Source organism: Solibacillus cecembensis (genome assembly GCF_050272495.1).
GTDB classification, from domain to species: Bacteria; Bacillota; Bacilli; order Bacillales_A; family Planococcaceae; genus Solibacillus; species Solibacillus cecembensis.
This window is the reverse complement of record NZ_JBNNMF010000013.1, coordinates 1-115,343: the sequence shown is the minus strand read 5'-3', so window position 1 is coordinate 115,343 and position 115,343 is coordinate 1. Positions and strand designations below refer to the sequence as shown.

Sequence of the window (115,343 nt, the reverse complement as noted above, 5' to 3'; positions counted from 1 at the left end):
CATTTTATGAAAAACTAAACTATACCGTGACATCCCCTGAATTTATGGATGCTGGTATTCCACATCGTGCTATGGAAAAGGTTCTTTAAAGAATATTTTAAGAAAGAGGATGTTTAATGTGCATTTGCAGCATTAAACATCCTCCTTTTTATTCCGCATTACCGCGGATTTTGGTGAAATCGAGCAATCAATGAGGATAATTCCCCACTGATTGAAAGTTCACATTAGCGCATTAATTTTTCAATTTTACTAAAATCTAAAGAGTGCCCATCTTTTACAATGGATTGCACAATTTTTTCTTCCATATCACTTGAAATTGGTTTATTAGCGATTTTACTAACCTTTTTTACAATTTTCCGCACTTGCTTCTCATCAGTAAAATCTGCGTGTGTAAGGGCATTTGCTAAATTCATAATTTCATCAATACCCAAGCCAGTTTTACTTTCTACCTTTTTAAAAAAAGAATTATCCATTCAAATCTTCCTCCTATCAATTCCGCCTCGACATAATTGCGTACAGATTTTTCTTCTGGTGAACTCGTTAAAAAGTCTAGCCTAAGTTCGTCATACCCATGCGATAATAGCTAAACATCCTCCATCACGACAGTCCCCTTAAAAATCTGTGAATATCCGCTGGGGCATTGTGTCAACACGCCATTGATCACAAAGGTATTATCACAAGATGTGACAGATTTAGCCTTTGTTCCTCCAGCTTAATGTGATTCCTTCTATTCAGCCGGTGTTTGAATCCCACTTTGTAAAATTACATATTTAGCATTTATCCCCTACCTAAACAAGTAGGGGGTAAATGCCGGATCAAAATCAATTACGCCTTGGCGTAATTGCGTCCAGATTTTTTTCGAGCTCGCTCGAAAACTTCCCTTAAAAAAATCTGTGACATCCGCCGGGGCTTAATTTGGTTCAGTGGGGTTTGAAACCCCACTGAATCAATTTAGATAAATACGCTACCAACAATAATAAGTAAGATAAATAATACAACGATTAAAACGAAAGTGCCGCTATTATTACAGTTATTATATGCCGGTGTCTCATAGTTACAACATTGTTGTTGTTGCCAACCTCCATATCCAGACACAAAAATCCCCCCTTCCTATTTTGTAGTGTATGCACACCAAAATAATAAAAAGAGGGTTATCGTCTAGTCTACTTTTCCTTTTGACTTAAAAATTATTGCCGCGATAAAACCAAAAATAATGGCTGCACTAATTCCTGAGCTTGTCACCTCGAACATGCCGGTTAATACGCCAATCCATCCATGCTTTTCCGCTTCAGCCATTGCTCCATGTGTCAGCGAATTTCCGAAAGATGTAATTGGTATTGTAGCGCCTGCCCCAGCAAAGTCAATAAGCGGTTCGTATAATCCCAAGCCATCTAATATTGCGCCACATACGACCAAAATCGATAATGTATGTCCAGGTGTTAATTTGGCTACATCCATCAACAATTGACCAATCATACAAATTACTCCACCTACTATAAAAGCAAATAAAAATGTAAACTCCATGAACTGATCACCCCATCCCAATTTCTATCGCATGTGCTGTACAAGGTATTGTTTCGCCTTGCTGGTATGATAAAGGGGATAGCAATGCACCTGTTGCGACAAGTAGCGCTTTTTTATAGCGTCCACTTTTAAATTGTTCAAGTAAATAGCTAAAGTATACCGATGCCGAACAACCTGGTCCACTAGCACCCGCTTGGAATGCCGAGTCTTCGCCATAATATTCCGCACCAGCATCGCGAAATCTCGCCAAATCCTCTTTCGCTACCCCACTTTGAGCGAACATTGCCTTCAATATTTTCAATCCAATTTTTCCTAAATCACCCGTCATAATGACATCATAATCTTGAATTTTTTGGCCGCGCTTTTTTAAATGCGCTTGGATTGTTTCAAATGCAGCCGGTGCCATTGCGCCCCCCATATGAAATGGATCTGTTGCGCCAAAGTCCACTACCTTTCCAATCGTCGCAGCTTCAATAGAAGGAAATTCATCATGATGCTTTCCTACGAGTGCAAATCCAGCCCCCGTTACTGTCCATTGAGCAGTTGCTGGCTTTTGAGATCCATAAGCGACAGGATAACGAAATTGCCGTTCTACCGCATTGTGCTGACTGGACGCACCAGCAATCGCAAATTCACTAGCACCAAGCTCCGTCAGTAAAGCCGCGATAATGACTGACGAAACCGATGTCGCACATGCCGAAAATAAACCAATAAATGAAACTGCTAATTCCCTTGCAGCAAAATTTGTCGGGGTCATCTGATTAATCAAATCACCACCTAAAAAATAATCGATATCCAAATTATTTAAATTCGATTTCTTTAAAATAACTTGACATGCTTCTGAAATCAGTTGGACATGTCCTTGTTCATTTGTATTTTTATGTGATCTTTCATCCGTAAGCACTTTATCAAAATAAGAATGAAATACGCTACGTTTCTCCAGAGGCCCTACAATTGCAGCCGCTGCTAATATCGACGGTTTTGAATGGAAAACAATTACCACGAGGCTACACCTACCGATACTAAAATCAATTTAATGAGCGCAACGAAAAATGCAGATACTGTTCCAAATAAAATGACCGAACCCGCGAGTTTAAACATATTTCCGCCCACGCCGAGTACAAACCCTTCTGATTTATGTTCAATAGCCGCCGAAATTACAGCATTTCCAAATCCCGTAACCGGCACCGCACTTCCTGCACCTGCAAACTGACCGAGCTTGCGATATAATCCCAAACCCGTTAGAATCATTGCGATAAATACCATTGTTGCAACGGTTGGATTGCCCACTGTGCGTTCTGTAAAATCGAAGAAAATCATGTAAAAGAAAGATATCCCTTGTCCAATTGCACAAATGATTCCACCTACACCAAACGCTTTTAATAAATTAAGCCCATAAGGAGTAGGTGGAGATATTTGATCCTTTAATGTGTTATATTGTTGCTCTTTCAATTTACGTTTCCTCCTTAGCTAACTTTTTTAAATCATGAATTTTCTCCTGAACGTCTTGTTGACCCTGTTCGTCTATAATCTTCGTGGTTTCCCAAAACATCTTAAAATCAGTTGAAACTGTCACGTTCAAATTCGTAAATTTTTGCTCTAGTTTTTTCTGCCAGCTTTCTTCTACCTTCATACGATTCCATTTTTTCCACGGCTTTACTTGAATCGCCACAAATAATTCATCATTTAAGAAAATAACATTCGCCTCGTCAACGACATCCGCTTCCTTCAATAAATGCTGGATTTCCTGCTTATTTTGTTCCTCGTTGCCAGATTGATATACGAAAACCTTTTCACGCTCACCACAGCCAACTAATAATAAAGCAAAACATGCGACGACAAACCATTTCCGCAATTAAATCCCCCGTTTCTTAATCTTTTATCAAAGTATTGCCTTTCCATTTTTTATTTATTCATTATTTACAGAACAATACAATCGCCCGATTCATTTTTCACATCGGTCATAATGTATAGAGAATTTAAGATTAAGGAGGTGAAATATATGGGATGTGGAAGAGGTAATGAATCAAGTAACCATTCATCAAAACGTGGATGTGTATGTGAAGTTGTGCGCTCTATTTTAGAAATTCAAAATGCAGCAACTCAAAATGAATGTTCAGGTTGTACAACGAACTGTTTCTTAGAACCACTAGGAGGCATCGTTAGTCCAGCACGTCATTCTGCTGATACACGCGTATTCACATTATTAACGAAATCAGGTTGTCCGTTCTTCTCAACATTTAGCTCAACTGATATGCCTTGTGATGCTTGTGTATCAATTTATTTCCGTGTAGAGGATGTATTCGATAGTTGCTGTGCGACATTACGTGTACTTATTCCTTTAGACGAATGTAGAGACCCTGTACAATTATTAAATGACTACGGTTGTGAAATTAACATGCGTAAAGTATGTGATGTAGTTCATTTTGCTCCATCAGATAGCTGTATTACAGTTGATCTTGATTGTTTCTGCGCAGTACAATGTATCGCTGACGTAAATCTTGGAGTTTGTAACTAATCGCTAACCAATGTCATTAGCTTATGATTATATATTTCACTTAAACGTGCAAAAATGGGAAGCCCGACCAAAGGCTTCCCATTTCTTTATGAAGAACTATAAATTGCTACGATTTCATTGCCATCAATAATTCGCACACTATCAAAACATTGCAATTTCACATCACATTCATTCAACTTTTCAATCGATGCGACAACTTTCTCTCCGGACTTTAACACAAGCAATAATGGTCTTGGGTCTTTCGAAGGTCTTGAGAAGTAATGAAGTTGCCTTGCAATTAATGCGTTTTGAATCTTTTCAGGTGGGGTAGAAAGTGGTTCATAAACCGACGTACTTTCCTCAATATCAATAATTTCAACTATTTCACGGTAAAAACTTGGTGTATTAATAAAGAGTAACGGATGAATTTCCATATTACACATCCTTTTTTCTTACAATATGCAATAGACGTTCATCCTGTTCGTCACATAATTTGATTAATAAACGCGGAAGCTAGACCTAAGTAGATAACAATACTTGTTACATCATTTAATGTCGTAATAAATGGACCTGATGCAACAGCCGGGTCAACCCCCATTTTATGCATTAATAATGGAATGAATGATCCTGCTAATGTGGCTACAATAATGGAACAACAAATAGCTGCCCCTACTAATAAGCCAATGATTAATGATTGTTTCCAAATAAAAATAACACCGACAACAAGTGCACCACTTACAAGTCCCATAATGACACCTGTACCAAGCTCTCGTAGGACAAGCTTAAACTTACTTTTCCCACCTATATCCCCTGTTGCAATACCACGAACCGCAACAGCAAGTGCTTGTGTACCACTATTTCCAGATGTTCCTGAAATGAGTGGAATAAATGTTGCAAGCAATGCCACTTTATCTAATGTCGCTTCAAAAATCCCCATTAAACTGGACGTAAACATTCCTAAAAATAATAAAATAATAAGCCAAGGAAGGCGTTTTCCTGCTGCTTTAATTGGACCTGCATCGATATCATCCATATCCGAAATACCAGCTAATTTGGAGTAATCATCCTCAGCTTCTTCATCGATAACGTCAATAATATCATCGACGGTAATAATCCCTTGCAGTTCAAAATTATCATTAATAACGGGAATCGCTAAAAAGTTATAATCTTTCATAATATGCGCAATGCCTTCTTGGTCATCTGTTACTTTTACAGATACGACACGATCGCTCATAATGTCGCGTATCAGTGTATCTTCATTGGCAATAATTAAATCACGTAATGACATAACGCCTGTTAATTGATGGGCATCATTGACAACAAATATATAATAAATCGTTTCCGCTGTTGGTGCCTCTTTACGGAGAACGGTCATTGCCGAGCGCACAGTGGATGTTTCTAAAATCGAAACATACTCAGTTGTCATAATCGCACCGGCTGTATATTCTTCATAGCCTAATAATTCATTAATCTCTTCAACGGTTTCACTATCCATCATTTCTAAATAGCTTTCACGTTGCTCACTATCTAATTCATTTAAAACGTCAACTGCATCATCAGCATACATGAAACCTAGCATTGCTGCGCCGTATGCGGTATCCATCTCTTTTAAAAAGTCTTCATATTCATCATCATCTAGCTCAATTGCCTCAAAAATCGTTGCCATTTCTTGAGGGGATAAAAAGCGATAGATGGTCTGTCGTATATCTGGTCCTACCTCTTCATAAAACTGGGCTTGATCATACGGGTGAAGCACTAAAAAATGTTCACGAAATACTTCAATATTTTCTTCTAACAAAAGTAATCGTAACAATTCTCCGTCATATTGAGTTTCTTTATTCGTGGATTTTTCTTCTATCATGCTTGTTCCCCTCCTCTCGATTTTTTGATAACGCATTATTTTAGTACGTAATATAGACTCTCGTCAAGTGACTTTTTGTCATTAATACAGTATTAACATGTTGGGCTAGCTTAAGTACATATGACCAAGACAATTTCTATTTGCTCATATGGTTTCTATTTATATTGTAGGTTATTTAGGCTAGCTAAGCACATGAAACGTATATCAAGCTTTATTTTTCCCCACTAGAAAACCACCATTCAACAAAATCAAAATGGTGGTTTATGCATACTCAGTTATTTAGAAGTGGAATGAAATCGGTTGGTAATGGACTTTCAATTGTCATTTCTTCCCGAGTAAGTGGGTGTGGAAATTGAACGAATACACAATGGAGCGCTTGACGGTCTAACGATTGCAGACTGCCCCCATAAAGGTCATCACCTACTAATGGATGACCGACATGCGCCATATGAACACGGATTTGATGTGTTCTTCCTGTGTATAGCTTTAATCGCACATGTGAATTTTTATTCCCATGCTTTAAAACCGTTACATCGGTATGTGCAGCTTGTCCATCTGCGCTTATTTGCCGTTCAATGATGCTCGTATCTTTTCGACCAATCGGTGCTTTGATTGATTGTTTTTCTAACTTTACATGCCCTTCCACAACCGCTTCATATTCACGCTGAAGTTGCCCACTTTTTTGCTGTTCACTCATTAAATGATGAATATGACGATGTTTGGCAATCACCATTAAACCAGAAGTATCGCGGTCCAACCGTGTCACAATATGAACCGTTGAAGCAATCCCTTGCTGCTCGAAATAACCGCGCACATAGTTTGCAACACTTCCACTTGGATGCTCCCTTGAAGGAATGGTACTCATATAGGCAGGTTTATTAATGATAAGCAATGTCTCATCCTCATAAACAATAGCAAGTTCGCTGTATTCTGCTACGAGCCCTTCACTTACTTCCTCTGGCGGAAAAATGACTGTAACGACATCCCCACTAAACAATGGATGACGAACATTGCGTTCCTCCCCATTCACGTAGAGTGCCCCACCATCAAATTTAACAGCTGTTAATGTGCGCTTTGAAATGCCAAAACCTGCTAATGCCTCACGGAGTAATTGCCCGTCTAATTTTACTGTAAATTGTAATTGATATCTGTTATCCATATAGCTCCGTTCTATTCATTTGCAACAAATGAATCATGCACGCGCTCCCAGAACGGGAATGGACGGAATCGCGCAAAACGAACACGCTCATTCGCCACATTAAACATAATCGACTTTACATCGGTTTCAGTCATACTAATATGGTCCACTGTCATATTAAATTGCTGGTCATTCACTGGCTTTAATGCACAGTTATGATGCGCTGGTAATACAAGTGAAGCCCCTACCGTACGGAACACGCGGTTGTTAATCGACGCCATTTCTGTAATTTGGAATGCTTGCAATGTTGGATGGATAATTGCCCCGCCCAAAGCTTTATTATATGCCGTACTGCCGGATGGTGTTGAAATACATAATCCATCACCTCGGAAACGTTCAAAATGTTCCCCGTTCAGTTCAACATCCATCACAAGCGTTACATCTGGTGATTTTATCGTCACTTCATTTAACGCTAAAAATGTACTTGATTCTGAATGTTTGCGGTGCACTTGCACTTCTAAAAGAGGATATTCTACAACATTAAATTCTTTTTTCGCAATCGAAAGGACCAGCTTCTCAAGTTCTGAAGGCTTCCAATCGGCGTAAAATCCTAAATGCCCTGTATGAATCCCGACAAAAGCAGTTTTATCTAATCGATTCGAATAGCGATGAAATGCGTGCAATAACGTTCCATCTCCACCGATTGACAGGACAATATCCGGAGCTTCTTCATCTAAAACTAAACCAAATTCTGTTAAATACGATTTTGCGAGCTCCATCAATTCATTTGATTGGTCGTCTCGGCGTGATTGAACTGCAAATTTCACTCTTTGTCACGCTCCTTTTTATCAGTTGATGTATGGATAGCTAGATTTGGTGCTTCTTTAAATTCATTGAAATATGCTTGTGCATCTTGAATTTCACTGCGTATAGATGACATTTCCTCGTCTAAACGGAAAGCCGCCTCAGCAGCACTTTGTAGACGATTTTTAATTTCTTCAGGAAAAACGCCTTTATATTTATAGTTTAATGAGTGCTCAATAGATGCCCAAAAATTCATCGCTAGTGTACGAATTTGAATTTCCGCCACGACGACAATGCGACCTTGTATCGTTTCTACTGGATACTCGATAATCATATGATGTGAACGGTAGCCACTCGGTTTGCTATTTGAAATATAATCTTTTTCCTCAATTACTTTCAAATCATCCCGCTGGCGAATCAACTCAGTTACCGTAGCAATATCATCGACAAATTGGCACATAATACGGATTCCTGCAATATCTTGTAGTTCATTTCCTAAATGTGCAGATGGTTCGAATGGTAGCTCTTTATCACGTGATTTATCATAAATGCTCGCTAAAGGTTTAACCCTACCTGTGACAAATTCAATCGGCGAATTCGCATTCGTAATACCAAATTGCGAACGCATCCCTTTAAATTTCACCTTCAGTTCGTCCACTGCTTGTTTATATGGACTTAAAAAAATATCCCATTGTCCCACCTATAAAACCTCCTAACATGAAATAGTAGAGAATTCCCTATTATTTCAAGAACACGTTCGATTATATACGTTTATTATACTTCATTAAGGGCAAAAAATCGGGAAAATTGTTGCTCAACTGCCGCAACAAATAATTCTCCGTAATTCCCATTTCCTTCAATATTAAATAATAACATGTTTAATTCTACAACGAAATTTGTTAATTCGATTTGACCAGTATTCCAACGTAAATATGGTGTCTGTTCCGTTAAAATCATTTGCAGTAATTGCGGCCAAACCTCCTTTGAAAAGCTTATGTAACTATACGCATTGTTGTCTTCGACTATGTAAAGAAAAGTCGCATTATCAGAATCCACAATTACTTGACCCGTTGCTTCTAATTGTATCTGTTGTTCCTTTTCATTTAAAATAAAGTGTAGTTCGTGATTGATCATCTCAAACCGTTCAATTGTATATAATTTACGCAATGAATACTACTCCCTTTTCAAAATATTCTCTTCTTATTTTACCATATAGAATAGTATGATGCGAAAAACGAACAAGCCAGATAAAAAATCTAAATTAAAAAGGATGATTATAAATGAGCCAGCAAATCGAAATTGAATTTAAAAATTTACTAACAAAAGAACAATATGACCGACTGTTCCTTGCCTTTTCTGTAGAAGCTACCCAAATTGAACGACAAATTAATCATTATTTCGACACGCCAGCGCAACACTTAAAAAATGTACTAAGTGGCTTACGCATTCGAATGGTTGGTCCACATATCGAATGTACATTAAAAGAAAAAACAGCTGAACACCAACATTTAGAAACGACAGAACAATTAAATACGCAACAAGCGGAACAAATGTTAGCTGGGCAATCGCTTCCGCCCCTTACTATTCGTGAACGTTTGCAAGATTTACAAGTGCCACTCGATGATTTACAACGATTTGGAACACTGACAACTGATCGTGTCGAATTACCTTATGAAGGGGGCCTCCTAGTCTTTGATCATTCTTTTTATTTGCACTGTGAAGATTATGAGGTAGAATATGAAACAAATGATGAAACGTTTGGAAAAAATATTTTCTCGCAATTTCTGCTAAAATATGACATTACGCCGAAGCCCACGCCGAAGAAAATCGCGCGTTTTATGACGGCTTTACAACAACAGAAAGGTTAGGTGTTTTATGAATCTTACATCAATGAAAACGTTATTAGAGCTACAATCGATGCAAAGTTTAACGACTCAAAATGATACGAGTTCAAACCCTCTATCTTCAAGCTCTTCTCTATTTTCCGAATTAATCGAGAATTTATTAAATGAGCAAACAACGAATACAGCCAATCCTTTTAATGAATTAGGTGCGGCCAATTCTCCACAAAATGTATTATCGATGCTTCAATCAAATGGAACTTCGACTGGGGGAGCTTCGACAAATCCCTATTTAGCTACATTTTTATTGAACGGCTCTGTGGCTCCATTCAATAATCCGAACGTAGGTAACAGTGATGTATCACCACTCGCACCGTACATTACAGACTACACAGGGCAACAAGCCTATACAGATGTGCTTGTGAATGCTGAAAAATATCGTGATGTCATTACCCAAGCTGCTCAAACGTATAATTTGCCAGAAAAATTAATTGCGGCGGTCATTAAGCAAGAATCTAATTTCAATCCAAATGTCGTTAGTTCTGCTGGCGCGTCTGGTTTAATGCAGCTCATGCCTACTACTGCAAAATATTTAGGTGTGACCGATCGCGAAGATCCTGAACAAAATATTATGGGCGGTGCAAAATATTTACGTCAAATGCTCGATCAATTTGACAATGACATTTCTACAGCACTTGCCGCCTATAATGCCGGACCTGGAAACGTTAAAAAATACGGTGGAATCCCGCCATTTAAAGAAACACAAAATTATGTAACAAAGGTATTAAACTATTTCAAAGCTTAAAAATACAAAATATAAATTTTTGCTAGGGCACTTTATTTGAGAAAATGGAAATACGTTGCTAGAATAATTGTATAACCTTATTTAACTTGATTCAGTGGGGGTTCCCCCACTGAATCAAGTTAAGCCCCGGCGGATGTCACAGATTTTTTTAGGGAAGTTTTTCGAGCTAGCTCGAAAAAAATCTGGACGCAATTACGCCAAGGCGTAATTGATTTACATAAGGATTGTCTGTTCGTTAAATGGTCGAAGTACGACATAAAGGAGTAATACTAATGAATCGAAACTATACGATTCCTTACGAGGAACTCGGTGCTGAAAAGCTATCTGAACTATTAAACGCGTTCTACTCTCGAGTGGCGAAGCATCCTTTACTTATTCCGATTTTTCCGGAAGATCTAACTGAAACGATTCGTAAACAAATTCAATTTCAAACGCAGTATCTTGGTGGTCCTAATCTATTTACAGAAGAACATGGCCATCCTATGATGCGCGCTAGACATATGCATTTTAAAATAACACCTGATCGTGCACAAGCATGGCTTGAATGTATGGCTGAGGCAATGGATGAAATTGGCTTAGATGGTAAATTCCGTGAAGTCTATTTCAAACGCCTTGCATTAACTGCTCACCATATGGTCAACGCTCCGAATGACGAGGAGGGATTTGAGTGAATAATGTCCAACTGTTACAACAATCAATCGCACCTTCTACATGTAATAAGCCCATAGAGTTATATATTTTCATTGACCCGCTTTGCCCAGAAGCCTTTGCAATGCAGGGCACTCTACGCAAATTACAGGTCGAATATGAACATTACTTTACATGTCGCTATGTGCTCAGTACGGAACTGGCATCATTAAACAGTATTAGTAACCGTATTAAAGGGTGTGTTTCAGGAGCAGAATTGGATATTACGCATCCAGCATTACCGTCCATCGCAATTAAAGCAGCCGAATTACAGGGCAAACGTGCAGGCTTTCGCTATTTAAACAAAGTGCAAGAAATTGCTGCATTAAATACGCGCAATATTCATTCCCATGCAACATTACTTGAAGTTGCTCATGAAGTGAATCTAGACATGAATGAATTCACAGCTGATTTTGGCTCAAAGGAAGCAGCTCGTTCTTTCCAATGTGATCTTCACTTAACAAATGAAATGGAAATTGATGAAGTTCCAAGTATCGTATTTTTCAATGAATGTATTGAGGATGAAGGTTTAAAAGTGAGTGGGTCTTATACGTATGAAGTTTATGTGCATATTTTGCAGGAGTTGCTCGGAGAAGAATTAATTCGTCAACCAATCCCGTCACTTGAAAAATTATTCGACCGGTTTAACACGTTATCTACAGCTGAAGTTGCTGAGATTTATACAATCAGTGAAGCATCTGCAGAACGCGAACTAAAAAAACGCATGCTCCAACAAAAAGTAGAGCGTCTCATGACGGACGATATTACAATGTGGCGTGCAAGATAAGTCAATACTTCAACTAAGCTTTTACGATGGATTGTGGCTGTCTTAGCTATGCTTCTAGGTTCCTTTAAGCGTTAAGATGGAGGTTTTACTTCCCTTTAATACGTTATATATGTATTCCGCTCTTATATGATTATTTATACAAACAGCTAACTCCTTTTAAGAGGAGGGAGCTGTTTTTTTTACATTTTTCATTTTTTTAAAACAAAAGAGGCACCTCTATCCTCGACGATAGGGTGCCTCTTTTTCACAAAGGGGATGGGAGAAATGTTCACGTTCAAACAAAGGGGTGTATGTTTGTTATGTGATTTATTTCACGTATATTACTTTATCATAGAATAACAACTGTTTCAACGCCTCTTGCATTGTTTCACAAATTCGTCATATAGTAAGCGTTTTCAACATTTTGTATGACATATATTCTTTTTCTGACAAAGTTCCCCCTTCAAAATATCTTCAATAACCCTTGCTATAGCTACTTTCCTATACAAATATAATGTGTTTTACTATTTCATATCCATTACCAATTTTCAGATTAGCATTTATGCATTTATAAGTAGCAAATCTTCACACAAAGAAGAAAAACACACTTTACTTTAAGTGTGTTTTTCTCGTAATTAATTATTTAACAATAGTTTTTCAAGTTCTTCTAATTTCTCTTCAAACACTTTACATGCAAGTGCAATCGGTTCAGGTGATTCCATATCAACACCTGCTGCTTTTAACACTTCAATTGGGAAATCTGAGCAACCTGCTTTTAGGAAATTGTTAATATAACGATCTACAGCTGGCTGACCTTCTTCTAAAATTTGCTTACTTAATGCTGTCGCTGCTGATTGACCTGTCGCATATTGGTAAACATAATGATTGTAATAGAAATGTGGAATTCTCGCCCATTCTAAACCAATTTCTTCATCCACTGTTATATCATCACCAAAGTACTGTTTGTTTAAGTTGTAATATATATCCGTTAACTTTTCTGCTGTTAACGCCTCACCCTTTCGGTCCATTTCGTGAATCATATGCTCGAATTCAGCAAACATTGTTTGACGGAAAACAGTACCGCGGAAACCATCTAACCATTGATTTAATAAGTAAATTTTTTGCTTATCATCATCTAACGTTTTCATTAAGTAGTCAAATAATAATTCTTCATTACATGTTGAAGCTACTTCTGCAACAAAAATTGAATAGTCAGCGTACGGATAAGGTTGGTTTGCACGTGAATAGAAACTGTGCATACTGTGACCGAATTCATGCGCTAATGTGTACAGGTTGTTGACATTGTTTTGCCAGTTCATTAACACATATGGATTCGTTCCAAATGTACCTGATGAATAAGCACCACTTCGTTTCCCTTTGTTTTCTAAAACATCTACCCAACGAGAATCTAAGCCCTTTTGAACGCTGTCTTGATATTCTTTACCCAGCGGCGCAAAGCTATCTACCATCATTTTCTTGGCTTCATCATACGTGACTTCCATCTTTACTTCTTTAACAAGTGGTGTAAATAAATCATACATATGCAACTCATCCACACCTAATACTTTTTTACGCAATGCAATGTAACGATGCACTACTGGCAAGAAGTCATGAATCGTCGAAATTAATTGATCATATACTTTTTCCGGAATAAAGTTATTACTTAATGCAGCTTGACGGGCTGATTCGTAATTGCGAATTTTTGCATCGGCATTATGCGCTTTTACATTTCCAGATAACGTCGTGGCAAATGTGTTTTTAAATTGACCATATACTTGATACATTGCCTTAAATGCCGCTTCACGCACATCACGATTATCACTTTCTAACATTGTGATATAGTTCCCATGCGTTAATTGAACCTCTTCCCCATCCTCATTTTTAATGATTGGGAATTCTAAATCAGCATTGTTTAACGCGCTGAATGTCGTACCTGATGCAGAAGACACTTCAGATAGCTGTGCAAGTAATTCTTCCTTTTCTGCCGATAGTACATGCGGGCGTCCTAAATTTAGTTCTTTTAAGCTTTGTTTATACAGTTCTAGTGGCTCATAGCTCGCTACATAGCTGTCCAATGTCGCCTCATCTAACGCTAAAATTTCTGGCGTAATAAATGACCATGTGGCACCCATTTTTGCTGCTACCGAACGAATACGACCGTCTAAATCTTGATATTGACTGTTTGTTGTATCTTGATCGTGCTTCAAATGAGAGTAAACATATAATTTATGAAGACGCTCCATTAATTGATTGCTAAATTGCAACGTATTATATAAACTTTCAGCGCTGTCAGCTACTTTTCCTTTAAAATTGGCCGCTTGCTCTGATAATTTTTCTACTTCTTTTAATTCTACTTCCCAAGCATCATCTGTTGCAAAAATCGTTGATAAATCCCACGTTAAATGCTCAGGTACCTCGTTACGTGTTAATACTTTTTTAGACATTCGGTATTTCCCCCATCCTTATTGTTACGATATTCGAAATTATAAATCTATTTTAATCAATTTTAAACAGGAATTGCAAATAATTCCTCGTACAAAATTGTAAATAGTTGTTCGGGTGTTACTTTACTCTGAACCGTTTCAATTGCTAACTTTCTTAACACCATTAAATATCGCGTTACCCCCTTTGGCAAATTGACATGTGCTTGCATTTTTGCCCATTCTAAAAAATATGGAATCGCCTTCAAATGAAAGGTTTGCGGTGTTAATTGGTGACGTTCCATAAAGTAAAAAAGTTGGAGTTGCCATTCTACACAAAAAATATCGGATTGTTCATTATTTGATAATGGAATCCCAATAAAATTCGGCAAATTAGATACAGTTAACTTCAGTTCATAAATCGCACGCAATAAGCGATCATTCACCCCTTTCTTACTGAGGTGAAGCCTTGTATGCAAAAAATGGAGTCGATACGCAGCAAACTTGGTAAGCATTATTTTAAATTGATTTTCGGATATCTTTTTAGGAACAAAAAACGGGAAAATTTGCTTCATTAGAGAAATGGATTGAACATAACCAAAATATTGCTGACCATGAATAGGAAATAAATTGCTTATATAAAAAAATGTACGACTATGTACATCATAGCTTAGTAAATATTTCTGATTTTTATACATTTGAATATATTGCGCATTCGTATGATTAATCGAAAGTTTCGTTAAACCCTGGGATTTAAATTTATCATTAGGTGTTTGAATAATCCAAACGGGCATAATTTGAACGTCTTTATAACCTTCTGTACGCTTTTGGAAATGTTGTGGGGAAAGGCGGCTACATTGAAATTCAATCGCATATTTTTGTATGCCTTTTGTTATCAGTAAATCGGGTCGTTGTTGAATTAAGGGTAAATATGGTTCTAGTACAGGCTGCAATTGCAGTTGTTGAAAAAGCTCTTGTAAATGTTGCTTTCCTAACAAGTGGGCATAGGACTCCCCTTCTGAAAATAACGCATCACAATCACTTTTCTTAACATGAGCAAAATGAGGGATTTTAATTTGACCCACTTTTAAGATGAGCAAAGCTTTACATTGCGGGCAATAAAATTGAGCCGTTTTCTTCAATTCTTGTAATTGTTCTTGAGGTGTCGATCCATTTAGTTGATAAAGTTGTTGTTGTACAGTTAATGCGACGAGCATAATACACCTCCCTATGTATCATCGTAGCGACTTTACCAATGTATTTCAACTTACGAAATGTTACTGTTGGCAAACTTTCATTTTGAATCCTTATTTTTATAGAAAAATCAATTTTGCGCAGTCCATATGTAGCTACTCCCGGCATAAAAACACGCAAAAATACCGCTTTGAAATGAATCAAAACGGCACTTGCTTGCTTATTGACAACGGAAGCTTGATTTTAGAAAAAACTCATAATCGTTTCGAAACAATCTTCCGAAATAATCACTTCTCCATACTCTTCCAATCTATGAATTGTCATTTTAGATGATGATAAATATTCACTGCATAATGCAATAATATTTTTTGCTTCCTGCTGATCTAAATCGAGTAAATCCACAAATAAATAATAGTATCCTTCACATTGATACAGCGCGGATTTAACACCCAATAAGGATGCACGTCTTGCAAGCGGTACTAACTCATCAATATCCTTAAAACGGAATCGTGCATTTTCAATTGGTTCCTCTTCTTTATTTGATTTGCCAAGAGAATTAAAAAGCGCTTCTTCCATATCTGTTAATTGGTCTGCTATATCATGACTTTCTTCAAAAGGGCCTACCATTGATGAAGCATCGGAATCATTATTGACAGATGCACGTGTCACTACAACTTCCAACCCGACTTCAGATGCATTTATGTGAATCCAAATAGGACCATCTAAATCAAAGTAATCTTCCGTATTAACCTCGCCAATAACGTCCCAGAAAAGTTCTTCCCCTTTTGCACGATTATACCAAATCTCCTCACGACTATAGCCGCGATCCTCGATATCACTATACGTAATAAAAAGTTTTAACGTATTTTCATTAATGCGTTCGATGTCCATTAGACTTCAACTCCTTTCACAGTCAATCATAAAACTATACAATATATTCTCAATTTCACGTCCGTAAAATTGCGTTCAGTGAGTGGTTTCTACTGAACAGAATTAACCAAATTTATTTCACTTAAAGTGCAATGTAAATCCATGTTGCTTTACAAATTTTAAGCTAAATACCCTATTTTACAGTAGTAGGATATCTATAACTCTATTGTATGATGGATTGCCTTAAAATGAAAAGGAAAAACATTGTTGAACCAAAATTATTTGAATACTTGAAATTGTATTGTACCTTTACGCTGAAATCAAGGCACAAACCTCCCACTTCCATCATTTGGGGAATTAGACTGTTTACGCAGATAAAAAAAGATGTTACAGCAGCAAATTTGCATGAGTAACATCTATCATAAAATGTATTTAGTTAACCATTCGTTGCGCTTCTTGTAGTTGGTAAGCACGTACTTTACGAGGTAGGAATCGACGAATTTCGTCTTCGTTATAGCCTACTTGTAAACGTTTTTTATCTAAAATAATCGGACGACGTAATAATCCTGGATATTCTTGAATAAGCTCATATAATCGTTGCAGAGGTAAATTTTCTACATCTACATTTAGTTTTTGGAAGATTTTTGATCTCGTCGAAATAATTTCATCTGTACCATCTTCTGTCATACTTAAAATTTCTTTGATTTCACTAATTGTAAGTGGTTCAGAAAAAATGTTACGTTCTGTATACGAGATATCATGCTCTTCTAACCATGCTTTCGCTTTTCGACATGAAGTACAACTTGGTGAAGTAAATAATGTTACTAACATTGTCTCACTCCCTCTCCTCATTAAATCAATTACACCGAGGCATAATTGCGTCCAGATTTTTTCGAGTATACCCGAAAAAATCCCCATAAAAATCTGTGACATCCGCCTGAGGCTATAATTTACTTCGTTAAGCGGGTAAAAACGCTTGAATGATGCAAATTAGAATGTGGACGATTTAATCGTTAATTTAGAATTAATTTAATTTAATACTATGCTTTTATTATACAGGAAAAGGCATCGTTTGAATATACATTGTCAACAAATAATCGCTGCTTTCCGCAAAAAAAATATGCACATTTTTTCTCTAAAAAGACCATTTCCTATAATAATTATGTGTTCCCTTTAAAAACTACCCAAAAGATGGTTTACTTAAACGTACATTGCCCCTATTTTTTTCTCAATTATGAAAAATAATTGAGAAAAAACACATTACAAACTAATCACCATAAAAAAGGTTTTTAATAATATTACTATGACCATATCTCACGTTTTTTATTCAAATTTTTTTAACACCCTAATAATATTTGCAATTTTTCTATTAAGTACGATATAATCATTTCCAATATTATAAAAAACGAAGACGAAGAGTAGTACATTTAATTCAGAATGCTTAGAGAATCTGTGGACGGTGCAAACAGATCATTCATTAAATGGAATGGACTTCCGAGTTAGCTTTATGAACCTTTTACTCAGTAGTAAAGCTCGAGCCTTCACGTTACGAAGAAGAGTGGCCAATTTTTTTGGCAAGCTGGGTGGTACCGCGGATTTTACATCATTCGTCCCTTCTATTTTATATAGAGGACGCATGATGTTTTTATTTTGTCCAAATTCGAGGAGGTATTTTTTATGAAAACCATTTTTTCAGGCGTACAGCCAACAGGAACGATTACATTAGGGAACTACATCGGTGCAATTAAGCAATTCCCTGCATTACAAGACGAGGGCAATGCAATTTATTGCATCGTTGACCAACATGCGATTACCGTTCCACAAGATCGTTTAGAGTTGCGTAAAAACATTCGTTCATTAGCTGCGATGTATATTGCTGTAGGGATTGATCCAGCTAAATCAACATTATTCATACAATCCGAAGTACCTGCACATGCTCAAGCAGGTTGGATTTTACAATGTGTCGCATCAATCGGTGAATTGGAGCGCATGACACAATTTAAAGATAAATCACACGGAAAAGAATCCGTATCCGCAGCACTTCTAACTTACCCACCGTTAATGGCTGCTGATATTCTTTTATACAATACCGATATCGTGCCCGTTGGAGATGATCAAAAACAACATATCGAATTAACGCGTGACTTAGCTGAACGCTTTAACAAACGTTACAATGATGTGTTAACGATTCCAGATATTCAATTACCAAAAGAAGGCGCTCGCATTAAATCATTGCAAGAGCCTACGAAAAAAATGTCAAAATCAGATCCAAATACAAAGGCAACTATCCGCCTACTTGATACACCGAAAGAAATTGAGAAGAAAATTAAATCAGCAGTGACGGATTCAGAAGGTATTGTCAAATTCGACGTTGAAAATAAACCAGGTGTTGCCAATTTATTAACAATCGAATCTGCCTTATCAGGTATTTCCATCGCGCAATTAGAAAAGAAATACGAAGGTAAAGGCTATGGTGATTTTAAAGCAGGTGTTGCCGAAGCGGTTATCACTCATTTAACACCTATTCAAGATTGTTATAACGAATTAATCGACTCACCAGAACTTGACGCAATTTTAGATGAAGGTGCTGTAAAAGCAAATGCAATTGCTTCAAAAACGCTTAAGAAAATGGAGAACGCGATGGGGTTAGGGCGAAAACGACGATAAACATAATCCCTAAAGTACCAATTGCTAAATAAATTTCCGCACTATTTAGTATGTACAACATGACAGCACGCCATGAATAACCAAGCGTACGGTAATTTAAATACAAAATGATATTACTAATAGATATAACACAAATTCCATAACAAAATAAAAATAAGACAAAGCGTGCGATTGACACCATCCTTTGTACAACTATACGAAAAAACAACGTGCGTCATGACTGCGCACGTTGTTTTTCGTTTTAAGAACTTTTTTCTTAGAAATTAAGCCTCAGTATATTTTTTGAATAATAGACAAGCGTTATGACCACCAAAGCCTAAAGAATTGCTTAATGCGAAGTCAATCGATGCTTTTCGTGCTTCATTTGGAACATAATCTAAATCACAATCTGGATCTGGATCATGTAAGTTCATTGTCGGTGGTAATATACCTTCTTTTAACGCCATTAACGTAAAGATTGCCTCAATACCGCCAGCTGCACCTAATAAATGGCCTGTTACACTTTTAGTTGAGCTCATCGCCAATTGGTAAGCATGCTCACCAAATACAGTCTTCACCGCTTGTGTTTCAAATAAATCATTATACGGTGTACTTGTACCGTGAGCATTAATATAGCCAACTTGTTCTGGAGCAACGTTGGCATCATTTAACGCCATCGCCATTGCACGTGCAGCACCTTCACCGTTTGGAGCTGGCGCCGTAATATGGTGGGCATCGCCTGTTGAACCATAGCCTACTACTTCACCATAAATCTTTGCCCCGCGCGCTTTTGCATGCTCTAGCTCTTCTAAAATTAAAATCCCTGCACCTTCACCAATAACGAAGCCATCACGATTTTTATCAAATGGACGAGAAGCGGTGTTCGCATCTGGATTTAATGATAATGCTGTGTTTGAACAAAAACCAGCAATCGCCATCGTTACAATCGGCGCTTCTGCCCCACCCGTAATCATGACATCCGCATCGCCGCGTTCAATAACTTTAAACGCATCACCGATTGAATTCGTACCAGATGCACAAGCTGTTACAGAGCAAGAGTTCACACCTTTTGCGCCAAGATAAATCGATACTTGACCAGATGCCATATCCGGTATCATCATTGGTACAAAGAACGGACTAACACGACGTACACCGCGCTCTTGGAATGTTAGGAATTGCTGTTCATGTGTCTCCATTCCACCAATTCCTGAACCAATCCAAACGCCAACTCGTGGAGCCATTTCGTCAGTAATCGTTAAATCTGCATCTTTTGCTGCCATCATGGACGCTGCAAGTGCGTAATGCGTGAAGCGATCCATTTTACGCGCTTCTTTTTTCTCAATATAATCTTCTATATTAAAGTCTGTTACTTCTGCTGCAACTGAAACAGGAAATTTACTCGTATCAACACGTGTTAATGGACCTACACCTGACTTACCTGCTATTACATTTTCCCATGCTTGTTCGGCACTATTCCCAACTGGTGTTACAGCGCCAATTCCCGTCACAACTACTCGTCTTTTTTCCATCATTCAATTCTCCCTTTTACTTGATGATTTATTCAAGTTTGATTTATTCTACGTTTACTACTTATTTACCCCACTTCATTGCTAAGGCACCCCATGTGAGGCCTCCGCCAAAACCGACTAGGACAATGATATCATCATCTTTTATTTTCCCTGCTTCAAGATCATCTACAATCGAAATCCCGATTGATGCAGCAGAAGTATTGCCGTACTTTTGAATGGTTTTAGACATTTTTTCTTCTGGTAAACCTAGACGTTCACGTGCGGCTTCCATAATACGAATATTCGCTTGATGCGGCACTAAATAATCAACATCTTCTTTTGTCAGCCCAGCTTTTTCAATAACACTTAAAGCCGATTCCCCCATTTGACGAACGGCAAACTTAAATACTTCGCGTCCATTCATATACACATGTTGTTTTTCATCCAATTTTAAATGTTTTCCGCCCGTGCCATCTGCGCCAAGCTCAAAAGATAAAATCCCTCTACCTTCTGATACTTTCCCAATTACCGCTGCACTAGCCCCATCACCAAATAAGATAGCTGTATTACGGTCAGTCCAATCGATATTCTTCGTTAACTTCTCAACACCTACTACTAATATATAGTCATAGCTATTACTGTTAATGAACTGTTGAGCAATGGTCGTTGCATAAATAAATCCAGAGCAAGCTGCTGAAATATCCATCGCACCCCCATTAGATGCGCCTAAACGTTCTTGAATTTGGCATGCAACACTTGGAAAGTTTTGATCTTGCGTAACAGTCGCCACGATAATTAATCCAACTTGCTCAGCAGTAATCCCTGCATTTTCTAACGCATTTACCGCTGCTTTATATGCTAAATCAGATGTTTCTTCATTTTCTGCAATATGACGCTGTTCAATTCCAGTTCGAGAACGAATCCACTCATCTGATGTATCTAATATTTTTTCAAAATCAGCATTTGTCATTATTTTCTCTGGTACGTATTTCCCAATTCCAATAATCCCTGCATTCATTTTGTATCCCCCTTGGTTTTCAATCCCATTTCACCTTTATTTATACCACTAACGTTTAGTATCTGGTACTAATTATAGACCATAACTTTTCTGAAAACAAGAACAAATACGCTAACGCATCTTTGACACACTATCCGAGTAGAATAATTCGGTCGGGTCCTTTTTTCGCCTCATGCTCATCACCGTTCTATTTGGCTTATTCCTCATAACTACAGAGACCCAAAAGTTTTATACTTTCTTATCTTTTAAAGATTTTTTTGATTATATAAGATCAACAAAAGAATCTATCCTTGTGATGTAAGTTTTCTAATAAAACTTCTAATAAAGTATGCGCTAGTTTAGGCTGGCTAAGCACATGAGGCGCACAGCTTTGTTGCACAAATCTATACGACTCATCTTTGTGCTTTGTGCAAGGCCAGCCTTTATAACGTTTTTCCTACTGAAGCTTCCTAGTTTTATTGCGCCGCTTCCGTGGGAGGCGGCGTCAACCTCAATAGATTTTTATCCCATTAGGAAAAGTATATCCCACTTTTTTTGGCTATTGAGGAGCAAAAATCATACAAACTTTGTGCAAAGTTGAACCTTTGAAGTGGCAAAAAGATTCTATAAAGGTGGGGGCAGACGGCATGTTTTGCAGTCTCAACGGTATTATAGGAATAAATTTTATTATCGAGCGCATATTTCAATAAAGAGATTGAATAGCTGAAACTAACTTCATATTCAAAAAAATGATTAGGAATTGTATTGGGACAAACTTGAATAGAAGGAGTTGATTGGAATGGAGGGGAGGCGACTCCTACGGGAACAGCACGTGCGGAAAATCCACTTATTTCGAGACACCTCTCGAAATAAGTTAGTTGGAGCCGTGCCCGTGGAAAGCGTCCGGACTGGAATGGAAATCAACTCCCCATTTTTCAGAGGGAATTTTAAATGATAGATTCTTTAATTAATTATATATAGATCAAGGGGAAGTTTGCGCATTATGAATTAGATTCCCTATAGAAGTTTAATTTCTCGAAAAAATACTTCCCACGTATCAAAAATATTTGACAACTTACCGAATTGTTCGATTCTCTATTTTATTTTTGAGCGAGCTTATGGTATGATATTGAGGATGTAATTCTATAATAAATATTTAAATAAGTTCAATGAGGTGAATTTGATGCAATATATCGTTACTTTCTTTTGGTCATTTTTATTAGTGTCTATGCTAAACTATGTAGTAAGCTCTGTATTAAATGTTGAGTTTAACTTCCTAAACGGTGCTATTATTTCATTAGCATTCAGTGTTTTAGTATTTGTTATCGCAGCAGTTATTCCAAACGAATCAACTCCAGAGTTCGAAGCAGAACAACACTAATTAGAAAAGACATCCACTCGTGCACAACTGTGCCGAGTGGATGTCTTTTTTTTACATGTATTTTTCGATTCGGATTTTTCCATCTTTCATGCGAATACGCAGCGTTTCTCCAGCTGTTACGTCCCCTTTTAATAACTCTCTTGCAACAATCGTTTCTAAATGACGCTGCACAAATCGTTTTAACGGACGCGCACCAAATTGTGGATCGATGCCATTTTCGACAACCCAGTCCACAACCGCCTCATCTACTTGCAATGTAATTTCTTGCTCTGCAACACGCGCTTGTAGCTGATGAACATATTTCCAAGCAATCGCATGGAAATGCTCATTCGACAATGCATGGAACATAATAATATCATCCATACGATTTAATAGCTCCGGTTTAAAATGCTGACGCAATGCCGCATTCACTAACTCCTCCGATTGTTGGCTATTTTCTAATAAATAATGTGAGCCAATATTCGATGTTAAAATCACGACCGTATTCGTAAAGTTCACCATACGACCTTGGCTATCAGTAATACGCCCATCATCTAGCACTTGTAATAAAATATTTGCCACGTCTGGATGCGCTTTTTCAATTTCATCAAGTAGCACGACCGAATATGGATTACGGCGAACAGCCTCTGTTAATTGACCGCCTTCCTCATAACCGACATACCCTGGAGGCGCTCCGACTAATCGAGATACGGAATGTTTTTCCATATATTCACTCATATCAATCCGAATGAAATGATCTTCCGAATCAAATAACTGTGCAGCCAATGCTTTTGCTAATTCTGTTTTTCCGACACCTGTTGGTCCTAAAAATAAGAAGCTACCAATTGGCTTATTTGGGTCTTTAATTCCTGCACGCGCACGCCATACTGCTTCTGTCACCAATGTAACCGCATCTTCCTGACCTACAACACGTTCATGCAATGTATCTTTTAAACGCAGTAATTTTTCGCGTTCCCTTTCTACAAGCTTCGTTACGGGGATACCTGTCCAACGGGAAATAATTTTTGCAATTTCCTCTTCGGTTACTTCCTCACGTAACATCCGATTACCTTCTGTCTCTTTTAACTGCTGCTCTAACACCGCAACTTCTTTTTTTAGCTCTGGAATTTTACTGTATTGCAATTCACCTGCACGCGCTAAATTACTATTCGTTTGAACTAACTCTTCTGCTTCCGCAATATAATTTTTTAATCGATCTTTTTTATCGCGAACAATTTGTAAGCCATTTTTTTCGATATCCCATTGCTCTTGCATACTTTTATTTAATTTTTCTAATTGATCTATTTCTTCATTTAACGTTTCCAGACGCTTTTTACTTGCTGCATCTTTTTCCTTTTTCAATGCTTGCTGTTCAATTTTCAAATGAGTTAAACGACGTGTTGCTTGATCCAATTCCTGTGGCATCGAATCCATCTCAATACGAATCATTGCACATGCTTCATCTACTAAATCAATTGCTTTATCAGGTAAGAAACGCTCGGTAATATAACGATTCGCTAATTGTGCTGCGGCAATAATGGCACGGTCATGAATACGAACACCACGATGATGCTCCTCAAAACGATCTTTAATCCCACGCAAAATGGATACAGTATCTTCAATAGAAGGTTCTCTTACCATCACTTGCTGGAAACGTCGCTCAAGTGCCGGGTCCTTTTCAATATACATGCGGTATTCATCTAATGTCGTCGCACCAATACAGTGAAGTTCCCCTCGCGCAAGCATCGGCTTCAGCATATTACCTGCATCCATGGCACCGTCTGATTTTCCAGCGCCTACAATCGTATGAATTTCGTCGATGAATAAAATAATACTTCCCTCAGCATCTTTCACCTGTTTTAACACCGCTTTTAAACGCTCTTCAAACTGACCACGGTAGCTTGCCCCTGCAATTAATGCACTCATATCCAACTCATATAGCTGAACATCTTTTAACCCTTCTGGCACATCTTTACGAACAATTCGTTGTGCTAACCCTTCAACAATTGCGGTTTTACCGACACCTGGTTCCCCGATTAACACTGGATTATTTTTCGTTTTTCTTGATAAAATGCGAATGACATTTCTTATTTCTTCATCGCGTCCAATTACCGGGTCCATTTTCCCACTTTTTACTTGTTCAATTAAGTTCCTTCCAAATTGTTCAAGTGGTGGACGATTATCTTGTGTTTGATTAAATTGCATATTCGCTACTCCCCTTTAGGTTTGACCTTATTTGACTAATTTAATTGTAGGTCAAAATTAATCAAACTTCAAATTAATTGCACTCCATATTTTTATCCCTTCATGCAATAAAATGTGTTATGATATTTCCATAGTTAATTAGTAATATTTTTACATATAAGCTAAAAGGATGTGATTTTTGTAGATACTTTACAATTGATTCCACATACAATTGCAGAAATATTTCACTCAAAGGGAACATTAATTAAAGCAGACAAAGGGATGCATATTTTCCAAGAAGGTGAATTGGCAGACCATATTTTTTTAGTTCAAAGTGGTTCTATTCAAATTAGTAAGGAAACAGAAAGTGGCAAGGAATTAACGATTCGTATTTGTAGTTCGAACAGCCTTATTGGAGAAAGTTTACTATTTTGCGGCGACCAATATCATTCAACGACTGCAAAGACTCTTGAATATTCCACACTATTTTCTATTCACAACAATCAATTTGAAACGATTTTAAATGAACAACCGACACTGCTCATAGACTTTTTAAAATGGATTCAAACAGAAAATGTAAAAAACCAAAGTCGTTTACGTGACTTAGTGCTCCATGGTAAAAAGGGTGCTCTTTATTCAACTTTAATTCGCTTAGCTAATACGTACGGTGAATATCGAAATGACAATGAAGTGTATATTAACCTTGCATTGACAAATACAGAGATTGCAAATTTGTGCGCAACGAGTCGGGAAATGGTCAACCGAATGCTTACGGATTTACGAAAGACAAACAAGATTAAGATGGATAAAAGCTATATTACTATTCTTGATTTAAATTATTTAAAACGAGAAATTGATTGTGAAAATTGTCCGCTTACCATATGTCGAATTGATTAATTACGGCAGTGTAAAAATATTTACAAGAAATAAAAAAAGGCAGAAACGTTGAATACACAACATTTTTGCCTATCTTTCTCACTATTTAACGGATACCTAAAGCCATTTTCGCATAGCGTGACATATTGTCCTTTGACCATGCCGGCTGCCATACGATATTTACCTCAGTTTCTTTCACTTCAGGTAATTCGCTTAATGCCGTTTGCACTTGGTCTACAATAACTGGAGCCATTGGACATCCCATTGAAGTAAGTGTCATCGTCACTGTTGCTGCACCTTCATCTGTTAAATCTACGTCATATACTAAACCTAAGTTGACAATATCAACGCCAAGCTCTGGGTCAATTACGTTTTCTAATGCGCCGTACATGCTATCTTTCATATCTTGATCAATCGCCATTTTTTGTTTCCCCTTTCACCATGATGTTAACTTAATCATATCAGAACTTGTAGGTTATGCCAAATGTTGTACCAGCCAATTCGTAACTGTGAGAATGCCATTGCGTGACACAGCATGTCCAGCATTTGGTTCAGCAACATAGTGAATCGGGTACTGCTCTTGTCTGTCCCCCAGCTGATCATAAAATTCTCGACTCATACGATATGGTACAACCGAATCCTTTTGACCATGCCAGAAAATAATCGGACTTTTTTTAACATGCTCCATACGCTGCTCTAAATTATAGTGCGAAAGCATTTTAAAGGTTGCCTCTTGCTGCGCAGGTGTCATCTGAAATTCAATACCTTTTGCCTTAAACTCTTCCACTTGATGTTGCGCAAGCTTTGTAAAACTTGTCGTGCCCATGCAAATGCCCGCCGTTTTGATCCACGGATAAACCGCCAAACATCCTGAAGTGACAATACCACCCATTGAAGTACCCGCAATGCCAATATTATTGTTACCGAGTAAGTTCTTCAATTTCAATTCTTGATAGATGGTATTGACTTCTTCAACGGATTTCAAAACAATTTTCCAAAAGCTTAAATTCATTTCACTTTCTGATAAATGGTTCGTACGTTCGCCGTGCATGAGCGCATCCGGTAAAATGACCCGTACCCCTTTTTCTACAAGTTGATACGCGTAATGGAGATTATGCTCTTTTGCACTTAAAAAACCGTGCAAAAAAATGACAACTGGCGTCTCATTATCCATCGATTCATCATAAACATGTAATAGTGGGATTGCCTTCCACTTTTCATTTTTTACAATCACTGTATTCACCTCTATACGATATACTTTACTCTATTACTTTAGCAGAATATTGAAAACGTTACAAAACTTTGACTGATGCTATTTTTTGAAGGTAAAATGAAAAGTATATCCATTACGCCTCGGCGTAATTGCGTCCAGATTTTTTTCGAGCTCGCTCGGAAAACTCCCCTAAAAAATCTGTGACATCCGCCGGGGCATTAACTTGATTCAGCTGGGGTTTGCCCCCCCACTGAATAGCATTGCATATTTAGGCATTCATCCCCCACCTATAGAAGTAGGGGAAATGCTGAAGCAAGGTAAAAGGAGGTTTTTCCAAATGAACAAACATTTAATCGTATTAGATTTGGATGGTACATTATTAACCGATGAGCAAAAAATTTCTCCCCTAACAAAAGAAACTTTGATGAAAGCGCAAGCAGCTGGTCACCATGTTATGATTGCGACCGGCCGTCCTTATCGAGCAAGTCACATTTACTATGAAGAATTAAAACTCGTTACACCAATCGTCAATTTTAACGGTGCTTTTGTTCATCATCCGCGCAATCCTATGTGGAAATCTATCCATTCCCCCGTCGATATTCGCGTCGTGCATGATGTAGTCGAATCGATTCATAAATATGAATATAATAATTTGATTGCAGAAGTCATTGATGATGTGTATATCCATCGTGAAGATGAAGCAATGTTAAATATTTTTAATATGGGCAGCCCTCGTGTACAAATGGGCGACTTAAAAACAACGTTATTAGAAGATCCGACTAGCTTATTAATTCAGGCAAATGATGCCAATGTACCGATTATTCGACAGCATTTACATGATGTGCATGCTGAGTTAATTGAACATCGCCGTTGGGGTGCACCTTACCCAATTATTGAAATCGTGCGCAAAGGATTAAGTAAAGCTGTTGGAATTGACCAAATTGCAAAAGAAATGGGCATTCCCCGCGAACGCATTATTGCTTTTGGTGATGAGGACAACGATTTAGAAATGATTGAATACGCAGGGGTTGGTGTCGCGATGAGTAACGGTATTGACCAACTCAAAAATATCGCCAATGAAATTACACTATCCAATAATGAAGATGGCGTTGCGAAGATATTACAGGAACGTTTAAAATTATAATTACTTGCAACTCACGCAAAAAATCATCATTTCAGTTTAATCCGAAATGATGATTTTGATTTTACTTCGCCTGAGCTTGTTCAGCACGACGTTTGCGACCACGTTTTATAATGACAATCATGAATATTGTGTAAATAACCACAACTAAGCTTAACGCCACGATATAAGATGTGTTAATCCCGCGTGCTTCGATCACTTGATAAACTTCTACCATTTCGCGGTCTAAAATGACAGTATAATTCTCATCCTTATTTGTGCGGATAATTTCACTATCAAACATTCCACGAAGCTCTTTTCCTTCACCAAGCTCTGAGACTGGGATATTAATACGTTTCGTTTTACTTGAGTTATTAATGACAACAATCCAAGTTTCTGTATCTGATTTACGTTCAAATACCATATAGCCATCTTCATTCTTTAACCATTTGAATTCACCGTTACGCAGTGTTTCTGAACTGTTGCGTAATGTTTGCAGTTTTCCAATATAGTCAACAAGCTCCGAATCTGTTTTGAAATTGTAATATTGGTGCGCCTCTTCCCCAGCAGTACCATTCATCGCAATTTCAGTACCATATTGTACAACGGGAACGCCAGGTAATAATAATGCAGTTGACACCGCAATTTTATTACGTGTTGGCGGGTACATCTTTTCTTTCTCCGCATCTAACGTAAAACGATCTGTCCACACATTGTCGATCATTACTTGAGTCGGTACATCTTTTCCCGTAATAAACTCCTCAATATGCGTATCTAAAACCGTTGTATTTAAATCAACATTTTTTAACGCGCCACGATAAAGTTGCTCGGTATCTGCATAAAACTTCGCATCAAAATGAGCATCACTTTCTGTATTTGAGATCACATATAGTTCTGGTTTTACTTCTTTTAATTCATCAATCAATGTATTCACAAAAGATACATCTGCATTTTCAATATTCGTTAAGCGCATACCATTGATATCATATGTATTCACAAATTGTACAGCTGCATCAATCAACGCTTTTTGCACTTCTGCATTCGCTAAATCCCACTGAATTTGTCCATCTTTCGAGCTCGCCACAAAATTTGGTTTGCTTGCCCATTCATGATTCGGGCTTACATTTGAAATCGGGAAGTCTACCATAACTTTCATATCTAAATCATTATACTTTTTGACAACTTCCTTTAACTCATCTTCCGTACCAAAATGCTTTTCAAGAGTAGAATAACTTGTCACCATGGAGCCATCATATTTTTCAGTTGCGAAAACGGAACCAATCGAAACCGTTGTAAAGCCCATGCCAGAAATATACTCAAGTTTTTTTATAAGTCCATTAAAATCGCCACCGGCAAACATCGCTGGGTCTTTTGCATTTACTAATTCGTCATCATTCGCACCAATTCCATTAAAGAAACGGTCTACTAATAAATCGTATATACTTTCATCAGCAATCGTATGATTCTTTTCTGCCTGTACAGCTGGTGTCAACATTAATGTAGTAGAAAGTAGAACACCCGCAGTAACTGCGCCGATCCATTTTTTAAATCCCACTGTCTTTCCCTCACTTTCACAAATCCAACATAATTTTACCAAAAAATTGTGGGCAGGTCGCTATGTTTCCAAAGTTATTTCAAGTAATTGCGACGAATCCGTGACAATTTAGTCCTCTTCATACAAAAACCACTTCAAACAAATTTCGCTCGAAGTGGTTGTTTTACTTAAGATTAGAAATTCATACCGATTCCTGTGCTTAAGCCTAAATATAATGTAACAGCTAAAACAATTGCGAATAATACCCAGAATACGTTAACCGATTTCCCTTTATTTTTACGCACTAAAATCATTTCCATGAAGCCGATTACTAAAATAGCGAAAAGAACTTTCATATCATAGTTCATACCATATGCATCACGGTATTCTAAGAATAATGCGCCCCCAGAAACGATCATTAAAATGTACATTAAACGTAAGCCCATATGTACACCTGTTAATTTTTTGCTTGCAAATGCTGCAATAAAGAAGAGTACTAAAGCAATTACCCATGTTGTAATATGCAAATGTGTCGCACTAGTTAAGAAACTCATGTATATTTCCACCTTTTCTATTTTTTCTCTACATGCAATATCCTACCATGTGAGCGCGTGTAAATTCAATGAATCCGCTTAACTTAGTTCCATCCTCACACATTCAAAAGGACATCACCTGCACAATAATTGGGCAGGTGATGTCCTTGCTAATTGCTAGTTTATGAAACTATTGCATTCGCATTTCATTAATAATAATCATTGAAAACGATTTGCTAATGTGCCGATTCCTTCAATTGAAATCTTCACTTCGTCGCCCGCTTTTAAAAACGTTGGTGGATTCATCCCTTTGCCAACCCCTGCAGGCGTGCCTGTTAAAATAACATCTCCTGGCTCTAATGTTACATATTTAGATAAAATCGCAATAATATCTGCCACTGTAAACATCATATCTTTTGTCGAACCATTTTGACGTACTTCTCCATTCACTTTCGTCACAATGGACAAGGCATGTGGATCCGGAATTTCATCCTTTGTCACTAAATACGGCCCCATTGGACAGCTACCATCTAAGCTTTTCCCTAAGAAAAATTGCTTATGTTTTTGTTGAAGGTCACGAGCAGTAAGGTCATTGGCAATTGTATAACCGAAGATATAATCAAAGGCCATCCCTTTTGGAATATCTTTTCCGCGTTTTCCGATGACAATTGCTAGTTCCCCTTCATAATCAAGAGAATCCGTTTTATCTGCATGCACCGGTAATGTTGACTCATCCGCTGCAATTGCAGTAGGTGATTTCGTGAAAATCATAATATCTTCCGGTGCTTTCTCTGCACCCATTTCTTTTGCATGATCATTGTAGTTTTTTCCAACACATAAAATATTTTTAGGTGTGCGCGGAATTGGAGAAAGCCACTCGATTTCTGAAAAAGCATATTTAAATTGAGCACCATTTTCAGCTTTTTGTGCAGCGTCCACTAACTTGCGCGCTTGCTCTACAAAGTCAAAACCTAATGCTATACCATCAATAATAGTTTCGGGAAACGAAGGCAGTATTTTTAACTGTTTTTGAATTTCAATAACATCCCATACCGCTTCTTCTTTTTTTACTTTTGGGCCGAACTTTACTTGTCCATTTAATTTAAAAGATAACAATTTCATAATGTGAGGAGCTCCTTCTTTTTTCTACATGATACAACAAAACTAGATGAATTACCTTACTTTTCTGATAATATTTTCCCGTACGTTAATCTTTTGATCAGTGCCTCAAGCGGACCTTGCTTAAATTTCGCAAACCATAGCTCTGCAAACAAGATTTGAACGATAAATAGAGCGATGGCAATGTAAATCCCCATTTGGACATCCACTTGCCCGAATAATCCGAAGCCCCAATGATAAAATAGCGTTGTACAAACAATCGATTGCATAATATAAAGTGTCATGGACATTCTCCCTGCTTTCGCAATTGGCGCTAAAACTTTCACCGCAATAGGAAGTAAACAAATTAATACGATGACCGCGATGTAACCTACCGCCAAAATCGGTCCCCCTACGAATACTTGTAAATATTCATAGCCGTACGTACGAGCTGACGCAATCGGAAGACTCTTTAAATAAATGCCGACGCCTAAACCAACAACTGCTAATACAACCCAAGTGATAAGCTTTTCTCTCGCACGTTCAATCAACTTCCACTTCGCAAGCGCTGCGCCAATAAGCATATAAGGTAATATCGTGAACAAGGAAGATATCAACATAAATGGACTCATTTGAATAGCTAAATCATCTAAACGTTGCACAAAAGCATCCATCCATGTGCCGACACCATATGCCGTAATTGCATTTTGAACCGCGGTAATATCTACCGATAGCACTTCCATTGGTTGATTGAAAATACCACCAAGCGCATATAAGCCTAATAATGCACTATGGTATAACCCATTCACAATAATCGCAGTAAATAATAGCCATTTAGCAGGTAAACGGATTAATGCTAATAAAAAGACACCACAAAATGCATACGTCGCTAAAATATCCCCCCACCAAATAAGGAAGGCGTGGATCATGCCAATACTAAATAAAATGACTAATCTTTTCGGTGCAAATTTATAAAAGTTTGTGCCAGATGCTTTTGCTTTTAAAAACTGCATTGCTAAACCATACCCGAATAACATAGAAAATAACGGGTAAAAACTACTTTGCACATAAATATCTAAAAGTTGTTGTAAAATGATGTCTTGTGCAGCTGTAAACCAATCTTCTATCCCTGTAATATGGGGCATTGGTAAATAAAAACCGAACATATTTACTAATAAAATGCCGAGCAAGCTAAATCCTCTTAAAATATCGAGTGTCGCTACCCGATCCTGCGTACCTACTGGCCGAAAGTTCACAAAAAAGCCCCCTAATCAATTTTCACTTCTTTCCCAATACTATATAAATACAAGAAACGTTCACTTACTTTGACTTGTTTAATGGATTCAATAGCTTGTTGATAATAGTTTAATTGAATGTGATACGTTTTTGTCATTTTTCGTTTAACTTTCTCCAAATCGTCTAAAATGCTACTTTCAATTCGATCTGTTTTATAGTCAAGCAGCACCCATTGACCCAGTTCATCTTCAAAAAGACAATCAATGACCCCTTGAATAATTTGCGCATCTCCATCAGCATCTTTCAAACTCCATGTAAACGGTACTTCACGTAATATTTGTTTAGCATGCTTAAAGCGTTGGCCCACATCTGTATTGAAGAAATCAAACACCCTTTCCGCCTCGATTGCATCCGCTTCAAGTTGTTGTAATAACTCGCGCATAACGAGTGATTGAATGAAATCTTCCGTTTCTGCCAGTGTTTGAAAGCCTTCCTGTGGCATATGCTGCATTACCGCATGAACCGCCGTACCGACTTCTGTTGCTGATAGCTTACGTTCCTTTTTCTTTAACATAAAGCTCGGAACAGCCGCTTTCACATAGTTTACTGCACTCGAATTATAAACTTGCTCTTCTTCCATTCGTTGCAGACTTTCTAATCGCTTCAATTCACTTACGGAAGTTTTGGATTTTTTCAACGTCGCATGTTCGTACGGATACGTCTTTAAAAAACGTTGTGTTAATAATTCCACGAGCGATTCATCCACTTGCGCTACTTGCTCTGCCGCAATCATTTCTTCCTCTGTTCCAGCCGCAGCTAGAAATGCTTCATTTGAAATGATATTCACAAACCATTTCGCTGTCTGCACTGCATCATTGCGCTTGCCATATTGTGCAAATAAAAAGTCCTGATGCCTTGCAACAGCTGGTCCAACCCAACTTAAATAATGATTCGCTTTCGAACGCGTATAGCTCGGCAACACCATTTCCTCTAACTCCTGATAAAATGACCACTCTTCTTTTTGCTTTTCCCAATCTTTAATCGAACCAACTAAAATTAACTGCTCTTTCGCTCGGGTCATCGCCACATAAAGAATGCGCATTTCTTCAGCCTTCATTTTGGCAAGCTTTTTTTCTTTTACATATAAATGCGGCAGTGACGTTGACATGATGTTTAAATCTGGATTGACAGACTTAATAGCGAGTCCAAAGTCTTGGTCAAAAATGTAGCGGTTGCCTAAATCTTTCGTGTTAAACCCGCGACTCATCCCCGCCACAAAAACGACAGGATATTCCAAGCCCTTTGATTTATGAATCGTCAATAGCGTGACCACATCATCGGCTTCTCCAATTGATTTGGCAATGCCTAAATCGTCCCCGCGCGAATGCATCCGGTCGATAAATCGTAAAAAACGGAATAAACCACGGAAAGATGTTTTTTCATAGCTCAGTGCGCGGTCATGAAGCGCGCGTAAGTTTGCCTGGCGCTGTTTCCCATTCACCATTGCCCCGATCATTTCAAAGTAACTCGTATCTAAATATACTTGCCAAATTAAGTCTGCAAGCGAGCCGTGACGAGAAAAGTTACGCCATTTTTCATGGAGCGTCAAAAACTTTTGTAGCTTTTGCTCGGTTGCAATCGTCATTTCACCAGATGCTTTGACCATATATTGCTTCAACGCTTCATAAAACGGTACTTTCCCATTAATTAAACGAATGGCCGCTAGCTCATTTTCAGTTAAACCGATGAAAGGAGAACGTAAAACAGATGCGAGCGGGATATCTTGATACGGATTATCAATTACCTTTAACGTATTCAGCATAATCATCACTTCTAATGATTCAAAATAACCACCATCTGTTTCGGCATAAAGCGGTAGCCCCGCCATCTTAAACTCCTCAGCAAACGTCGCATACCACGTACGTGAGCGCATGAGCACAACGATATCTCGGTAACTGATTGGACGCGTTAATTTTGTTTTTGGGTTGTAAACTTGCGCGCCACCTCTGACCATTTCTTGAATCCGATTAATAATATAGCGTGACTCTTGTTGCGCCGCGCTAATACTTTCCTCTTCTTCCCCATCACCATCTGAATTTGCAATCGTTTGCAGCTTGGCATCACCCTCTAATAAAACAAGCTCAACTGGCATTTGCTGCTCATCATAACTAGCACCAAACTTTAATTTTGCTTGTTCATCATATTGAATATCACCAACTTCTTCGTCCATAATTTGCTCAAATACATAGTTCGTGCCGTCTAATACTTCAGAACGACTTCGGAAATTCGCATTTAAATCGATTTTCATGCCATTATTGACTGGATTTTCATCAAATCGTTTATATTTTTCAAGGAATAAACGTGGCTCAGCTAATCGAAACGCGTAGATCGACTGTTTTACATCGCCGACCATAAACATATTCCCGTCCGCCTCACCTCCGCTTTTCACAAGTTGGAGAATTGTTTCCTGCAAAAAATTGACATCTTGATATTCGTCCACAAGCACTTCATTAAAGCGTTCCTTGAAATTTATCGCTACTTCAGATGGCGTTGGTGGTATCGTTTTGATTTCAGCATGCGATAAAATTTCTAACGCATAATGCTCCAAATCTGAAAAATCGAGTAACCCACGCTCTTGCTTTGCTTGTTTGAATGCTTCACTAAATTCAATCGTTAATTTAACGAGTGTTTCAATAATGGGCTTTGTTTCTGCCATTTCCTTCACATATAGTTTCGGATGACGCGCAAAAAATGTTTCCGATAAAGTGGCGAGCATGTCCTTCGCCTGATCACGATAACCTTTTGCAACTTGATAAAAACGCTGATCCTCTTCCGTATCTTTTTTAGTAACAGCCTTAATTCGCTCAAATTTAATAAGTGGCATTAATGCATACGCTTCTTCCCACGTACCACTTTCCATCGCTTCAAGTACTTGCTTTGCTGCCCCGTATTCATTTGCAAAAAGGGCTTCATTTTTTTGTAGTGCCGGCTGTACAGAAACAATTTTGTACCCTTTTTCAAGACGCGCGACTATTTCTTTTAAGTTCGCCACAATCATCGGGCGAATTTCCTGAGCAATTACTAAATCATCAATCGGCATTTGTTCGTCAATGTCATATTTATCAGGTAATGCGCGTAACCATTCATACGGATCAGGCTGTACACGCGACACTTTATACATTTCCTGCAAGAGCTTTTCAATCGCTTGGTCACTGCGATCCGTAGCAAAACTATCGACAAGTGTATACAGCTCTTCTTTCGTAAATAAATGGTCCATATCCCCGCGATACGCTTTTTCAAGTACGTCCATTAACACATCATCTTGCATTAATGCCGCTTCTTCTGTACTCGCTAAACGAAAACCTGGATCTAAGTCAATCGTATACGCAAATTCACGGCAAATCGTTAGGCAAAAAGAGTGCAGCGTCGAAATTTGTGCTTTATTTAATAAGCTAAGCTGTCGTCGTAAAAATGCATTATGCGGATCTTGTTCGATCGATTTTTCCAGCGCCTCTGCCATTCGATTACGCATTTCAGCTGCCGAAGCGTTTGTAAATGTCACGACTAATAATTCATCCACATCAATACGACGACCTTCTGGCGCTAAAATCTTTTGAATAAGACGTTCAATTAAGACAGCCGTTTTCCCAGAGCCTGCCGCTGCCGATACTAAAATATCATGACCTGATGCATAGATGGCTTTCCACTGTACATCTGTCCATTGAACATTTTCCGGTTTAGTTGGAATCATCATGCATGCATACCACCTTATCAATATTTTCAAATACTTCTTGCTCCGATTGTTTTTTCAACTCATTGAAACGATTGCCCGCTTCAGCTTGGTCAAATTGACAGACGGACTTATAGTTACAAAACGTACATGCAGTATGATTGCTCAAACTATAAGGCTTTATTTCTGTGTTTCCACGGTAAATTTCATTGCCTGCATCACGTAATTTATGGTGGACAAATTGCTGAAGGTTTTCCATATTTTTTGGCTCAATTACTTTTGACGAGCGCCCATTAAATTCAAGATTTTCATCTTTTTTAAATGCTGCTGGTACGATGATCGACGTTTTACTTGGCTCTAATGACGTATCCATTAATTGCGCAACTTCCACGTCTTTTAACATATAGCCACTTAATTTAAACTTTTCTTGACGCAACCCTTCAATTTTTTCAAGCTCTGTGTAATCTTCCGTTTGAATAAGTGGATTATGCACATGTAAATAGAACATACCAGCTGCTTGTACAATAATATTTTCGAGCTCTGATAAATCACTGACAAACTTACTTTCCTTCGCTAAAATCGGTACATTTTGTAATGCAACATCTAAATACGTTAATAATTGCATCGAAATGCCGTTATACACTTCTGTAAAATCTAATTTTCGCCCACTCGATTTATAATCAATGACACGTAAATATAGGTTTTCCGCATCTTTATACGCATCAATTCGGTCAATTTGTCCACGCACATACATTTTACGATTATTTTCAAGTTCAATTTCTAACGGCTTTAATGGATTTTGGTCATCCTTTTCTGCGTTTTTATCATCGCGTTTTCCAAAAGGTTTTTCGTGGGCAATCGCTTTAAATTTGGAAAGCTCACTTTGATTAATAAGTGCAAATAATGTGCGCGCGACAATTTTCACGAGCTTCGTTTTAATGTATTCAAACCGATGACTACTTTTTAAAATACTGTAAGAGAAATAATTAACCAAAGCAGTGACCGTTTGATCAGCCTGCTCATAACATGCGCGGTAATTATTCAGTGGAATCGGCTGCTCATTATCAGATAAAATTTTGCGAATCGCTTCATGGAATAAATCACCCATTGCGAACGTTTCCAATTTAAATTCCGCACGTTCCTGCAACTTTAGGCCGTATGAAGCAAAATGTGAATACGGACAGCTATAAAATTTTTCAATGCGGGATACACTTGCTAAAAAATCTTCTCCGTATAATTTTGTTGCCATTTCCTCGGTCAAAGGCTCCGCTTCATTTACCTGGGTAAGTGGCTTCGTGACAAATGCTAACACCTCTTGCCATTTTGGCTGGCGCTCATAAAATGCTTGTAATGCGCTCCACTCCACCTTTAATGGCTTTTGCTCGAGTTGCGCTTTTTTCAATTGCGTCATTAAAAAGCCGACTGCTGGTGATGGATGACGTAAATAATTTAATATTTGTTTCGAATCGATTTCCTCGAGCGGATCAATGTCTACACGCTTATGTGGTAATGTTTTTTGCTTTTCCCCATCCGCTGTCTCCACCTCGAATAATTTATGCAAACGGTTAATATACAACGAAGGGAGCTTGCCCTTACTTTCTTCGTCAGCACTTGAAAAGGTAATAAACAGGTTATCCGTTGGTGATGAAATCGCTCGGTAAAATAAAAAGCTCTCCTGAAGTAATCGACTTTTTATTCCTGGTGCTAGCTCAAAATCCGACTTTTCAAACGTTGCGCGTTCATCATCGGATAAAAGTCCCCCAGCATCCATACGCATCGGATACACCCCATCATTCACGCCAATAATGAAAATCGCCTGCATATTATCAAAACGAGCAAATTCAAGTGTCGAAACGGTTACTTCATCTAAAGTCGGCGGGACACTAGAAAATTGCAGCGTCTCAAAGCCTTCATCTAAAATTTGCGCAGCATCCTCGACAGTTATTTCTTTATTACCAAACATTAAGTCAAACTGCTCTAAAATATGCACCCAGCCATTCCATGCTTGTTCATGCTCAAAAGATTGATGAAGTGCATTTGCTTGCTCTTCCTTTTCTTGCATTTTGACAAGCTTTTTATACACGTCAAGTTGATCCATAAATTCATAGAGCGCAATGACAATTTCACGACCTGTTTTCGCTTGCTTCAATTTTTGCTGTAAAGCAGACACAGGTTTGCGGATAATATCTCGCGCTTCTTTTAAACGCTTCTCTTGTTTCAGTTCATCTTCTGTTTGGATTGCATTAATTTTTTCGAGTGATTTAAAGCGGCGATAATGCCAAACTTCTTCATTAAACCAGCGATCATGAACAATTCCTTTGGCAATGACAAAGTTCTCCAAAACATCTACTTGATCACGCATTTCGGCAATTTTCGCATTTTGAGCAAAATACAAATCAGTTTTGACACTGCGGAAAATCGGTTCATACTTCCAATTAGTTGTAATAATTTCTAATACTGAACGACTAAATTCGATTAATGGATGATATAACATCGACCGCTTTTCATTAGAAAACAATGGAATTTCGTATTGTTTAAACGTCGTCGCAAGTATCGCATCATACACATCCGCTTGACGATACATAATCCCGATATCCTTATACCGCTTGCCTTCTTCGACAACTAAACGTTTTATTTCCTGGGCAATTGCCTGCACTTCTGCACGAGGATTCGCAGCTTCAATGACTTGTATATGATGCTGGGCATAGATGGGTGCGAAATATGGTGCATGGAAATTTTGCTCAATATGATAGAGTTCTGCATGTTTCGAACGATAATTCATGTCGAGATGAATTCGTTGCTCTTCTTCAATTGTGATGTTGTTTTCAACTTGTATTTTTTTCAGTTCATGTTGTAATTTTTCATAGGACATCGCAGCACGATAAAATACAGCACCTTCCAATTTATCACGCTGTGCATCTTCAAATGGTAAAACAACCGTCACACGCTTCGTATACAGTAAAAGTTGCTTTAAAATCGCAAATTCTTGCCCCGTAAATGATACAAACCCGTCTAAATAGACATGTGTTTCACGCAAACTTTCCATCTTTGGCATCCGCTCGATTAACAGTGGGAAATAACCATCACCATCTACATAATCCAGCCCAATGCGTTCATTTAATTGCTTTAAAATAATTTGTAAATCATGCATTTTATGAAGAAGGATTTTACTTGCACCAGTTTCCTTTAACGTATCTATTAGGGGCTCAATTGTTTCAACATTAATATTATATTGGCTAAACTCTTTTAAAATTTGTTCGACTTCTTTTGTAAATCCTCGTTTGCCTGCTGCCTGGCGGAATAATAAAAACTCTTCCTTATGTTCTTCTAAAATACGACGAATTAACATGCGATAACCTGTCCCATCAATTCGCTCTTTCGTAATGCCCCCTTCACTTTGCAAAACAAACCATGCTAATCGTTTGAATGTCATGACTTGGGCACGCATAATTCCATCAAGACCATAATGATTTGTTAATTCATATTCCGTTGAGAAGGTCATTTGGTCAGGGACGATAATAAAAATGGGTGACCCGAGTGGATTCTCTTTCAGATCTTCTACGATTTCTTTATGAACAAATGCCGTTTTCCCTGTTCCTGCTCTTCCTGATATGACGCGTAATGACACATTTCCCACCTCTTTTTTCAATTGTTTATCCCATTATACAACAAGAATGTATGTTCTCATATCATTTAGAACATAACACGCGAAAAAAGAAATATGAGCACTTTTTAGTACTCACATTCCTTGTAGTTTATCTTTTTTATTTTGATCGATTGCTCGTAAATCCCGTTCTACTCGCTTATTTAAACTTCTTTCCACAAATTTACCGATGCCCCAAATTGCCAAAATAATAAGACCAGAAACGATGATTTTTACTGGTGCACTTAATATCGCCCGTAAATCACTCCCTAAATAGCTCATCAAAAAAATCATGACTGGCTTAGAAGCGAACAATGTAAACAGATAATATTTCCTTTTTATATTTGAAAGACCCGCAACGCTATTGACAACAACAACTGGTGTGAATGGTAAACAAAGTAAAATAAATAGTGGCGTAAACCCTCGGATATCTACCCAATGAATGAGCTTTTTTATTTGCTGCTGTCCTTTTATTGGTTTAAAAATACGATGATTCCCGAATTTGCGAATGAGCAGGAAAAAGGCATAGGATCCTGCCACCGTGCCTATCCAAGATAACAGGAATCCCCAAAATAATCCGTACGCACTGGCATTTGCTACTACAATAACGAACAGTGGCAAAATTGGTATAAAAGATTCGATAAATGTTAAAATAATTCCTGCAAATGGACCTAATAATTTATATTGTTCAATTACCGCCTCAAGATTATCAATACTAAGCCAATCAAACATAGAATTCACCCCTACTACCAACAAGCATTTCCTTTTTTACTGAATATTATTTCTTTTATATTTCTTTTCTTACATAATACCATAATTCGACATTTGTAGGGGTTAGGTTCTGTGAAAGTTCTATTTGTTATGGATGCTTTTAAAATGTGAGGAGGTTTGGTTGGAAAAATACATAAGTGAGTCTTTCAATCACAAAAAGTGGTTTGAAAGTCTATGAATTAGACGACCAAACCTCTTTTTTAGCATATTAAGGTCTTTAACTTTTCACGATGTAGCGTTTTTTTAATCTCGTTGACATAAATTCTAACATAACAGCAATGAGAAGAATCGCATACGTAATAAACCCTACTTCTTTCATATCAAAATAGAAACCTGATGCCATGAACAGTTCAAAGCCGATACCACCAGCACCAGCAACTGCCCCCATTGCTACAGCAACAGTAAAATTCGTTTCAAATCGAAGGAAGGTCCATGATAATAGTGACGTCATAGTAGATGGGATGACGGCATTTGTTACGACATGCCACCAGTTCGCACCACTCGCACGTAACGCTTCTATTACGCCAGCATCCAGCTCTTCAATTGACTCCGCAAAAGCTTTTACTAAAAAGGCAACTGTATGAAGAAGCATCCCTAGTATAGCTGCCTCACTTCCAAGACCTGCTGCAATGGCAAATATGAACACCCATAAAACGGTCGGGACAGCACGAATGAACGCGATAAAAATGATGATCGTATTAGCTAACGGTTTTGGAGATAAATTTTTTGCCGCAAATAAGGCAATGAATAATGAAATGACCGCACCAATGATCGTCGCTAAAAACGCTAACCCTACTGTCAAACCAATTTGATAAATGGCTTCTGCTAAAGTAAAGTTGTTTAAGTTTGCCTGTAAAAACATAAGTTTCAAATTAGCCAGTGTATCCAAAGTGGCTTGGATCAAGTTAATTTCTTTATAGTCAAACGTTAGAAATCCGTAAATCGTTAATAAGGTTAAGACAAGTAACGTCCCTGTCATAACAACCTTCGACTTATTCCAATTTGTTATTTTAATCTTTCCTGATGGCTTCGTTCTTATATCAAAGGTTACACTACTTTTTACGGTATCCATTACAAAATAACCCTCCTAATATAGTTGGAGATCAACTCGATTGCAATGACAACTACTACAATACTTAACGTAATGAGGCTCACAACATTATAGTTCATGCTTTTGTAATACAAATCAAAGGCAAAACCGATACCTGTTCCTGTTAAAATTCCGACTAGTGTAGAACTTCTAATATTCGTTTCGATCATGAATAAAATCCAGCTAATCATTTGCGGGGAACATTCTGGTAGCACCGCTTTTGACACTACTTGATAATAGTTCGCTCCTGTTGCTTGAAGTGCTTCAACCGAGCTGTTACTTGTTTCATCAATTGTCTCTGTAAAGACTCGTGTTAAAAATCCTAATGTTGCCAAAAATAAAGCAAAATAACCTGTGAGCGCATTTTGGCCAAATGATAATAATAAAATTAAAGCCCACGCTACAATCGGGATATTCCGAAATACTGATGCAATAAAGCGGCTCAATGTACTAAAAAAACCATTAACTTTCGTCGTTTGTGAGCCTAATAGCGCCAGCAGCAATGCGATGATACTAGCTGTCGTTGTAGCCGTAATCGATAAAAATATTGTTTCTATCAATTTATCTAGTATAGAAGGCATCTTCTCAAATGATTCACGCGTAATGAGAAGGTTAGAGCCCATCCACCTAAAGGCTTCCGGGACTGAAGAAATCCCTTGTACGAAACTAAAATTGGTCAGCTTAGCCGTTATGAATGTCATGCAAAGGACAATGAGAGAAAAAATTGTAAATTGACGCTTCTTTTTTCTATATACATCGATTTTCATTCATTTTCACTCCTATGCCAAGATGAGATTTTCAGCTTCTGATCCATATATTTGATGGATATTAGTTGTTGTTAGTTCTTGAGGAGCCCCATCATAAACAATCTGACCGCCATTTAGCCCAATAATTCGCTCAGAATAATGTTTCGCCACATCGACTTGATGCAAATTTACAATACATGTAATACGTAGTTCTTGTGATATATTTTTCAAATGATCCATAATTACTTTAGAGGAATTTGGATCGAGGGAAGCGATCGGTTCGTCACAAAGCAATATTTTTGGTTGCTGAATTAGCGCACGTGCAATACCTACCCGCTGCTTTTGACCTCCACTCAACTGGTCGCATCTTTTGTATGCATGTTCCCTCATTCCCAACTTCTCTAACAGATGAAATGCCTCTTTTTTCTCTTCTTCTGTAAAACGAGTCATGATACCTTGTAAAGTCGTTTTATAGCCCAATCTACCATGTAATACATTTTCAATGACCGTTAAACGTGACACCAAATTATAGTGTTGGAAAATCATCCCGATTTGCGTACGATATTTGCGTAAATCTTTTTTAGACAAGGACATAATATCAGTATTATGAAAAAGGATTTCACCGCTTGAAAAATCAACCATACGATTAATACAACGAAGCAATGTCGACTTTCCAGCACCAGATGGACCAATGATGGAAATAAATTCTCCTCCATTTACATCAAAGCTAATCCCCGACAAAACTTTTTTATCTTTTTCATACTGTTTCGTAATATTTTTCACTTCTAATAAAGGCATGCTAAAAACTCCTCAAATCAGATTTTCATTTCAAGCAAAGGAGCGCTCTACATCGTTAAGCTACTTGATGAATACGCCCCTTTGAAAAAGTTCTTCTATTGATTATTTTGAAAGTTCGCGAACTGGATTAAACCAAGCATCTTCTGCAACGATAAAACGTTCTTCCGCTGTCTTTTTAAAGAGACCCGAAACATCAGATCCTTCAGGCACGAAAATCTTTTCATTGTTTCCAACTACATCAGATGTTAAAGCATCTTGGATTTTCTTTAAATCTTCCTCACCTAGTGTTTCTGTATTTGCTACAAATGGAGAATTTAATACAGGTGTTACGCTAATTAATGTAAATTCTTCTCCTGGTAATTTATTAAATGGCTCTGCAGCATCTTGTCTCACTTTATAAGTTGCACCGACACTATTTGCATCTCCATCAGCTAACTCAATGTAGTTCCCTACACATGTATCACAAAATGCTGCAACATCGGCGCGCTCACTTAATAAGTTAATAGCAGATCCTTGATGTGAGTCCCCATATAAAACCTCTTTAAAGAATTTGTCGCCTTCCATTAAATCTTCCGCAGTTAAGTCTTTCCACTGTTCTTCTTTTGAAAAGTGAGAGACAATACTACTTGATGGCACTTTAAATCCTGAAGTTGAACTACTTGATACGAATGAGAATTTAGAATTTTCAATATTATCAATCGAAAATTCACCATTTGTCTTATATTTCTCAGTATCTGCTTGTCGAGCTGCTAACCAACTATAATAAACAGCATCCTCTAATGTACCCGATACTCCACTTGGCACAACAACTGGTTCAACTGTTTCACTTTTATTTTTTGCTTCAATATAACCTTGAGCACCCATGAAAGCGAGTTGTGCTTTACCACCAGCAATTGATTCAATGGCTACTGCATAATCCGTCGTTAATTTATGCTCGACTTTCTTTCCTGTAGCTTCTTCTATCACTTTGCCAATCTCATCACGTGCAGCTTTTAAGTCATTTCCAGATTCGTTCGGGTACCATACCATTGTAATATCCTTAGAGCTAGCTGATTTTTCATTCGAACAAGCACCTAAAATAGTAGCTAAAAGAAGTAACATCGCAATTGATAAAAGTGATTTTTTCATTAGACTCTCCCTCAATAGTGTAGTTTGTTTTTTAGACAATCGACATAAACTTTTGCACCGCATCTGCTGGGCAAGTGACTTCTCCAATTTGAATAGCCGTTCCAAAATTTCCGTGAAAATCGCTGCCACCTGTTAAAAATAGGCTAAATTCCTTTGCATATGCCTCTACTTTTTTCATATCTTCCTTTGAATGATCAAAATGATTCCGTTCAATTCCATCCAGACCATTTTGTACAAGCTCTGGAATGAGATCAAATGAATTGAGCTGACCAGGATGAGCTAAAACTGCCAATCCTCCATCTTTCTTAATGGCCTGTACCGCTTCAATCGCATCGACGTATTCAATATCTCGTGCACAAATGCCATCGCCTTTAAATAGCGCTTTATATAATCGTTTATACGCTGGCGTCGTGAAATGCGCAGTCGTTAAGCATGCCATCATATGCTGTTTATATATAATGCCTCCTGGAGATGCATTCTTTACTACTTCTTCACAAGTAATCTCATAACCGTTCGCCTGCAGCTGTTCAATTTGCCAAAGAGAGTTTGCATGTCTTCGCTGTAAGAGCGGCTCACAAAGCTGTTGAATATGCTTTGCATCTTTTTGAAATCCATAGCCTAAAATATGCACTTTGCGATTTCTTTTGAAGTCATAAGCGGATATTTCTATTGCTGGAATAACTGTAATTCCTCTTTGATTTCCAGCTTGCCTGGCATGTTCAATTCCCCGAATTGTGTCATGATCCACAAGCCCAATAAGCGAAACACCCTTTTTACTAGCCATTTCCATAATTTCTTCCACTGTATTTGAACCATCGGAATAATTGGAATGAATATGTAAATCGGCTATCATACGATTTCTCCTTCCAAACACTTTCCTTGTTGAAAATCAAATACTTTATCACAAAGCCCGTCCATAAATTGCAAATCATGAAAAATACCGATGAGCGTTGTTCCTTCTTGCTTCAGCTTTTCAATCGCCTCACGAACCTTCACTTTTGAGGCATCATCTAAGCTAGCAGTCGGCTCATCTAGTAATAATAGACGAGGTTTTTTGACAATTGCGCTCGCTATATTAAGCCTTAACTTTTCACCGCCTGAAAACGTAACAGGATAGTTATCCCAAAGCTCTGGGTCTAAATCAAAATGACGAAGTGCTTCTTCCGCAACTTGCTTTGCTTCCTGACGTGATTTTCCCATTTCAATAACTGAGTTTTCGACAATTGCACGTGCTGTTGTTCTTGGCATCACACTTAAAAACTGTGAAACATAGCCAATTTCATATTTACGTAAATAGATCATTTCCCTTTCCGCAGCACACATTAAATCCATTTTTCCAAACTGCTTTGAGTGGTAGATGATTTCGCCTTCTTCTGGCAAATATGTTCGGTAAATCATTTTCAAAATGGTCGATTTCCCACTACCACTTTTTCCGACAATCCCAATAAATTGTCCTTCATCTAACGAAAAATTAATATCCTTCACTGCATGTATCGTCTTATCCAAATGATGAATGGTGAACGATTTATTTAATGCTTTTACTTCTAGTAATTGAGCCATTAAATCCTACCTCCCATCTTAATTTTTTAATCAATTACGTCTCGGCGTAATTGCGTCCAGATTTTTTCGAGCTCGCTCGAAAAGCTCCCCTTAAAAATCTGTGACATCCGCCGGGGCTTAACTTGATTCAGCCGGGGTTTGAACCTCCACTGAATAGAATTGCATTTTTGGCATTCATCGCCCACTTATAGAAGTAGGAGATGAATGCTGAATCAAGTTAACTGCATATGACTTTTTGTTGACCGATAGTTCGTCCTTGTTATGAGCTTTCCATCCACAAAGGTAGCCGTAACTATAGGGAAGCCATCATCCATTTTTTCAATAACGATGATATCTGCCTTTTTCCCTTCCTTGATCGAGCCAATTTGATTGTCAATTTGCACTGCTTTTGCAGGATTTAATGTGACAAGCTGAAACATTTCATGTAAATCTTGTCCACCCTCTTCACTTAATTTAAAAAGGGAATGTAGCAAGGCTGGTGGATAATAGTCACTGCATAAAATAGTAATGGCGTTTTCTCGAATCGCTTCTGTGGCACATAAATTTCCTGAGTGTGACCCACCTAACATAACATTAGGCGCTCCGGCAATTGTCCATAATCCCAGTTTTCTTGCTTTTTTGGCTACTTCAAGCGTCGTTGGAAACTCGCTAATCGTCGTGCCGAAACTTTTCACTAACGATAGTTTTTCAATTTCATCATCGTCATGGGATGCAACCGCGATATTTTTTTCAATCGCGATTTGGCTAATTTCTTTTATTTGGTCCAACGTAATTTTGTCTTTTTTCGTGCTATTTGAGATGATTTCTTCAACCGCAACATCAGAAATATTGTTGTAACCTTTTATTGTATTACGATACACTTCTAAATTTCGATACTGCCCTTGCCCTGGTGTATGATCCATGAATGAAATCAAATGAACTTTTTCATCTTTAATATTTTGAATGAATTTATCAACTTCTTCTATATTGTCTATTTCAAATCTTGCATGCATCCGATTGCGAATCAAATGCTGACTTGTATGTGTTTCATTAATGACATCAATTAGACGATTTACATTTTGCGGATTGCGAATGGGTTTATGGCTAAAACCATCATCTTTATAAATGGAAAGTGAATGATAAATTGTTGTAATGCCGTGACTAATTAAAATTCGCTCTGCTTCACGAATGCCCATATTAAAATCCATTAAACTCGTAGGTCGTGGCGAAACAATACTTTCTATATAATCCGAATGAATATCTACAAAACCTGGTGAAATATATCCGCCATTTGCATCGATTCGTTCATATCCAATATATTGTGAAAGTTCCGTTTCTGGAATGATAGCTGAAATGCAATCATTTTCAATCACAACTGCATGATGATACACTATTTTATCTTCCAAAATAATTTGCCCGTTCGTTAATAAGTACACAAAACCCCTCCGTTAAATGAGCGAATACACAAGCTGCTGCGTGTAGGCATGCTGTGGATTTTCTAGTATTTGATCAGTCAATCCTTGTTCAATAATCCTTCCATCGAGCATGACCATCGTACGATCCGCTAACATGCGAATGACTGCTAAATCATGTGAAACAACAATCATACTAATGCCCAGTTCTTGTTGAATCGTCTTAATTAAATCTAAAACACTTGCCTGAACGGATAAGTCTAAACCTGTCGTCACTTCATCCAACAATAAAATAGGCGGATGATTCGATAAGGCTTTGGCAATTTGGACGCGCTGTTGCATACCACCAGAAAACTTTTTTGGTTCATCTTTCATTCGTGCAATCGGAATATGGACATGTTCTAAAAGCACTTTAGAACGGTTTTCCATTCGATTTACGTTACGATCACCTGCTGCGATCATTTTTTCAGCAATATTTCCTACTGATGAAAAGTCCATTTTTAAACCTAATACTGGATTTTGATAAACCATCCCTAATATCGTATTGCGAATATGACGCAACTTTTGTGAAGACTCTTGAAAAACATTCGTTTCCCCTTCTTCGTAACAGCTAATATACGCCTCACCGGAACTTACTTCTTCGTCGAAATAGAGACATTTCATCATTGTCGACTTGCCACTTCCACTTTCACCAACTACGCCTAAAATTTCACCAGGGTAAACGTCAAACGATAAATCATTACATGCAAACACTGTCCCGCACTCCGGACAACGGTTTTTCTCTAAAGCAACTTCATGATTATGACTACAAACAGCACAGCCCGGACCATATTGCTTTTTCAAATTCACCACATGCAAAATAGGTTTATCATGCATTTCCAATTCCCACCTCTACTACTTTCTCTTTCTCGTTCAATGTTGCAAGACAGTTACTCGTATCATTACATTGGTAATAAGTAACATTCGTTTCTTCATTCACCAATTCATCTAAAAATACATCCCTAGAGTGGCATAAGCTACAATGCTTCCCTGCAAAAGATTCCACCTCCATCGCATAATCCTCAAATGCTAATGAAGTGACCTTCGTATAAGGCGGAACAGCGTAAATTTTCTTTTCGCGACCTGCTCCTAGTAATATGAGTGCTTTTGAAACATTCATTTTGATATTATCAAACCTCGGAATCGGGCTAGGTGCCATCACATAACGATCATGAACAAACACTGGATGGTCTGCATATGTTGCTGTTTTTCCGTACTTCATAATTTGTTCAAATAGCATAAGCCATGCACCGCTATATTCTTTTTCGCCATGTAATTGCTTCGTTTTCATTTCACTCGGCTCTACTAAACGAAGCGGTTCAGGAATCGGAACTTGCAAAACAATAATCTGCTTTTCAGTAACAGGTACTTCAGGAATTCGATGCCTTGATTGAATAATTGTGGCGTCCTCTGTTTCCGTTGTTGTTTCTACCCCCGTTGTGTGATGCACAAGCTTTTTTATATTGACCGCATTAACTGATTCATCTGCCCCTTGATCAATGACTTTTAATACATCTTCCTTTCCAATAATTGAAAGGGTAAGTTGTAGACCTCCCGTTCCCCAGCCGCGTGCAATCGGCATTTCCCGCGATGCAAACGGCACTTGATAGCCAGGGATGGCAACTGCTTTTAAAGTAGCCCGTCTGATTTCTTTTTTTGAACCTTCATCCATTAGTGCAAAATGAGTTTTATTTTTCATGCTGATCAGTCCCCTTTTTTATTTTCCTCACACTATCCAATTTTGACTGGAACGTTACGTAATGAGGTAATTTCAAATGGGATATGAACCCAGTAGACTCCACAGAATCAATGTGCATAAGAATGAATTCTTCATCATGTGTTGGATAATCTTGATTACCATTTTCCAATGCTTGATCTAAAATACTCATTGCAATTGCCTTTGTTTCATTTTGTCCATAGCAAATGCCGTAGCCAATTTCGAATTCAATTTCTTCTTCATTCTTTTCATTTTTAGTTGTTATCGGAATGAATGATTCTACTTCAGTCACCTTAATTTGACCGATGTAAAAGTCATTTTCTTCATCATTTGTTTGGTCCATTGGATAAGCAACCGTAAGCGGTAACTTCCCAACTCGCAATTCCCCAACTGTCGGATGAACTGAACCGTACCCACGAATAGCAGCGTATCCAAGTGATGTCACTGCACCTGTTTGACCCCTTGTTAATATTTGCAATCGTTCACTGCGGGTCGTTGGAAATTGAACACTGCGTTTCGTCACGTCAAGCGGCTCTGTTTGGTCCTCTTCATACGTAGGAAATAACCCTTCTTTTTGCAAAAATGCTACCACTTTAGGTAGAGATTGAAGTGTAATTGCACCTGAACTACGTTGGCTTTCCTGTTCGTACTCGAGAAGCCACTTTTGCATAGCTTCCTTTGATTCCGATAGTAAATTAAAGTCCATTAAACGATGCGTATAATCATAGGAAGCCCCTAAAATTTGCCCACCAGGAATATCTTTGAAACTAGCGGAAATTCTTCTTTCTACAAACATATTGTCTGTCTCAATGACACGCGTGTAGTAATTTCTCGGCAATGTTGAGCGATGTGCACGCAATAGGAAAACAGCTTCTTCCATATTGCCTTGAGCTTGCTTAATCGCAAGTGCTGCTAGCAACTCCGAGTACAGGCTGCTTTCTGACATCACCTGATCAATCATTCCCTGCATCCCTGCCATAATCGCGTCTATTTCTAACACTTGTTGCGTATGAATTCGTTCAAACGTTAACCTTTTTATGGATTCCTCAATTGCCTCAGACCCACCTTTTACAGCTACATAAGCCATTTCTCACACCTCACGAATTTTTGTCACTGTTGTTCTTGGTAAACACATAACATGAGCAAATTCATCTAGTAAAATCATATCTACCCCTAAAGGATATTCACTATTTACGTTATTGCGTGCTTCTAGCCAATACTCATCATTAGCAATCGAAACTTCCTCTGTATCCTCAATTCCTGGTCCTGTCAACAATAAATTACCAGAGTTACTTAAGTATTCTGTTTCTAAAATAATTGTGGCCGACTGTTGTGGATTGATTAGCGTTCCTGTTTTCACATTTTGAAAAACAGAGATGATTTGCTCTTTACTCGCCTGCTTCGTAATAAACACATAATCTGCCGTTTTTAAACTTGCTGATGTCGCCATTGTATAGGCTACAAATAGCTCTTCCATTTTTTTTGTGTCTCCTCCAACAACCGAAAAACTAACTTCTCTGTCTAGTAACGTTAATGAGGTAACAAAAGTAGCTGAAAGACATTCGATTGACACAGTTACCTTATCCGCTATTTCTCTTACATTTTCAATTGTTCCTGGTCGAGACATACAGTGAAGAATTGTTCGATATCCCTTTTGCGTATCATGCACTACATCCATTGCCATACTTCTTTCCACCTCCCAGCTAGGTTCTATACATCCATCGTTTCAAACTGTACTTTTGTCTTATAAATATTGTCCTCTTCTGCTTTCAATCGCGTTTTTAAATTCAACTCTTCTGCCTCTAATAACGGCAGCCAACTTTGTATTTCTATTAAATTTGCTTCAAACGCTGCATCAATGATTGCAAGCTGGTAAGCAAGTTCCTCATCTAACCCTACGACAATGCCAATTCCACCTTGATTGTTCACTTGCACTTTACATTCTGTCACGAGTACCTCTCCAAGATAGAACTGTGTTTTTTTAGCCGATTCTCTCATTTTGATCATCGTTAAAGCTTCTTGTGGTTGCATAATTATTTCCACATCGTAGCTCTCTTCTATTTGAGATGCTAACTTCTTTGCTACTTCTCGAGAACCGTCTATTAAAATACGCATTCTTTTTTTTCTTTTCATTGTCTTCACCTCTCCACAACTTCATCATAACTTGTTGCCAAGCTAGTGAATGTAAAGGGTTTCTAAAGAAAAAGTAAATTCCTCCAAGAGAGCGCGTAATCTAAAAAAAGTCACAATGTCATATAAAATGACGTTGTGACTTTTCTTTAATTTATTCTGAAGGGATCTTATATGTAAAAGAGTCGCTACGATAAATAATTTTGGTATACTCTAATACTTTGTGTTGTGAGGCTGCGATACAATCACTTTCTACAATTAAAAGAGGGATTAATGAGGGACATTGAAGTATCGAACGCTCTTCACTTGTCGGAAAAGAAATGCTCAAATGGCTATCGCTACTAGTAAACTCTGTCCAGCCATTTTCCCGATAATAAGCAAACATGGAGCTTAATCGACTACCATCCTGTTCAATATTCGGGAAGATAGATTTTGCCACGAAAGAACTATGTAATGCGATTGGCTTACCATCAATCATACGTAAACGGGAAATTTTAAATACTTCATCCTCTGGGGAAACTTGCAGAATTGAGTAGATGCGCGGATGGTAGGTAATTTTTTCACACCCTATATTTTTCGATTCAAATGCATAGCCTGCCTCAGTCATCTTCTCCGTAAAACTTTGTGCCCCTGTTAAATGCAACTTGATTTTTAGCTGCTTGTCCTTTAAATAGCGTCCTTTTCCTTGCTGCGAGTATATATAGCCCATTTCCTCCAACTTTAAAAACGCATTTCGAACCTTAATTCGTGGCACATTATACTTTTGAGATAATTCGTTTTCTGAAGGAAATTGCTCGTTCACTTGATACTTACCCTGTACAATCTCCTGAATTAATTCATCTAAAATCATCAACTCAACATCAAGCTTCATCTGCTCCACTCCCTTGATTTATTACCTATACACGATATTAATCAAAAATATGGAAAATAACAACCGTGCCTTACAATAAAAAACACAACTCAAGGTCAAGCCTGAGTTGTGCCTCCATTTATACTTTTATTTCACTAACAATAGCCCAATTTTATGATGGTCTTCGTTATGCACGACGTGTTGAGTTAATCGTAGTTCTTGGTTATGATCGATTACCTCTAAACGACAATGAGCTGCATTCACTTGTAGAGCTTTATACAATTCATCTTCTGAAAAGACTTCTTGACCATTTACACGTTGGATAATTTCGCCCGCAACTAAGCCCATTTTTTCAGCAGGAGAATCCGGTAGTACTGCCGCAATCATCGCACCTTTTTCACTTCGCATCACTGCATAGGAATCACGATCTTCTTTGCGTTTATAATAAATACCGATAATGGTACGCGAGATTACCCCAATCGCTAATGCAATCGCACCTAAAATAGGGAAAAAATACGCAGTAAAGCCAACTAATAATAATAATTCACCGATAAAAATAATACTTCGTCCAAGTTCAGGATAGACATACTTTGGCATTACTTTCCGTACAAGCTGTTGGAAGCCGATAACAAACGGAAACAGTACGAGTGAAAATTGTTCCTGTCCCAATGAAAAATGCGGCCAATACGGTAAAAACCCTTGAAATACATCTCCGGGAATAATAATAAACACCGGTAAAACCCAAATTTTCTTACTAAAATAAGCAATTCCGTTAAACCCTCGTTTAGTCGTTTCTACTATAGGTGAAGCAAATTTTGCCCCATACCGACGGATTAATAACCCTTCTGCCATTAACAATACACCTGCTAAAATAGGCGCCGTAACCGCAAGCCCATCCGCAACATTATGTCCAACAAATTCAAAGCCCAGGATTTCAAAGGACCAATCTTGCCAATACATCGCGGCGACTACAACAAATGCTACCGCGATCACGATAATTGGAGATAATAAATGATAATTAAATAACAGTAAACCAATCATACTGATGAGCGTAATTATAATTAAAAACTCCAATGGTACAGTTAAGCCGATTGCAATACTAGATAATGAAACAATTAACGATAATACAAAACCAGCGAAGAACATGGTCTTTAACTCAGACCATCCTCCTAAAATACGCGTTTTAAAGTATTTGCGTTCTCTTTTTACACGTTGATATCCTAAAAATATAGCTGAAATTACAGCAATATATAGTAATGGATTGATGAAAAACCTTCCAATACTTTTCAAAACTTCTATTAAAATAGTTGAATCCATTTTTCCACCTACCATCCAATCATTACTTCATTTATTGTACCAAATCCTTCTGTTTATGCGTAGTGCTAATTGTAACTACATATACGATGTGAAATCTGAAACTATTTCTCTACATTTGAAGCTGGTGCATGACAAAACTAAGCGCCATCTGAAGTTGCGTATCATTAATTTGTGAGTCTTTATAAGTTTGTAGTTGCTCTGTCAACTTCGCGAAAAACTGCTCATCCATATGGCGTCCATCCTGTAAATCATAGCGTTTTCTAAAATTTGAAACAGCCTGTGCAGTTTCCATATCAAAGAAGCCATCTTTGCGGACAATCGCGTAACCAAGCTCTGCTAAAACGTTCTGAGTATAAGCGATTTCCTCACTAAACTCACTTGTTTCAAAACGTCCTTTTAATAACTTTGTTCCAATTCCATAAAGCGGGTGCTGCTTCACTTCAATATCCGGTTCGATTCCTACATGATGAATCCAGCGCTGTGTTGGTGTGAGCCATTTGTTTGTAGATAGCTTTAATTCACCACCATTTTTCAGCTCCCAGTTTTGTTGAACTGTCCCTTTACCAAAACTTGTTACCCCAATAACCGTTGCGCGTTGCCAATCTTGTAATGCGCCTGCAAATACTTCACTAGCCGAGGCGCTTCCTTCATTTTGAATAATGGCAACAGGTATATTTTTCAACTTTTCAATATAAGGAGAGAATTCTTCTACATATTTTGTTTTCAGTGGCTCTGTTTTCCCATTACTTTTTTGCATATAGGCGAATATTTTCTCCTGCCGTTCAAATGTACTAATCATTTGGGCGACACTATGTAAATAGCCACCAGGATTATCTCGAACATCGATCACTAATGCTTTCACGTCTTGTTCAAATACCTTATTCAGCTCACGTTGCCATTCCGCACCTGTTTCTTCACCAAATAATGTCACGGTTACGTAGCCAATCGGTGTATCTTCTACTTGGATTACTTCCGATTGCACTGTATTATTTTTAAGTTTTGCTCTCTTGACACTAATTTTCACATGACGTTCTATATTTGGCCGAAACACTACAAGCTCTACTATTTCTCCTTCCTTCCCTTGCATCAGTTGCATCACATCACTCATCGATTTCCCTTCAAGACGCGTATCATTAATTTGAATGATTTCATCTAAAGGACGAATACCCGCCTTGTCCGCTGGGGACGTCTTTACTGGTGAAATGACGATAAATTTCCCTTCTGATTCACTCAGTTCAATCCCAATGCCAATGCGCTCACTAGCAAGTGTTTGCTTATGTAGAGCGGCTTCTTGCTGTGTATAATACGTGCTATATGGATCATCAATCGCTTTCGCCATCCCTCGAAGGGCCCCTTCAACCAACTTTTCTGAAGTAACATCATAAACCGATTCTTTCGCGATTAAATCATGCAACTCATTCACCACAGCAAAACTCGTATCTTGTGTCTTTGCATTGGGCTGCTGATCTAGCCAAAAAAAGAGAATTGTAGGTATTAAAATAATGATACCTAGCAATAAAAAAATCCGACTTCTTCGCACAATCTTCCCTCCTGTTCATTTAAATTTATGAACGAAAGACGAATTTCATACTTTCAAAGTCGAATATGTTTTCTCTATTCAGTTAGTTCAGGTCCTTGACATTTTCTCTTAAAGCATCCACATCTAGTGGTCCGATTATTTGTTTTTGAATTTTTCCTTCTGTATCAATCATAAATGTAGATGGAATTGTAATAATTTCATATTGTTTCGAGACACTCCAAACAGGCTCTAATAAAATAGGAAACGTAATATTATAACTTTCTAGAAATTGTTTTACTCGCTCTACATTTTCTTTTTCATACGTTAAATTGACACCGATAATTTCAACATTGTCCTTTTTTGCATATTTATCATAGTATTTTTGCATATGCGGCATTTCGGCTTCACAAGGTGGACACCACGTCGCCCAAAAGTTAAGTACGACACGCTTCCCACGTAAATCTGATAGGGTTACTTCTTCTCCCTGTATATTCATCAATGTGAAATCAGGTGCGATTTGTCCCTTTTGAATTCCTACCTCTTCCCCAAGTGTCACTTCATAGCCCTTTGATTTTTCAGGGATGGCATTGCTTGCATCGATTTCTCTTTTTATATAAGTTCCAGCCATGATGATGACCAATGCTAATACGATGACAATTCCAATGTTTTTCTTCACTGTGGTACACCTCGCTACATTTTATATAGTTTTACCATATCATATACATCCACTAAATATTCTTATAAAAAAACAAAACTCGTTTTTTTCCGAGTTTTGTCTTTTTCGTCGTTATAATGAAATGTAACGTAATGGATTCACTGCATTCGAACGTGCGCCATTCCATTCACCGACATGAATTTCCAAATGGACGTGTGGACCTGTTGAATTCCCTGTATTACCCATCTTGGCGATTTGTTGTCCTTTTGATACAACATCACCAACACTTGCTGTAAAGCCACTTAAATGAGCATAAGTTGAGGTAAATGCTTGTCCATCAATATTATGTGTAACCATGACAACATTTCCGTAGCCACCCATTCTACCTGCATAGGAAACAACCCCATCTGCGACTGCAACAACTGGTGTACCAATTGAGTTCGCAATATCCATACCTAAGTGGTTTTTACTGCCAATTGGACCGATATTTCGTCTACCAAAACCTGATGTGTAGCGTCCTGCCGCTGGTCTTGTCCAATTTCCTGCTGCTACGGTCGGTAATTTCCCAGAACCGGAACTTAAGGCATTCGCTTTTTCTCTATCTCTTTTTTTCTTTGCTTCAATTGCTTTTTGGCGTGCAACCTCTGCTAAACGACGCTGTTCTGCAATGAATTGCTTTTCTAATTCTTGACTAATTTCAACTTTATCATCATATTGTTCTTGTAGTTCTGATTTTTGACTACGTAATTTTTCTTCTTCTTTTTCAAGCTCGTCTACTAATCGATTTTTTTCTGCTTTTTGCCCTTTTAAATCAGCCATTAATAGAGATAGCCTTGCTTTATTTTCTTCAAGCTTTTTCTTTTTTGTTTCAAGGATAACCTTTTGCTCTTCTAACTTTTCTTGGTCTTCCTTTTGCTCACGCATAATTTGGCGATCTGCATCCATTAATGTATTGACTGCCGAAAATCGGTCAATAAAATCGACAAAGCTATTTGCGCCTAATAATACATCAAGATAGCTTACTGTACCTCCGATTTGAATCGCACGTGCTCGCTCTCGTAATAGTTCATCACGCTGATCAATACGCTTTTGCAAATCGGCAATTTCTAATTCTAAATCGCTAATTTCTTTATTGGCAATATCTATATCAAGCTCGACTAATTCAATTTCTTTATGCGTTTGATTTATTTTCGCCCCAATTTGTTCTAATTGGCCTATGATTTTTTCTTGTGTATTTTGATTCGATTTAATTTCACTCGTTTTTTGTTGAAGTGAGTTCGTTAATTCCTTTTTTTCTGCTTCTATTTGGCTTCTTTCCTTCTTTAAATCACTTAAAGAAGCAGCGTAGGCTACAGGCATTTCAAGGATCAATACAAGCGCTAATAGTGCAGCAATAATTTTATACGAATGCTTGTTCAGCTTATTCAAAATCTCTTTTCCTCCTAAACGCATCAATATATTTATACTTTCAAAAACTTCCGTACAGACATGAAACTTCCCCAGATGCCTATTAAAATACCGATTAAAGCGATTAATCCATTCACTTGGTACATGAGTGGCCCCACTTCAAGGAGTTGGAAAAGTTCCCCTTTTAATTTTGGTGTAACCATTTCATAAATTTTATAATAGGCAAACGTAATTGCAACGATTGGGATGATGGAACCGATTAAGCCTAACCACATACCTTCTAATACGAATGGAATACGGACAAAGGCATTCGTTGCGCCAACTAACTTCATAATTTCAATCTCTTCTTTACGTGCAATAATCGTAATTCGGATCGTATTCGATATTAAAAACATCGCTGTAAATAATAAACCGACAATTAACACTAACCCAACATTTCGAGCAATATCTATGAAGTTAAATAACTTTTCTACTTTACCTTCACCATATTTAACTTCATGTGTATGTTCTAAACCATCAATTTTTTTCGCTACTTCCGCTGTTTTTAATGGGTCTGCCGCTTTGACATAAAGGACATTATACAACGGGTTATTTTGTTCATATAAGCTTAACTCATCTCCAAAATCTTTGACCAACTTATTTAATTCTGCATCTTTTGAAGAATATGTAACTTCCTCTACATCTTTTAACTTCTTAATCCCATCAATTAATTGTTTCTCGATTTTTTTCATTTCAACTTCATCTGGAATAATTTCAATCATTACGCGAATTTCAACATCATTTTCTAAATCTGAAGCCACTTTATTCAAGTTTAGCATGATTGCCATAAAGACTCCGACTAATAATAATGTGACTGTTACCGCACTGATTGAGGCAATTGACATCCAACTATTTCGCCCTAATGATTTAATACTCTCTCTAAAATGGCGCGCAAGTGTTCTACCCTTCATAGCCGTAGTCACCTCCGTACTCATCACGGACAATCATGCCGCCTTCAACAGCGATCACACGTTTACGAATGGTATTCACAATTTCTCGGTTATGTGTAGCCATGACGATTGTCGTACCTTGACGATTAATTTCTTCAAATATATTCATAATTTCCCACGACGTATCGGGATCTAGATTTCCTGTTGGCTCATCGGCAATCATCACTTTAGGACGATTCACAATAGAACGAGCAATCGAAACACGTTGCTGCTCGCCACCTGATAGTTCACTAGGAAACATGCGTACTTTATGCTTTAAGCCGACTAATTCTAATACTTCCATCACACGCTGACGAATGACTTTTGGTTGCTCTTCAATAACTTCCATCGCGAATGCAACATTTTCATACACTGTAAGTCGTGGCAATAATTTAAAATCCTGGAACACAACACCTAATTGACGGCGCAAATGTGGAATGCGACTCGCCTTTAATGTACGTAAGTTAATACCGTTTACCATCACATCACCTGATGTCGGCTTTTCTTCGCGATACATCAGTTTAATAAATGTTGATTTCCCTGCACCACTCGGTCCAACAACATAAACAAACTCGCCCTTTTTTATTTCTATCGTTATTCCGTTTGCTGCAACAACACCATTTGGATACTTTTTCACAACATTTTTCATTTGAATCATTAACGAAACCACCTAAGTTCTATCACTAGAAATTTAATTTTAGTTTTTCTCTACATAGATTATAACACTTTGAAACACTAGTATTATTACAATTTCTTTTCATTCTTACTACTAAACTTGTATTTCGACACAAATATTGGAAATCCCTTTATATATTAGCAGGAAAATAGACTTTAAGACATATGTAATTTAATTTTTTACCCACGAACGCGCTTTTTCCCTAAATTTAGAGAAAAACGCAAAAAAAGAATGCCCTATTCACCTTAGTGACATGACATTCTTCCCACTTCTATCAATTACTTCGTCGTGTAACGAACTAATACAGTACCTGTACGTGATTCTCCAACAAGCTTTAGTAATTTTGCACCGGCCAATTCTTTATTAAAACGAATTGACTTTAATAACAACTGCTCCGCCTCTTCATGCAATGTTACATCGCTTAATCCGACATCCGCTTTACCTAGGTTTGAGAAAATTTGACCATCAATCGCAACGGTTTTTGGCACATAAATTTCAACCGTTCCCGCCATTGTACGAGCTTTCACTTTATGTGCATCGCTACTAGAAGTCGTCACAACGACATGTCCGTTAAAAGATTCCGCCTCTACTTCTTTTAATTCGCCATCAATATAAATACGGCCATTTGCAGTTTCGACTTCCAAATCTTCGCCCTTTACTTGACGTGCTTCAATTGAGCCATTGCTCGACTGCAGTTCTGCATGATTAAACTCAGCATTTTCTAAACGAACAATACCGTTATATGTTTTAACTTTAATCAATTTCGCATCTAAACCTTCAATCGATACACCACCATGCAATAAACGCGCAATAAAGACATCATAATGCTTTTCTGGAATTGCCATGCGGATTTTTAATTGCGTAAATTTATGCGATGAGTGAACCGTCAATTTTTGATCCTGAAGCGTCGCTAAATTTTCAACGATTGCAGTTATCGTTTCTTCTTCTGTACCCTTTGCTTGCGTTTTCACATGAACATCTATCGTCAAAATTGCATCCGTTGTTTTGATTACTTCTATTTTCCCATTCGCAACATCTAATTCAATTCCATTTACGTCTTCTGCTGCGTAAGCATACGTTTTATTGAATTCCACTTTTTCACCAAACGGCATGTCGATATCTAAATCTTTTAACTTAGATAAAGTAGAACCCATTAAACCCGCCATACGCGTACCAAAATGCGATAAATCTTGCTTAAGCTCATGCATAAATTCATCCATTTTTTTATTTGCATCTTTATCATTAAATGCTTTTCCGAAAATATCTTCAAAGCCTGTTGTTTTACGTTTTTCTTCAAAAATCGGTTCATCTTCGTATACCTTTTTTGAAAATTTTGGCTCTTCATCTTGTTGAGCCTCTTTTTCTAACTGTACGGGTAAAACTTCTGTCGTTTGAGTGGATTCCTTTTGCGGCGACAATTTTTCTAGTAATCCAATCGCCTCTTCTGCCGTAATTACACCGTTTTCAACCAATTGTAAAATTCGTTTACGTTCACTTTGCATAAAAAAATTCCTCCCTCTATTTCGTATACCCATATATACGAGGAGGGAGGATAAAAGGTTTCATTTACACGCTAAAAATTCAATCGGTACGTACGTATGTCCGAAACTTTCGATGCATTTATTTCTTTTGTGCCACAGCAATTTTGTCATCCATTCGTTCACGGTCACGTTCTAAAATTGGCTTTAAGTAGTATCCTGTATAGCTTTCTTTTACTTCTGCAACTTTTTCAGGCGTGCCGGTCGTTAGGATTGTTCCTCCGCCATCGCCACCTTCTGGACCTAAATCGATAATATGATCAGCTGTTTTAATGACATCTAAATTATGTTCAATGACCAGCACGGTTTCTCCATTTTCAACTAAACGCTGTAACACAACAAGTAAGCGTGAAATATCGTCCACATGTAGACCTGTCGTCGGCTCATCTAAAATATAAAACGATTTTCCGTTCGAACGTTTATGCAGCTCAGACGCCAGTTTTACACGCTGTGCCTCACCGCCCGAAAGCGTTGTAGCGGGTTGTCCTAATTTAATATAGCCGAGCCCTACATCAACAATCGTTTGAAGCTTACGTTGAATTTTTGGTAAATTACTGAAAAACTCAAGCGCATTTTCTACAGTCATTTCTAAAATATCCGAAATATTTTTGTCCTTATAACGGATTTCGAGCGTTTCACGATTATAGCGCTTGCCATGACAAATTTCACATGGCACATATACATCCGGTAAGAAGTGCATTTCAATTTTAATGATACCGTCTCCACGACAAGCTTCACAGCGTCCGCCTTTCACATTAAATGAAAAACGTCCCTTTTTATAGCCGCGTACTTTCGCTTCATTTGTCATCGCAAATACATCGCGCACATCATCAAATACACCTATATATGTCGCAGGATTCGAACGCGGTGTGCGCCCAATTGGTGATTGGTCGACTTCAATGACCTTTTCTAATTGTTCGATTCCTTCAATTGATTTATGTGCACCCGGCTTTACTTTTGAACGATTTAACTTCGATGCGAGTGACTTATATAAAATTTCATTCACAAGCGTCGATTTTCCAGACCCTGAAACGCCTGTTACAGCAATAAACTGTCCTAATGGAATGTCCACAGACACATTTTTTAAGTTGTTTTCTGTCGCACCCTTTATTTTCAACATACGTCCATCAGGTTTACGTCGCTCTAAAGGAAGCGGGATAAATTTCTTGCCACTTAAATATTGACCCGTGATGGAGTCTTTATTTTTCATTACTTGTTTCGGGGTTCCTTGCGCAATAATTTGCCCACCGTGAACACCCGCACCAGGACCGATATCAATTAAATGATCGGCCGCAAGCATCGTGTCTTCATCATGCTCAACGATAATTAATGTATTGCCTAAGTCACGCATATTTTCAAGCGTATGGATTAAGCGATCATTATCACGCTGATGCAGACCAATTGACGGCTCATCCAGTATATAAAGGACGCCTGATAAACGCGACCCAATTTGAGTAGCCAGTCGAATACGCTGTGCCTCACCGCCCGATAACGTACCCGCTGCACGTGATAGCGTTAAATAGTTCAAACCAACATCCAATAAAAATCTTAGTCGTTCTATTACTTCTCGAATAATTAATTTTGCAATTTGCTTTTCTTTTTCCGTCAGCTCAACCGAATTGAAAAAGTCATACATTTCTTGAATTGAGCGACGAGTAGCTTCAGAAATATTTTGGTCTTTAATTTTCACTGCTAGCGATTCCGTCTTTAAACGATGGCCTTTACATGACTGACATGGCTGCTCCGTCATATATTTTTGCAATTGATCGCGCACATAATCGGAAGAAGAATCTTTAAAACGGCGCTCAATATTGTGGACGACCCCTTCAAATTCAATATCCTTTTTATAATGGCTACCATAATCATTAATAAAATCGAAATGAATTTTGTCTTTGCCTGAGCCGTATAAAATTTTGTCCATCAAATCTTTTGGAATATCTTTCACTGGAATATCCATTGCAATCGAATAATGCTTACAAACAGCTGCTAATAACTGCGGATAATATTGTGATGATACCGACTCCCAAGGTGCAATCGCAGTTTCAAGTAATGTTTTATCCCAATCTGGAATAACGAGCTCTAAATCTACTTTTGTCTTACTGCCTAAACCATCGCATGTTGGACACGCACCAAATGGACTGTTAAATGAAAACATGCGCGGCTCTAATTCACCAATCGAAAATCCGCAATGCGGACAAGCATGATGTTCACTAAATAATAATTCCTCATGCTCCATCACATCGACTAGTACGCGGCCTTCCGCTAGTCTTAACGCAGCCTCCAAAGAATCACTTAAACGAGATTCCACGCCTTCTTTTACAACGACGCGGTCAATCACTACTTCAATCGTATGCTTTTTATTTTTATCCAACTCAATATGATCATCTAAATCACGCAGCTCCCCGTTCAGACGAATTCGAACATAGCCTTGCTGCTTCAAATCTTCAATGAGTTTCACATGTGTCCCTTTTTTCCCTTCTACAACAGGTGCAAGGAGCTGCATTTTTGTGCGTTCAGGGAACTCCATTAAACGATCCACCATTTGCTCAATTGTTTGTGACGTAATTTCAATCCCGTGCTTCGGACAAATCGGCTTACCAATGCGAGCATAGAGTAATCGTAAATAATCATAGATTTCCGTCACTGTACCTACCGTCGAACGTGGATTACGGCTCGTCGTTTTTTGATCGATTGAAATGGCAGGCGATAACCCTTCTATTGTATCGACATCCGGCTTATCCATTTGCCCTAAAAATTGACGCGCATAGGCAGATAGGGACTCTACATAACGTCGCTGTCCCTCTGCATAAATCGTATCGAATGCGAGTGAAGACTTACCCGAACCAGAAAGTCCCGTCACAACAACAATTTTGTCACGTGGAATGGTAACATCTATATTTTTTAAATTATGTGCTCTTGCTCCTTGTACTACAATCTCTGTATTTTTCACGATTTTTCACCCTTCTGCCTTCAATTCGAATATCATGTCACGCAATTCTGCCGCGCGCTCGAAATCAAGTGCTTTCGCTGCTTCCTTCATTTCAAGCTGCAACGTTTCAACTAATTTTTCAAGTTCCTTCTTCGTCAGCTTCTTACCGCCCGTTACTTTTGTAATATATTGTTCTTCCTCTTCCGCAGCTTTCGTAGCTCGAATGATGTCAGGTATTTTCTTAATAATCGTTTTTGGCGTAATGCCATGCTTTTCATTGTAAGCGATTTGAATTTCGCGACGTCTTTGCGTTTCGCCAATCGCCTTTTTCATCGATTCGGTCATATTATTCGCGTACATAATAACATGCCCATTGGAGTTACGCGCGGCACGTCCGATTGTTTGAATGAGTGACCGCTCCGAACGTAAAAACCCTTCTTTATCTGCATCCAATATGGCTACAAGGGAAACTTCTGGTATATCTAAACCTTCTCGCAATAAATTAATGCCGACTAATACATCGTGCGTTCCTTTTCGGAGCTCTCGGATAATTTCGATGCGCTCCAATGTTTTAATTTCTGAGTGTAAATATTCAACTTTTAAGCCCATTTCCTTTAAATAATTCGTCAAATCCTCAGACATTTTTTTCGTTAATGTCGTTATAAGTACACGCTCTTTTTTTCGAATGCGCTCATGAATTTCATCGATTAAATCATCAATTTGCCCTTCAATTGGTCGCACTTCTAACGTTGGATCAAGCAGCCCTGTTGGACGAATAATTTGCTGAACCATTTCAGGTGTATGCTCTAACTCATACGGTCCCGGTGTGGCCGATACATAAATCGCTTGATGCACTTTCGATTGAAACTCATCCAATTTTAATGGACGGTTATCAAGCGCGGATGGCAAACGGAAACCGTGATCTACTAATACTTGTTTACGTGCTTGGTCACCATTATACATACCACGAACTTGCGGTAATGTAACATGACTTTCATCGACAACGAGTAAAAAATCCTTTGGAAAATAGTCAATTAATGTATATGGTGTTGCACCAGCTTCACGCAATGTTAAATGACGTGAATAGTTTTCAATGCCTGAGCAAAATCCCATTTCACGCATCATTTCTAAATCATAATTTGTCCGTTGTTCTAAACGCTGTGCCTCTAACAAACGGTCTTCTGCACGCAACTTTTCTAAGCGCACTTGTAATTCTTGTTCTATATTTTCAATCGCAACTTTCATTTTTTCTTCTCGTGTTACGAAGTGAGATGCTGGGAAAATTGCCACATGCTCACGCTCAGTTAAAATTTCACCCGTTAGTGCATCGACTTCTCGAATGCGATCAATTTCATCTCCAAAAAACTCAATGCGCACACATTGTTCATCGCGGGATGCTGGGAAAATCTCTACTACATCCCCACGCACACGAAATGTTCCACGCGTAAAATTAATATCATTGCGTTCATATTGAATATCAACAAGTTTACGCAATAGCTGATTGCGCTCAATTTCCATACCTGTTCGAATCGATACGACCATTTCCCGATATTCCTCTGGTGAACCGAGACCGTATATACACGAGACTGAGGCAATAATAATGACATCCTCTCGCTCAAATAGCGCCGATGTAGCCGAGTGCCTTAGCTTATCAATTTCTTCATTAATGCTCGAATCTTTTTCGATATACGTATCCGTTTGTGGCACATACGCCTCTGGTTGGAAATAATCATAGTAACTGACAAAGTACTCCACCGCATTGTCCGGGAAAAACTCTTTAAATTCACTATACAATTGGCCTGCTAATGTTTTATTATGCGCCATAATGAGCGTTGGTTTTTTCACTTGTTGGATGACATTAGAAATAGTAAAAGTTTTTCCTGTACCCGTTGCGCCTAATAGCGTTTGCTCGTGTTTGCCTTCTTTTATTCCTTGTACGAGCTGCTCGATTGCAGCGGGCTGATCACCATTTGGTTGATAGGCAGACTGGATTGCAAATTGTTCTGTCATATATGGTCGTCCTTTCTTCAAATCTGTTATGTTCTATTTTAGCATATCCTTTTTTTAATTACGAGAATTTAACGAACGTATATTCGATTTTGTTTAGTGTTTGTTATTCAGTATGGGGATTTAAAGGGGGATTTATCACATAGGGGAGATAATTTTAAATTGTTCGTCTGGTTAGCGAGTTCTATCCAACACTTTTTAAGTTCTATCAATCACATTTACCTTTCTATCCGTCTGCCCTATAAATACTGCAAATAGTTAAGACATTTCACACAAAATCCTCATACGTTTTCTAAAATATTTATCCATAAAAAAAATCACCTAAAAATAGGTGATTTTTTAGCTAGGCTATTGTTGATTGGAGTAATTCTTTTAGTTCCATTGTATAATTGATAAATTTCTGTTCATTTTTTTGGTCCAATGACGTATCGATGAGTGCTTTTAGTTGTTCGATTCGATGCATACGTTGTAAGCGATTTAAAAACAAATCTAAATAAATTTCATTCAACAATTTTTCGGCTTGATCACTGTTCGGCTGTTGGCCAACTGCTTTTAAAAAATCTGTGTACGAATAATATTTATCCATCGATATCACCTCAATCTCTTTTATTTATTATAAAATAAACGAGCACCCATTTGCAATATATTCTGAATAATTATCAACCAACAGAATTTTCTGAAAATAATGTTGATTTTTGTATTTAATTGTATTATTTTTAATATATAGCGAAGTTTTTGTTTTAGTTCTTTTGATTAGGTTGTCAAAATTACATAAAACACCGTTCACATAATTGCTAGCTTACCCCATTCGTAAAATACGGACTTAACCAACTAGACATTTCAAATTTCAGCAGTGCGCTATGGTTAGAATGAACTTTCAACTTATCGCTATCACAAAAATGACGCCCTCTAGCTTTCCTTGTATTTTGTTGCACTCGATTTTGGACGAGCAAAAATAAATAATAAAGGGGAATTGAAATGTCGAAAAATTTACCTCAAGTTTCTAATTACATTGCATCGAATTCTACTTATTTTTTAAAATCTATCTCGCATCGTGAAAAAACATACACCCTTGTTTCTGATAAGCATGGGAAAGTCGTTTATCCAAATAAGCCATTAAAAATTATTCGTAGTACATGCAAATTACATGGTAGTTCCTATCAAGCTAGCCAATACCAGGCAAAGCAATTTTTCGGTAAAAGCAAGCATAAATTACCGATAATGATTGCCTATGATTTTGGCGACCCATGTGTATTATTTCCCCTTTTCTCACCAAGCTCATCACAAAATATTTGGATTGCCTTTCAATCCATTATTAACATTGTCGATCATCATGATGAAACAATTGTCACTTTTATTGACGGCTCTGAGGAACGCTTACCTTTACACTGCAAATCATTCAATCATCAATACGTCCGCGCCTCGATGTTTTATAAACATTTAATATTAAAACGCAATTCAACTTTATAATAACTTGCATAGCGTTCAAACTAGCGAAAATTTAAAAAAGCTGTCCCACCAGTCTTTTTTCATGACTTTTAGGACAGCTTCATTATTAAGGTTTCATTACATCTAGCCATTGTTAACTAGATTCCCACTATTTCAACTCTATATCGAAGCGCATTAGTAAGAGATTTTCGAACGTAAGTAAGCTGTAATAAATGGATCTAAATCGCCATCCATTACGGCACCTATATTTCCTGTTTCGTGATTTGTACGGTGATCTTTTACCATTGAATATGGATGGAAAACGTACGAACGAATTTGTGAACCCCAGCCGATTTCCTTTTGCTCGCCACGAATTTCATCTAATTGTGCTTGTTGTTTTTCAATTTCTAATTGGTAAAGCTTTGATTTCAACATTTTCATCGCCGCATCACGGTTTTTAATTTGTGAACGTTCCGATTGACATTGCACGACAACCCCAGATGGCAAATGGGTAATACGAACAGCAGAGTCCGTCGTATTAATATGCTGACCACCCGCACCTGTTGCACGATACGTATCCACTTTCAAATCTTCCGTACGCACATCGATTTCAATTTCATCATTAAATTCTGGCATAATATCACATGACACGAAAGACGTATGACGGCGACCTGAAGAATCAAATGGTGAAATACGCACTAAACGGTGAACACCTTTTTCTGCCTTTAAATAACCGTAAGCATTATGTCCCGTAATTTGCAGCGTTACGGATTTAATGCCTGCTTCATCACCAGGTAAATAGTCAATCGTCGTTACTTTAAAACCGCGCTTCTCCGCCCAACGTGTATACATACGTAACAGTATTGAACCCCAGTCTTGTGATTCCGTACCACCAGCACCTGGGTGAAGTTCTAAAATCGCGTTATTTTTATCATATGGCTCGGATAACAGCATTTGTAATTCAAAATCAGCCATTTTCGCTTGAAACTCCGTTAATTCATTGCCAAGATCCTCTTGTAATTCCTCATCTGGTTCTTCACGCAAAAGCTCCAGCATCATTTCAAGATTTTCCTGCGTTGAATTTAAGTCATTAAACTCATTTACAACTGCTTTAATACCGTTGTTTTCATTAATAATTACTTGAGCCCCTTGTTGGTCATTCCAAAAGTTTGGCTCCAGCATCATTTCATCCAATTCTTGAATACGTGCCTCTTTGTTTTCTAAGTCAAAGAGACCCCCTAAAGTCAGCTAATTTACCCGCTGTATTTTCTAACGTATTACGTACATCTGCTAATTCGATCATTGTAAATCCTCCATTAATCTAGGTTTTCATCTTTTTCCATAAAATACAACCGAGGTCATCAAAATTTCAATGACCTCGGCAATAAAGTGGGATTTCAATCCACTCTCTATGTTAGTTCGCTACACCGTGACAAGATTTATATTTCTTACCGCTTCCACATGGACAAGGATCATTACGCCCGATGTTTTCTGCTTTGCGCGACGGCAATTTTTTCGGCTTTGGCGCACCCTCTTCTTTCGGATTCACGGCTTGCCCTTTCGCTACCTCTTCACGCTGTAAGTTACTGCGAATTTCCGCCTTCATTGCATATTTCGCAACATCTTCACGTACTGCCGCTACCATATCCTCAAACATCGCAAATCCTTCTTGCTGATATTCGCGTAATGGGTCATTTTGTCCATAAGCACGAAGGTGAATCCCTTGACGTAGCTGATCCATCGCATCAATATGGTCAATCCATTTTGTATCAATTGAACGCAATAAAATAACCTTTTCGAATTCACGCATACGCTCTGGCGTCATTGCTTCTTCTTTTTCATTGTAATGAACTTGAACTTTTTCATAGATGAATAAAATCATTTCTTCAGGTGATTTATTTTGAAGATCCGATTTCGTAATTAGACCTTCTTCAAAAAGATTGGCCGAAATGTAATCTTCTAGTGCATCCAATGTCCACGCATCTTTTTCACCTTGTGTGTGCAACGCTACTGCATTTTCAACTGCCTGCTGAATCATCGACTCCACTAGTTCACGCATATTTTCTGAGTCTAATACTTCTTCACGCTCTTTATAAATGACTTCACGCTGCTGACGTAATACATCATCATATTGTAATAGACGCTTACGTGCATCGAAGTTATTTCCTTCTACACGTTTTTGTGCTGATTCTACTGCCTTTGAAACCATACGTGATTGAATTGGCTGCGAATCATCCATACCAAGCTTCGTCATCATTGCTTTCATGTTGTCCGAACCGAAACGACGCATTAAATCGTCTTCCAAAGAAAGGTAAAATTGCGTCACACCGGGATTCCCTTGACGACCAGAACGACCACGTAACTGATTGTCAATACGACGTGATTCATGACGCTCTGTACCAATAACAGCCAAACCGCCAACTTCCATTACGCCTTCTCCTGGCTTAATGTCGGTACCACGACCTGCCATGTTTGTCGCAATCGTTACCGCACCTTTTTGACCAGCGTTTAAAATAATATCCGCTTCATGCTCATGATTTTTCGCATTTAATACATTATGTGGAATTTTAAATTTCGTTAAGAATTTTGAAATAATTTCAGATGTTTCAATCGCCACCGTACCAACTAACACAGGTTGCCCAAGGCTATGACGTTCTGCAATATCTTCTGCTACCGCTTTAAATTTCCCTTCCATTGATGCATAAATTAAGTCTGGACGGTCATCACGAACAATCGGTTTATTCGTTGGAATTGCCACTACTTGCATGTTGTAAATATTGCGGAATTCCTCTTCTTCTGTTTTCGCCGTACCCGTCATACCAGATAATTTTTCATACATTCGGAAGTAGTTTTGGAACGTAACAGTAGCCATTGTCATCGATTCATTTTGAATGTCCAGGCCTTCTTTTGCCTCAATTGCTTGGTGTAAGCCATCCGAATAGCGACGACCTTTCATTAAACGACCCGTAAAGCCGTCAACAATCACGACTTCACCCTCTTGCACAACGTAGTCCACATCTAAATGCATAGACGCATGTGCTTTCAAGCTTTGGTTAATCGCATGGTTTAGACGAACATGAGCTAAATCAAATAGGTTATCTATACCGAATGCTCTTTCCGCCTTTTCAATACCAGCTTCTGTTAACGTAACCCCTTTTGTTGACTCTTCATAATTGTAATCTTCTTCTTTTTTAAGCATGCGCGTAAAAGCATTTGATTGAACATAAAGTTGCGCTGTTTTTCCTGCTTGCCCTGAAATAATTAACGGCGTACGTGCTTCATCGATTAAAATCGAATCCACCTCGTCAATTACAGCATAGTATAATGGGCGCTGCACACGATCTTCTTTATAAAGCACCATATTGTCACGTAAATAGTCAAAGCCTAACTCATTGTTCGTCGAATACGTAATATCCGCCGCATAAGCTTCACGTTTTTCTTCTTTTGACATGCTGTTTAAGTTGAGTCCGATTGTTAAGCCTAGCCATGTATATAACTCGCCCATTTCCTCGGCGTCACGGCTTGCTAAATATTCATTGACCGTAACAACATGTACACCTTTACCAGTAATCGCATTTAAATAAACCGCCATTGTGGAAGTTAATGTCTTCCCTTCCCCGGTTTTCATTTCTGCGATATTTCCCTCATTTAATGCAGCTGCCCCCATAATTTGTACGCGGAACGGATACATACCTAATACACGACGAGATGCTTCTCGAATAACTGCAAAGGTTTCTGGTAACAATTGCTCAACTGTTTCGCCATCTTGGTAACGATTTTTGAACTCTTCTGTTTTCGCTTGTAGCGCTTCATCAGAGAGCGTTTCCATCTGACTTGCGAATGTTTCTACCTTGTCTGCTACTTTTTCAAGCTTCTTTACTTCTTTTTTATTGAAATCAAATAATTTATTTAATATGTTTGCCATTGAATTGGTCACTTCCCAATAAATATTCTCACATTTCATTTTAGCATTATGTATAGAGTTGGTGCAAATAGACAGTAAAATAATTGGGCATTACGCCAAATTTATTTGGTGATTTATGTCTGTATTCAGGTTCTACTGGCTTTTTGTAATAGTGTTGATAACCGATATTTACACTATTTTCTTACCTTATTCGGTTTTACCCATCTTCACATAACGATAAAGTATTAGACAATACGTAGAAAACGGACCGCCATAAGTAAGCAGTCCGTTTGGATAATCATTTATTTAATTCGTTTCAATTAAGCCGTACTTGCCGTCTTTACGTTTATAAACAATGTTCGTGCCGTCTGATTCTGCATCTGTATAGATATAGAAATCATGGCCAAGCATGTTCATTTGTAAAACCGCTTCTTCTTGATCCATTGGCTTCAGATCGAATTGTTTTGTACGTACAATTACGTATTCTTCATCGGAAGTTTCAGTAGATGCTTCAGCCTGATTAACTGCTGCAAAATAAAGACCTGTCCCCTCACGATCACGGAATTTACGATTGACTTTCGTTTTATGTTTACGAATTTGACGTTCTAATTTGTCGACAATTAAATCGACTGCTGCATACATATCGTCATGACGTTCCTCAGCACGAAGGGTCAAATTTTTCATTGGAATTGTAACTTCCACCTTTGTTTCTTTCGCATTATAAACCTTTAAATTGACATTAGCGTTTGCGTTTACATCACCATTGAAATAGCGTTCAATCTTTTCGATTTTAGACTCAACGTGATCGCGAATCGCTGGAGTTACCTCAATGTTCTCACCACGAATGTTAAAGTTTAGCATGTGAACTCCTCCTTCTTAACGGCTATATTACTTAATTTCTACATCGGTTTAAAAATCCCTGCTACATTTTGAAATTTATTTCATTTTTCGACATTTTAAGTGAACTAAATCTTTGCAGCACGCTTAACTTCTTTTTTACGGCGCACCTTTAACTCACTCACGATTAAATCTTCTACAATAGGTTGGTTTTCAAAAACAATTCCATAATGAAAGTCTTTACCAAAATTCTTTTTCCAAACTAATTCACCTACTGCTTTAATTAATACCTCATCTAAAATAAAATGTATTTCAATTTGTACAACCTTATTTCTATATTCACCAATTTCTGTTTTTGAAAACATTTTCATTCCATGTGGACTAACATCTAGAATACTACATGATTGTTTCCCGTTTTCTGGTTTTCCATTCAATAGCAAAACAAAATTTGCGGTAATAGGGTCCCCAAAAACAAATCGAAACCCCTCTGTTCTTTTGAATATCATGGCACGTCCCCCTGAATAGAAAGTAATAACATTTTCTATTCATTATCCCTTAATATGCCATAAAATGTCTATGAACTTAATTGCTATTTTGTATAATAAATAACTGCTAAAAATTAGAACATTTTAACTACACTCCATACATAAAATTATATAAAAATAAGTTTTTAGTTCCATTTTCTTCTATTTTTATTAAGTTGTCTCTATTCGAGCAGAAAGGTAGAATAACATATATTACACCAAATCCTAAATCTTAATCCTCATATTCAAAAAATAAGTAGAGAAACTATATCCGCCTCCCTACTTGTTATCCTTTTTGGTTCTTTTTAACAATCATTAAGGGACTCCGATTTCAACAAACTCGCTTTTAATAGTAGAAAACGATGTATTCTAGAAGTTTTGTTCGTCCATTCTAAACTTAAATTTTATACTCATTTTTTTACCATTTTGAATAAGCTCTTTTTCCCATAAATCTTCATAAATACGTCTCACATTTTGTTTCTGACTTATAATAAATTGTTCGTTTTCTTTAACAAGCGTGGTAGGCGGTTTTGCGATAATCGCGATTGCTCCGGTTTCCAATACGACTGTATATAGTTCACCGTTTTCTGTAACAAAAGGCATGATAGCGATTGTTTTGGATGTTATAATATACGATTTTCGAATTTCCACAAGTTTTTTCCCCCTTTACCATTCAATGATTTCCTCTTTAATGATCTTTCGGATTGTTACACTTCACCTCATAACTCGCTCGGTTTTCTGCACATTTTAAAATAATGAGCTTGCGCTGTGCTGCTTTTAAATACGTGTTAGGCTGTTGATTCAAAAAAATGATAGAAAAATATTTTTGCGCTTCAAAATAGCGTTTCTTTAGCTTAGTATAAGGGACAGGCACGACAATATCATTGGCGCCATACCCATAGACAATGGAACTTGTTTTCGAATAGGGTTTAATATCACGAATACGGTTCAACGACAAAAATACGCACGTCGTTGTATGACGAATTGATTCAGTTGGAAACAAAATTTCAATTTTCGGATGCAATTTTGCCACAATCGGGAACATGCTAGTAGAACCTAATACTAGTTTGGCAGCTTCCTTTGCACCCTTCATGCTCGAACCAATATAACGTAATTGATGATCCAATACTTTCAAATTTGTCAAAGGAACTTTAATCAGCTCATCATCTTGTACAATAATTGAATATTGCTCTCCATACTCCGCTGTAAAAGGCATTATTGCCATCGCCTCTGAAATATTAGGTATCTCTTTCATCATTTCGACTCCTTTTCTTTTTTTTGTGGTTATCAAGTGACTAAAAAAGGAGTATACTAATAGTACGTCGGTATACTCCGACAACATAAACCTCAAGTGAATTTCTGCTCAAGGATGCTCACTTGGGGGTTTTTAGTTTGATTTTTCACATTTCACTCACCTCCCTTATTAGCAAATTGATGATTGCTTGATATTGTACTATTTTAATTCTACGACAAATTACAATTCATGCTTTATATCACCTGCATCGAACTGTCCCATCAACTTTTAAAACTATATAAATCCCACGACTACAAATTTATTTTAAAATAATAAAAAACACTAAAAAGACAGCAAATTTCAGTTTATTCATAAGCTGCTGTAGGTGATTCATATATTGATTAGCGGTATATTTGAAAACGCTTTCTTTTCACCGTGGATGGTTAAACGTTATTCTGCATTACTGCCTTTATGTAAAATAATAAGTAAATCGAGCTGAGAACAATTGATGGTTATTATTATAGAGTGGTTTTTTAACTGCTTTTTTCTGTATAAATACATATAAATAAAAGCAAATAGTGGTTCATCATTTTGAGATGTATAATGTTTTTAAACGAGGTGTCCTTTTGGCTACTTCAAATTGCGGTATTTACAAATCTCTTCTGATATAAAAGGATACTCCTCCAGCTAAAAGTGAAAAATGAAATCAGCATGCTCCTTTCTATAGTTGGGTATTATAGAACCCTCTTCCCCTCATATAGGAGTATACCCTACTGAATATCGATGTAAATTTTATAAAAAATCTAGCGTTGCAATTGAAATCTGAAACATCACTACTAAATAACCAAACATCCCATACATATTACCTTGTATCATTTTTGGTATTTCTGTAACATTCTTCGCAATTCCAACTGTCATTTTCATTTAATTGTACCCACCCAAACTTCATTTGTCTATATTTTTTAAAATTTCAATTAATTTCATATCTGTATCTTTATTCTCGCAAACAGTAGCTTCCTATTCAATTCCAAAATATGTACAAATTTCGACAATTTATATTTTCATATAAAAGTTAGAACTTTTATAGTAGTTCGCGGTATATAAATCACAAGACTTTTATATCTGATACGAAAGTAAAAGGTATCATTTAACCCTATAAGTACCAAACTTTTCTGTTTTTTTATATCTCATCTTTGTAAAGTATAAAGGGTTAATTTAGGACCCCTTATATTTCCTTACAACCAAATCTACTAATCTTTTGAATTTTGAAGATTCGTATTCTGTAAATCTATAATTCCTCGCACTATTCATAAAGTAGCTCCCCCCTTCCCACGTTGATTACAGTTGCTTTTTTCAATAATAAAAAGGACCCAGCTTTTTTTTATAAGCGGGTCCTCTCATTTTATACGTGCTCTACATTAGCATATTGCTGCTTGCGTGTAATTTTAATAACCTCTTTCCATGTATCACGGAATTCTGTTACTAAACCTGCGACCTCTTCAATAATTGAAGGATCATTTTTAATGTTTGCTTCAATAAGTCGATGATTCATATACTCATATAATGGTAACATTTGTTTGGAAATCTCAATATCCATGTTAAGCGTAGACATTAATTCTGCGATAATCGCTTGTGAACGTTGAATATTATAGTTTTTCTCTTCAATATTCTTTTGCTCAATCGCAATTTTTGCCTTCCCTAAAAATTTCAAACACCCATTATACAACATTAATGTTAACTCACCTGGAGAAGCTGTTGTTACACTGTTTTGTTTGTATGCATTTAAAGCATTAGTTTGTGCAGTCAAAAATTACACTCCCTCTGAAGCTATTTGTTAGTTCTTTTTATCATAATAACGTCCATCCATCACTTGAACGCTTGCATACGGATTCATATATTGTTGTTCATTTTTCTTTGCATTTTGTAAATCTTTTAAATCTGCTTGCACAGCCTTCATGACTTTATCCAAACGTTCACGAATACCTTTATCGAGTTCAGCTAACATCGCATGTGACTTGTTTTCTAAATCCATTTGAAATCCATCACTTTGCATCTTCTCGATTAGTATACCACGTTCATCCAACATTTGGTGAGTTTGCTCAATATGCTCATCTCGCTGCTCTTCTGTAGGTAATTTCGTTAAATGCTGATAAAGCTTTGCCGATATTTGTAAAAGTTGTTGTTCCATTCTTTATACCACCTACTAATTATTGACCTTGCATGAACATAGATGATTGTGAGTTTGCTTTGTTGATTGCTGATTCCATAGCACCGAATTGTTTCCAGTAGCGTGCTTCGATCATTTTCAACTTGCCTTCCCATGTTTTAATCCGCTTGTCCGTATCTAGTAAACCCTTACCGATTGAATACTCTGCATCCGTCATTGTTGAACGCCCAGCTTTTTTCTCAATAGAAATTTCAAATGATTTTAATGTATCAAAACGTAATTTTTCTATATAACCACGCGTATCTGCTGGCACCATCTTAGGTTTTCCATCCTCAAATACAAGGTTACCGTCCTTATCTTTCGCTTGAACAGAACCATCCTTTTTTCCATCGCTATTTTTAAATAGTCTTTCAACGGCATCCGGATCTTCTTCTATCGCTTTACGCAATTTTACCTTATTAATTTCCAATGTGCCGCCCTCATTGTAATTCTCTGATGTTGTGATACCAATACTAAATAATGAATTAAATTTAGAATCACTTAATCCTGGGTTCGTTTGATACACTAAAGAACGCATTTCTGATAAGCCTTTTTGAATGAGTGAATCACTTCTTAGTAAACCGCTCTTCGCTTTTTCTTCCCAAAGCTTAATTTCATTCTCGGACATGTCCTTTTTTTGTTCATCTGATAGCGGCTTGTAGTCTCGATATTTTGTTTCCTTCGTTTGATTTGCAAGGTCTTTTATTAAACCGTTATACATATCCACAAAGTCCGTAATTGTTTTCATCATGTCATCTACGTTTGTTGTTGACGATAAAGTTACAGCATCTGTTGTTACTGTATCTATAGCAGATGAACCGTTTGAATTATTTACCTCTTTCCAAGCAGTTTCAGCCCGTTCATATTCCTTATTTTTGCTTATTAAGTCCGTCTCAAAGCCCTTTGCCTTTGTTAACTTAGCATTTGCATTTGTATAGACAGTATTTTTTGTATGAACATCCTTAATAGTATCTAGCTCTGCATCACTCGATATAGAGGCAAATAACTTTTGATCAGCCTCTGAGAGGCTTGTATCTGCCTTTAATTCATCAAGCGTCTTGCCACTAAGTTTTGACTTTGCATCAGCAGATAAGCTATCGTATACATTTCCTGCTGTTCTTGTTAAATCTTCCTTACTTAAAGTATCAATAGAGGCTCTTTCATCATCTGTTAAATTTCGGAATTCAAGTAACTGATCAGGGCTTAAACCCTCGATATCATCAATGTTATCCTTCGTTAAATCTTTAGCGGCTAAAGCTTCCTTTTGTTCCTTATTTAATGAACCAATGAAATTTTTCGCATTAGGATTTAATGCATCAACTGCCGGACTCGTAACACCTATATTTCTAGCTGTATCAAGAGTAGCCTTCGCATTATTTGTAGTCCCTTGGTGACCAGCAACTTTTTTCTTTACCTCGGCAAGAACTTTTTCATAGTCGGCAAAGGGATCACTACTATCGACTGTTATACCATACTCCTTAGCTACTTGTTTAATTGCTTCATTTATATTGTCTGTTGCATTCTTAAAATTTTCTTCAGCGGCTGTTTTAAATGAATCATTAATTTTCGATTCGTTAAATGTTCCTTTTAATGTTACATTATAGCCATTCACTGAAAATGAGTTCGATGCACGTTCAGTAGCAATGCCGTTTACTTGGAAGATAGCATTTTTACCTTTACCAACTGAAATACCTGAAGCATCTCCAGTAAGCTTTGACGTATCTCCTTTAATCTCAAGACCTTCTTTACCTGTATTCTTTGAAGTAAATGAAAATTTCCCATTTTCAAATACAGCCGATACTCCAGCATTACTTTCATTGACCTTCTTGACGAAATCATCCACTGTCATATTTTCAGAAATCACTATTTTTGTTGATTCTGCTGGCATTTCACCATTCTTATTAACTGCTTTGAATTCAATTGTACCCTTTGCAATTGAATCCATTTTAGTAGAGCCAGACGCATTCAATTGTCCACTTGTAATACGACCTGCTTCAGCTAATTGCGATACACCCTCAATTGAAAGTGTCCCTGATGCCTTCCCTGTTGCAACAGCCGATACTAAATTCGAATTCGAGCTCGTTGCTGTTTTTGAGTTCATCGTTTTAGTAGATAAATTTTCCGAAACATACAAATCAAATGTTTTTAGCTTTGTGTTAACACTACGATACGCGTCTCGTTGCCATTCATACGTTGTTTTCTTTTGAAACAACTTATCTAAAGGCTTTCTCTCCGCAGACATTAATTTTTTTACTAACTCATCGATGTCCATTCCGGACGCTAATCCACCAATTCGCATTACCATATTATTTTCCTCCTTGTATTAAACCATTTTAAATTTTTTCATCTACAATCATGCCGAGCATCTTTTGCATTTCGTAAAATGCATCTAACAGCTTTTTCGGCGGAATTTCTTTCACTACCTCATCTGTATCACGATTAACAACTGTTACATAATAACGCTCTAAGCCTTCATGATACATAAATTTCGAAGCGCTATTATTCACGTCAAGCATTTCGTTCATTTTATTGACTGCCTCTTGAACTTTTGCTTTCGTTTCTTCACTACTATCATTCGTTTGTGTTTGTGTTTGCGTTAATGATGTTGTATCCAACCTTTGCTTTTTAACAGTTTCGCTTCCTTGCTTCACTGCTTTTTCAGCAGTAGGTACGTTATTAATAAAATTTTTACTTACTCGTACTGAATCTATATCTACATTCCCTGAAATACGCATGTTTTCCATCCTCCTTGAATCTAATACAGGCGCTACTATATGTAATATCGGACAAAATAAAAAGAATTCCAGTTTTTCAGCCATCAAATGACAGGCAAAACTGAAATTCATGAAATTAATTTTTAACTATAGTTATGAGGTGATTACACTTTAGACTCAATCTCTTTCTTTCTCGTTTTCCTATCTACTAGTCTTAACAGATGTGAAACGGAGAATAATGATGCGTAAAATTGGACTAATTCCTGAAGAAAAATCCCTGCTGCTTTAGAAGAATTGAAGCACGTGATGAAAAAACAGAAAGACAATAAATTGTATGTTCGCTACCAAGTGATTTATATGTTACTTTCGGGCGAATCTTACGAATAATAGTTGGCTATACAGATTTTTCCCTTACGATGCTTTTTAACTATCGCAAAGCTCCACAATAACCGATTCACACTGTTTTTTCTTGTTATAGCTGTATACAACTTTTCATCTTTATCCAACAAAATACATATTGAAAAGGTGCTACCTTTTTAGCAGTAGATGTGTTGAAAAAATTAAAGGTTATCACTTGCTTCTACATACGAACACCTCATCATTCGCAAATTTTTCTCTACATAAAATATAACAAACCTCCACTGCAAACACCATTTCAGTGTACATTTTTTGATGGGGATATATACGCTGGTAGAAAAGAATCTTTGAGTGTGTTTTAAAAAACAAAAAGGACTAAATCATTTTTGGAGATGTCCTTTTAATTATATCTGTTATTTAATTTCGAACTATCCTCTTGCTAAATAAAATATATTATTAATTTGTTTTAATAATGGATGTCCTTTATGGATTAGGTTAGTTTTTTCAACACCATCTCTTTACTATAAAATTAAGATGATGAGAGTAACGTTTATTTACTTTTGCAAATAAATTCGATGATCCTTTACCCAATTAAGAACCTCATTGACATATGTCATTTTTTCATCTTCACTAATATCAATCACTGCTTCAAAATTGATTTTATATTTTTCAAAATCAACACGCCCATAATTATCAACAAATTCAAGTGTCTCAAAATAAATTTTAAAATCTCTATAATTGAACACTATTTTATACGTTTGATCTGGATGATACGTTTCTGTAACAGCGAATTTCCTATTAGTTCCACCAAAATCCTCTAATAATGTTCCATTTAAATTCGATTCATCTACAGGAATATTTAGTAAATTCAATATTGTTGGATAGATATCTAAATTACTCATTAATGTATTACTTATTTTTGATTCAACATTACCACCTAGTAAAAAGAAGGGCACTTTAGTACGGTAATCATTCAAGAATTGGGTTGAATCAGGTGTTAAATAGCCTTGACCATGGTCTGAATGTACAATAATCAACATTTCATCTTCACTATAGCGCTGTTTTAAATAATTGAATAATACTCCTAAATGTAGATCTATCCTATTTAATTCGTTGCCATAACGTTTTATCTTGGACTCACTGTATTTTGTTTGTACTGACGTAACACCTAATTCAGATTTCAATCTATCTTTGAAGTTTAAATTCATTTGACTTAATGGAGAGAAATATAATTCATCTGGGACATCGTGTAAATCTGGTAATGTAATCCAAACGTAATTGTTTTTATCTTTAAATGCTTCTAGATGATCTATAACTTCCTCTGTGATTTCACTAGCTCCAAAACTGCCAGCAGAATTCTTAAAAACGACTCTATCATAGCTTTTTCCATATCCTTGAGTAGGGGTACCTCTCCAACAACCACTAATTAGAGTTGTAAAATATCCATTCTCTTTAATTGTTTCAATAAGGGACTTTTGTTTTAAAGAAAAATCATGATCATAAGTAGGATGATATTGTCCATGTTTAGTGAAATCAGTTGCAGTTACAGTTCCCGCATTACTCGGAAATGTCCAATCGGCAGTTGCAAAACAATTTTTATTTTCATACTTATTATTAAAAGAAGTTAAAATATTATCGATATACTTGTTCGGCTCTCTATTAGCTAAATATTTTGCCGATAATCCGTCAATAAAAATGTGTAGGACGAGTTTATAAGGCTTCTCTTCTTTGTCTTTAATTGGAATAGGTTTTCCAATAAAAATAGGATTATCTGATTTGATAGTAAGTTTTCCTTTATCGAAATTTAAATAGTTATATTGGTTGAAGTGAAGTGTTGAATTTTTAGATGTGAAATGTTCATCATTAAAAATGAACTCAATAAGAGTATCCTGGGTTATTAGGGATAATGGAATCATTGTTTTTTCATGAAATTCAAATTCAAATAAACAACCTTCTCTACCAACAAACCGTTCCGTTTTAACATAATATCTAATTAGATTATTAATATTCGATAACATGCTTGCCTTATATAAATTAGTCATATTTTCTTGTTCTGTATTTTTATCTAGAACTCTTCTAATTAAACTTTCTCCGAACCTGTCTATCGGATAAAATCTACCATCATCTTGTTTATAAACTTTTTTAACTCGTTCGATATATCCTTTCAGTACATCCAAGGACATTAATTTTTCATTCGTTATTACATTAATAATTTCTTGTTGCAATTTTTCTAATTCATTCAAGTTTTCTTTAGATGAATATTTATAACAAAACCCTAAATGTTCGAAAAGTTTTTCAAAATCATTTAAATGAAATGCTATAATAATTGCATTGTAGTGTAAGTTTGATGAATATGTAAATTTGAGTAGGCCTTCGTTTAACACTTCATTGGCTAACTCTATATTATTGTCACTAAATAAGTATGAACTGTAGGCAACATAATATATTTCTGTTTTAGAAATCTCCCCTAATTTTTCAATATTATTTAAACGTTCTTTATTGCCTAAGTTTTGCTGGAGTATTGCATGTATCTTTTTTATTTCCTTAATATTAGTATCCATTATTTTCTCCAATTAATTTTTTAGTAGTTGCATTAAGTCGTTAGCATCATCAATTTCAAAAATATCCTCATCATTTATTTTACTGCGATACAACGACAATTCAGATAAATTCTCAATTAAATACTCGTCCCAGTATGCTTGTGGGTTACTAAGCGTATCAAAATCAAGTCGACTCAATTCTTTTGATAATAAATCCCCATCATGCTGATTTAAGTATGTAATACCACAAGCTATTTCTTGATTAAATGAATAATCAATTTTAATCATATTTATTTTTCCAAATAAATCAGCAAAAACACGCCATTCCTTTTTATGATTGGAATTTCTTTTCACAAAATACCGCGATTTTCCATCAAATTTTACTAGCTTAACATTTTTTTTAAAGTAAATGTCTCCTTCAGAAATATAACAATCTGACAAAGCATCTTTCAATAAAAATATAGAATAAAAATTATTATATTTTTTGTAATTTTTATTCAAGATTATCTTTACATTTTGAAATTTTTCTTCTAAGTACAAAAAGTCTTCCCATCTATACCCCGCAACTATGAAAATGTTTGTTACCTGATGACTAATATATACCTCGATTTGATGTTCTATCAGGGGCTTTCCATTAACAATTATTAAAGCTTTATGACAATAATCTGTAATAGGCCTCATTCGAGAACCTAGACCTGCAGCTAATATAATCGCATTTGTCATTTGAACGCCTTCATTTTCTCGATATTTCCTACACATCTATTAAATCTTTCCGTTGCATAATTATGAAAATCCTCACCTAATGCGGTTTTATATAGTCCCCATAGGTGCCATAAAAAATCTTGATATATTTTATAAAAGTTTATTCTATATTGAATTGTAGTATCCACTTCATGATGTAAATATTGGTTTAATAGTAAGAACTCTTCTTCATCTGTTAGCATATTTTCTAAAGAAAATGCAGCTAAATCCCAATATTTATCGTGCATTGCACTATATTCCCAATCAATCAGATAAACTTTATTATCTGTGATTAAAAAATTCTCACCCAGCGGATCTATATGACAAGGAGTTGAATTCTTTTGAAAACTATAATATTGCTCCTTAGTTAAGATAATATAATCTTTTACCTCATCGAAGTTTTTGAAGTAAGAACACTTGGTATCATTACAATAAGCGAGATATTTATCTACCTCTACAAAATAATCGAATTCAGTATGGAATTTTTCAGTTGTGCTATGTAGTGCTGAGAAAATCATCGCGATATTACTTAGCGCATTTGTTCTTTGTTCTCCCGAGACTTCCACAAATGTATTATTATTTGGAATGAATTCTGTTAATTTATTCCCTGTTGCCTCATCAAAAAAAAGGTCTTTAAGATATATTTGCTTTTTTGTCATTATTGCTGAATTATATTTTTCAGCGACACGATCTACATAGTCTGATGTATTTTCACCAGCAATGCGTACTACATATTCATTATCTTCTGTCCTCACATAAAAGTTTTGATTTGTAAGGCCCCCCATTTGTTTTATTACAAGTAGATTCTGTGGTACATCATTAGTAGTTTCTAATATTTCCTTTATTAATTCTTGGTTCATATTTAGTTCCCCTTCAACATTCTATTTAAATTCACTAAATCAAAATCAGGCTTTAATCGCCATAAACTATGTCCTTCATACAGATGAAATAAGTATGAGGATCTAATTTCAATAACTATTCTCGCCAGGATTTTTCCTCAAAATTAATATTCAGCTAAATCTCAAACTATTTTTTGATGGGCTTCTAAATATATTACCAACGTCTCTATAATATAACTTACTTGCTCATCAGTTAATCGGGGATGTATCGGCAATGTCAGTGCTTTTTCATACCATGCTTCTGCCACTGGGCAAAGTCCATTCTCATAACCTAACTCACGGTAATAGGGATGCCAATAAACTGGAATATAATGCACATGCACACCAATATTTGCCGCGCGCATCGCATCAAATACCAGCTTACGGTCGGCATTTTCTAATTGAATCATATACAAATGCCAGCCTGATTCTGTTTGCTCAAGTTGTTTCGGTAAAATAATTCCAGCTACATCTCGCAATGCTTCTGTATACAATTTTGCAATTTCTTGACGTCGTTCAATAAACGTATCAAGTTTTTTCATTTGTGAAACACCAAGAGCAGCTTGTAAATCCGTCATACGATAGTTGTAGCCAAGTTCCGTCATTTCATAATACCAGCCACCTTTTTCTTGTGCATAAGGGACTTGTTCGATACCATGGCTACGGAATTTTAATAGTTTCTTATAATAATGCTCATCATTTGTTACAATAATGCCACCCTCACCTGTCGTTACAGGCTTTACTGGATGAAAACTAAACATGGTCATATGAGCGGATGTACCAACTTTACGCCCCTTGTATGTTGCACCTAACGAATGAGCACCGTCTTCAATCACGACTAAATTATGTTCACGGGCAATTTTCATAATTTCATCCATATCAACTGGCTGACCTGTAAAATCCACTGGAATAATTGCTTTTGTTTTTTCGGTAAGGTTGGCACGAATTTGCATTGGGTCAATATTGTATGTTTCCTCATCAATATCCGCGAATACAACTGCCCCACCAACATAGCGGATACAGTTAGCACTGGCTGCAAAAGTAATTGGTGACGTAATTACTTCATCCCCTTCACCAATCCCCGCCGCATAACAAGCACTGTGCAAAGCTGCTGTCCCATTACAAAAGGCAACTGCATATTTTACTCCTACATATTCTGCAATCACTTGTTCAAACTCTGCAATTTTCGGTCCCTGTGTTAAATTAGGCGAACTTAATGTGTCAATAACCGCTTGGATATCTCCTTCGTCTAAACTTTGGCGACCGTATGAAATAAATTCAATCATTTTGATTCCTCATTTCAAAATATATATACTAATAGTAGACTAATGTAATTTAATTTTTTCTAACACATGAACATATTCACCAATAGTTGATCTATTTCACTGATTGATGGCAGTAATTTCTTCATTCTTTTAGAAGTAAAAATGTAAACAACCACCTACCAGATCAGGTGGTTGTTTACATAAATGTCTCTGACTTAAGTCGGTATTAAAGATTGAAGTCCTTCTCAAAGCACTTATGCTTAAACACACTGAATATGGATTAAACTCATTCTTCAATTTTAAAGATTTCACTCCCCTCATCAAATTGATTCACAATATAATTCCTTATTATTTCCTCCGTTACTTTACCAATAGTTACACAAAAGTACCCTCTAGCCCATAGTTATTGATCCCAATATCGTTTTTTTCTAGGAATTCATCTTGGAACAAACCTGACGACCTGCCTTTTTAGTATTGTAAGAATTTACTCGGTGCTAAACTTGGTGGGCATGATAGTAATAAATAAATATGGTCTTTACCGACAATTCCTCGCAAAATAATAATTCTCCTTGCTTCACAACCCTATCTTATTAATTCCCTTACTATTATGGCAATTGGACAACTCAATATTTTGTATCTATATTTCGTGACCCATATTACATCGTACTTTATGTCATGCACCGCGTGACTGTATTTTCTATAACCGTCCATACAACCACCTCACTCTTTAAGTAAAGACCAGAAAAGGGAAGGCTAAAAGTTTATATCGTCTAGAGACGGTGGAGTTAGATCACGCATTCGGAAATTAAAAAGATAGCTTTAAAGTGTTCTAATAATTACTTAACTTTAATCTAATGCATCGCTAATCGAAATTTCTTCTCGAGCCATAGGTACTATTCTGTAAAGGAACTGTTAAATTTTTTATCTGGTTTAAATCAGTTGTAAATTTTTATTCAATATATAACTTAGATATTTCCCGAGACAATCTCTTGATTTATATTACTATTAATTTTTGATATCTTAGGATTATCAACTAAATATTTAAAAATTTCTTTGCAACTAACAGAGACATCATCAAATTTTTGAGCAACAGATTTACATACTTTATAATCCTCCAATGTGTCTATTGTTAAACGAAATTGGGGAAATCTTCTTTCTATAGGTACATAATAATCTTTTTTTATAAATTTATCTTTTTGTCCATATAAATATAATGTTACATGTTCCTTATATAATTCTTCATCAGTAAATGTTACTATCTTCTTCAATGCGTTTAATTTGACTATTTCAATAGCTAGACCTCTAGTCCAGTTTTCTTTTATTGCCCATATATCAAAGTTAGGGTCCATCAATGCTAAATTTACAACTTCATTTGCTATTTCATAGTCTAAAAATGGACAATCTGAAGTTACCCTTACTATATAATCAAAATTATATTGTTCTGCACAATCAATAAATCTTTGTAAAACGTTTGTTTCGCTACCTCTAAAATAATTTATATTATTATTTTTACACCACTCCATAATTAAATCATCCTCAGGTTGATCTGAAGTAGCAATAACAATTCCATCGATATTATTAATTTTATTACATCTTTCAACTACCCATTCAAGTACTTTTTTTTCATTTAGATTCATTAACACTTTCCCCGGTAATCTAGTCGATTTCATCCTCGCTTGGATAATAACCCCGATTTTCATTAAAGTCCCCTACTTATTTCAATAATTTTATTAACTATTCTAGAGCTACCTAATCCATCAATAACTCTAGATGCATTTGATACCATTAACCGTATTTTCTCTATAGGAAGTGTATTTAAACTGTTTTCTAAGCTTTTAATTGAATCTTCAATTTTACCTAAATTGATTATTAAGTTTTTTACACTTAAGTTTTTTACATACTTATCCATATATGACCATTCAACAGAAAAAACAGGAATACCTACATACATCGCTTCGTAAGTAGACATTCCTCCCATGTTAATAACTCCATTAATCTCTAAATAAAATCCCACCATATCAGGGGATGAAATAATTTGAATGTTTGTCACCTTTAATTTTCTAACTATATTATCAAATTCAACTTTTTTATTTAAAGGAACGATGATTTTAAAATTAAAATCTTTAAGTTTTCTACTTTGAGACAATTCAACAATAAACTTTAATGTTAAATTATCTGGATCAGATCCCCCAAACATCACACCTATTGTTTGAATTTTATTCATCTGTATTTCATTTTTTATTAAATCACTTCTAATTATTTGATATTGTAATCCTAAATAACTAATTACATTTTTTGGTGGTTTAATAAGCATATCTGTATTAAAATAATAATTTGGCTGGATTTCCTCTATAGTTGCATCATTGATAGTTATTAATAAATCAAAATTATTAGTAAGAAAATCATTAAATTCATAATCAATATAAGGTAAATCACACACTAATATATTTTTTTGTTCACTATTAATTACCGTATTTAAATATATCGATTTATCCCAGACTTTTACTGATTCATCTATAAATCCCGAAAATTCTTCTTCTGTATAAAGATAAAACTCACAGTATTCTTTCGATTTAGTTTGATTATACAACTCTAAAGTTCTAAAATAATTTCCCATACCTGATTTTTTAGTCAGTATCGTGAAAAATATAATCATTTAAAGTATTTCCATTCAAGTACTGTATGTCTCTCTAAATCTTGGTTGACTGCTAAACCAACTATTTTTTCTAAATCGCTAGGAGCTATCCCCCAACCTGGTCTAGTAAATTTCAAATCACTTTCTGCAATTTTATCTCCACATTTTAGATTATTCTTTAATACGATTGATCGAATTGAAGTTTCACGTTCTTTAACCTCAGATTTTGCTACCATCTTACGAGAACTACCTAAAGCTAATTCAATATCACGAATTGCAGAAACCAATGCCTTCATCTCTGAAGGATCCATACTAAACCAATGATCTGGTCCTTCTAATTTTTTATCTAAAGTAAAATGCTTTTCAATTACTCTTGCTCCAAGAACAACTGCTCCAATAGCTGCAGTGACTCCAGTAGTATGATCTGAAAAACCAATGACTTTATCCGGATACTGTAGTTTTAAAGTTTCAATTATACGTAAATTCATATCTTCCATTGGCGATGGATATTGGGCAACACAGTGCATAATTACAAGCTCAGAGCATCCTGCTTTTTCCAAAGTTGTTATTGCTTCATCTGCTTCCGCAATAGTACATTTACCTAAAGATAGCATTACAGGTTTATTCAAAGAACCAACATACTCCAACATTTTCAAAAAGTTCACATCTGAAGCGGCGATTTTAAAACAAGGTACTTCTAAATCGTTTAAAAAAGATGCCCCGTCTATACTAAACGGTGTTGAAAATGCAACTAAACCTCTACTATTTGCATATTCAAAAATTTCCTCATGCCACTCTCTTTTTAGTGAAAGTTTATCAAACATTTCTCCAATTGGTTCTGTTATCTGATTTTTATCTCCATAAGTAATTAATCTTTCGTAATCTGAAAGCAATTCTTTGGACGTATAAGTTTGAAATTTAACCGCATTCACACCACATTCTGCAGCAGCATCAATAGTTTTTTTTATTAAACCTAAATCATTATTATGATTAGCTCCAATTTCAGCGACAATAAAAGTCGGATGTTGAGAATTAATTTTATAATTACCAATTTTCATGTTTTTCTCCCTGAAGTTCTTATAATTTATTAATTTGATGATATGTATCTAACAATGAATCTCGCATAAAGAAATTTTCAATATTTGCTTTTCCGACTAATACAATATTTTTATAATTATTTTCGATAAATTCTCTTCGTTCAGTTTCTTCATCCATAAACTTCCGATTTAAAATCGGAAATCCGTTACCAATTACTGAAAATGATCTATTTATTACCCTATGGTTAACTGAAATAACCCCCATTTTTAGCAATTCCTCCGCAACCACTTCATAATATATATCTGACATTTCTTCGGAATTATCAAGAAACAATTCAATAGTACAGTTAAAAATCTCCTTTTCCTTTAAGGTTTGAGTTAAATTAGGGTATAAAGTAATTCTAAAGCTTTTAAATTTATTATCTAAGCAATTTATATAATGACTTTCAACTAAAAAATCACGATCAAATTGATAGTTAATTAAGAGTGTTTTTCTAAATTCTATTCTTTTTTCTTTGTTGTTATTTACTCTTAAAGCTTTCATTAATAAAGAGGTCGGTAAAGACCAAACTAAATGGTTAGTATGAATTACCTCTCCATCTTCTAATACTATTTTCTTTACTTGTGAATCAATATTTTCTATAGCTGCTAAACTGTTATATTCTTTAATTATTACTTCACTTTGAAGTAATTTATTTCTTAGATTATCTATCCACAGTCCTATACCCTTGTTGTTTTTAGGGTAATACATTTTTCTAATTGAATTTGTTGTATCATATTTTACTTCTGCAATTACATCGTCATATTCAGGGATTTGCTTTAATTTTTTTGTTAGAGTATTTTCACCCACAACTATTCGATTAATATCAAATAATCTACTGTTTTTATAGTGTAACTCTTCTAAGTTCTTTCCTGTGAATTTATAAATTATTTTCCTGTATACATTTTCTGAAATTAGTTCTCCAAATTTAGAACTATAATAATCTTTTAAATTTACATCGTTATTCATATCAAATCCATTAGCTACTAGTAACTGATGAAAAGAATTATAAAAAACTTGCTCATCAAATTTCCTTAAATCAGGATATACTGTATTAGTATCTAGCTTTCCTAAAAAATAATTGGCTACCTTTAAATCATTAAAAATTTCCCAATTTTCCTCAGAGATACTATCGAACAATATTTTATCTATTTCAAGATTCATCACATCCATAGGAATATGTGTACCAAAATCAAACATTGTCCCATTCTCATTGTAAGAATTCAATAGTCCACCCAAAATGCCTTTGTCAACTAAAACTACTTTCGAATATTTTTTTTTTAAATATAACGCTGAAAAAATACCTACTATTCCACCGCCAACTATAACTATAGATTCTTTTCCCAATTACAACACCCCATTTTTTACTTCTCTAACGTAAATACCCACCAACTATTTTTTTGTTGTAAATTATTCTTCCAATAATCATCTCGTTCAATATTAATAATTTTAAACCCAGAATCTGTAACTAAAGACTTAGCATCATCAAGTGATAGGAATGTATATACCATGTTCTCATAATCAATAAAAGTTTCATCTAAAATAAACGTATTTTCTTCGACTTTTTGTCCATTTTGATACATATCATCTTCTGTAGTTCTAAAGTTAATGATGGCTTTACCGCCCTTTTTAAGTAGCTTATAAATAGATTCCATATCACTTTTCATTTTTGAAAGTGGCCTTAAAAATGCAACTCCCCAAAATAGTATGACATCAAAGGTTTCTTTATTAAATTCTAGTTCTTCAAATGATTTATTATATAAACCATGTAATAAAGAATTATTCCCTAATACTTCCTTAGCAACTTGTACACATTGTTCACTATAATCAGTTCCATATGTATTAAAGTTATAGTCTAATAATAATTTTAAATGTCTACCCGATCCAAAACCAATGTCCAATGCTTTCCTTTTGCTATTATTATCTATAGGTTTATAATTTCTCCCTAAAAATGCAACAACTCTCTCGTTTGGATAAAGCATTACATTTTTTTTTATTTCTTTAGTCCATGCTGACACATTCAGTTCGTCAATATTTCTCAAGAAAATAACCTCTTTCACAATTTGATTATTATTTAACTGTTATACTACTCAATACTTCTTCTCTTTTTTTTACTAATGCTGTTTTTGACTGAGCCTCAAGAATAAAAAATCCCCTTTCAAAAATATCATTACCAGTCCTTACTTTATTTATTTCAGAACCTATTTCTAAATTCAATTTGTAAATTTCCACATTAATTAAACTTTCTCTTTTAATATTACTCACTTTCCCCATTGGTAAATCCCAAAAAAATAAACCTACAAAATTTGAATTTTTTACTGAATACTTATTTAAATTGTCTCCTTTTAAATAATCTATTAATCTTTCAATAGGATTGTATCCAATAATACTTGGTAAGTAATTATATGTAATTCCTAAACCGGCTGGTCTTAAAGACATCTCAATAAAAAATATATTCTTTTCATTTAAAATCATGTCTACATGCCCTAAACTTATAATTTTTAGGGGTGCTTCCTCAAAAAGAACCTTTAATTTTTTTTGTACCTCTAAAATCAATTCGGTATTATTATCAGAGATATAACCTATTTCCTGTCTATAAGGCAATTCAGTCAAAATTTTCCATCTCATTGCTAATACTTTAATTTCTCCTGATATTATTTGAAAATCCACACCAAATTCTTCTCCACTAACAAACTCTTCTATTATTAATTTCTCATTTACAAATAACGCATCTAAAGAATAATTTACCGCTGTTTCAATTTCATTTTCCTTTGAAATAGTAATTACTCCCCGACTCCCAGAACCTTTGGCAGGTTTTAAAATACAAGGTAATCCAACTTTATGAACTAGTTCAATAACATTATCTAAATTTGGTTTGAATACTATTTTCTTAGTCGGAGTAAATAACTTTTTTTTAACTAATAAATTATTATAAATTTCTTTATTTGTTAAATTATTTGCCCACTCTTTGTTTATTCCAGGCAAATTTAATGCATCATTTACTGCCCCAACCGTGGTTAATAAATGCCCAATAGTAGATGGAATAATAAATGCTATTCCCATATTCTTAACTAATTCGACTATTTTTTGTTCTTCTTTTAAATCTATTCTATAGTATTCATCTATATATGCTTTTATATCTTCTGGTAAGTTTCTGTCTATTCCAATGATATATAATTCTTTACTTTTAGCATACTTTATTCCTTCAAACTGTTCTCTCGTTAGCCCAAGTGCAAGTACTTTTTTTATCATGAATAAATTCCCCTAACCACAGTCAATTAAAAGTTAGCAAACATGTATTTTCAATTAAGCTTAAATTTTAATTATTAATTGTTGAAGTTGCTCAATTGTTAACCACTCTTTGTTATTATCACTTGTATAAGAAAAACTCTCTGGTAAAGGCTTACCTTGGCCACCATTTCCCTTTTTCCACCAAGATAGCTCAGGTAATATTGCATAATATGTAGGATACTCTAACGTATGTCGCGCATCATCTTCCATAATCATCGCTTCATGTAATTTCTCCCCTGGGCGAATTCCTACAATTTTCGTGTCACATTCTGGTGCAATAGCTTTGGCCAAGTCCATAATATTCATACTCGGAATTTTCGGCACAAAAATTTCGCCGCCTTGCATACGTTCTAAATTGTCTAATACAAACTGGACACCTTGCTCCAACGTAATCCAAAAGCGTGTCATGCGCCCGTCAGTAATTGGTACAACTCCTGTTTCACGAATTTTTTTGAAAAATGGTACAACACTACCTCGGCTGCCGACTACATTACCATAGCGTACTACTGAAAATCGAGTTTTCTTTTCTCCAACATAAGCATTGGCTGCTACAAATAATTTATCTGATGCTAGCTTTGTCGCACCGTATAGGTTTACTGGCGAACATGCTTTATCTGTTGATAACGCAATTACCTTTTCAACACCACGATCAATTGCAGCTTCTACAATATTTTGTGCACCATGTATATTTGTTTTTATTGCTTCGAATGGATTATACTCACACGCATCAACATGCTTCATTGCAGCTGCATGAATGATAATATCTACACCATCAAATGCACGATATAAACGATCCTTATCTCGCACATCTCCAATAAAGAAACGGATGCGTTCATCTTGGAACTCTTGCTTCATTTCATATTGTTTTAGCTCATCACGGCTAAAAACGATGACTTTCTTTACACCAAGTGTTAATGCTTTTCGGATAAACTTTTTACCGAAAGAGCCTGTACCACCAGTAACAAGTACTGTTTTACCTTCTAAAATATTCATCTCTCTTCTTACCCCAATCTATATTACTACGTATTATATTTTATATATATGTAAGTCTCTATCGTTTCTATCGGATAATATTAATAAAAATAAAGAAAAACTCATATATTTATGAGTTTTTCATAAGTTCATAAACTTGTTGTTCATTTAGCAATGGAACATCATTTATTTTTGCGCCTTCTTCTGCTGTGTTATATATGTCGCTTTCACTTAATCTACATTTTCGATTAAACCACATTAAATAACTATTTAAATTTGGCAAGGTATTTATAAATTTACCACTGTTAGACTCAATTTCAATAAAATCCCCGTCTACGATTACCTCTCTACCTGACGTAGAATTATTTGCATGGGTATACTTATTTGCAAACCCTAAATCCTGACCAAAAAGGACGATTGATTTAAATCCTAAGTATTCCAACAAACTAAAACCTGTTGTAGCTACTGATCCGCCTGTTTCTAACAAGGGATGGCTTGATTCTTTCGCATATTGTTCTGCTAGATCATATCCCTCTTGTAATAACAGATACTTATTTCCACCATGTGCTCTTACTGTATTAAAATCTGCCGTACTTAAAAAGAAGAGGTCTCCTGTATATCCCGAGCTCTCTAATTGTTTAAAAATAGTTGGTTGACAATCGGATATAATTACCCCATCTGGAACAATACCTTCCTCCAAAACTACTTTCAATGCTGAACCTACACATAATAGGTATGCCCTGTCTTTACATGCCTCTAACCACTTTTTCGTATCATTTAAAGATGGACCACTAGAAATTAGACAGGCTATTTTATTCTGTTTTAAATGATCCTTTAAATTTTGTATTTTAAGATAACTTTGTTGAATGTTTTCATAAAAATTTATTTCCATCATTGGCGAGAAGCGTTTATATGACATCTGCTTCGCTTTTATATCCATTAATAAATAATAAAGGGGATGTGTTTTATCCATTACTTGTAGCCAAACATGCGGTATAATGGGTTGGTATTCCCTATGAATAGCAACTTTTTTTATATCCGTTGTAATAACTATATTATTTGGTAATTCCTCATAAAACTCACTCGTTCGATATAATTCTATTTCTTTATAATCCAAGGCATATACGAAAATTGGCTTGCTTTCTCCCACTAGTTCTATTAAGGAATGCAGGTGGTACCCCAAACCTAACCCGATTAATAAATATCCTGTAGCATTGTTATCATATTCGTTAGCAATAAATTTATCCACTTCTACTAATGGCCGATATTTACTATACAATAGAATATTATTTACTGTTAATGTAGCATTCCCATCGCGGGCCATGATTTTTTCAAATAGCATTAATTTTTAAAAGCCCCTGTATCTATCTCTAAAAAAAATGGAGCAATTTCATATTCAAAAATATCCGCAACTAAATTGTAATCCTCAATTGACAGCCCTTCATTTATTTCCATTAAATATTCTATAATTTTTGTCATATCAAGTTGAATAGACACATTATTTTTCTTTAATAATTCGCTTGCTTCCATGAGCCAGCTAGCCCCTTCTGAAAAGTCACGGATGTAAGTAAGTGCTTCGGCAATACGATCATCGCGAAGAATATTTACAATCGTCATGCAACCATTCGGTACTCTTTCAATATAATCATTAAAACTTAAGATTGTTTCATTTAAAATATCTTCCATTATTAAAACCTCACATTAATTTATTTGTATTCTTAATTACATTTAAAACATAATCCTTTGAAAATTCAAAGGCTTCTAATAATCTTGAATAAAGTTCATTATTTTGATTGAATACTCTTGTAAAAGTTTCTAAACTACTTTCATTAGGCATCGGTTCATAGTTACCAAGAACGTCCATTGTAATTGGATCAAATATATGATTCATTGCCGTTTTTGATTTATTTTTCTTGATTGATTTATCTACCCTATCCAATTCCTTCAAAATATCTTTGTCAAATACAGAATTTGATTTATTTCTTTGTAATTTAGCTAGGGCAACTTGAAGCTCAGTAATAATTTTATTATAAATTACGAGTTCATCCTGCATTTTACTAACAAATACATTAAAATCAATAGGTTTAGGCTGAGAATCAATACTTTGTTTTATATTTTCTTTGCGAATAAATAAATTACAAAACTCTGCGAATGGAAGTTGATCCATACCTTCAATCTTTGCCCCACCTTCTGTACAATTAAATATAGGTGAGGGATGCTCAATTTGCTTATTGAGTCTTTCAAAATCATTTTTCATAGTTAAAAAAGCATAGTCAGTAAGAACATCATCATTGTAATATCCTTTTACTTCAAACATTCCTCGCCTTTTTTTATATGTCTCATCGATAATAAATAAATGCTTATTACCTTCTGCATGGGTTTTATTATCCGTGTAAGCTAAATCTTGTCCAATAAGAGCAATCGGTCCTTTTGTCATATAGCAAGCTACAGTAAATGCAAAATTTGCTACCGAACCACCTCCCGCAATAAGTGGGACATCTATATCAAATTTACCCATTATATATTTTTTAAAATCACTATCACCTGCATCTAATAAAGCATATTTAGTGTTCGGAAACTCCTCTTGTATTTTATAATGGCTACTAAATCCAAAAATTAGATTGGATTTAATATCACCAATTTCTTTAAAATGATTGTAGTTCGCATTACCACCGTCTATTGATACTATATAATCAGGCTCTATATCATAATGTAATAAGGAGTTAATAGTAGATCCTGAGGCTATCATTATAATATTATCTTTAATATTTTTTAGTAGCGGGATTTGCTTTTTTAAAGATGGTCCTCCTGAAACAATAACAACTGGATAATTATATCGTTGTTTCAACTCCACTAATGAATGATTCTTATATGTTTGCAATAGGTTTTGAATGTAATTTTCTTGCCAATCAAAAGCAAATTTTCTCGTTGTATTTTCTGCAACTTGATTAAGCTTTTGAATTTTTTTAATAGTCTCCAAAACTTGTAAATATCCTTCTTGCAAAACTTTGTCATAGTTTGGAGAACATATAATTTTTAATTTAACACTAAAGTTTTTTAGTGAAGCGATTATAGCACTTTCAATAGCTTCACTTTTTATTTCCTCTACAAAAGTAAAGTTATCTTCCTCATTTATTGCAACATCTATAAATTCCTTGTAAAGGGGGTCGATAACAATTAAATTTTCTTTTTTGTTTATTTTTTTTTTCAATTCATCAATAATATAACCTAAACCATAGCCAAAAACTACATGTACAAAATTTGGTTCATATTCTTTCTCCACAATCCTTTTTGACTCTTGTATAGGATCGTATTTACTATGTAATAAAAATCCATTAACAGCTATTGTTTTTAAATTATTTTTAGTTGGTAAATATTCAATATGATATTTAGACAAATGCATTCACCTCCACTTTTATATCGACAAAAAAGTAAAAAAATAAAGGAATCCATTCAATTAATCGAATGGATTCCTATTTATTACGAGTACGTCTTAACTAAATTAGGAATTAACCTAATAATTGTAATACGCCTTGTGGTTGTTGGTTAGCTTGCGCTAGCATAGATTGTGCAGCTTGCATTAAGATGTTGTTCTTCGTGAAGCCCATCATCTCTTTCGCCATATCTGTATCACGGATACGTGATTCAGCAGCTGTTAAGTTTTCAGATGTTGCACCTAGGTTGTTGATTGTGTGCTCTAAACGGTTTTGAACAGCACCTAAATCTGAACGTGTTTTTGAAACATTTGTGATAGCATCGTTAATTGTTGTGATAGCAGTGTTTGCACCATCTTGAGATGAAATACTAACTTTTGATACGCCTAATTTTGCTGCAGTCATTGTAGTAACAGATAAAGTAATTTTTTGGTCCTGATTAGCACCGATGTGGAATACTTTACCTGTAAATGAACCGTTTAATAATTTTTGCGTGTTGAACTCTGTATCAGTTGCAATACGAGTAATTTCTTCAGAAAGTGCGTTAATTTCTTTTTGTAAATCTGCACGGTCAGAAGTTACGTTTGTATCGTTCGCAGATTGTACTGCTAATTCACGCATACGTTGTAAAATTGAGTGTGTTTCGTTAAGAGCACCCTCAGCAGTTTGGATTAAAGAGATTGAATCTTGAGCGTTTTTCGTAGCCATATCAAGACCACGGATTTGTCCACGCATTTTTTCAGAAATTGCTAAACCAGCAGCGTCATCGCCAGCACGGTTGATTTTGTAACCTGAAGATAATTTCTCAAGGTTTTTAGAAGCTTGAGTGTTGTTGAAAGAAAGGTTACGGTGTGTGTTTAAAGCTGAAATGTTATGTTGAATTCTCATTTGGAATTCCTCCTTGAATGTTTTTTCTCCCGACATCCTTGTTGAGAGTGTGGCTCGGGGTAATTCCCCTGCCTTACACTATATATATCGTTAGAGGTTCGGAAATGTTTAATAGTTTTTTAAAATTTTTTTATAAAATTTTTTTTATAATGAAAAAACGCGCTAAATAAAGCCCTTTCCCCGTAAAAAGGTTTTTTAAATTTTATGTAGAAGACCCCCCTCTCTCTCGAATTTCTACCATCAAAAAACTCCCTACCATGTTAATAGTAGAGAGCATATATTTATTTCTTCTTTAATTGCTTCAGAAAGTCTGGAATGGCTCCGCTAAGTGCTTCTTTATTCTGTGCTTGAATCGCCTCGAAAATTTCTGAACGATGAACTTTTATCGATTTTGGTGCGACGATACCTAATTTAACTTGATCGCCATCAATCGAAAGAACTTTAACTTCGATTTCGTCGCCAATCATAATGGTTTCGCCTTTTTTGCGGGATAGTACTAACATTACATCGCACTTCCTTTAAATGTACCGAGTTGGCAGCGTAACGGATATTTTTCACCGTCATGTAAGACGATTTGCTTTCCTAGTTTCTTTTTCTTATTTACGATTACTGGCGCTAATAAATTCATTGTTGATTCAGGGAATGTTTCTTTTAATGTTACAATCGCATAAGTAATGACATCATCCGCATTATGAATTCGCAACTGCTCCTTGTCTTCTTCACTAATATCAAAAGCATATTCCTTATTAAACGCATATGGGTAAGCTACAACAAAGCCCATTTCTGCGGCATCAATTGATTGTAAAAGCGCTAGAGGTAAATCTGCATCGAGTCCTAGCAAAATATATTTTGTATAATTGGGAAACCCTGGTAAGCCATGTTCAAATGTTAAAATTTCTGATTCCTGAATTTCTACTTCACCTAAAAATTTTGTTTCAATATTCATTTTAAAGGCTCCTTTTATCCGATCACATCAATTTGTACATCGGGTCTTTGTACCATTGTACCAGTTACTTTACCAGGTGTGTATTGATGGATTGGTTTGTTCACTTGAACGTCAATTTTAGGTGCATTGCGCTGAATATTTACATCTGTTGTCCCTGGTGTAATATTAACTTTTACTGAGCCGATTGAAGGAATAAATTTAATATTATAAGGACCTGGGCGTTGTGGACCGTGATTTTGCTTAGCAATTTGCGGAATAGTTGCTCCTTCTTGTCCACGTCCAGCACCTTTCATTAACTGATTTCCTTCCCTGACTCTTCGCGCAATTCCTTTTATCGCCCCTTGTTTTCCTTTTTGGGCATACTCAGCAATTACTTCTCCAGTAGGCGTGATACCCAAATCTCGCCACATCTGATCCATATTAATATCAAGTTTAGCATTTGTTGTATTAATCTCAAGCGTTGCTGCTGGTTGTGAAATCGATAATTTTGCTTGTGGTTGTTTAATAACTTGCTGTGATTTTGATGTATTCCAATTCATATTAATATCAGTTGTTGTAATTTGAATTTGTGGGATTCGCATCCTTTCCCCTCCCTTTAATTAGTTATTAATCTTCAAGAAAAGCGTTTGGAATAGGTCCAAACGCTTTGTTATTATCTTATGAAATCTACTAATGTTGTTTGAATCACTTTCGCCCCTACGGATAATGACGCTTGGTGAAGGGATTCTTGTGTAATCATTTCCGTAATCGTTTTCGGAAAGTCTGTATCTTCATTTAGCGATTTTTGCTTTGTTACATTGACTTCTTGAAGTGCTAAACGATTTTCCATCATCTCAACACGATTTTGACGCGCACCCACGTCAGCACGTAAAGTTAATGTATCTTCATAAATTGCATCTAAACCTGGAATGCCCTTATCAGTCGTTAATCCTAGTGCACTACTAATTTCTTCACTTGTTGCTCCATTTTGCAATAAATCATCCAATTCAGTCATAAAACCATCTATATCTTCAAATAAATCTTTTCCACTTGTATTAATCTGCATATCGATACCATCGAATACATTAATTTCAATCTTTTCGCCTAAACCTTTTGCCGTTAATGTTGCATCATTATTTGGTAAACCATCTTTATATAACGGTTGGTTTGTATGTGTTCCCGAGAAGATGTAATTCTCACCAACTTTTGAATTACCTATATCTTTCAACTGTTCTTTAATTTGAGTAATTTCTGCATTAATTTTTTGACGATCTTCTGGTGTATTCGTATCATTCGCAGCTTGAATGATTAATTCTTTCACTCGTTTCAGCGCTTCTCCTACTTGACCAAGCGCCTCATCTGTTGAATCTAACCAACTATTCGCCTCACCAATATTTCGTTGGAATTGTGCGTTTTTATCTAAATCTACGCGGTAGCCCATACCTTTTACCGCGGTTACTGGATCATCAGATGGACGATTAACTTTTTTCCCTGATTGTAATTGTTCTTGATATTTCGACATTTTTCCGTAACTTTTCTCTAAATTACGGAGCATATTACTTGATAACATTGATTGTGTAACGCGCATTGTCATTCCCCTTTCAAAGTAAAACTTATAAGTTATTCATTTTAAATTGTGGTTATAGACCTACTCGGCCCATTCCGTTAATAATTTTATCGAGTGTTTCATCGACTACTGTAATCATACGAGCGTTGGCATTATACGCTTGTTGGAATGTAATCATATTCGTCATTTCCTCATCAAGTGAAACTGAGTTATGTGAAGCACGGTTATTTTCAATTTGTAAAGCTAGCGTCCCTGAGTTAAACTCTAACTTTGCCGCTTGCTCCCCTTTAACTCCCAAATCCCCAACTAATGATTTGTAATATGTTTGGAATGTTCCGCCCTGTAAACCATTTTGCACTGCTGACTGAAGCTTCGAAAGCTCCAACATGTTTTTATTATTTCCTTCTTCACCATTTGTATCTGACGCAGCAATTTGCTTAGGATCTGTAATAACAACTTTAATGTCTTTTGCAGTTGTACCTGAGAAGAAGTCACCTTGTGAACCATCTAAGCCAAAGCCCTGACTGTGCACTTTATTAAACTCTTCTATAAATGTCTTTGCTAACCCGTCTAATTTTGCAATCATTTCTGGGTATAAACCTTTGCCATTGCTATGACCAAATGCATCGACTAGTGCGGCTAACTTTCCTTTACTCTTTTCTAAATTGTCGTATGTAACATTTACTGTTGTTGATTCTGTTGGTGGACGGCCTATGTCTGCAATTGCAAAACCTCGGAATTCGTTATAGCCATCTGTTGTTAGATTATCAACATCACCGTCAATTACTTTCCCTGCTGAGTCCATTGGATTTAAGTGTGCATATTCTCCACTTTGTACAAGTGTAATTTCATTTCCATTTGCAGGCTTAAACTTAATTGTCATACTTCCTTCAGCAATTGCAAGGGCATTCCCGCCTGATTTTTCAAATGAAACGGAAACTGGGATTAAGTCGTTTAATTTATCTAATAACACATCACGTTCATCGTAAAGGTCATTTGGCATGTATCCATTAGGCTCAACTGTTTGAATTTGTTGGTTCAAATCAGCAATTTGCTTTAATAATGAGTTGACTGTTTTTGTATTGACGTTAATTTCATTTCCAATATTTCCTTGGATTAACTTTAATTGCTTATCAATATAACTGAATGATTCTGCTAAACCTTGACCTTTAGAAAGCATTACTTGACGAGCTGCTGCGTCCTTTGGATTATCGTTAATATCCTCCATAGATTTCCAAAATTCGGTAAATGCTTGGTTAAGACCAAACTCTGATGGCTCTGACATAATGTCTTCCATTTGAGAAATTGATTTTGTTGTTGATTGCCAGTAACCTAATTTGTTTGTTTCTTGGCGAAATTGACGATCAATAAACTCATCTCGAATACGTTGAACCGAGTGTGCTTGAACACCCGTTCCGATATGACCTGCTGTTTTCATTGTGTTTAAGCCGCTTCCAGGATAACCTGGTGTTGTTTCCATGTTCACACGTTGGCGAGTATACCCTAGAGTGTTAGCATTTGAAATATTATGTCCTGTTGTATAAAGCGCACTTTGTTGTGTATATAATCCACGCTTACTTGATTCAAGCCCCATAAATGTTGAGCGCATATAATTTGCCTCCCTTAATTGTAATCTATTGTATTTTGTTCATTTCATCAATTACGTCCAGGCATAATTGCGTCCAGATTTTTTTCGAGCGAGCTCAAAAACTCCCCTAAAAAATCTGTGACATCCGCCGGAGCTTAACTTGATTCAGCTGGGCTTTGAACCCCGCTGAATTAAGTTAAACTGTGAAATCCGTCGGTATTATGCCTTGAATTCAGTAAAAGATTTTTTGCTGATGTTAGATTGTCTGTGCACCTCGGCTCCAGAATAATTAAATTGCTCTTGTTGGCTTGGGCGCATCGCATCTAATGTAATATGAATCATCTGCAATGAGTTGAAAACCATTTTTTGATTTAAGTCATTTTGATTTTTCAGCGTTTCTAATACTTTCATTAGGCGTTGACGCACATCTATTAACGCTTCAGCGGATTCAGTTGTGCTAGCTGCATCAATCACATCAGCTACAGTTGGGATGTCAGTGAGAGCAATTCCTTTTGCTCTTAGGTAATCCGTTACCATCGACTGACGCTGTTGCTCAAGTGTATCAATAGCCGCTATATGGGCTTGCTCATTTTTTATGATTTGATCGAGCTTTTCCATATCGCCTTGCTTAATATGTTCTGTTTTCGCAATCGCTAATTCGAGTAAGCTTTTGTGCATCTTCTCAAGCTTTTCGAGTGTTGCGATGATATTAGTAATCGACATAAAATAGCAACTCTCCCTTACTTGAACGATTCGTTTTGTAAATTTTTCATCTGTTAGCGGCGATAGTATTTCAGCATATCTTCTGCCACTTGACGTGCATCGACCTTATAATTGCCTGATTGAATTTCTTCTTTTAACTTTTGCACTTTATTTGCGCGTTCACTTGCATATGCTGACGTTCCTTGCATTTCTTTTGCTTTGGATGAAATTTCAATTTGATCGGCAAATGATTGTTTAGATTTTAAATTATTTACCGAGCGCTCTTGATTTTTATAAGAATTGATCGCTTGAATTCCAATTGGATTAATCTTCATTATTCATACCTCCCTAGATTATTCATCTGTGCTCTCTACTTAATATTTCGACTGCATCATTAAATTGTTTACGTTTCTATAAGAAAATCATACATTTTCTTTCCATAATGCAGTTTTATATTTAAATTTTGGTATTTATTAAGTTCTTACCTTTTACCCACTACATTAATTATTATGCATGTGTAAACATACTTGCGTCCAGTTTTAAAAGGGTGCTAAATATAGGAAAAATCGAAGCCATAGTTGACTTCGATTCGGAATTATCTTCTCTTTTTATCTGCCAAATATGTTCCACGCTCTTGGTTTACAATACCGTCTCTGAAATCCTTCGCTGCATCAAATGTTCGTAAATCTGATTTCAAACTTCCTTGACATGCCTCACAAAGTTTCCCACTTGTCGTCAAATGTCCGCAATTATCACAAGGATAGCCTAAGTTCGGGAATACTGCTGGATGCAACTTGCCTTTTCTCACCCATTTATATAGTAATTCACGGTCAACACCCGTCGCTTCTTCTATGCGATCAACATTTGCTGCTCGATTTTCACGTTTGCGTAAAAAACGGTACACAACCTGATACAGATCCTCTTCCTTTAGCGCACATTTGTGGCAAACTTCTCGTAAACCAGTATAGTTAAAAAACTCGTCACACATTGGGCAATTTCTTAATTCTGCCATTTTTATCGCTCCCATCAATTTCGAACTTATTATTTAGTTTTATTATACATCAGAAACTATGCTTTGTACGGGTTTGACCATTCATTTATCAGCCATGAATTAGCGTGAATGCACGAACTTCCATTGCTCCCGCTTCCTTCAATGCTCTTTTCGCATGCTGAATTGTTGTCCCTGTAGTATAGATATCGTCAATTAATAAAATATTTTTATTCCTTATTTTAGAATGTTCAATGATTTCGAAAAGCTGCGGCGTTTGGAGTCTTTCTTGCCGTGACTTTAAAGACTGCTGTTCTCCAGTTATTTTTATTAAATGATGTTCAAAAGGAATATGAGCCGCTTTTAATAATTCATCTACATGTGCAAAGGTTCGTTTCTTCAAACTATCGACATGCATCGGAATTGGCACAATGATGGATTTTTCATGTTTTAAATGCTGCTGGAGCACTTGATTAAATACATGTGCAAGTAGGATATCGTGTAAAAATTTATAGCGGTGTAAAAAATCCTTCATTGTCTCATTATAATGAAATAATGAAACCGTTCCTTCCTCCTCTTGTGTCTCGATCCGTTGAAACTTTTTTTCACAACTCTCGCATATCGTTTTGGGTAATTCTCTCTTAAACAGCTCTTTCCAGCCAAATGTAAATTGCAATGACCTTTCACATATTAAACAATGCGTAATTTTTTGTTGCATTCGCGCCTCCTATTGCAGCTGTCGATTGAAATCGAGCATTCGTTTTTTCGCCAAATCCATTTCTGCAGTAATGCCGTGATGAAAAAAGACAATATCCCCATTCGGAAAGTCTTTATTGCGGCCAACGCGGCCACTAATTTGAATGAGCGCACTTGCTGTAAAAATTGAACTTTCCGCACCAACAACGGCTACTTGTACATTTTTTATCGTAATGCCCCGCTCTAATATCGTCGTCGTCAATAACCCCTTTCTTTGCTCATTGCGCAACTCTACTTCTTTCTCTTTTCGATCCGCATCTTCCGCATGAACAGCCGCAATAGATGCATCAATTTGTTGAAATAGCGGAATCGCCTTCTCCATTAAATCAATTGTAGGAAAGAAGATAAGGAATGGTTCATTATTCGTTAGTTTTTGTTGGAGCCAGTTTCGTAGTTTTATTGGAATTTGCCCTTTTTGAAAGGTTTTTTCATAATTCCATAGTGCTTGAAAGGTAGGAATCGGTAAGGGCTGGCCATGAAAACGGCGCGCAATAAAAGAATAGCCCCATTGCTCCTTCGTTTTTCTTGTTAATAATGTTGTGGAAGGAGTGGCGGTCACATAAGCGGTCGGTGCCTCTTTCTTTTTCACTTTTATGACAGCTTGTTGAAGCGCTTCGTCCATCGTATACGGAAAGGCATCTGCTTCATCCACAATCATAACGTCAAAGGCATTTTCAAAGCGGTATAGCTGATGGGTCGTCGCAAGAACTAATTGCGCAAAACCTTGCTGCTGTGGCGCATTGCCATAATAAGCGTGAATACAGGTTTTTGGGAAAACTTGTTGGAAACGAGGGAATAATTCTAAGACAACATCGGTCCTAGGGGTCGCGATGCACACGCGCTTGCCTAATTGCAAAGCTTCATACACTGCGGGAAATAGTACTTCGGTTTTTCCAGCTCCACAAACTGCGTGGATCAAATGGTTGTTCTTTTGTAGAATGCTTCTCGTTAATTCTTGTGCAGCTCGTGCTTGATTTTTCGTTAATTGACCTTGCCAGTGAAAAGTATGGGATTGGGGTGTTTTTTGAGGGTGTTCATTTTTCCAAAGTAATAATTCATCACAGCTACACATGCGCCCCATCGTAATACAATAGCGACAATAATGGCATATTTCCCCGCATTTTGCACAATGAAATGACACGAACTTCCGACTGTTCGTATTTAGGCAACGGCGGCATTGTCGAATAGGTTGGTCTAATACGGCGGGTAATACTTCAAAATAATGATGTTGGATATAGGTGTTAATTTTTTCTTGTGGAAAAGGTGTATCACGGCGCAACCAAATTCGACCAGTGAAAAAGTTTCGGATTTTCGGTTCTACGAGTAATCCTTTGTAACGGCGGGTTGTTGGGAGGCTTCGGAATTTTTTGTTCAAATGAGTGGGTCCTTTCCTATTTGGAGTTTGTATGAAGGGTGAGCTAGAAGTTTGCACTATAAATTATCAGGGATTTTTTATGAGATTGCGGTTTCGGGGGTTCATATAAAAAAATGCCATGTAATGAGAGAGTGGCACCTATTTTGTCTATTATCAACTGGCAGTTTAGCCACCCTAAATAAGCACATAGTTTTATGAAAATTTCTAGTAGCATTCTTACATAGAAAAGTGTTTTTTTTTTGTAAAACTTGTATAGTAAGCGGACTTTTCACCCCGCCCCATACTTCAATTGATTTTAAAAAATAGTTACTACATTTTACATGCAGTAACTATTTTTCATTTTACTATTTCTTCATCCAACCCATTGCAATGGAACCTTCACCTAAATGCGTCCCGATAACTGGTCCGAAATAGCTTAATGTGAACTCTACTGAAGGATACGTTTGTGCTAAAGTATTCATCCAATCACGCGCCTCTGCTTCACAATTTCCATGAATGACGGTCGCTTGTAATGAACCATGTTTTTCAATAGCTAAAACGAGCTGATCTTCTACTTTGCGCAACGCTTTTTTACGTGTACGAATCTTTTCGAATGGCACAATTACTTTGTCCTGGAAATGAAGGATTGGTTTTACTTGAAGCAAGCCACCAATTAAAGCTGCTGCTGCCGAAAGTCGACCTCCGCGCTGTAAATGTCCTAAGTCATCTACAACAAAGTAAGCATCCATTGTTGTTTTCAATTCTTCTAGATGCATCATAATGTCTTGCCCAGATGCACCTTGTTCCGCAAGTTTCACGGCCTCTTTAACAAACATACCTTGTACATAACAAGCAACCTCTGTATCAAATGCATGAACATTGATGTTTTCTACCATATTACCAGCTTGTACTGCCCCTTGGTATGTACCACTAATTCCACTTGATAAATGGATCGTTACAACATCGTCATAATCTTTTGCTAATGTTTCAAAAAGCTCTACAAATTTCCCAATCGGTGGCTGCGTCGTTTTCGGAAACTCTTTCGCACCGCGCACACGATCGTAAAATTCAGAAGCTGTAATATCAATTTCTTCATCATAAACTGTTCCTTCAATATTAACGCCTAAAGGAATCATATGAATATTATATTGTTGGCGTTCTTCTATAGTTAAATATGCTGTACTATCTGTAACAACCGCTGTCTTCATCTAATTCCCCACTTTCCTATGCTCCCTATCTTACCTTATGCCATTACAATTGTGAATGAAAATATCGTTGGAAGTGCTACAATATTTTCCGATTATTATACGAAAAAAACACCTTGCATTAGTTATACAAGATGTTTCTACTATTTATTCATTACCGATATAATAAATACTCGAAACTTTCCATTGATCTTCTTTCACAAACACCGTTACTTGACGGCCATCAGCTGCGAGTTCTGCACCTGTTTCCATTTCTTTCGTCTCTGTTTTTAAATTCGAGAAAACTTGTGCTTCATTTTCTTTATATTTAACAATCGTCACATCTTGTGCTTCGCGATTGATATCATATTGTTTAAAAACTTTCGTTACAGCTTGTATATCTTCCTCATATTGAAAGCCTTCTGCATTTTTAGATATAATATTTTTATAACGTTCTAAATCTTTTTCATTAAAGGCTGTAATATATTCGTCAAAGGCTGCTAATATTTTTTCTTTTTCCTGTTGTGGAACACCCGATGCTTCTTGGATTGTATCTCCTAAAATTTCAAAACCAACCGTACCCTCATCAATTTCTTTTCCCACATCTTTTGTTGTCGTATCTTCTTTATTACCACATGCAGTAAGTACAAATAGTGCCATTACTGCTATAAGCCATTTTTTCATAGATATATACCCCTCCTGGAAAACATTTTAGCATAGAATTCACAAAAATCCTATGTCATCTAAGGTTCTGTATGTAGTCCGATATATAAGACGAACTTTTTTGGAATGTGTTGCCTTATTGGATGCAAAATTAATAATATTTACACCCATTCCAAAAATTTAATACCTGTTATTTGCGTGAATTTTTGCTGAGTTTCATGTAATTGGCTGACCTATCCGTCACTTTCTCAATTCTATCCACCACTTTTAACATTCTATCTGTCTCCGCCATAAACACCACCAATATTTACCACTCGAATAACAAAAAACCAGTAAACAAACGGAATTCCGTTCATCTACTGGCTAATCAGTCTTTCCTGCCTTCTTATGTAATTAGGCGGTTCTTAAAATCCCCCTGCATTAACGAGCAATAAGGATTTCATCCATTAAACATTGTTTTACTTTATCGTACTTCAACCCAACCGTTTTTGATTGCTGTTACAACGGCTTGTGTACGGTCATTTACGTTCATTTTTTGTAAAATGCTTGAAACGTGATTTTTAACCGTTTTTTCTGAGATGAATAATGTTTCACCAATTGTACGGTTAGATTGGCCATCCGTTAATAATTGCAATACTTCACATTCACGCTTCGTTAATAAGTGGAATGGACGTCGAATTTCAGTTTGGTGGAAATTCCCTTTGTTTTCGTGCTCAGATAAGCGACGGAATTCTGCAACTAAGTTTTTCGTTACTTTCGGATGTAAATAAGAACCTCCGTTTGAAACAACTTTAATGGCATCGACAATTTCATCTGCATCCATTTCTTTTAACATATATCCTAAAGCACCTGATTTCAATGCATGTGTTACATATGATTCGTCATCATGGATGGAAAGGACCATCACTTTCGCATCTGGGAATTCGCTCACTAAATCAGCTGTTGCCTCTATCCCATTTTTTCTAGGCATATTAATATCCATTAATACGACATCCGGCATACTTTTAGCATATAGGCTTACCACATCTGTACCATCATCGCCTTCTGCCACTACTTCAAATGAATCCTCAAAGTCTAAAATTCGTTTTACTCCTTCACGGAATAATTGGTGATCATCTACAATTATAATTTTTGTCATTTTATTACCTCCTTGATTTCTCTTTAATCTCTTTATAAAACTTCTTCATCATTAGTTGGATAGGGAATTTTGAATAATACGACTGTTCCGTTGCCAACTGAACTATTAATTTCGATTGTTCCTTTTAATAAATCAATCCGTTCTCTCATGCCAATAAGTCCAAACGAATCTTCTCTTACATTTTCCATATCAAAACCGTTGCCATCATCTTTTACAACAATATTGATTTGGTTACGCAGCCATTCAATTTTCACTGTAATCACTCGAGGTTCTCCATGCTTTAAAGCATTATTCACACTCTCTTGAACCAATCGGAAAATCGATACCTCATAATTTGAAGAAATTCGCTGTTCATTGTTGTATGACACAAATTGAATATCGACCCCAGGATTGTATTCCATAACAGTAGATAAATATTTTTTCAATGTTGGAACAATACCTAAATCATCTAATGCCATTGGTCGTAAATCATAAATAATTCGTCTTACCTCGTGTAGCGCATTGCGGACATTTTCTTTTAAATCACTTATTTCTTGAAATGCAGCGTCTACTCCCTTTTCACGGTAAGTACGGTCGATTAAGTTCGAACGCATCAACACATTTGCCATCATTTGCGCTGGACCGTCATGAATTTCCCGAGATAAACGCTTTCGTTCTTCCTCTTGGGCTGCGATAATACGTATTCCAAAATCTTGCTTAACTTTTGCTTGTTCTAATGCTGCACTAACATTTTTTAAATCCGACGTTAAGTAATTAATTACGATATTCACTTGGTTTACGATATGGTCTGCCCTTTTAATCGTATCATAAAGTGCTTTCATACGTCTTTCCAAATCATCACGTTTATTTCTTAATTGCCCTTCGCGTTCACGGCAAAGCGATAAATCTAGTTGTACTTTAGTCGTATTTTCATAGGCAACTCGCACTTGCTCTTCTGTTTGCTCACTAAAAGTTTTACTCACAATGACAAGGCGTTGACGGGATAGTTGTAATAATTTTTCTAAACTATCACTTTCATCTATTAAGATACTAATTTCTTTTCGAACAATTTCAAGTTCATTTCGCATATCTTCAAAGCTTCTACGACTTTGTTCGCTTATTATAAATATATCATCTTTAGAATTCGTAATGGTTTCTAACATTCTATTAAAAATTACATCCAGCGAGGCTATATCTATTTTATCATTCGGAAACATTACTTTTCCCACCCTCATACGATTGAATGTTGTTTGTCAATTCGACCTCAGCATTTTTTAGCTTGAGCCTTACTGTTTCATTCAGTTTTAACATATCCTAATTTTAGTGCATATTTACCATACTCCACCGCATAATAAGGTATGATAAATTTGCTAAAATGAGTTAACTCTATCTTTTTATTCATTTTATACTATAATACTTAACTATTATAGCATTAATAAAGAATATTTTAATCAATTTTATAACTACCATATAAATCGCTATATGTAAATTAAAGGAGATTATAGAATGAGAAATAACTATTTCACTGTCAAGGGTTATGGTGAGTCTGAAATAATCCTCTCAAAGTCACGTTTTATCACTTATGTTGATCGTGCTGAAACTGAGGAGGACGCCCTACTATTTATCGACAAAATTAAGAAACTTCATGCAAACGCTACTCATAATTGCTCCTGCTATATGATTGGAGCGCATGACAATATCCAAAAGGCCAATGACGACGGGGAACCTAGTGGCACAGCTGGCGTTCCTATGTTAGAAGTGTTAAAAAAACAAGGCCTTAAAGATACTGTCGTTGTCGTTACCCGTTATTTTGGCGGGATTAAGCTTGGTGGTGGCGGCCTCATTCGCGCTTATGGTAAAGCGACTACAGAAGGACTTCTTGCAACACAAGTTGTAGAACGCAAACTGCATTATTTAATGAATGTAACCATTGATTATAACTGGCTTGGCAAAGTCGAAAATGAAATTCGTGATTCTTCTTATAACCTGCAGTCCATTGATTATGCCGAAAATGTTGAAATTTTTGTTTTCGTATTAAAAGAAGAGGAACAGCAATTCATTGAATGGATGACTGAGCTCACGAATGGCCAAGCTTCAACAACTCGCGGTGATGCACAATTTATCGAGTTTCTTCGAGGTTAATAGACATTTTTTAATTTACGACTACAGTATATGATAGTATAATATAATGGATTGCAAATTTACAGATAATTTATTCACAATCTATTATCCCTACACTAGAGGAGAATCATTATGAAAAATATAAAAAAGGCAAAAGGTTCTTCTAAACTTTCGCTTATTATAAAAGTTACATTAATATTAGCGTCATCTTTCCTAATTTGCGCCGCTACTTATGGCATGTACTTAACAAAGAAAGCAGAACACGCTGCAGACACTGCCTTTGAAGAAATTGAAGACCGTAAAATTCCAGATCAACGTGAAGTAAAAGTGGAGCCTGAGCAAGATAATGTTTCCATCCTGTTTTTAGGTGTGGATGACAGTGAAAAACGTGGACAAGGTGCAGATCACTCTCGTACAGATGCGTTGTTACTTGCCACACTGAATAACAAAACAAAAACGGTGAAACTTTTAAGTATTCCCCGTGACTCTTATGTCTATATTCCACATGTAGGTTACCGAGATAAAATTAACCACGCCCATGCTTATGGCGGTACAAAAGCAACAATTGAAACAGTTGAAGAATTATTCGAAATTCCAGTTGATTATTATGTACGCATGAACTTCCATGCATTTATCGATGTCGTGGATGCATTAGGTGGGATTGAAGCAGAAGTTCCATACAGACTGAATGAACTCGATGAAAACGATAAACGTACAGTTAATTTACAACCGGGCTTACAAACTTTAAATGGTAGAGAAGCATTGGCATTAGCTCGTACACGTAAGTTAGACAGCGATATCGAGCGCGGTAAACGTCAACAAGAGATTATTAAAGCAATTGCAACAAAATCGGCATCATTCACATCTATTACAAAGTACGATGCGGTACTTGAGGCTGTCGGCAACAATATGAAAACAGACATGACCTTCGATGAGATGAAATCATTCTTTAGCTACTTATCAAACGGTATGCCACGCATCGACGCGTTAACATTAGAAGGCTACGATGATATGTCTACAGGGGTTTATTATTACAAATTGAAGGATGAACCATTAGAAGAAACGAAAAACATTTTACAAAGTCATCTCGGTCTAATCCCAGATTCAACAGAGCTTTCAGGAATTAATTCTAATTCAGGATTGAATGTTGAACAAACGCAAGTCGAAAATAATTCAATTAATAGCGTACAATAATGACATACAAAACACCCAAAAAGACTTAATCAGTCCTTGGGTGTTTTTTGATGATGTTTTTCCACTGCAATTTCGGTTAATAGACATTCTAGCTACTCTACCTCACTCTAAATTACAGATGACTGCTCCATCTTAATTATGACTCCGAAAAAACACAAAAAATCCGCTCACGTATAAAAATGTGAGCGGTTTTTCGTTATTTATTAAAGATTCGTACAAAATTTAGTAACGGTTTATAGTTTTTACCTGCTAATCCAATAATCTCTACAAATAACTCAATCGCTACGAGCAATACTGTAATAATGAGGATTGCGCCCCAAACACTTGCCATTGAGAAGATGATTGCAAATAAACCGAACATCGCAGCCATTGCATAAATTAATAACACGACCTGGCGATGCGAGAACCCTAAATCTAATAAACGATGATGTAAATGCGATTTATCTGGATCCGACCATTTTTGCTTCATTCGGAATCGACGTACAATCGCAAAGAATGTATCCGAAATTGGAACACCTAACATAATCACAGGGATAACAAAAGCAATAACCGTAACGTTTTTTAACCCTAAAAGTGCGATTACTGAAATCATAAACCCTAAAAATAGCGCACCTGTATCCCCCATGAATATTTTCGCTGGGTGGAAGTTGAAAAATAAGAAACCAATTGTTGCGGCAGCTAAAATGGATGCCAACGCAATGACAATTCCGTCCCCTAAAAGCATCGCCGTTGCTGCCATTGTAATTAACGCGATTGTTGAAACACCTGCTGCTAAACCGTCTAGGCCATCAATCAAGTTAATCGCATTCGTAATACCGACAATCCAAATAATCGTCAAAGGAATACCTAACCATCCAAATGATAGTTCCCCACCGAATGGTAAATTGACTATTTGAATGTGAATACCTCCACCAAATACAACGATACAAGCAGCAACAATTTGCCCTAGTAGCTTTGCCTTTGCCGAAATTTCACGCATATCATCTATAACACCCGTCAATACAATGATTGATGCGGCAATTAAAATCGCATATAAATATTCACTTTGGAAACCCGTAACAACTTTTAATAAAATAATTCCGATCATAAATGCAGCGTAAATTGCCAATCCACCAAGGCGCGGCATAATACGTGCATGTACTTTTCGATAGTTTGGCGCATCCACAGCACCGATACGGATAGCTAAACGCTTCACAAGCGGAGTAAGTAAAATGGACGCTAAAAACGCCACGATTAAAGACACATAAATCATGTCTGTCCTCCTTAAAATAAATAGTTTTAACTTTTTCCGGTCAATACCGGACACATTTACATAAAATCTACATTCATATTCACCGTAAGTATAGCATGTACATTAAATAAAATATAGAAATAAAATTCATATCCATCTTGTTGCATATAAAAAAGACAAATTTCGACATCTATTTTCTCCAGTTTCTTGGATTTCCTAACGTCTGGTGGTCTTTCTAGACAAAGTTTGATAAAATAATCTAGTGTCTACTATATGAAGGTAGACCATTTTAAAGGAGCGTACAAACATGTTCTCAATTTTCAAACGCAATCAAGAGCAAACAAGTGCTCGAGAGCTTAAGAAATACTACAAAACTGTAGAACAAATTAACAAACTAGAAGCGATCTATAGTCCCATGTCGGATGAAGAGCTTCAAAATATGACATTTCAATTTAAAGAACGTATAGACAAAGGTGAAGAACTGACAGCCATTATCCCTGATGCTTTTGCTGTTGTTCGTGAAGCCTCGAAACGTGTTTTAAACATGCGCCATTTCGATGTGCAATTAATCGGCGGGCTTGTCCTAGTAGAAGGAAATATTGCTGAAATGCCAACAGGTGAAGGGAAAACTTTAGTTGCCTCTTTACCATCTTACGTGCGTGCATTAGAAGGTAAAGGCGTTCACGTTATTACGGTAAATGATTATTTAGCGAAACGTGACTTTGATCAAATTGGACAAATTCATCGTTTCCTAGGCCTTACTGTTGGATTAAACGTACCAATGATGGAGCCTGATGCGAAAAAAGAAGCTTACAACGCGGATATTACGTACGGTGTCGGAACAGAATTCGGCTTCGATTATTTACGTGACAATATGGCCTTTACAATTGCTGATAAAGTACAGCGTCCATACCACTTTGCTATCATTGATGAAGTTGATTCTGTATTAATCGACGAGGCTAAAACACCATTAATTATCGCTGGTAAAATGGGGGCAAACGAAGAGCTACACCGTATTTCAGCAATGCTTGCGAAGCGCTTCAAAATGGATGAGGACTATGATTTCGATGACGAAACAAAAGCGACTTCCCTAACAGACCAAGGTATCGAAAAGGTTGAAGCAGCATTTGGTATTGATAACTTATACGATTTGGATCACCAAACACTTTATCATTATGTCATCCAAGCTGTACGTGCGCACGTCATGTTCGAACTTGATGTAGATTACATCGTCCGTGAAGATAAAGTCGAGCTTGTGGATATGTTCACGGGTCGTATTATGGAAGGTCGTTCTCTTTCTGACGGCTTACACCAAGCGATTGAAGCGAAAGAAAACGTAACAATTACAGAAGAAAATAAAGCACAAGCACAAATTACGATTCAAAACTACTTCCGTATGTATCCGAAATTATCAGGGATGACAGGTACTGCGAAAACACAAGAAAAAGAAATTTTAGAAGTTTACGGCATGTCTGTTATTCAAATTCCGACGAACCGTCCACGTAAACGTATCGACCAAACGGATTTAGTGTTTGAAACGACGGATCAAAAATATGAACATGTTGTACAAGAAGTCATTCGTCGACATGAAAAAGGTCAGCCTATCTTAATCGGGACAACTTCTATTTTGCAATCTGAAAAAGTGGCAAGTTATTTAAAGAAACATAACTTAGATTTCCAACTTCTAAATGCAAAAACGGTTGAGCAGGAAGTGGAATTAATTTCACAAGCAGGACAAAGAAATCGTATTACGGTTGCAACAAACATGGCCGGACGCGGAACGGATATCGTTTTAGGCGATGGTGTTGAAGATTTAGGTGGCCTTTATGTACTTGGAACAGAAAAGCATGAAAGCCGTCGTGTCGACAATCAGCTGCGCGGTCGTTCTGGTCGTCAAGGTGACCATGGTGAAAGTCAATTTGTCCTTTCTCTTGAGGATGATATGTTGAAGCGCTTTGCTAAAGAAGAAGTAGAAAAATTCCTAAAAAAAATGACTACGAACACTGTTGGTCGCATTGAAAACAAAGAGATCCTAGAGTTGGTTAACCGTACACAACGTATTGTAGAAGGTTCACACCTTGCTATGCGTGAATACAATTTAAAGCTAGATGACGTCATTAATGACCAACGTCGCATCGTTTATGATTTACGCGATACAATTTTAAGAAACGAAGAAATTCTTTTACTATTAGTTCGAATGATGTATGAAACAATTGACTTCGCAGTTCGTGATAACGCACCTGAGGACAAAAACGTTTCTGATTGGGATTTCGACAAGATGGAACGAACAGTCAATTCATTATTCTTAACGTCTGTTACAATTGACCGCGATGAAACTAAAGTTACGAAGCTATTAGATGCTGTTGATCCTTCTGTAAAAGAGTTAAAAGCAGTAATCGAGAGCTTTGCAGATAACGAACAAATGATGGCGGCTATTCCTCAAGTAATGCTCGGCTTCATTAATAATATGTGGGTAAAACATTTAGAACAAATGTCTCACTTAAAAGAAGGTATTGGCTTACGTCATTATCAACAAGAAGATCCAATGCGCATTTACCAACGTGAAGGCTTAGAACTATTCGGCAAAAACTATCAAGAACTTCGCCGCGGTATTGTAGAAGAACTTGTTACATTTATGAAAAACTTAAAGATGAACGTGGAGGAATAAAACATGGGTTTATTTGATTTATTTAAAAAAGGCGATAAAGTCGGTAAAGATAGCGCTATTGATTCAAAATCACTTGTACAAACAAAAGAAAATGCTTCTAAAAGCGATGCAGACCGTGATGTTGTGACAAAACTTTCTTATCACCCAGACTGGAATGTGCCACAAGAGCAGCAATATGTATTTAATTTCTTAGCGAATGATTTAGCACCATTAAAGCCAAATCAATTATCATTATCAGCGATTAATATTGATCCAAATCCTGTAAATGGTTCTTGGAACGTAAAGGCATTCTTCCGTTCTTCTTTATCAGAAGCGATTGAGCTTGGTGATATTGAGCTTTTAATTTTAGATAAAGACGATAATCGTTTAGCTTCTCACTATTTTAACTTTAAAGATTTAGGCGTAATTCCAGCTGAAAGTGCGCGTCCATGGATTTTCACTTTCCCAACAGCTTCAATTACAACGGAAGAAATGCCTGAAGAAGGATGGAAAATCTCATTCAACCTGTTATCATTACGCGGTCATCAGTTAGATCTAGATGAAACGTGGCAAAAACAGCTTCCAAAAGAAGAGCAAGAGAAATTAGCGGACATCGTGAAAACTTTACCAAAGCTAGGGAAAACAGAAGTAAACTTTACTGGCTTACAAGCAAAGTTAAATAACGATAAAAGCTTGCATGCTTCTATTTTCATCCGTAATGGTCATGAAAAAGCGATTAACTTAGAGCAGCTACCACTTGAAATCGTTGATGCTCGCGGTGTCGTTGTTGCTAACGGTTCATTTAAGCTAGATCCAATATTAATTGTACAACCTAATACAACAAAGCCTTGGACATTTATTTTCCCAGCGAATTTGGTGAATGTAAAAGGAATTGATTTATCACGTTGGACAGCGCGTGTCACTCAATAAAATGTAAGTCACGTTTGAAACCCCCATCACATTGGATGAGGGCACTGAAAAACTTGCGTTTTTTATATCCCATTGGCGAACGTAAATTAAAAAAGACGCTATTTTGTTCGATTCGAACAAAATAGCGTCT

107 protein-coding genes, 1 pseudogene and 1 other annotated feature (1 of these 109 running past the window's edge) are annotated in these 115,343 nt (G+C 36.4%); of the genes and pseudogenes, 15 read left to right on the top strand and 93 right to left on the bottom strand.

Features of this window, described 5'->3' with window-relative positions; translation table 11 throughout:
• Nucleotides 1-89, top strand: the end of a protein-coding gene (locus ACQKIH_RS13115; RefSeq protein ID WP_057984230.1) for a GNAT family N-acetyltransferase. 340 nt of this gene lie to the left of the window's left edge; 89 of the gene's 429 nt are visible here — the last part of the coding sequence; its start codon lies off the left edge, out of view; its stop codon occupies nt 87-89.
• A gap of 135 nt (nt 90-224) precedes the next feature.
• On the opposite strand, the gene ACQKIH_RS13110 is transcribed toward ACQKIH_RS13115, so the two are convergent.
• The 6 genes from ACQKIH_RS13110 to ACQKIH_RS13085 all read right to left on the bottom strand — a co-directional run bounded on the left by ACQKIH_RS13110 (nt 225) and on the right by ACQKIH_RS13085 (nt 3,379).
• Complete coding sequence (locus ACQKIH_RS13110; protein ID WP_427766662.1) at nt 225-473, bottom strand: stage VI sporulation protein F; 249 nt, start codon at nt 471-473, stop codon at nt 225-227.
• A 478-nt stretch (nt 474-951) separates the two neighbouring features.
• Nucleotides 952-1,095 (bottom strand): YjcZ family sporulation protein, encoded by a 144-nt coding sequence (locus tag ACQKIH_RS13105; RefSeq protein WP_083493623.1) that lies wholly within the window; start codon nt 1,093-1,095, stop codon nt 952-954.
• Nucleotides 1,096-1,158: 63 nt separating this feature from the next.
• The gene (gene spoVAE / locus ACQKIH_RS13100; protein ID WP_057984235.1) at nt 1,159-1,524 is read right to left on the bottom strand and encodes a stage V sporulation protein AE; all 366 of its coding nucleotides are present in this window, start codon (nt 1,522-1,524) and stop codon (nt 1,159-1,161) included.
• Nucleotides 1,525-1,531: 7 nt separating this feature from the next.
• Entirely contained in the window at nt 1,532-2,527 is a 996-nt protein-coding gene (locus tag ACQKIH_RS13095) for a stage V sporulation protein AD (protein ID WP_057984237.1), read from the bottom strand.
• Nucleotides 2,521-2,976, bottom strand: coding sequence for a stage V sporulation protein AC (spoVAC, locus tag ACQKIH_RS13090; RefSeq protein ID WP_427766658.1), 456 nt, complete (start codon nt 2,974-2,976; stop codon nt 2,521-2,523). Before spoVAC ends, ACQKIH_RS13095 begins: the two co-directional genes overlap by 7 nt.
• Nucleotide 2,977: 1 nt before the next feature.
• Nucleotides 2,978-3,379: a YhcN/YlaJ family sporulation lipoprotein gene (locus tag ACQKIH_RS13085; RefSeq protein ID WP_427766655.1), complete on the bottom strand. Its 402-nt coding sequence runs from the start codon at nt 3,377-3,379 to the stop codon at nt 2,978-2,980.
• A gap of 147 nt (nt 3,380-3,526) precedes the next feature.
• Here ACQKIH_RS13085 and ACQKIH_RS13080 point away from each other — a divergent pair, with 147 nt between their 5' ends.
• The gene (locus ACQKIH_RS13080) at nt 3,527-4,042 is read left to right on the top strand and encodes a CotY/CotZ family spore coat protein (RefSeq protein WP_427766653.1); all 516 of its coding nucleotides are present in this window, start codon (nt 3,527-3,529) and stop codon (nt 4,040-4,042) included.
• A gap of 86 nt (nt 4,043-4,128) precedes the next feature.
• On the opposite strand, the gene ACQKIH_RS13075 is transcribed toward ACQKIH_RS13080, so the two are convergent.
• From ACQKIH_RS13075 to ACQKIH_RS13050, 6 genes are all read right to left on the bottom strand, one after another.
• Nucleotides 4,129-4,455: a hypothetical protein gene (locus ACQKIH_RS13075; protein ID WP_057984245.1), complete on the bottom strand. Its 327-nt coding sequence runs from the start codon at nt 4,453-4,455 to the stop codon at nt 4,129-4,131.
• A gap of 50 nt (nt 4,456-4,505) precedes the next feature.
• Complete coding sequence (gene mgtE, locus ACQKIH_RS13070; RefSeq protein WP_427766651.1) at nt 4,506-5,882, bottom strand: magnesium transporter; 1,377 nt, start codon at nt 5,880-5,882, stop codon at nt 4,506-4,508.
• A 271-nt stretch (nt 5,883-6,153) separates the two neighbouring features.
• On the bottom strand, nt 6,154-7,041 hold the full coding sequence (locus ACQKIH_RS13065) for an RluA family pseudouridine synthase (protein ID WP_057984248.1): 888 nt from the start codon (nt 7,039-7,041) through the stop codon (nt 6,154-6,156).
• An 11-nt stretch (nt 7,042-7,052) separates the two neighbouring features.
• Nucleotides 7,053-7,847 carry an NAD kinase gene (locus tag ACQKIH_RS13060; RefSeq protein ID WP_057984250.1) on the bottom strand — a complete coding sequence of 265 codons (795 nt, stop codon included), beginning with the start codon at nt 7,845-7,847 and terminating at the stop codon, nt 7,053-7,055.
• On the bottom strand, nt 7,844-8,524 hold the full coding sequence (yjbM, locus tag ACQKIH_RS13055; RefSeq protein WP_057984252.1) for a GTP diphosphokinase: 681 nt from the start codon (nt 8,522-8,524) through the stop codon (nt 7,844-7,846). The genes ACQKIH_RS13060 and yjbM overlap by 4 nt, the downstream gene beginning before the upstream one ends.
• 74 nt (nt 8,525-8,598) lie before the next feature.
• Nucleotides 8,599-8,991: a UPF0738 family protein gene (locus ACQKIH_RS13050; RefSeq protein WP_057984255.1), complete on the bottom strand. Its 393-nt coding sequence runs from the start codon at nt 8,989-8,991 to the stop codon at nt 8,599-8,601.
• 113 nt (nt 8,992-9,104) lie between these two features.
• Between ACQKIH_RS13050 and ACQKIH_RS13045 the strand changes: the two genes are divergently transcribed.
• From ACQKIH_RS13045 to ACQKIH_RS13030, 4 genes are all read left to right on the top strand, one after another.
• A complete protein-coding gene (locus ACQKIH_RS13045; RefSeq protein WP_057984257.1) occupies nt 9,105-9,692 on the top strand; it encodes a CYTH domain-containing protein in 588 nt (195 codons plus the stop codon).
• A gap of 22 nt (nt 9,693-9,714) precedes the next feature.
• On the top strand, nt 9,715-10,470 hold the full coding sequence (locus ACQKIH_RS13040) for a lytic transglycosylase domain-containing protein (protein WP_427766645.1): 756 nt from the start codon (nt 9,715-9,717) through the stop codon (nt 10,468-10,470).
• 272 nt (nt 10,471-10,742) lie between these two features.
• Nucleotides 10,743-11,141: a globin domain-containing protein gene (locus ACQKIH_RS13035; protein ID WP_057984266.1), complete on the top strand. Its 399-nt coding sequence runs from the start codon at nt 10,743-10,745 to the stop codon at nt 11,139-11,141.
• Nucleotides 11,138-11,944: a DsbA family protein gene (locus tag ACQKIH_RS13030; protein WP_057984267.1), complete on the top strand. Its 807-nt coding sequence runs from the start codon at nt 11,138-11,140 to the stop codon at nt 11,942-11,944. Before ACQKIH_RS13035 ends, ACQKIH_RS13030 begins: the two co-directional genes overlap by 4 nt.
• Nucleotides 11,945-12,558: 614 nt before the next feature.
• On the opposite strand, the gene pepF is transcribed toward ACQKIH_RS13030, so the two are convergent.
• The 4 genes from pepF to spxA form a co-directional block, all read right to left on the bottom strand.
• Complete coding sequence (gene pepF / locus ACQKIH_RS13025; protein WP_057984269.1) at nt 12,559-14,367, bottom strand: oligoendopeptidase F; 1,809 nt, start codon at nt 14,365-14,367, stop codon at nt 12,559-12,561.
• Between the two features lie 62 nt (nt 14,368-14,429).
• A complete protein-coding gene (locus ACQKIH_RS13020; protein WP_427766641.1) occupies nt 14,430-15,560 on the bottom strand; it encodes a competence protein CoiA in 1,131 nt (376 codons plus the stop codon).
• Between the two features lie 220 nt (nt 15,561-15,780).
• The gene (mecA, locus tag ACQKIH_RS13015; protein WP_057984273.1) at nt 15,781-16,428 is read right to left on the bottom strand and encodes an adaptor protein MecA; all 648 of its coding nucleotides are present in this window, start codon (nt 16,426-16,428) and stop codon (nt 15,781-15,783) included.
• A gap of 411 nt (nt 16,429-16,839) precedes the next feature.
• Nucleotides 16,840-17,238 carry a transcriptional regulator SpxA gene (gene spxA / locus ACQKIH_RS13010; protein WP_057984275.1) on the bottom strand — a complete coding sequence of 133 codons (399 nt, stop codon included), beginning with the start codon at nt 17,236-17,238 and terminating at the stop codon, nt 16,840-16,842.
• Nucleotides 17,239-17,806: 568 nt separating this feature from the next.
• Nucleotides 17,807-18,025: a binding site (T-box leader), on the top strand.
• Between the two features lie 59 nt (nt 18,026-18,084).
• Between spxA and trpS the strand changes: the two genes are divergently transcribed.
• Nucleotides 18,085-19,074 carry a tryptophan--tRNA ligase gene (gene trpS, locus ACQKIH_RS13005; RefSeq protein ID WP_427766637.1) on the top strand — a complete coding sequence of 330 codons (990 nt, stop codon included), beginning with the start codon at nt 18,085-18,087 and terminating at the stop codon, nt 19,072-19,074.
• 263 nt (nt 19,075-19,337) lie between these two features.
• On the opposite strand, the gene fabF is transcribed toward trpS, so the two are convergent.
• Nucleotides 19,338-20,582, bottom strand: a complete 1,245-nt coding sequence (gene fabF / locus ACQKIH_RS13000; RefSeq protein ID WP_057984279.1) for a beta-ketoacyl-ACP synthase II — start codon at nt 20,580-20,582, stop codon at nt 19,338-19,340.
• A gap of 61 nt (nt 20,583-20,643) precedes the next feature.
• Nucleotides 20,644-21,579, bottom strand: a complete 936-nt coding sequence (locus ACQKIH_RS12995; RefSeq protein WP_057984281.1) for a beta-ketoacyl-ACP synthase III — start codon at nt 21,577-21,579, stop codon at nt 20,644-20,646.
• Nucleotides 21,580-22,741: 1,162 nt separating this feature from the next.
• Here ACQKIH_RS12995 and ACQKIH_RS12990 point away from each other — a divergent pair.
• Nucleotides 22,742-22,939 (top strand): YjzD family protein, encoded by a 198-nt coding sequence (locus ACQKIH_RS12990; RefSeq protein ID WP_057984283.1) that lies wholly within the window; start codon nt 22,742-22,744, stop codon nt 22,937-22,939.
• A gap of 51 nt (nt 22,940-22,990) precedes the next feature.
• Here ACQKIH_RS12990 and ACQKIH_RS12985 read toward each other — a convergent pair whose 3' ends face one another.
• Nucleotides 22,991-25,123, bottom strand: coding sequence for an ATP-dependent Clp protease ATP-binding subunit (locus tag ACQKIH_RS12985; RefSeq protein ID WP_427766632.1), 2,133 nt, complete (start codon nt 25,121-25,123; stop codon nt 22,991-22,993).
• A 171-nt stretch (nt 25,124-25,294) separates the two neighbouring features.
• Here ACQKIH_RS12985 and ACQKIH_RS12980 point away from each other — a divergent pair, with 171 nt between their 5' ends.
• A complete protein-coding gene (locus tag ACQKIH_RS12980) occupies nt 25,295-25,999 on the top strand; it encodes a Crp/Fnr family transcriptional regulator (protein ID WP_427766629.1) in 705 nt (234 codons plus the stop codon).
• Between the two features lie 85 nt (nt 26,000-26,084).
• Here ACQKIH_RS12980 and ACQKIH_RS12975 read toward each other — a convergent pair whose 3' ends face one another.
• Together ACQKIH_RS12975 and ACQKIH_RS12970 are read right to left on the bottom strand one after the other, a co-directional pair.
• Nucleotides 26,085-26,399 (bottom strand): metal-sulfur cluster assembly factor, encoded by a 315-nt coding sequence (locus ACQKIH_RS12975; RefSeq protein ID WP_083493625.1) that lies wholly within the window; start codon nt 26,397-26,399, stop codon nt 26,085-26,087.
• Between the two features lie 54 nt (nt 26,400-26,453).
• Nucleotides 26,454-27,212 carry an alpha/beta fold hydrolase gene (locus tag ACQKIH_RS12970; RefSeq protein WP_427766625.1) on the bottom strand — a complete coding sequence of 253 codons (759 nt, stop codon included), beginning with the start codon at nt 27,210-27,212 and terminating at the stop codon, nt 26,454-26,456.
• 316 nt (nt 27,213-27,528) lie between these two features.
• Between ACQKIH_RS12970 and ACQKIH_RS12965 the strand changes: the two genes are divergently transcribed.
• Nucleotides 27,529-28,335, top strand: a complete 807-nt coding sequence (locus ACQKIH_RS12965; protein WP_427766622.1) for a Cof-type HAD-IIB family hydrolase — start codon at nt 27,529-27,531, stop codon at nt 28,333-28,335.
• A gap of 61 nt (nt 28,336-28,396) precedes the next feature.
• Here the strand turns inward: ACQKIH_RS12965 and ACQKIH_RS12960 are convergent, their stop codons facing one another.
• The 30 genes from ACQKIH_RS12960 to ACQKIH_RS12815 form a co-directional block, all read right to left on the bottom strand.
• Nucleotides 28,397-29,866 carry an alpha-amylase family glycosyl hydrolase gene (locus ACQKIH_RS12960; protein WP_427766619.1) on the bottom strand — a complete coding sequence of 490 codons (1,470 nt, stop codon included), beginning with the start codon at nt 29,864-29,866 and terminating at the stop codon, nt 28,397-28,399.
• Between the two features lie 173 nt (nt 29,867-30,039).
• Nucleotides 30,040-30,399 (bottom strand): YisL family protein, encoded by a 360-nt coding sequence (locus ACQKIH_RS12955; RefSeq protein WP_057984293.1) that lies wholly within the window; start codon nt 30,397-30,399, stop codon nt 30,040-30,042.
• A 198-nt stretch (nt 30,400-30,597) separates the two neighbouring features.
• A complete protein-coding gene (locus tag ACQKIH_RS12950; RefSeq protein WP_427766617.1) occupies nt 30,598-31,500 on the bottom strand; it encodes a fumarylacetoacetate hydrolase family protein in 903 nt (300 codons plus the stop codon).
• A 56-nt stretch (nt 31,501-31,556) separates the two neighbouring features.
• The gene (locus ACQKIH_RS12945) at nt 31,557-32,732 is read right to left on the bottom strand and encodes a DUF418 domain-containing protein (RefSeq protein WP_427766614.1); all 1,176 of its coding nucleotides are present in this window, start codon (nt 32,730-32,732) and stop codon (nt 31,557-31,559) included.
• Between the two features lie 11 nt (nt 32,733-32,743).
• The gene (gene addA / locus ACQKIH_RS12940) at nt 32,744-36,466 is read right to left on the bottom strand and encodes a helicase-exonuclease AddAB subunit AddA (RefSeq protein ID WP_427766612.1); all 3,723 of its coding nucleotides are present in this window, start codon (nt 36,464-36,466) and stop codon (nt 32,744-32,746) included.
• Nucleotides 36,450-40,070: a helicase-exonuclease AddAB subunit AddB gene (gene addB / locus ACQKIH_RS12935; protein ID WP_427766609.1), complete on the bottom strand. Its 3,621-nt coding sequence runs from the start codon at nt 40,068-40,070 to the stop codon at nt 36,450-36,452. Before addB ends, addA begins: the two co-directional genes overlap by 17 nt.
• A 111-nt stretch (nt 40,071-40,181) precedes the next feature.
• Nucleotides 40,182-40,817 carry a TVP38/TMEM64 family protein gene (locus tag ACQKIH_RS12930; RefSeq protein WP_427766607.1) on the bottom strand — a complete coding sequence of 212 codons (636 nt, stop codon included), beginning with the start codon at nt 40,815-40,817 and terminating at the stop codon, nt 40,182-40,184.
• 256 nt (nt 40,818-41,073) lie between these two features.
• The gene (locus tag ACQKIH_RS12925) at nt 41,074-41,928 is read right to left on the bottom strand and encodes an ABC transporter permease subunit (RefSeq protein WP_427766604.1); all 855 of its coding nucleotides are present in this window, start codon (nt 41,926-41,928) and stop codon (nt 41,074-41,076) included.
• A complete protein-coding gene (phnE, locus tag ACQKIH_RS12920; RefSeq protein WP_427766602.1) occupies nt 41,928-42,713 on the bottom strand; it encodes a phosphonate ABC transporter, permease protein PhnE in 786 nt (261 codons plus the stop codon). Before phnE ends, ACQKIH_RS12925 begins: the two co-directional genes overlap by 1 nt.
• 12 nt (nt 42,714-42,725) lie before the next feature.
• The gene (gene phnC, locus ACQKIH_RS12915) at nt 42,726-43,490 is read right to left on the bottom strand and encodes a phosphonate ABC transporter ATP-binding protein (RefSeq protein ID WP_427766600.1); all 765 of its coding nucleotides are present in this window, start codon (nt 43,488-43,490) and stop codon (nt 42,726-42,728) included.
• 102 nt (nt 43,491-43,592) lie between these two features.
• Nucleotides 43,593-44,618: a PhnD/SsuA/transferrin family substrate-binding protein gene (locus ACQKIH_RS12910; protein WP_427766598.1), complete on the bottom strand. Its 1,026-nt coding sequence runs from the start codon at nt 44,616-44,618 to the stop codon at nt 43,593-43,595.
• Between the two features lie 31 nt (nt 44,619-44,649).
• Entirely contained in the window at nt 44,650-45,471 is an 822-nt protein-coding gene (locus ACQKIH_RS12905) for a PHP domain-containing protein (protein WP_057984311.1), read from the bottom strand.
• Nucleotides 45,468-46,178, bottom strand: a complete 711-nt coding sequence (locus ACQKIH_RS12900; RefSeq protein ID WP_057984313.1) for a phosphonate C-P lyase system protein PhnL — start codon at nt 46,176-46,178, stop codon at nt 45,468-45,470. Before ACQKIH_RS12900 ends, ACQKIH_RS12905 begins: the two co-directional genes overlap by 4 nt.
• Before the next feature lie 212 nt (nt 46,179-46,390).
• Entirely contained in the window at nt 46,391-47,593 is a 1,203-nt protein-coding gene (gene phnM / locus ACQKIH_RS12895; RefSeq protein ID WP_427766597.1) for a phosphonate metabolism protein PhnM, read from the bottom strand.
• Between the two features lie 12 nt (nt 47,594-47,605).
• Nucleotides 47,606-48,445, bottom strand: coding sequence for an ATP-binding cassette domain-containing protein (locus tag ACQKIH_RS12890; RefSeq protein WP_057984318.1), 840 nt, complete (start codon nt 48,443-48,445; stop codon nt 47,606-47,608).
• Nucleotides 48,438-49,307, bottom strand: a complete 870-nt coding sequence (locus ACQKIH_RS12885; protein WP_427766596.1) for an alpha-D-ribose 1-methylphosphonate 5-phosphate C-P-lyase PhnJ — start codon at nt 49,305-49,307, stop codon at nt 48,438-48,440. Before ACQKIH_RS12885 ends, ACQKIH_RS12890 begins: the two co-directional genes overlap by 8 nt.
• Nucleotides 49,297-50,412 carry a carbon-phosphorus lyase complex subunit PhnI gene (locus ACQKIH_RS12880; protein ID WP_427766594.1) on the bottom strand — a complete coding sequence of 372 codons (1,116 nt, stop codon included), beginning with the start codon at nt 50,410-50,412 and terminating at the stop codon, nt 49,297-49,299. Before ACQKIH_RS12880 ends, ACQKIH_RS12885 begins: the two co-directional genes overlap by 11 nt.
• 3 nt (nt 50,413-50,415) lie before the next feature.
• Nucleotides 50,416-51,009, bottom strand: a complete 594-nt coding sequence (gene phnH, locus ACQKIH_RS12875) for a phosphonate C-P lyase system protein PhnH (RefSeq protein ID WP_427766591.1) — start codon at nt 51,007-51,009, stop codon at nt 50,416-50,418.
• A gap of 26 nt (nt 51,010-51,035) precedes the next feature.
• Nucleotides 51,036-51,458: a phosphonate C-P lyase system protein PhnG gene (gene phnG / locus ACQKIH_RS12870; RefSeq protein ID WP_427766588.1), complete on the bottom strand. Its 423-nt coding sequence runs from the start codon at nt 51,456-51,458 to the stop codon at nt 51,036-51,038.
• Nucleotides 51,459-51,609: 151 nt separating this feature from the next.
• On the bottom strand, nt 51,610-52,326 hold the full coding sequence (locus ACQKIH_RS12865; RefSeq protein ID WP_057984328.1) for a GntR family transcriptional regulator: 717 nt from the start codon (nt 52,324-52,326) through the stop codon (nt 51,610-51,612).
• Nucleotides 52,327-52,452: 126 nt separating this feature from the next.
• Entirely contained in the window at nt 52,453-53,622 is a 1,170-nt protein-coding gene (locus ACQKIH_RS12860; RefSeq protein ID WP_057984329.1) for a PDZ domain-containing protein, read from the bottom strand.
• Between the two features lie 109 nt (nt 53,623-53,731).
• Nucleotides 53,732-55,162 (bottom strand): S41 family peptidase, encoded by a 1,431-nt coding sequence (locus ACQKIH_RS12855; RefSeq protein WP_057984331.1) that lies wholly within the window; start codon nt 55,160-55,162, stop codon nt 53,732-53,734.
• 82 nt (nt 55,163-55,244) lie between these two features.
• Complete coding sequence (locus ACQKIH_RS12850) at nt 55,245-55,817, bottom strand: peroxiredoxin family protein (protein ID WP_057984333.1); 573 nt, start codon at nt 55,815-55,817, stop codon at nt 55,245-55,247.
• Nucleotides 55,818-55,928: 111 nt separating this feature from the next.
• Nucleotides 55,929-57,224, bottom strand: a complete 1,296-nt coding sequence (locus ACQKIH_RS12845; RefSeq protein ID WP_427766583.1) for a murein hydrolase activator EnvC family protein — start codon at nt 57,222-57,224, stop codon at nt 55,929-55,931.
• Nucleotides 57,225-57,256: 32 nt separating this feature from the next.
• Nucleotides 57,257-58,153, bottom strand: a complete 897-nt coding sequence (gene ftsX / locus ACQKIH_RS12840; RefSeq protein WP_057984338.1) for a permease-like cell division protein FtsX — start codon at nt 58,151-58,153, stop codon at nt 57,257-57,259.
• Nucleotides 58,143-58,829, bottom strand: coding sequence for a cell division ATP-binding protein FtsE (gene ftsE / locus ACQKIH_RS12835; protein WP_057984341.1), 687 nt, complete (start codon nt 58,827-58,829; stop codon nt 58,143-58,145). The genes ftsX and ftsE overlap by 11 nt, the downstream gene beginning before the upstream one ends.
• Before the next feature lie 296 nt (nt 58,830-59,125).
• Entirely contained in the window at nt 59,126-60,349 is a 1,224-nt protein-coding gene (locus tag ACQKIH_RS12830; RefSeq protein WP_427766579.1) for a DUF4097 family beta strand repeat-containing protein, read from the bottom strand.
• A 118-nt stretch (nt 60,350-60,467) separates the two neighbouring features.
• Nucleotides 60,468-63,335, bottom strand: a complete 2,868-nt coding sequence (gene uvrA, locus ACQKIH_RS12825; RefSeq protein ID WP_057984345.1) for an excinuclease ABC subunit UvrA — start codon at nt 63,333-63,335, stop codon at nt 60,468-60,470.
• Nucleotides 63,336-63,341: 6 nt separating this feature from the next.
• Nucleotides 63,342-65,324 (bottom strand): excinuclease ABC subunit UvrB, encoded by a 1,983-nt coding sequence (gene uvrB / locus ACQKIH_RS12820; RefSeq protein WP_427766575.1) that lies wholly within the window; start codon nt 65,322-65,324, stop codon nt 63,342-63,344.
• A gap of 340 nt (nt 65,325-65,664) precedes the next feature.
• The gene (locus ACQKIH_RS12815) at nt 65,665-65,907 is read right to left on the bottom strand and encodes an IDEAL domain-containing protein (RefSeq protein WP_427766572.1); all 243 of its coding nucleotides are present in this window, start codon (nt 65,905-65,907) and stop codon (nt 65,665-65,667) included.
• Nucleotides 65,908-66,299: 392 nt separating this feature from the next.
• Between ACQKIH_RS12815 and ACQKIH_RS12810 the strand changes: the two genes are divergently transcribed.
• Nucleotides 66,300-66,791, top strand: a complete 492-nt coding sequence (locus tag ACQKIH_RS12810; RefSeq protein WP_427766569.1) for a competence protein ComK — start codon at nt 66,300-66,302, stop codon at nt 66,789-66,791.
• 153 nt (nt 66,792-66,944) lie between these two features.
• Here ACQKIH_RS12810 and prfB read toward each other — a convergent pair.
• The 41 genes and pseudogenes from prfB to ACQKIH_RS12605 form a co-directional block, all read right to left on the bottom strand.
• Nucleotides 66,945-68,049, bottom strand: a protein-coding gene (gene prfB, locus ACQKIH_RS12805) for a peptide chain release factor 2 (RefSeq protein ID WP_236706743.1) whose coding sequence is annotated in 2 segments (ribosomal slippage) — nt 66,945-67,976 and nt 67,978-68,049 — 1,104 coding nt in all. Because the reading frame shifts where the segments join, the coding sequence is not laid out codon by codon here.
• A gap of 114 nt (nt 68,050-68,163) precedes the next feature.
• Nucleotides 68,164-70,674 (bottom strand): preprotein translocase subunit SecA, encoded by a 2,511-nt coding sequence (gene secA / locus ACQKIH_RS12800; RefSeq protein ID WP_427766566.1) that lies wholly within the window; start codon nt 70,672-70,674, stop codon nt 68,164-68,166.
• Between the two features lie 285 nt (nt 70,675-70,959).
• A complete protein-coding gene (gene hpf, locus ACQKIH_RS12795) occupies nt 70,960-71,514 on the bottom strand; it encodes a ribosome hibernation-promoting factor, HPF/YfiA family (protein ID WP_057984361.1) in 555 nt (184 codons plus the stop codon).
• A 104-nt stretch (nt 71,515-71,618) separates the two neighbouring features.
• Nucleotides 71,619-71,996, bottom strand: a complete 378-nt coding sequence (locus ACQKIH_RS12790) for a PilZ domain-containing protein (RefSeq protein WP_427766563.1) — start codon at nt 71,994-71,996, stop codon at nt 71,619-71,621.
• Nucleotides 71,997-72,383: 387 nt separating this feature from the next.
• Nucleotides 72,384-72,665 (bottom strand): competence protein ComK, encoded by a 282-nt coding sequence (locus tag ACQKIH_RS12785; protein WP_427766560.1) that lies wholly within the window; start codon nt 72,663-72,665, stop codon nt 72,384-72,386.
• A 37-nt stretch (nt 72,666-72,702) separates the two neighbouring features.
• A complete protein-coding gene (locus tag ACQKIH_RS12780) occupies nt 72,703-73,269 on the bottom strand; it encodes a competence protein ComK (protein WP_427766557.1) in 567 nt (188 codons plus the stop codon).
• A gap of 771 nt (nt 73,270-74,040) precedes the next feature.
• Complete coding sequence (locus ACQKIH_RS12775; RefSeq protein WP_427766554.1) at nt 74,041-74,172, bottom strand: hypothetical protein; 132 nt, start codon at nt 74,170-74,172, stop codon at nt 74,041-74,043.
• 478 nt (nt 74,173-74,650) lie between these two features.
• Nucleotides 74,651-75,055: a flagellar export chaperone FliS gene (gene fliS / locus ACQKIH_RS12770; protein ID WP_427766552.1), complete on the bottom strand. Its 405-nt coding sequence runs from the start codon at nt 75,053-75,055 to the stop codon at nt 74,651-74,653.
• A gap of 27 nt (nt 75,056-75,082) precedes the next feature.
• A complete protein-coding gene (fliT, locus tag ACQKIH_RS12765) occupies nt 75,083-75,436 on the bottom strand; it encodes a flagellar protein FliT (protein ID WP_427766550.1) in 354 nt (117 codons plus the stop codon).
• Between the two features lie 19 nt (nt 75,437-75,455).
• On the bottom strand, nt 75,456-77,759 hold the full coding sequence (fliD, locus tag ACQKIH_RS12760; protein ID WP_427766547.1) for a flagellar filament capping protein FliD: 2,304 nt from the start codon (nt 77,757-77,759) through the stop codon (nt 75,456-75,458).
• A 28-nt stretch (nt 77,760-77,787) separates the two neighbouring features.
• Nucleotides 77,788-78,189 (bottom strand): flagellar protein FlaG, encoded by a 402-nt coding sequence (locus ACQKIH_RS12755; RefSeq protein ID WP_427766544.1) that lies wholly within the window; start codon nt 78,187-78,189, stop codon nt 77,788-77,790.
• Between the two features lie 890 nt (nt 78,190-79,079).
• On the bottom strand, nt 79,080-81,086 hold the full coding sequence (locus tag ACQKIH_RS12750) for a sulfatase-like hydrolase/transferase (RefSeq protein WP_427766541.1): 2,007 nt from the start codon (nt 81,084-81,086) through the stop codon (nt 79,080-79,082).
• A 12-nt stretch (nt 81,087-81,098) separates the two neighbouring features.
• Complete coding sequence (locus ACQKIH_RS12745) at nt 81,099-81,788, bottom strand: NTP transferase domain-containing protein (RefSeq protein ID WP_427766539.1); 690 nt, start codon at nt 81,786-81,788, stop codon at nt 81,099-81,101.
• The gene (locus ACQKIH_RS12740; RefSeq protein WP_427766536.1) at nt 81,785-82,666 is read right to left on the bottom strand and encodes a choline/ethanolamine kinase family protein; all 882 of its coding nucleotides are present in this window, start codon (nt 82,664-82,666) and stop codon (nt 81,785-81,787) included. Before ACQKIH_RS12740 ends, ACQKIH_RS12745 begins: the two co-directional genes overlap by 4 nt.
• A 161-nt stretch (nt 82,667-82,827) precedes the next feature.
• Nucleotides 82,828-83,970: a UDP-4-amino-4,6-dideoxy-N-acetyl-beta-L-altrosamine transaminase gene (pseC, locus tag ACQKIH_RS12735; protein ID WP_427766533.1), complete on the bottom strand. Its 1,143-nt coding sequence runs from the start codon at nt 83,968-83,970 to the stop codon at nt 82,828-82,830.
• A gap of 265 nt (nt 83,971-84,235) precedes the next feature.
• Nucleotides 84,236-84,660, bottom strand: a pseudogene (gene tnpA / locus ACQKIH_RS12730) (IS200/IS605 family transposase).
• A 254-nt stretch (nt 84,661-84,914) separates the two neighbouring features.
• Complete coding sequence (locus ACQKIH_RS12725; RefSeq protein ID WP_427766531.1) at nt 84,915-85,649, bottom strand: cytidylyltransferase domain-containing protein; 735 nt, start codon at nt 85,647-85,649, stop codon at nt 84,915-84,917.
• Nucleotides 85,649-86,605 carry a hypothetical protein gene (locus ACQKIH_RS12720; RefSeq protein WP_427766528.1) on the bottom strand — a complete coding sequence of 319 codons (957 nt, stop codon included), beginning with the start codon at nt 86,603-86,605 and terminating at the stop codon, nt 85,649-85,651. The genes ACQKIH_RS12725 and ACQKIH_RS12720 overlap by 1 nt, the downstream gene beginning before the upstream one ends.
• Nucleotides 86,602-87,642: an N-acetylneuraminate synthase family protein gene (locus ACQKIH_RS12715; RefSeq protein ID WP_427766526.1), complete on the bottom strand. Its 1,041-nt coding sequence runs from the start codon at nt 87,640-87,642 to the stop codon at nt 86,602-86,604. Before ACQKIH_RS12715 ends, ACQKIH_RS12720 begins: the two co-directional genes overlap by 4 nt.
• Nucleotides 87,643-87,661: 19 nt before the next feature.
• Nucleotides 87,662-89,008 carry an FAD-dependent oxidoreductase gene (locus ACQKIH_RS12710; protein ID WP_427766524.1) on the bottom strand — a complete coding sequence of 449 codons (1,347 nt, stop codon included), beginning with the start codon at nt 89,006-89,008 and terminating at the stop codon, nt 87,662-87,664.
• A gap of 17 nt (nt 89,009-89,025) precedes the next feature.
• Nucleotides 89,026-89,703 (bottom strand): class I SAM-dependent methyltransferase, encoded by a 678-nt coding sequence (locus ACQKIH_RS12705; protein WP_427766522.1) that lies wholly within the window; start codon nt 89,701-89,703, stop codon nt 89,026-89,028.
• A gap of 28 nt (nt 89,704-89,731) precedes the next feature.
• On the bottom strand, nt 89,732-90,913 hold the full coding sequence (locus ACQKIH_RS12700; RefSeq protein ID WP_427766519.1) for an ATP-grasp domain-containing protein: 1,182 nt from the start codon (nt 90,911-90,913) through the stop codon (nt 89,732-89,734).
• A gap of 60 nt (nt 90,914-90,973) precedes the next feature.
• Nucleotides 90,974-91,945, bottom strand: a complete 972-nt coding sequence (gene pseB / locus ACQKIH_RS12695) for a UDP-N-acetylglucosamine 4,6-dehydratase (inverting) (RefSeq protein ID WP_427766517.1) — start codon at nt 91,943-91,945, stop codon at nt 90,974-90,976.
• 109 nt (nt 91,946-92,054) lie between these two features.
• Nucleotides 92,055-93,266: a motility associated factor glycosyltransferase family protein gene (locus tag ACQKIH_RS12690; protein ID WP_427766514.1), complete on the bottom strand. Its 1,212-nt coding sequence runs from the start codon at nt 93,264-93,266 to the stop codon at nt 92,055-92,057.
• Nucleotides 93,266-93,610, bottom strand: coding sequence for a hypothetical protein (locus ACQKIH_RS12685; RefSeq protein WP_427766512.1), 345 nt, complete (start codon nt 93,608-93,610; stop codon nt 93,266-93,268). The genes ACQKIH_RS12690 and ACQKIH_RS12685 overlap by 1 nt, the downstream gene beginning before the upstream one ends.
• 10 nt (nt 93,611-93,620) lie before the next feature.
• The gene (locus ACQKIH_RS12680; RefSeq protein ID WP_427766509.1) at nt 93,621-95,321 is read right to left on the bottom strand and encodes a motility associated factor glycosyltransferase family protein; all 1,701 of its coding nucleotides are present in this window, start codon (nt 95,319-95,321) and stop codon (nt 93,621-93,623) included.
• Nucleotides 95,322-95,433: 112 nt separating this feature from the next.
• Nucleotides 95,434-96,246 carry a flagellin N-terminal helical domain-containing protein gene (locus tag ACQKIH_RS12675; protein ID WP_427766507.1) on the bottom strand — a complete coding sequence of 271 codons (813 nt, stop codon included), beginning with the start codon at nt 96,244-96,246 and terminating at the stop codon, nt 95,434-95,436.
• A 281-nt stretch (nt 96,247-96,527) separates the two neighbouring features.
• Nucleotides 96,528-96,749 carry a carbon storage regulator CsrA gene (gene csrA / locus ACQKIH_RS12670; protein ID WP_427766504.1) on the bottom strand — a complete coding sequence of 74 codons (222 nt, stop codon included), beginning with the start codon at nt 96,747-96,749 and terminating at the stop codon, nt 96,528-96,530.
• The gene (gene fliW / locus ACQKIH_RS12665; RefSeq protein WP_427766501.1) at nt 96,749-97,192 is read right to left on the bottom strand and encodes a flagellar assembly protein FliW; all 444 of its coding nucleotides are present in this window, start codon (nt 97,190-97,192) and stop codon (nt 96,749-96,751) included. Before fliW ends, csrA begins: the two co-directional genes overlap by 1 nt.
• Before the next feature lie 14 nt (nt 97,193-97,206).
• Nucleotides 97,207-97,773, bottom strand: coding sequence for a DUF6470 family protein (locus ACQKIH_RS12660; RefSeq protein WP_427766498.1), 567 nt, complete (start codon nt 97,771-97,773; stop codon nt 97,207-97,209).
• A 71-nt stretch (nt 97,774-97,844) separates the two neighbouring features.
• Complete coding sequence (gene flgL / locus ACQKIH_RS12655) at nt 97,845-98,759, bottom strand: flagellar hook-associated protein FlgL (protein ID WP_427766496.1); 915 nt, start codon at nt 98,757-98,759, stop codon at nt 97,845-97,847.
• 52 nt (nt 98,760-98,811) lie between these two features.
• Entirely contained in the window at nt 98,812-100,347 is a 1,536-nt protein-coding gene (flgK, locus tag ACQKIH_RS12650) for a flagellar hook-associated protein FlgK (RefSeq protein ID WP_427766494.1), read from the bottom strand.
• A 198-nt stretch (nt 100,348-100,545) separates the two neighbouring features.
• Nucleotides 100,546-101,049: a flagellar protein FlgN gene (locus tag ACQKIH_RS12645; RefSeq protein ID WP_057984419.1), complete on the bottom strand. Its 504-nt coding sequence runs from the start codon at nt 101,047-101,049 to the stop codon at nt 100,546-100,548.
• Between the two features lie 53 nt (nt 101,050-101,102).
• Nucleotides 101,103-101,363 (bottom strand): flagellar biosynthesis anti-sigma factor FlgM, encoded by a 261-nt coding sequence (gene flgM, locus ACQKIH_RS12640; RefSeq protein ID WP_057984421.1) that lies wholly within the window; start codon nt 101,361-101,363, stop codon nt 101,103-101,105.
• Between the two features lie 260 nt (nt 101,364-101,623).
• Entirely contained in the window at nt 101,624-102,040 is a 417-nt protein-coding gene (locus ACQKIH_RS12635) for a TIGR03826 family flagellar region protein (RefSeq protein WP_057984423.1), read from the bottom strand.
• A gap of 88 nt (nt 102,041-102,128) precedes the next feature.
• Nucleotides 102,129-102,734 carry a ComF family protein gene (locus ACQKIH_RS12630; RefSeq protein WP_427766489.1) on the bottom strand — a complete coding sequence of 202 codons (606 nt, stop codon included), beginning with the start codon at nt 102,732-102,734 and terminating at the stop codon, nt 102,129-102,131.
• A 9-nt stretch (nt 102,735-102,743) separates the two neighbouring features.
• Nucleotides 102,744-104,147, bottom strand: coding sequence for an ATP-dependent helicase ComFA (locus tag ACQKIH_RS12625; protein ID WP_427766487.1), 1,404 nt, complete (start codon nt 104,145-104,147; stop codon nt 102,744-102,746).
• A 344-nt stretch (nt 104,148-104,491) separates the two neighbouring features.
• Nucleotides 104,492-105,334: a DegV family protein gene (locus ACQKIH_RS12620; RefSeq protein WP_057984429.1), complete on the bottom strand. Its 843-nt coding sequence runs from the start codon at nt 105,332-105,334 to the stop codon at nt 104,492-104,494.
• A 144-nt stretch (nt 105,335-105,478) separates the two neighbouring features.
• The gene (locus tag ACQKIH_RS12615) at nt 105,479-105,994 is read right to left on the bottom strand and encodes a nuclear transport factor 2 family protein (protein WP_057984431.1); all 516 of its coding nucleotides are present in this window, start codon (nt 105,992-105,994) and stop codon (nt 105,479-105,481) included.
• A gap of 442 nt (nt 105,995-106,436) precedes the next feature.
• A complete protein-coding gene (locus ACQKIH_RS12610) occupies nt 106,437-107,111 on the bottom strand; it encodes a response regulator transcription factor (RefSeq protein WP_057984433.1) in 675 nt (224 codons plus the stop codon).
• 32 nt (nt 107,112-107,143) lie between these two features.
• Nucleotides 107,144-108,307, bottom strand: coding sequence for a sensor histidine kinase (locus ACQKIH_RS12605; RefSeq protein WP_057984435.1), 1,164 nt, complete (start codon nt 108,305-108,307; stop codon nt 107,144-107,146).
• A gap of 289 nt (nt 108,308-108,596) precedes the next feature.
• Here ACQKIH_RS12605 and ACQKIH_RS12600 point away from each other — a divergent pair, with 289 nt between their 5' ends.
• On the top strand, nt 108,597-109,232 hold the full coding sequence (locus ACQKIH_RS12600; RefSeq protein WP_427766483.1) for a YigZ family protein: 636 nt from the start codon (nt 108,597-108,599) through the stop codon (nt 109,230-109,232).
• Between the two features lie 111 nt (nt 109,233-109,343).
• Nucleotides 109,344-110,405: an LCP family protein gene (locus tag ACQKIH_RS12595; protein WP_427766481.1), complete on the top strand. Its 1,062-nt coding sequence runs from the start codon at nt 109,344-109,346 to the stop codon at nt 110,403-110,405.
• Between the two features lie 196 nt (nt 110,406-110,601).
• On the opposite strand, the gene ACQKIH_RS12590 is transcribed toward ACQKIH_RS12595, so the two are convergent.
• Entirely contained in the window at nt 110,602-111,657 is a 1,056-nt protein-coding gene (locus tag ACQKIH_RS12590; RefSeq protein ID WP_057984441.1) for a glycosyltransferase family 4 protein, read from the bottom strand.
• A 286-nt stretch (nt 111,658-111,943) separates the two neighbouring features.
• On the opposite strand from ACQKIH_RS12590, the gene secA2 reads away from it, so the two are divergent.
• Both secA2 and ACQKIH_RS12580 read left to right on the top strand, forming a co-directional pair.
• Nucleotides 111,944-114,304 (top strand): accessory Sec system translocase SecA2, encoded by a 2,361-nt coding sequence (gene secA2, locus ACQKIH_RS12585; RefSeq protein ID WP_057984443.1) that lies wholly within the window; start codon nt 111,944-111,946, stop codon nt 114,302-114,304.
• A 3-nt stretch (nt 114,305-114,307) separates the two neighbouring features.
• Entirely contained in the window at nt 114,308-115,213 is a 906-nt protein-coding gene (locus ACQKIH_RS12580) for an accessory Sec system S-layer assembly protein (protein ID WP_057984445.1), read from the top strand.
• Nucleotides 115,214-115,343: the final 130 nt, after the last annotated feature.

Bases quoted from the DNA above. Each gene is read 5' to 3' on its own strand.
- ACQKIH_RS12635 (WP_057984423.1), bottom strand. From the start codon at position 102,040: ATGGCAGAATTAAGAAATTGCCCAATGTGTGACGAGTTTTTTAACTAT.
- ACQKIH_RS12955 (WP_057984293.1), bottom strand. From the start codon at position 30,399: ATGAGTTTCTTAACTAGTGCGACACATTTGCATATTACAACATGGGTA.
- phnC (WP_427766600.1), bottom strand. From the start codon at position 43,490: ATGCCTTTATTAGAAGTGAAAAATATTACGAAACAGTATGAAAAAGAT.
- ACQKIH_RS12605 (WP_057984435.1), bottom strand. From the start codon at position 108,307: ATGTTTCCGAATGATAAAATAGATATAGCCTCGCTGGATGTAATTTTT.
- ACQKIH_RS12990 (WP_057984283.1), top strand. From the start codon at position 22,742: ATGCAATATATCGTTACTTTCTTTTGGTCATTTTTATTAGTGTCTATG.
- ACQKIH_RS13020 (WP_427766641.1), bottom strand. From the start codon at position 15,560: ATGCTCGTCGCATTAACTGTACAACAACAACTTTATCAACTAAATGGA.
- ACQKIH_RS12860 (WP_057984329.1), bottom strand. From the start codon at position 53,622: ATGGATTCAACTATTTTAATAGAAGTTTTGAAAAGTATTGGAAGGTTT.
- ACQKIH_RS12900 (WP_057984313.1), bottom strand. From the start codon at position 46,178: ATGGCTCAATTACTAGAAGTAAAAGCATTAAATAAATCGTTCACCATT.
- ACQKIH_RS12810 (WP_427766569.1), top strand. From the start codon at position 66,300: ATGTCGAAAAATTTACCTCAAGTTTCTAATTACATTGCATCGAATTCT.
- ACQKIH_RS12610 (WP_057984433.1), bottom strand. From the start codon at position 107,111: ATGACAAAAATTATAATTGTAGATGATCACCAATTATTCCGTGAAGGA.
- pseC (WP_427766533.1), bottom strand. From the start codon at position 83,970: ATGATTGAATTTATTTCATACGGTCGCCAAAGTTTAGACGAAGGAGAT.
- ACQKIH_RS12715 (WP_427766526.1), bottom strand. From the start codon at position 87,642: ATGAAAATTGGTAATTATAAAATTAATTCTCAACATCCGACTTTTATT.
- phnE (WP_427766602.1), bottom strand. From the start codon at position 42,713: ATGAAAATCGATGTATATAGAAAAAAGAAGCGTCAATTTACAATTTTT.
- ACQKIH_RS12925 (WP_427766604.1), bottom strand. From the start codon at position 41,928: ATGGATACCGTAAAAAGTAGTGTAACCTTTGATATAAGAACGAAGCCA.
- ACQKIH_RS12630 (WP_427766489.1), bottom strand. From the start codon at position 102,734: ATGCAACAAAAAATTACGCATTGTTTAATATGTGAAAGGTCATTGCAA.
- ACQKIH_RS12620 (WP_057984429.1), bottom strand. From the start codon at position 105,334: ATGAAGACAGCGGTTGTTACAGATAGTACAGCATATTTAACTATAGAA.
- ACQKIH_RS13065 (WP_057984248.1), bottom strand. From the start codon at position 7,041: ATGGATAACAGATATCAATTACAATTTACAGTAAAATTAGACGGGCAA.
- ACQKIH_RS12685 (WP_427766512.1), bottom strand. From the start codon at position 93,610: ATGGAAGATATTTTAAATGAAACAATCTTAAGTTTTAATGATTATATT.
- flgK (WP_427766494.1), bottom strand. From the start codon at position 100,347: ATGCGCTCAACATTTATGGGGCTTGAATCAAGTAAGCGTGGATTATAT.
- ACQKIH_RS12720 (WP_427766528.1), bottom strand. From the start codon at position 86,605: ATGATTATATTTTTCACGATACTGACTAAAAAATCAGGTATGGGAAAT.
- pepF (WP_057984269.1), bottom strand. From the start codon at position 14,367: ATGTCTAAAAAAGTATTAACACGTAACGAGGTACCTGAGCATTTAACG.
- phnG (WP_427766588.1), bottom strand. From the start codon at position 51,458: ATGAAAAGAAAAAAAAGAATGCGTATTTTAATAGACGGTTCTCGAGAA.
- uvrB (WP_427766575.1), bottom strand. From the start codon at position 65,324: ATGACAGAACAATTTGCAATCCAGTCTGCCTATCAACCAAATGGTGAT.
- flgM (WP_057984421.1), bottom strand. From the start codon at position 101,363: ATGAAGATTAATCCAATTGGAATTCAAGCGATCAATTCTTATAAAAAT.
- ACQKIH_RS12675 (WP_427766507.1), bottom strand. From the start codon at position 96,246: ATGAGAATTCAACATAACATTTCAGCTTTAAACACACACCGTAACCTT.
- ACQKIH_RS13080 (WP_427766653.1), top strand. From the start codon at position 3,527: ATGGGATGTGGAAGAGGTAATGAATCAAGTAACCATTCATCAAAACGT.
- ACQKIH_RS12660 (WP_427766498.1), bottom strand. From the start codon at position 97,773: ATGCGAATCCCACAAATTCAAATTACAACAACTGATATTAATATGAAT.
- ACQKIH_RS12830 (WP_427766579.1), bottom strand. From the start codon at position 60,349: ATGCAAAGTGAACGTAAACGAATTTTACAATTGGTTGAAAACGGTGTA.
- ACQKIH_RS13110 (WP_427766662.1), bottom strand. From the start codon at position 473: ATGGATAATTCTTTTTTTAAAAAGGTAGAAAGTAAAACTGGCTTGGGT.
- mgtE (WP_427766651.1), bottom strand. From the start codon at position 5,882: ATGATAGAAGAAAAATCCACGAATAAAGAAACTCAATATGACGGAGAA.
- ACQKIH_RS12880 (WP_427766594.1), bottom strand. From the start codon at position 50,412: ATGGCTTATGTAGCTGTAAAAGGTGGGTCTGAGGCAATTGAGGAATCC.
- ftsE (WP_057984341.1), bottom strand. From the start codon at position 58,829: ATGATTCAAATGAAAAATGTTGTGAAAAAGTATCCAAATGGTGTTGTT.
- ACQKIH_RS13040 (WP_427766645.1), top strand. From the start codon at position 9,715: ATGAAAACGTTATTAGAGCTACAATCGATGCAAAGTTTAACGACTCAA.
- ACQKIH_RS12745 (WP_427766539.1), bottom strand. From the start codon at position 81,788: ATGACAAATGCGATTATATTAGCTGCAGGTCTAGGTTCTCGAATGAGG.
- ACQKIH_RS12755 (WP_427766544.1), bottom strand. From the start codon at position 78,189: ATGCGTATTTCAGGGAATGTAGATATAGATTCAGTACGAGTAAGTAAA.
- ACQKIH_RS12890 (WP_057984318.1), bottom strand. From the start codon at position 48,445: ATGCATGATAAACCTATTTTGCATGTGGTGAATTTGAAAAAGCAATAT.
- ACQKIH_RS12690 (WP_427766514.1), bottom strand. From the start codon at position 93,266: ATGCTATTTGAAAAAATCATGGCCCGCGATGGGAATGCTACATTAACA.
- ACQKIH_RS13075 (WP_057984245.1), bottom strand. From the start codon at position 4,455: ATGGAAATTCATCCGTTACTCTTTATTAATACACCAAGTTTTTACCGT.
- ACQKIH_RS13035 (WP_057984266.1), top strand. From the start codon at position 10,743: ATGAATCGAAACTATACGATTCCTTACGAGGAACTCGGTGCTGAAAAG.
- spoVAE (WP_057984235.1), bottom strand. From the start codon at position 1,524: ATGGAGTTTACATTTTTATTTGCTTTTATAGTAGGTGGAGTAATTTGT.
- ACQKIH_RS12775 (WP_427766554.1), bottom strand. From the start codon at position 74,172: ATGAAAATGACAGTTGGAATTGCGAAGAATGTTACAGAAATACCAAAA.
- ACQKIH_RS12815 (WP_427766572.1), bottom strand. From the start codon at position 65,907: ATGGATAAATATTATTCGTACACAGATTTTTTAAAAGCAGTTGGCCAA.
- secA (WP_427766566.1), bottom strand. From the start codon at position 70,674: ATGGCAAACATATTAAATAAATTATTTGATTTCAATAAAAAAGAAGTA.
- ACQKIH_RS12600 (WP_427766483.1), top strand. From the start codon at position 108,597: ATGAGAAATAACTATTTCACTGTCAAGGGTTATGGTGAGTCTGAAATA.
- ACQKIH_RS12950 (WP_427766617.1), bottom strand. From the start codon at position 31,500: ATGAAATTGTTATCTTTTAAATTAAATGGACAAGTAAAGTTCGGCCCA.
- trpS (WP_427766637.1), top strand. From the start codon at position 18,085: ATGAAAACCATTTTTTCAGGCGTACAGCCAACAGGAACGATTACATTA.
- flgL (WP_427766496.1), bottom strand. From the start codon at position 98,759: ATGCGCGTTACACAATCAATGTTATCAAGTAATATGCTCCGTAATTTA.
- ACQKIH_RS12865 (WP_057984328.1), bottom strand. From the start codon at position 52,326: ATGAAGCTTGATGTTGAGTTGATGATTTTAGATGAATTAATTCAGGAG.
- ACQKIH_RS12975 (WP_083493625.1), bottom strand. From the start codon at position 26,399: ATGGCGATTGATCAAGATATGAAAGATAGCATGTACGGCGCATTAGAA.
- ftsX (WP_057984338.1), bottom strand. From the start codon at position 58,153: ATGAAGGGTAGAACACTTGCGCGCCATTTTAGAGAGAGTATTAAATCA.
- ACQKIH_RS12595 (WP_427766481.1), top strand. From the start codon at position 109,344: ATGAAAAATATAAAAAAGGCAAAAGGTTCTTCTAAACTTTCGCTTATT.
- ACQKIH_RS12910 (WP_427766598.1), bottom strand. From the start codon at position 44,618: ATGAAAAAATCACTTTTATCAATTGCGATGTTACTTCTTTTAGCTACT.
- pseB (WP_427766517.1), bottom strand. From the start codon at position 91,945: ATGAATATTTTAGAAGGTAAAACAGTACTTGTTACTGGTGGTACAGGC.
- ACQKIH_RS12780 (WP_427766557.1), bottom strand. From the start codon at position 73,269: ATGAAAGAGATACCTAATATTTCAGAGGCGATGGCAATAATGCCTTTT.
- ACQKIH_RS12790 (WP_427766563.1), bottom strand. From the start codon at position 71,996: ATGATATTCAAAAGAACAGAGGGGTTTCGATTTGTTTTTGGGGACCCT.
- fliW (WP_427766501.1), bottom strand. From the start codon at position 97,192: ATGAATATTGAAACAAAATTTTTAGGTGAAGTAGAAATTCAGGAATCA.
- fliD (WP_427766547.1), bottom strand. From the start codon at position 77,759: ATGGTAATGCGAATTGGTGGATTAGCGTCCGGAATGGACATCGATGAG.
- ACQKIH_RS12590 (WP_057984441.1), bottom strand. From the start codon at position 111,657: ATGATTTATGTGTCTTTAATCGTGGCGTTTTTAGCGTCCATTTTACTT.
- ACQKIH_RS12885 (WP_427766596.1), bottom strand. From the start codon at position 49,307: ATGAAAAATAAAACTCATTTTGCACTAATGGATGAAGGTTCAAAAAAA.
- fliT (WP_427766550.1), bottom strand. From the start codon at position 75,436: ATGGAACAACAACTTTTACAAATATCGGCAAAGCTTTATCAGCATTTA.
- ACQKIH_RS12740 (WP_427766536.1), bottom strand. From the start codon at position 82,666: ATGAACCAAGAATTAATAAAGGAAATATTAGAAACTACTAATGATGTA.
- secA2 (WP_057984443.1), top strand. From the start codon at position 111,944: ATGTTCTCAATTTTCAAACGCAATCAAGAGCAAACAAGTGCTCGAGAG.
- ACQKIH_RS12930 (WP_427766607.1), bottom strand. From the start codon at position 40,817: ATGTTTGATTGGCTTAGTATTGATAATCTTGAGGCGGTAATTGAACAA.
- hpf (WP_057984361.1), bottom strand. From the start codon at position 71,514: ATGCTAAACTTTAACATTCGTGGTGAGAACATTGAGGTAACTCCAGCG.
- ACQKIH_RS12995 (WP_057984281.1), bottom strand. From the start codon at position 21,579: ATGAATGCAGGGATTATTGGAATTGGGAAATACGTACCAGAGAAAATA.
- ACQKIH_RS12750 (WP_427766541.1), bottom strand. From the start codon at position 81,086: ATGGATACTAATATTAAGGAAATAAAAAAGATACATGCAATACTCCAG.
- ACQKIH_RS12985 (WP_427766632.1), bottom strand. From the start codon at position 25,123: ATGCAATTTAATCAAACACAAGATAATCGTCCACCACTTGAACAATTT.
- ACQKIH_RS12905 (WP_057984311.1), bottom strand. From the start codon at position 45,471: ATGATAGCCGATTTACATATTCATTCCAATTATTCCGATGGTTCAAAT.
- phnH (WP_427766591.1), bottom strand. From the start codon at position 51,009: ATGGCAATGGATGTAGTGCATGATACGCAAAAGGGATATCGAACAATT.
- ACQKIH_RS12965 (WP_427766622.1), top strand. From the start codon at position 27,529: ATGAACAAACATTTAATCGTATTAGATTTGGATGGTACATTATTAACC.
- ACQKIH_RS13045 (WP_057984257.1), top strand. From the start codon at position 9,105: ATGAGCCAGCAAATCGAAATTGAATTTAAAAATTTACTAACAAAAGAA.
- ACQKIH_RS12645 (WP_057984419.1), bottom strand. From the start codon at position 101,049: ATGTCGATTACTAATATCATCGCAACACTCGAAAAGCTTGAGAAGATG.
- ACQKIH_RS12725 (WP_427766531.1), bottom strand. From the start codon at position 85,649: ATGAAAATCGGGGTTATTATCCAAGCGAGGATGAAATCGACTAGATTA.
- addA (WP_427766612.1), bottom strand. From the start codon at position 36,466: ATGATGATTCCAACTAAACCGGAAAATGTTCAATGGACAGATGTACAG.
- ACQKIH_RS12580 (WP_057984445.1), top strand. From the start codon at position 114,308: ATGGGTTTATTTGATTTATTTAAAAAAGGCGATAAAGTCGGTAAAGAT.
- mecA (WP_057984273.1), bottom strand. From the start codon at position 16,428: ATGGACATCGAACGCATTAATGAAAATACGTTAAAACTTTTTATTACG.
- csrA (WP_427766504.1), bottom strand. From the start codon at position 96,749: ATGTTAGTACTATCCCGCAAAAAAGGCGAAACCATTATGATTGGCGAC.
- ACQKIH_RS12700 (WP_427766519.1), bottom strand. From the start codon at position 90,913: ATGATAAAAAAAGTACTTGCACTTGGGCTAACGAGAGAACAGTTTGAA.
- ACQKIH_RS12615 (WP_057984431.1), bottom strand. From the start codon at position 105,994: ATGAAAAAATGGCTTATAGCAGTAATGGCACTATTTGTACTTACTGCA.
- fabF (WP_057984279.1), bottom strand. From the start codon at position 20,582: ATGGAAAAAAGACGAGTAGTTGTGACGGGAATTGGCGCTGTAACACCA.
- spxA (WP_057984275.1), bottom strand. From the start codon at position 17,238: ATGTTAGTAACATTATTTACTTCACCAAGTTGTACTTCATGTCGAAAA.